The organism is Nocardia sp. NPDC006982 (assembly GCF_042869435.1).
GTDB lineage: Bacteria > Actinomycetota > Actinomycetes > Mycobacteriales > Mycobacteriaceae > Nocardia.
In genome coordinates this window covers 115343-201773 of sequence record NZ_JBIAFV010000015.1, presented here as the reverse complement: position 1 = coordinate 201773, position 86431 = coordinate 115343, and the positions used below count along the sequence as shown (strand labels likewise).

The following is an 86431-nucleotide window of genomic DNA, read 5'->3' as shown; positions in this document are numbered from 1 at the left end:
ACGGCCCAAGCTCAGAACACCGGGCACATGATCAATCATCATGCCCCAGAACGCAATTCGCATGGGTCAATCACGGAAAGCGTGCCAGATCCAGTTCTAGTTCGGCCTTGTCGACGTGGTCACGATGGACGATCAGGCGGCGGGAGCGCGAATCCTGGATGCCCAGTACATGGGTGGGTTGGCTGTGCGGTGTTGGGAAGCCGTGCAGTTCGGCGGCCGTGTGATACGCGGCGGTCAGGGTTGGCACTCCCATGGATAGTCGGGCCGCTTCGACACGGAGTTGGGCGGAGGGCGAAGTGGTCGCTTCGCGGAAGACGCCGCGGAAGACTCGGACCCATTCGCCTCGGTCGAGTAAATTTCGCATCTCCGCGCGGGTGTACTCGCATAGCACCTGCCATGAGGTGAACACCCCGAATTGCTTGTCCCGTACTTCTTCCAGGCCTGGTCGCATACGCCAACTATCGGCGAAACCGAACCTCGCCCTCGGTGCCCGACCAGCGCAGACAGAAAGTCTGTGGATAACCGATTCCCTGTGGACAACTCGCCGTTGCCGCAGCGAACCTTCGAGACTCGCGCGGGCCCCGCCACCCAAAGCAGCCGGCTCGCAGGCGGCCATCGAGGCCGATCGAAGGAGCGCTCGAGATGGGGCGCAGAACCATCATTCGACTCGACTCGTCGACCGCATGGCTCCATGCGGCTTACCTTCCGCATGGAGCAGACGTGCGGCCGATCGTGCCGCTGCTCCAACTACACCGCGGCTACGCGCTTGGCCAGATCGTCGGCCAGTTGCTGGGCTTGAACCGGGTCGGTCGCCTCGACCATCACCCGAACCAGTTGCTCGGTTCCACTGGGGCGCAACAGGATTCGCCCGGAGTCCCCGAGGGCTCGTTCGGCTTCCGCTACCGCCTCGCGGATTTCGGGGGCGGCGGCGACCGTGGCCTTGTCGGTAACCGGGACGTTCACCAGCACCTGTGGCACGGTCTGCAGCACCGCAGCCAAATCGGCCAGCGTGCGGCCGGTCTGCGCCATACGAGCCATCAGTTTCAATCCGGTGAGGATGCCGTCGCCGGTGGTGCCGTAGTCGGAGAAAACCACATGGCCGGACTGTTCACCGCCGAGGTTGTAGCCGCCGCGACGCAACTCCTCGAGGACGTACCGGTCGCCGACGGCGGTGGTGCGCAAGGTGATTCCCGCTTCGCGCATCGCGATGTGCAGACCCAGATTGCTCATGACCGTGGCGACCAGCGTGTTCTGGACGAGCGAACCGGTCTCGTGCATGGCAAGCGCGAGGATGGCCAGGATCGCGTCACCGTCGACGACGGCGCCCTCGGCATCGACGGCCAACGTGCGGTCGGCGTCACCGTCGTGTGCGATGCCGAGGTCGGCGCCGTGCTCGCGTACCGCGTGCTGAATTTGTTCGAGATGCGTTGAGCCGCAACCATCATTGATGTTGAGGCCGTCCGGTTCGGCATTGATCGCGATGACCGTCGCACCGGCCGCACGGTAGGCCGCGGGTCCGACCTCGGAGGCCGCGCCGTGCGCACAGTCGACGACGACGGTCAGCCCTGACAGGTCCTGTCCGGTCGCCTCGACCAGATGCTCGACGTACCGCTCGTGCGTGCCCGCCTCGCTGTATTGATTCGGGATCACCAGCCCGTGATCGCGGGCGCCGGAAGCGTTCAGCACGCGACCGACCCCCGCACCGATCGGCCGCAGCGTCGCATCTTCGGCGATCAACGCCTCGATCCGGTCCTCGATCGCATCGTCGAGCTTGTGCCCGCCGGCCGCGAAGATCTTGATTCCGTTGTCCGGCATGGGGTTGTGCGAAGCCGAGATCATTACGCCGAGGCAAGCGTCGTACAGACCGGTCAGATACGCCACGGCCGGAGTCGGAAGTACGCCTACCGAAAGCACATTCACGCCCGCGGCGGTCAGACCCGCGGTGACCGCGGCCTCGAGCATCTCACCGCTGGCGCGTGGATCGCGACCGACCACGGCGAGCGCACGCTCCTTGCCGCGACTCAGGATCTGCGCGGCCGCACCGGAAACCCGCAGCGCCAGTTCCGGACTCAGCGATTCATTGGCAAGCCCACGGACTCCGTCGGTGCCGAACAAACGTCCCACTACCCTCGCCCCTCATCGTAGATCCGCGGCGTGCGCGACGGGCACGGAGGCGGCAGCCCGCGTAACCACGCAGGGCCCCGCAAACGCCGCAAATAGATACAGCACGAGAGCAGGCGCCCAGCCGTACTGGGAGCCTGCTCTCGCACAGGTGCCCCGCCGACCGTACCGCCTCCGACACCTCCAGGGTGGCGGATGACGGTGGCCGACGTAGCCAAAATCAGCGCTTCGAGTACTGCGGCGCCTTACGGGCCTTCTTGAGGCCGTACTTCTTACGCTCGGTAGCACGCGGGTCACGCGTCAGGAAGCCGGCCCGCTTGAGGGCGGGACGGTCGTCCGGAGTGACCTCGATGAGCGCACGGGCGATGGCCAGACGCAGCGCACCGGCCTGGCCCGAGGGGCCACCGCCGACGAGACGCGCGTGGATGTCGAAGGACTCGGTCCGCTCGACGGTCACCAGCGGCGACTTGACCAGCTGCTGGTGCACCTTGTTCGGGAAGTAGTCCTCGATGGTGCGGCCGTTGAGCACGAAGTTGCCGGTACCGGGCAGCAGGCGCACACGAACGACGGCCTCCTTGCGACGACCGACGGTCTGCACCGGGCGGTCGATCACGACCGGGGCGTAGGCGGCGGGCTCGGCCTCGTAGCCGTAGTCCTCGTCGACGACCTCGACGTTGGCGTCCTCGGCGTAGTCCTCGTTGAATTCCTCAGGAGCGGTCACTGGGCCACCTGCTTGATCTCGAACGGAATGGGCTGCTGAGCGGCGTGCGGATGCGTCGGGCCCGCGTAGACCTTCAGCTTGCCCGCGATGGCGTTGCCGAGCTTGTTCTTCGGGATCATGCCCTTGACGGCCTTCTCCACGAGACGATCGGGCCGCGACTCCAACACCTGACCGACAGTGCGCGACTTGAGGCCGCCCGGGTGTCCGCTGTGGTGGTGGATCAGCTTGTCCGCCTTCTTGTTGCCGGAGATGGCAACCTTGTCGGCGTTGATGATGATGACGAAGTCGCCACCATCGAAGTTCGGCGCGTAGGTCGGCTTGGTCTTGCCGCGCAGCAGATTCGCTGCCTGGACGGCGAGACGGCCGAGCACTACGTCAGTGGCGTCGATGACGTACCACTTGCGGGTCACGTCACCCGCCTTGGGGCTGTACGTAGGCACAGTGGTTCCCTGTCTGTAGTCGGTGTTGCCAGCCACGGCGTGCAGTCGAGCGGTTCCCGGCGGCCGGTTGAGACCCAGGGCTCGACGTACTTCCACACGCCAACGGGCAACGATACCAGCCATGCCCCAGCGGTATGAAACCGGTCAGATCTCGATCGGTGGGCCGTGGTCGATGGCGCCGGGCGGGCCCGGGACCACGTAGCGGGGGACGTCGATGCTCGGCTGCGCGCACTCCGCACCCGCGGCGTCGAATCCGGAATCGCCCGGTTCCGATACCAGGCCAGGGTCGTATCCGCGAGCCGCGGCAATGCCTTCACGCTGCTCATTGGTGACATACGGGGTCAATGGGCAGGAGACCGGCGTGCCGGCGACCGAAGCAGCCGGTTCGACTCGGTCACCACCGGAGGGCATGGCCATCGCGGCCAGCACGGCGGCACCGGCCACCGCCGGCGCGCCGAACAACTTGCCCCAGCGCTTGCCCTTGCCCCTGCGCGGCTTGTCCGCGTCATCGTCGGATTCGTGCGGATGCCACTCCGACTGCGGCGGTTGATCCTGCGGCGGCTGGTAGGGACCGCGCGGACCCGACGGCGGCACCGGTCCCTGGGCTGCGGGAGGCCGACCGATAACGCTGGGCCGCTGCTCGTCCGGATACTGCCCGGGCGGGCGGGTGAATCGGCTACCCAACTCGGCGAGGTTCGGCGGCAAGGACTCCCGGCTGACCCGGGTGGTCGGCTCCTCCCCCGTCGGCTCGGTCGAGGGTTGAACGGTCGGATATCCGGGCCCGTACTGAACCACCGGCGGATGCGACTGCCCGGCCTCGCGCTGGCCCTGCCCCTGCTCCGGTCGGACCGGCCCCTGCTCAGGCCGAACCGGCCCTTGCTCCGAACGAGACGGCTGCAACGCCTCGGCCTGGCGCTGCGCCGACAACGCCTGCGCCTGCGCGGCCTCGGCCTGCCGCTGCACCGAAAGCGCCTGCTGCTGTGCCGATTCGGCCTGATACTGGGGCGACTCCGCCTGCCGCACCCGCGGCGGCGCGGGCTCGGCATGCCGTCCCGCCGACTCCGGCTCACCGTTCTCGTTATCGGTCACCAGCAGATGCGAGGCACCGAGCACCAGCGCGTGCATCGGATGATCGGCCACATGCAACCGGTGCCCGAGATGATTCTGGAACGCCAAGCGCAGCGCGTCGTTGAAGCAGACATTGCCGGACAACAGCACCGTCGAGGTGTCCGCGCCGATCGAGCGGGCCGCGGCCATCACCTCGATCACCACATTGTCGGCCGAACGCGCATCGCGCATGGCCTCCGCGGTGACCGGCACGTCGACCGATTCGGTCGGCTGCTCATCGTCCCCGTGCACCGCGACGACCAGCATGGTCCGCCCGTCGGAGTACACCCCGGTCGCGCCGATGCCGTGTGGATTGCGATCGTCCGGGGACCGCACCAGACCGAGCGCACGCACATATCCGGACAGCGCAACGCTTTCCGGCAGCGGTTCGACCGTGACGTCCAGCCGTTCGACCAGGTCGACGTACACATCGACCTTCGCGTCGGGCCAGCCGTCCGGGAACGGCAAGGCGACCAGATCCGGTTTGCCGCGCAGATATTTGCCGATGGCCGCGAGCGGGTTGTACATGCGGGCACGGAAGACCAGCTCGGCAGGCCAGGTCGCACCGGCCACCACGATCTGCGGATGGCCGAGGATGTCGCGCACGTCGGCGATCGCCATCCCCAGATCCGGCCGCTGCCGCTCCACTCCGGCGGTGTGCAGCCGACCCGACGAATCCGCCAGCAGATATGCCGGCGGCGTGTATGTACCTTCTACCTGCACGGGCCGGATCGGTGTCCCACCGCCGCCCGCGGCAACGGACACCACATCCCATCCGAGATGTACTGCCCCAACTCGCACCGTCACAGGCATAAGTGTGCCTGCTGCGCGAGCGACATGCTCACCGCATCTGGTGAGAGCCCGCCTGAGCGGCCCCTCACGCGTTCGACTTCCGCAACCGCAGCCGACGCCAGGTGATGATCGCCAATACCGCGGTTATCGCGACGAGCAGGCCGATATCGAGATACCAGATATTCGGCTCGTGCTTCCACAGCGCGTCGGGTTGCGCATTGGCGAACAGTGTCCGAATATCCACCGTCGACGCCCCGGCCGCATAACCCCATCGTGACGGGAACAGCCACGAGACCTGTTCGAGCACCACCCGGTCGGTCACCGGAATCAGGCCGCCCGCCATGACCAGCTGGACCATGATCATCACCACGAGCATCGGCATGACCTGCTCGTTGGACTTGGCCAGACTGGACAGCAGCAGGCCGAAGACCACACAGCACACCGCGGTCAACGCGATATCGAGATAGAGCTCGGTGGGCCCGTTCGGGATCACCGCACCCTCCAGCGGCGGCTTCTTACCGACCAGCGTGATGCCGACCAGCACCGCCGCCTGCAGGAACGCGGTAATGCTGAACACCGCGATCTTGGCGAGCAAATACGCGGAGGGCAGCAGCCCGACCGCGCGCTCGCGATAAAAGATGGTGCGCTCGCCGACCAGATCACGCACGGTCAGCGTGGATCCCATGAAGCAGGCGCCCAAAATCAATACGACAAGCAGTTGCTGGGTCTCGCTGCCTCCGGACGGGACGAACAGCACCTCGTTGCCGCTCTGCACCTGCTCCAGCGGACCGCTCTGGAAACCGTTGCTGCCCGGCACCACCAGCGACAGCGCACCGAGGATAAAGGGCAGGATCACCAGGAACGCCAGGTAACCGCGGTCGGCGAAGATCAATCGGACCTGCCGTCGCGCCAAGGTGGAGAACTGCTTGGCGCGCCCGGATTGCGGCGGGCTGCCCGCCGAGCCCTGACGCGGTGGCGCGGGCGGTGGCGGCGGTGGCGCGAAGGCCAGCCTGGACCGGTACGCGGCGAATGCCTGATCCGGATTCGCGGCGACCCGCCCGAAAATCTCCGCCCAGTCGCTGGTGCCCATGGCCGCGCCGACGCTGGCCGGGTGACCGCAGAAGGCCGTCTTGCCACCGGGTGCGAGCAACAGCACCTGATCACACATGTCCAGGCAGGCCACCGAGTGGGTGACCACGATGACGGTGCGACCGGCATCGGCCAGCTCGCGCAGCATCGTCATCACCTGACGGTCCAGCGCCGGATCCAGGCCCGAGGTCGGTTCGTCCAGGATCAGCAGCGACGGACCGGTGAGCAGTTCCAGCGCCACCGACGCGCGCTTGCGCTGACCACCGGAGAGCCGGTCCACCCTGGTCTCGGCGTGTTCGGTGAGCGAAAGTTCTTTCAGCACACCGTCGATCACCTGCTGGCGGTCAGCCTTCGAATTGTCCGGCGGCAGTCGAAGTTCGGCGGCGTAGCCGAGGGCTTGGCGCACGGTCAGCTGACGGTGCAGCACATCGTCCTGCGGCACCATGCCGATGCGGGAACGCAGCGCCTCGTATTCGGCGTGCAGATTGCGACCTTCGAAGGTGACCACACCGCCGGAGGGCTGCGTGCTGCCCGCGATCAATTTCGACAGCGTCGATTTGCCCGCACCGGAAGGTCCGATGAGTGCGGTGAGCGTGCCCCGTCCCGCCTGCATATTCACATCGACGAGCAGCTGCTTATTGCCCTCGACAGTGAATCCGACACCGTGCACGTGCAGGCCCTGTTCGGCGACCGGCTTCTGCCGATGCACCAATGTGCCCTGCTGGACGACGAAGTCGATATTTCCGATGGTGATGATGTCGCGCTCGCGCAGCACCGTGCGTTGTTCGCGACGGCCGTTGACGAAGGTGCCGTTGGCCGAGCCGAGGTCCTCGATGGTCAGGCCCTCGGAGTCCGCGACCAGCCGGGCGTGCTTGCGCGAGGCCAGCGGATCGTTGACGACGATCTGATTGTCGGAGGTACGACCTATATTCAGCCCGCCGGGCGGCAGGCGATCGGCCCTCGCGATCGGCGCCGTGGACGGGCGGGTGCGAACCGGCGGCAGCATCGAGGTGTCGGCCTTGAAGGTCATATTGACGTTCGGCTGCTGCGGTTGGGAGGGCGGTGGCTGCTGGGGTTGCGGCTGCGAAGGCGGTTGCGGGGGGTGCTCTGGACGTTGCTGTTGCGGACGCTGCTGGGACGGGGGCGGTGCCTGCGGTGTCCGTCGCGGATGTTGATAACCCGGCGGCACCGACGACTGTGGTTGCGACGGTGGCGGTTGCGCTGCCTGCGGTCGCTGCGGCTGGGCCGGCGTCGCGGGCAGCAGATGCAATAGCGGACCACTGATCGCATCACCGAGGCGGACTTGCGTCGGCCGATTGATCGGCACCGGCTGACTCAACCGCCGCGCATCCACGAAAACGCCGTTGGTGCTGCCATTGTCGGTGAGTACCCAGCTGTTCCCCTGCCAGGCGAGCGTCGCATGCACCCGCGAGACCAGTGGGCTGTCCACGAACAACGTCACTTCCGGTGCGCGGCCCATCGTGACCTGTTGATTCGAATCGAAGACCCGTTCGGTTCCATCATGGCGCACGGTGATGGTCTGCGCCCCCGGTAAAGACATGCAGCGGATACTATTCCATCACCCGGACTTCGGCGGTGCCCCCGATGCGCCTTTATGCCCCGATCCGGAGACCGTTATGAACGTGCGACCGGCCGACTAGGGGGAGCCTTGCCGAAACTCCGAGCGACCGCAGTCATTGCCGCAGCACTGTGCGTAATCGCAATGTTGGCGGGCTGCACTCGCGCGGTCCACGGTCGAGCGGTTTCGGTCTACGACGATCCGTTCAAGGTCGCCGGACTGCCCACCACGAACGGTCCGAGCGGACCGCGCGACGGCGTCCCCGACAGCTCGCTCACCGCGGTGAACGGCGACAGCGGCGAGGTGGATGCCCTGGCGCTCAACGCGATCGATGATATCCAGACATACTGGCGCGCCGAATACAGCAAGGACTTCGACGGCGAATTCAAGCCGGTCGACAAGCTGATCTCCTGGAGCGCGAAGGCGCCGCGCACCCAGGCACTCGAATTCTGCAGGGAATCCACCTATCACCTGGTGAACGCGGCCTACTGCCGACTGGACAACTCGATCGGCTGGGACCGCTCGGTGCTGTTGCCGACGATCGAGGACACCTTCGGCAAGATGGCCGTGATCATGGTGCTCGCCCATGAATACGGACACGCCATCCAGACCCTGGCGAAAATCGTGCAGGCGAAGGATCCGGTGATCGTCAAGGAGCAGCAGGCGGACTGCTTCTCGGGTGCGTTCATTCGCCATGTGGCAGAAGGCAAATCCAAGCACTTCACCATCAATACCTCCGACGGCCTGAACTCGGTGCTGGCCGCGACCGTCGCCATTCGGGACTCCAATCCGGATGATCCCGAGAGCGTGCACGGTTCGGCATTCGAGCGGGTCACGGCCGTGCAGATCGGCTTCACCGATGGTCCGAAGGCGTGCAAGGCCATCGATATGCACGAAATCGAGCGCCGCCGTGGCAATTTGCCGCAGAGTTTCAAGGACGATCCCGGCCACGGCGAGAATCCGATCGACAAGGACAGTCTGATCGAGCTCAGCAAGGCACTCGCCGCGATCCTGCCGCTGAAGTCGGCGCCGACCTACGACTACTCCGGCGCGAAAATCGACTGCAAGAACGGCGTTGCCACACCGCCGGTTTCGTATTGCCCGGCCAAGAACACCATCGCGACCGATGTGCCGGCGCTCGCGCAGCGCGGCACCTCCGATGCCGATGACAATGATCCGTTGCCGCTCAAGGTGACCGGCGATTACAACGGCTACATCGTCTTCATCTCGCGCTACACCCTCGCCGTGCAGCAGAGCAACGGCCAGCAGCTCGTCGGTGCCAAGACCGGATTACGCGCGGCCTGCCTGTCGGGTGTGGTCACCGGCAAGCTCGCGCAGCCGGGACGAACCCAGGCCCAGGGCGATATCGTCTTGGCCGCAGGCGATCTCGACGAGGCGGTCTCCGGACTACTGGCCGACGGGCTGGCGGCCAGCGATATCGAGGGCAAGACCGTACCGAGTGGGTTCTCCCGGGTCGACGCGTTCCGCGCCGGAGTGCTCAACGGCGAGCACACCTGCACGTCGCGGTATTCCTGAGCTCCCGATCGTGAAATGTGTCAAAACGCGCAACACCTGCACGACCTGATGAATTGCTCCACCAGGGTTGGCCTGCAACCAAAGTCACAGGTCTGCTCGTGGCAGTACCACCGCCCGGCGACACCGGGTCTTATAGATGCCGCGGGTCGGCTGGTCGATCACCCGAAAGGTGGCGGGGCGGCTGGTTCGAATCGCAGCACCCGGTTGCCGATCATGATTTCGGTGCCGGGTATCAGGCCCATCGGCTGGTGGGGTGGGAGGCGGATCCAGTCGCGGTAACCGGGCAGGCGGGTGCGGGTGCCATTGGTGGAACCCCGATCCACCAGGGACACATCCCAATTCACCAGCAGCACCTCGGCGTGCGCGCGGGACATGCCGCCCGAGGAATCCTCGACCTTCAACGGCACCATGCCGCGGCGGGCCTGTTCGGAATGTTCTGGATCGCGGCCGAGGACCGCATCCGCGGCCAGCATGTAGGTCATGCCGTCGTCGAGGACCAGCATGCCCAGCGGCGGGCGGACCACCTCGATCAGCTGCTGCGTCTGATCCACCGGCATCCCGCAGACCGTGCAGAACGCCGAGCGCGGATCGCTGGGATGCGCACGCGCGCACTTGAATCCCAGCACCTTGACGGTGAGCGCGGTGGCCTTCGCGGTGGCCTCCAGCCTGCGCTGCAGATCCGGATCCGGGCGCGGGGCCGGATTGGTGCCGCCCATTTGGGTCGGCGCGTGATGCGGGTCGACCGGTTCCTGCTCCTGAACCGAATCGAGCATCGCGGTAGAGGCGCGGGTCTCGGTCAGATGTTCGGCCTCGAGCTGCGGTTCGGGCTCGGGACGCTGGGTCGGTCCCGAGTCGATGCGCGCGGTCGGCGGTGGATGCGCGTGCTCGGATCGCGCCGGTTCGGACCGGCCGCGCACCGCGTCGGACCAGACGATCGCGCCGCCCGCCTGTGCGATTCCCTCGACCAACCAGCCGATCCCCCGCTCGGCGGGCATATCCGGAATGCGGCCCTTGGGGTCATCGACGAAGAGCGCGACCGCACGCGCGGGCACCGATGCGACCCGGTCCACCGTGAAGGCAGCATCGCTGCCCCGATAGCGCTCGAGCGTTCCGTCACCGGCGAGCACCGCGGTGACGGCACCGTGCAGGAAGATTGCCACCCCGCCGGTCTCGGCCGCGGACAGGATGCCGAAATCGATTGGCGCACCGGGACTGATCCGCTCGGCATGCGTCATCAGCCAGCGGGTTGCCGCCCGCGCGACCAGCGCGCCCTGCCCCTCCGGATGTTGTTCGGCGGCGTCGCGCACGAGTTCGGCCAGCGACTCCAGCGCGATGACGGCGGGTGCGTCCGGAGTCGGGCGCGCATGCCCACGATGTGCGACGACCACCACCGCACCCGCGACCCGGGCGACGGCGTGACCTCCGACAACGACCTCAACCTGCCGATCCTTCAACGGTATCGGCCTTTCGGAGGTGCGCATCGCGCGGTCGTCGCCACATCGACAAGGGTATTGCAATCCAAGCCCTGAGGGGTCCCCCTCCCCGGCGTCCGTCCGGTAACTTCAGATGGACATCGGGAGGAACGAGGGGCCTGTCATGGTTAGGACTTCGCGCATCGCGCTCGCCGTGGCTTGTATCGCGGTGACCGGCGTGCTGGCCGGCTGCAGCGGCGTGCAGGGTACGCCGCTGGCGGCCGAGCAAGACGTGCGCAAACTGGAGGTCGGCACCTATCCGGTCGATCGACACAAATACGACCAGGACGCGGGCTCGAATGGGGCGCTGGTCGAGGGCATGCGAATGTCGGAGGCCGTGGTCGCCAGTTCGAAGATCGACCCGTCGCTCACCTACGGGCGCGAAGGCAAGGTGCTCAGCAGCATCGACGATGCCGTCGAACACGTCGCGTCCGCGTCCAAGCCGGTGCTGGTGAACCGTAAGTACCTCACCGGATACGCCACCAGCGGTTCGGACAAGCCCGATCCACCGGGTCAGACCCGGCCGTCGGCCGACACCACCGCGATCACCAACGTGGTATTCCGGTTCCCGGACGAGGCCACCGCGAAGATCGCCGCCCGGGAACTCGAAGACGCCGATATCAACATCTCACCCGACAACCGCAAACTGACGTCGAGCAAATATCCGGATGCCTATATCCACTGGCGCCCGGGCATTGCCAATATCGGAACCTTCATGGCGCACAAGGAGTTCGTCATCTCGCTGTTCGTCGGACGGCCCCGCGCGGACAGTTCGGACCTGCAGAGTTGGGTCGAGAAGACACTCGACGCCCAGGTCCCCGCGTTGGACAAATTCCAAGCCACGCCACAGGACAAATTCAGCAGCCTGAAGGTCGACCCGGAGGGCATGCTCGGGCGGGTAGTGGTCGCGGATCGTCGTGGGCACACCCCGAATGCCGATAACTTCGCGATCTACGGTCCGAGTTATTTCGTGCACTCGGCCGAGGACGAGGCCAAGACCCAGAAGCTGGTGGACGAGGTCGGGGTCGAGCGGTTCGCCATCGTCGACAACGGCTCGGTCACCCGCGTGCGCGACTATCCGGCCGGCCAGAAGTTCATCGACGGGCTGATCGACGAGGTGCGCAACACCTTCGACCCGATCGACGCACCCAAGGATGTGCCAGGCGCGAAGTGCTTGCAGCTCAACAGCAAAGGCGATCCCGAGCGGCAGTACAAGTACCGCTGCTACGTCCCGTACAAGCGGTATGTCGGTGTGGTCACCAGCGATAAAGAGCCGGATGTGCGGCAGAAGGTGACCGCGCAGTACGCGCTTTTGGCCAATAGCCTCTGACACGGCATGCGCAGAACGCGGTTCCGGTGCTCAAAACCCACGTGACGTAGGGGCCGGCCGAGTCGCTGCCCTTCCCAAAACGGTTCCGGCGCTGACGAGAGGTGTGAAGTAGGATCCCGCGGGGAGTAAGCGAACGGGGAGAACAGCTCCGGAACGGGGGAAGCATGAGGTACCGAGGCGGGTTCGTCGCACTGCTCGCCGCAGCAACCGCAGCGAGCGTGAGTTGTTCGACGACCGTGACAGGGCAACCGGGGCCGGGGCTTTCGCCGGTCGATGTCGTGACATTGAAGACCGGGGCGTACACCGCCGAGCCGACTGCCTACGCTCCCGACATCACCAGCATTCCCGACTTGCGGCTGATCGAAGCGCGCCGAATGCTCAACTACCTGGTTCATCCGTTCGAGATCGACAGCGAAATCAGCGTGACCGCGAATCAGACGTTAATGGCGAATGCCGATTCGATGATCAGCGAGAAATCCTTTCCCGAACTGTATCGTCCGGTCGCGACGGACAACAATCTCCTTGCGGGAGTTTATGTCTCCGGCACCAACGGTAATCTCCGCAGTCGTAAGAAGCTGATCATCTCGATATTGCGCTTCCCGACCGACGCGGCCGGGCGAGCCGCCGCCGACCAGTTCGATCAGCTCACCAACAGCAATCCGGGCCGTCATCCGGTGGCCATCCCGGGTCATTCGGATGCTCGGGCCTCCTCGGCCGACGACAAGACGGTGACCTCGTTCGTCGCGCACGGCCCGTACGTGATCGTGGCGAATGCCGCTCTCCCCCAACCAGATCAGACCATGGTCGCGAACAATATCGGTAAAGCGATCGACCTGCAGATCACCCGATTGGACCAGCAGAAGCCGGTACCACTGGACGACTTGCTCGACCTGCCGACGGATCCGGACAACATCATGCGCCGCGCACTGCCCGAGGCCCCGGACTTCAGCGACCCGTTCATCGGCAAGAGTGATTTCGGCTATTTCGAACCGTCCGGCGAACTGCACTTCGAACGCAATCCGATCGAGCTGCAGAAGGCATTCGATGAGAGCGGGGTCGATCTTGTCGGACGCCGTGGCGCGATCCTCTATCGTGCGCGGGACCTGTCCGGCGCCTTCCACCTCCAATCCGTCCTGGCCAAGGCCGGTAAGAACGACGAGATCATCCCATCGCCACCGGGCCTGCCCGATGCCACCTGTATCAAGCTCGATACCAGAGACGACACAAGGAATTTCGATCAATATTGCGTCGTGGTCTATGGGAGGTACGCGGCCGTTGTCGTAGGGCGCACGTTCACCGGAAACCTGGACCCGGTGCTGTACCAGCGCGCCGCCGCTCAATACGCAATCCTGGCCAAGAGCGAGTGAGTCCGAACATGCGATTCCGACACAGCCTGTACGCCATGATCGCCGTGGCCCTCGCCGCTACCGCAGCCTGCGGTGACAGCAAGGACGCGACCACCCCCGCCATCGACGTAACCAAACTGGACTCCGGGAACTATCCGACAACGCCACGCGATATGGAATCCACGCGCACGGCGGACTCGGGAGCCAACCTGGAGTCGGTGCGGATCGGAAACTCGATACCGTTGCCTTTCGAAATAGACGGGAAGTTCGCTTACCAGCGCCTGGCATCGGTGGATGGGCGGACCACCCTGAAATCACCGGCAACCATGACCTCTATCCCGAGCATGGAGTTCCCCGACCTCGCGCAAGGACTCGTCGCCGGGTGGGAATCATCCGGCGAACGCCGCAAAAACCCGTGGGTCGGCAGCTCGGTAATCATTGATACGCTTCGATTCTCCGACGCGGCCAAGGCCGAGACCGCGGCCCGTCGCCTGGCCGACCGCCAGGCGGAGCTGGACCCCGGCGAGACCGTGACGATCCCGGAACACCCGAGCGCCCGGGCGAAATGGTCGCCCGGTAAACGGACGCTGGATTCATTTCTCGCACACGACACCATGCTGCTGTACGTGTACATCACCGATCCGGTCAGCGAACCTGTCGACACCGCGCCGCTGATCGCTTTCACCCAGGCGACGTTTACCAAGAGTATCGAGGCACTGAAGAACTATTCGCCGACGCCGATCGATCAGCTCGGGTCCCTTCCGCTGGATGTGGACGGCCTGCTCGGCCGGACCCTGCCGCTCGAAGACCGGCAGATGAGCATTTCCGGGATCGATCGGACGAGGCTCATGACCGCACGCAGCGCGCTGCCCTCCGAGAGGTTCCCGGCACTATCCAAAGCCGCCTTCGATGATGCCGGCGTCGATCTGGTCGCATACTCCGGCGAAAAGGTTTTTCGCACTCGCGATGTCAGCAGCACCGTCCGCCTGATCGCCGCCCTTATCGATCAGCGATCCGATGGATACCGCCCGATCGACGCGCCACCGAACATGCCGGACGCGAAGTGTTTCGACACCAAGGACAAAAAGACCTCTTCACTCAGTTATCCGCCGGTGTGCTATCTCGCGTACGACCGATATGTCGCGAAGGTCGAGGGAACCAATGTGCAAGAGGCGTACCAAAAAGCGGCTGCGCAATACAAGTTACTGGCTTACGGGCGTTAGGGGGAGGGCATGAAGCTCACTACCAGGCCGACGGCCGTTCGAATAGTGGTGGCGTTGTGCACGGTCGCGGCGTTGGCTACCGCATCGGCGGGCTGTGGCTCGCAGGTGACCGGACAGCCGGTCCGCGCAGAGCCGGACGCGTCGAAGCTCGATTTCGGCAACTATCAGACCAAGCCGCGCCAAGTGGGTAATGCCAAGAGCAGCAAACAAGCTCGGGCGCGCGAAGCACAACGACTGGCCGACTATGTGGCGCTGCCGTATGAAGCCGATCCCGCCTACGTCGAGGATGCCTGGGGCATCGCGACGCATATTGTCCTCAACCGCAAGACCCTCGGCAGCCTGGTCATCAACGACACCTTCGATGATGTCGCGAAGGAGTTGGTCGCGGGCTGGGTCAACGCGTGGCGAACCGGGGGCGCGCAGGAGGACAAGCGACGAACGCTGAATGTCGCGGTGCTGATGTTCCCGGATGCGCAAACCGCGTCGGCCGTCGGACCGACCCTCGAACACGACGACTTCACCTACAACGCCGACAATCAGCCCGTTTCGATTTCGAAGCCGAATACGTACGCACATTGGCGGCCCGACATCTCCTCCGTCGGCTCATGGACGGTGCACGACCGGTACATCGTCTACATCAAAGTGGTGGACGATACCTCGGCACCCGATCTGCCCGCGTTGACATCGCAGGTCGAGAAGATGCTCGCAGTGCAACTCCCGCTGCTCGACAAGTTCCAGCCGACTCCGGCCGGCGAACTCTCACGTATCCCGCTCGACCCACAGGGTTTACTCGGCCGAACCATACCCAGCAATCCGGAAAGTCCCATTCGCGCGGAGCCCGATGGTGTTTTCAGCGGCCGCGGGACGGTGTCGTTGATGAATGCCGGCCAAGCAACACTGCCGGAACTGGAGAAGTACAACGTCGATCTGGTGTCCTTCGGCGATGCCGTCGTCTTCCGAACCAAATCTCTGAAGGACGCCGACGGCCTCTGGACGACGTGGCAGCCACTGAAGCCCGATCAGAAGATGGTCGCTGCACCGGCCGGACTCGGCGAACATGTCCAATGTTTCGCGGATGGAGTAACCGAGAAGAATCCGACCGGCTCGACAAATCTCTGTATGTTCCAGGTCGATCGGTACGTCGTGCAGGCATTCGGGAAGCAGCTGCAGGATCTGCACCAGAAGGTCTCCGCGCAGTATGTCCTGCTGCAGAGCCGTTGAGGACGGTTCGGATGCGACTCGAATACCCACCGACGACTTGCTAGATTTCTGACGGAGGCTCGCGTGTCCGGGCGTTCGACATCATCGAGGAGGACCGAATGGCGTTGCGGCCCGGCGCAATCGTAGGCGGCTACCGGGTACTTCAAGTTCTCGGCAGCGGCGGTATGGGCACGGTTTACCTGGCCCAGAACCCGATCCTCCCGCGTCGCGACGCATTGAAGGTGCTGAGCGCCGATCTGTCCACCGACGACGAATTCCGCGCACGCTTCGAGCGCGAAGCGAATCTGGCTGCCGGACTCGATCATCCGAATATCGTCGCGGTGTACAACCGCGGCGAGGAGAGCGGGCAGCTGTGGATCGCCATGCAGTACGTCGACGGTGTCGATGCCGCGGACGAGGCCAAGAAGGGCCCCTCCGTGATGACCCCGCAGCGCGCCCTGCGGATCGTGTCCGAGGTGGGCAAAGGGCTCGACTACGCGCATCGGCGCGGGCTGCTGCACCGAGATGTGAAACCGGCGAACTTCCTGCTCTCCGCCGCCGAAGCAGGCGATGAGGAGCGGGTACTGCTCACCGACTTCGGTGTCGCAAAATCGTCCGAGGACGGCCAAGACCTCACCGCGACAGGCAATTTCATGGCTACCGTTGCCTATGCCTCGCCTGAGCAGTTGGTCGGAACCAGCCTGGACAATCGCGCCGATATCTACAGCCTCGGCTGCTCGTTCTTCAAGCTGCTGACCGGGCAGAACCCGTATCCGTCGACCATGCCGGCCGTGGTCATGATGGGCCACATGCACGAGCCGCCACCGAAACTGAGCGCGGTTCGACCGGGACTGCCGCCCGCGTTGGACGCGGTGATCGAGAAGGTGATGGCCAAGGACCCGACACAGCGCTACGCAACATGTCGCGAGTTCACCCAGGCCGCCGAGGCCGCCCTATACGGTGCTCGATTCCGTGCCCCGGAGGCCGGGTACTCGACCGAGAACCGCATGCCTGTCGCGGGATATTCGACCAACCCGACCATGCCGGTTACCGGAGATCCGTACGCTTCCGGCACCGGCTACCACACCCAAACCCGGACTTCCACAACAGGATTCGCGCCCCAGGAAAACGCCGACCAGAGCCTGATCGCGACCCAGCGAAACCACTCGCGCCGGTCACCCATCCGCCGATTCCTGATACCGGCGGCTCTCGCCGTGGTCGTCGTTGCCGCTGTCGCAGCTGGAACGTTTTTCTTGTCCAGCGGCGGATCCGATTCCGGTGGTGGCGACAAGGTGACCGAAGCACGAAACGCCAATCCGCAATTCTCCGGAAAGACGGTCACCGCATTCAATTTCGGCAACTCGACGCTCTCTGTGGTGCTCAATCCCAGCGAGCAATCCAAGTTCCTGCAGAACCTCGGCTTTGTCTACAGCACCAAATACAAGGCCGTCGGCGATGAGAAGTCGCCCCGCGCACTGTCGGCCGCAAGTTATTCGGCGGAGGTCGATTCCGAGGTCGTGATCGTGCTGCGGACCGACAGCCAAGCCGGGAACGGTGGCCTGCGTGGGTTGCCCGGCAGCATCCTGTCCAGCAACGCGAAAATCGTTGTGATCGACGACCCCTCGACCGTACAGGCTTTCCAGGTATGGACCGGGCAGTCCCAGGACGCACTGGTCGACAAGATGGTTCCGTCGATCGCCAAGGTCGTCAAATAACACAGCGGACGTGGTCGACAGTCTTATCGAAGCGGGATCGGTCTTGTAGACGCGACACTGCGCTGTTCGGTAGGGTATTCGCAGCCAGCCCACTCGCCAGTTCAGTGGCCGCGAGCAGGGGGAAGGAGGGGATCGGTGTGCTGGTCGTGACCGAGACGATGACATTGCGGTCCAAGGCATCCGGGGGATCTGTGTGGCCCTCCGACCGTGATGATGCCCGGTCGACAAAGCTACAGCGCCCGTGTGACGCGATGGAACTGCCAGATTCTTCAGAACTGGATGGAACCGAACGGGCCGAGGACGCGTCCAACCATATGAACGAGGTCAACTCGCAGTCGGGATGTTGACCAGAACCAGAACCAGGAGCAGAAGCGATGACTTCACCAGGGAATTTCGTTGCGGATACCGAGGGTATCAATGCGAAGGCGAAGGAGTTCATGGAGCAGCACAACAGCCTGAACGCCGCGATCAGTCAGCTGAAGACCGACGAGGACAACGTCACGAACGGCGCCAACTGGCAGGGCGCGGCCCGCGACGCCTTCAATGCCTTCATGGAGCGGTACTACTTCCAGGCCTCCAAGATGAACGACCAGCTGATGCAGACCGCCGACAACCTCCTCAAGATGAGCAACCAGTTCTCGGATCAGACGCACGATTTCGCCTCGCAGATCCAGACACAGGTTTCCAGCCTCGACCTGCCCGCGGTCTAATTTCCAGAATCACGCCACAAAGGAGTCTGAATAATGAGCATGGACAAGCCGATCTCCGCTAATTTCGACGGCGTTGCGGACGGTGCCCGCCAGATCCTCAACCGCGCCGAGAACATTCGGAACGAGCTCGAGGCGTTCGAGAAGAAGGTCAAGGCATTCTTCGACACGCAGGGCGGTCAGGCCAAGGAGGCCTTCGAGCAGTACCAGACGACTTGGAACCAGCACGTCGTCCAGCTGAACACGACGCTGAGCGGTGCCGCGACGCTGATCGACAAGGGAAACTCCGAATTGCAGGGCACGGACACCGCCCTCGCCGGCCTCTTCTGAGTTCCCGATACGAACTATTCGTGGCCCCCGGCGGTTTGCCGGGGGCTCGAATTGTTTATGCGCCGAACGCGGTGCAATCGCACTGGGACAACACCGTTCAGGGATTGACCTGTAGCGAGGCTGCGAACTGCGCGCAGGGTTGTTTGATCGAGTCGGTGCCACCGAGGTACTGGCATCCGGTGCTGACCTGAAGTCCGTACTCGACCAGGACGTGCCAGCTCACCGTCGAGCCGTCGCCTGGCTGCTCGGTGTAGGCGAGCCCGGACTTACCGCCGAAGACCACGTCGCGCTTCAGATCGCTCAGCTTGCCGTTGGGCTGCTGCTTCATCTGAGTTTCGAGATTGGCGGCCACCTGCTCGTATCCGGTGCCAGGAGCGACCGGGGTCTGGATCAGTGTGATGCGGGCACGGGTGCCGTCCGACGGGACGAGGTCGACCCGCGATTTGGTGGGGTCGATGGCCTGCGTCAGGCGCCACCCGGACGGGATCTGAAAGCGTACGCGCCCAACGGTTTCCGATGCTGACTTCGAGGTCGTCGATGGTTGGGTGACCGGCGACTGCGCGGTCGTGGCTGGGGCCGCTGAGGTGCTCGCCGCCGAGACCGCAGGGGTATCGTCCGAGCCGCCGAATGCGAATACGGCACCGGCAGCCACGGCGGCGACCACCAGCACTCCGGCAATACCAGCGATCGCATAGGCCTTGGTATTTCGACCGGGCGGCTGCATGGCCGCGGCCCGCTGACGCAGCGGCTGCATCCACTCGGTGGTCGGCAATGGCGCGACTTCGGGCTGATATTCCGGTTCCTGCTGTGGTCCACGCACCAGATCCGCGCCCGCGATCGGGCGCACTTCGATCGCCTGCGTACAGACCTGTTGCACCGCCGAACGAATCAGGTCCAGCTTCGCCGGATCGGAAACTCCAACGGCCTGAACAAAATCGGCGGGCTGACCCGCGAGCACGCGATCGATGAGCTCGCACAGATCGTAGAAGCCACTCGACTCCGGCTCGATATCGGCGACCGCGAGATTCGGTTCGTGCTCACACGATTCGATTCGGATGCCCTGATGGCTGCGCACCACGGCGGTCACGGTGGTCGAGAGCGGGCCGCATTCCAAGACGACCGTGCGGCGGCTGCGGGCGGTACCGACATCGGCTATCACCGCGCGAATCGCCATGTCCTCGAACAGCACATCAGCGGCGAAGCGGCGGGCGGCCTCGGCGAATACCGCTCGCCGACGACCACCCCATTCGGTCGGACAGACGACGGTGAGCTGCGCACACGGAACCGGGACGCCGAGGTTGCGCATTACGGTGCCGACTACCGAGCCCATCGCCTCGGCGAGGCTCGGCACGCGCGGCAGCAAAGCGATCCGATCCGCCGCGACGTACTGGACGGCTGAGCTGACCTGTGTCGGCGGCGTAAGTGGCTCGCCGACAACGAGATCGCCGTTGCTGCCGAGCACCACCGAGGGCGGCACGTCCCAATGTGTGGCCGGACCGCGCGCCCATATTCGGGTGTCGGTCACCACCAGATCTACGTTCGACATCACTCGGCCGGCGGCATCCAGGCCAGTTGAATCAGGCCCTCACTGTTGCGCGTGACGTAGGTGCCACGCCCCGGCGGTTTGATACCGGGCCGGGTGGTGCCGAAGAGCACGCCCTCGTCCTTATTGCAGCTCATGACCAAAGCGGCCGAACCGAGATCCTTCATGCGCGCTACCGTCGCCTCGTACATGGCCCTGCTGGCACCACCGGAGCGCCGCGCGATGATCACGTGGAAACCGAGGTCACGCGCATGCGGCAGATGATCGACCAGTGCCGACACCGGATTGCCGCTGGAGGAGGCGACCAGGTCGTAATCATCGACGATGACGTAGAGCTCCGGGCCACGCCACCACGAGCGGTCGCGCAACTGCTGTGGCGTGACGTCGGGTCCCGGCGTCCGCTGCGCGACATAGGCGGCAAGATCGGTCATGTTCTGGGTGAACTGCGGTGCGGTGGAACCGTATCCGGCGAGGTATCCGTCGGGCACGAGTCCCAGCATTGTCCGTCGGTAGTCGCCGAGGATGAAACGCGCCTGATCCGGGGTATTCGACGCCGCAATGCTCTCGATGATCGTCCGGAGCAATGTCGTCTTACCGCTCTCGGTGTCACCGAGGACGATGAAGTGCGGGCTCTCGTTGAAGTCGAGATAGACCGGGGCCAGCTCGGATTCGTTGATACCGAGCGGAATTCGCATGCACTTGACTTCCGGATCGACCTGCGACGGCCAGTTGCCCGCGAGTTGCAGCAGCTGCTCGCGCGGCAGCATTTCCGGCAGCATCCTGGCCGCGGGCGCGGGGCGGCCCGGGGTCAGTCGGGCGATGGTCGCCACCGCATCGGCGACGGCCTGGCCGAGGTTGTCCTGATCCGCGCTTCCATCGATGCGCGGCAGACCGGTCAGCATGTGCAGGCACTCGGGCGTCATACCGCGTCCCGGACGGCCCTGCGGCACAAGCGAAGCGAACTTGCGGCCGAGGTCGGAGTCCATGGGGTCACCGAGGCGGAGCTCGATGCGGGTGCCGATCTGGTCTTTCAGAGCGGGACGGGCCTCGGCCCAGCGGGCGAGGGCGATGATCACGTGGACGCCGTAGGACAGGCCCTGCACCGCGAGGTTCATGATGGGCTGTTCGAGGGGGTCGAAATCCTGGCGGATGGAGCCGAAGCCGTCGATGACCAGGAAGACGTCGCCGAAGGGGTCCTCGTGCGCACCGGCTGCGCCCGGGCTGCTCGCCGGGTCCATGGCGCGGAGGCGGCGGAATTCGGTCATCGACTCGATGCCGAGTTGACGGAACCTCGCCTCGCGCTGGCGGACGATGGTGGTCATCTCGGCGATCGTGCGGCGGACCTTGTCCTCGTCGAGACGGCTGGCCACCGAACCCACGTGCGGCAGGCCTTCGAGGCTGGCCAGGGTGCCGCCACCGAAGTCGAGGCAGTAGAACTGCACCTGTTCGGCCGTATGGGTGAGCGACAGGGCCATGATCATGGTGCGCAGAGCAGTCGACTTACCCGACTGCGGTCCACCGACGACCGCGACATTGCCTCGCGAACCCGACAGGTCCACGACGAAGGGGTCGCGGCGCTGATCGTAGGGGCGGTCGACGATGCCCATGGGCGCGCGCAGGGTGGCGACGGCGGAGTACTCGCCGGTGAGCACACTGCGTGGGATGAGTTGGTCGAGGGTGGGGGCCTCTTCCAAGGGCGGGAGCCAGATCTCGTGGGCCGCGCGGCCGTGGCCGCGAATGCGGGAGGCCAGCATATTGAGGTTGGAGATCTGTTCGCCGTCCTCGGACTGCGGTTCGGGATCGTGCGTCGGCTCGGACGGCAGCGGGACCCGGTCGATGGTGCGGAAGTCGACGTGGGTGGCGGTGAAAGGGCGTGCCTTGATGTCGATTTCGCCGCCCGCGACACCGGCCTGGGTGACCTCGCGCTGGGAGCCGCCGCCGACGTAGGGGCCGGAGACGTAGGAGGCCTGGAAGCGCTGGATCTCACCGGAGTCGGACTTGAGGTAACCACCGCCGGGGACGCCGGGCAGGTTGTAGGCGTCGGGGACACCGAGGACCTGGCGGGATTCGTTGGCGGAGAAGGTCTTCAAACCGATGCGATAGGAGAGGTGGCTCTCCAGGCCCTTCAGCTTGCCTTCTTCGAGGCGCTGCGAGGCCAGCAGCAGGTGCACGTGCAGCGAGCGGCCGAGGCGGCCGATCATGACGAACAGTTCGGCGAAATCCGGGTGCTGGGTGAGCAATTCGGAGAACTCGTCGAGCACCACGAACAGTGCGGGCAGCGGGTCCAGATCGGCACCGGCGGCGCGCGCCTTCTCGTATTCGGAGACGTTGGCGAAGTTGCCCGCCTGGCGCAGCACTTCCTGGCGGCGGTTCATCTCACCGGCCAGGGCGTCGCGCATACGGTCGACGAGGTCGGCTTCCTCTTCGAGATTGGTGATGACGGCGGCAACGTGCGGTACGCCGTCCAAGCCCAGGAAGGTCGCACCACCCTTGAAGTCGACGAGCACCAGGTTCAGCTGGTCCGGCGAATGCGTGGCCAGCAAGCTGAGCACCAGGGTGCGCAGGAACTCCGATTTACCGGAACCCGTTGCGCCGATGCACAATCCGTGCGGGCCCATACCGCTTTCGGCGGCTTCCTTGATATCGAGTTCGATGGGCGCGCCGTCCGCGCCGACACCGAAGGGCACGCGCAGCCGCTCGCGGCCGTAGCGGGGACGCCAGGCGTGCTCGGGATTGAATGTGCCGATATCGCCGAGCTTCATCAGCTGGGTCCAGGTCGAGATCACTTCGGCGTCATCGTTTTCGACATCGCTGCTGCGCTGGGTCGCGGCGCGGTACGGCGCGAGTCGGCGCGCGACCTGCTGAGCCTGCTGCGGGCTGATCCGGTCGATGAGCGCGAAACGCTCCTGGTTGCCGGTGGCGCCGCGACCGACGCATTCACCGTTCTCGACAACCATCTTGATGCCGCGCGAAACCGCCAAACGTGGTGCGTAGCCACACAAGTCGATGATGGTCACGCCCTCGTAACCGGATTCGCGAAGTTGGTCTTCCTCGGCTTCGAGCAGACCGCCGTCGACGACGATGACGATGTGCACCAGGTTGGCGTTGGCGGGCTGGTTACGGGAGTAGCGAACGCGGTTGGCCAGCAACGGATGCAGGCCCGCGGTGGCCTCCCGGATCGAACCGTAGAACATGCGCTGGGTGCCGATGCCGTCCTGCGCGTCCGGATGCTGGGTGTGCGGCAGCCACTTGGTCCACTCCCATTCGCGGGCGGTGTCCGGGCCGCAGACGACGGCGATGAGCACCTGGTCCGGCGCCTGGAACATGCACAGCTGCAACAGCATTGCGCGGGTCATATCGCGGGCCTCGGCGCGGTCGCCGTCGAGTGCGATGGTCGCGAAACCCTTGACCGCGATCGCGGTCGGCAGATCCGGAACCGTGGAGTGCGCGCGCACGAAGCGACGCAGCGAAACCGCCGCGATCGGCTCCAATTCCTCGACCGGACCGGTCTCCGGCGCGACCAGGCGGGTGGCCAGGCGCTGCCCACCGGTGCCGATGCGGGCGTGGCAGAAGTCCTTGTCCCCGGCGCGGCGTTCCCACATGCGGGAAGTTCCGGCCAGCATCCAGATCAGGGCCGGTTCCGGATGGCTCCATTCGACGGAAGCGCGCTGCTGCGTGGCGGTCTGGTCGACGTCCTTGCGGACCTGATCGAGGTAGCGCAGGTAGTCCTTGCGGTCCTCGTTCGCCTCGGCCGCCTTCTGCCCCTTGCCGCCGCCCTGACCGGCGAACATGCCGACCATGGAGACGACCATCATCATCGGGAACATCATGCTCATAGGGTTCGACGTGATGCTGCCGCCCTGGGTGAACATCAGCGCCATCATGCCGACCATGCCGACGACCATCACGACCGGCATCAGCTTCGATACCAGGCTGCCCGGTGTCACCCTTGGGATTTCGGGCGGCGGCTGCAGCGTTACCTCGCCACCTGGTGAGCGCGGCATCTCGCGACGCGCGCGCCGCTGGAACCGGACGGTACTCATCGGACGAGCTCCCCCTCTTCGCAAGCTGCGCTTTTTCGGCCTCAGTGTAGAGGCCACAGCTGACATGTCGTACAGTTCGACCAGCATTCTGCTGCCCGAACGGTGGGTTCGCAAGCTTGGCCCCCTCGCGCACGGGACGCGGAAATACGAGGTAGAGACCGAGTTGGGGGAAGCTTGACGCACGCGCGACTTGACCACATCGACGAAGAATCCTCGCGCGGTATCGTCCGTGCGCCCGACCTTGCCCGGGTCACGATTCTCGCGAAGCACACCCAGGTGGATATGGCGATTCCGGTCGATGTGCCGGTCGCGCTGGTGATCCCGAGTGTCGTCGATATGGTCGCTCAACACAGCCGCACCAACGATTTCGACAATGAGGGCGAGCGCTTCGAGCCCGCCGAATGGGTGCTGGCCAGAATCGGCCATCCGCCCTTCTCCAATTCGCTGAGCCTCGGTGAGCACGGTGTGCGCGACGGCGAACTGCTGATGTTGGAGAGCGCCTCGCATACCGCGCCGACGCCGCTGTTCGACGACATCATGTACAACGTCGCGATCGCCGACGCCGATCACTACCGCAGTTGGACCCCGAAGGTCGCGCGGATCACCGGTTCGGTGCTCGCCGAGCTCACCATGATCGTCGGCTGCCTCGGTCTGCTGCTGTCCAAAGACGCACTGCCGGGCTGGGTCAGCGGTTCGCTCGCGTTGAGCGTGGCAATTCTGCTGGTGATCGCGGGCATGGTGCTCAGCAGGATGTACGGCGACTCCTCGACCGCGCTGGTGCTCGGCGGCTGCGCGCTGCCCGCCGCGTTCACCGCCGGAATGCTTTACGTGCCGGATGATTACGGCTGGGCGCATCTGCTGCTCGGTTCGGTTTTGGTCGGCGCGACGGCGATACTCGCGTGGCGCGTCACCGGCGTCGGACTCGCGCTGTTCATCGGCGCGGCCACGCTCGCGGTATACGCGGTACCTGCCGCGCTGGTCGGCGTGCTCACCGACCAGCCGCAGAAGGCCATCGGCGCCGTCGTCGCCGCGCTCGCACTCGCGGGTCTTTCACTCGCGCCGCGGGTTTCGATGCTGCTGGCCAAGCTGCCGCTGCCGCCGGTGCCATCCCCCGGCACCCCGATCGACCCGACCGAGGACGATCCGGACGATCACCGCGCGCTGCCGACCATGGATGCCCTGCGGGTGAAGTCGGAACGGGCCCGGATGTACCTGGCCGGACTCGTCTCGGCGACCACACTGCTCTCGGTGGCGGGTGCGTTGGCAGGCGCCGAGCCGGGTGCGGAGGATCCGTACTGGCCGGGTATCGCGCTGGCGCTGGTGACCGCGGTGGTGCTGATGTTCCGCAGCCGGACCTACGCGGGTGCCGAACAGGCCGTGGTGCTGATCGCGGGCGGCGCAGCGATCGTGCTGATCATGATGGTCGGCGTCGCCGTCGGCATGGAGCAGCCACTGGCCGTCTTCGGTGCGGCAATGGTGGTGCTGGTCGCCGCGCTGATTCTCGGCATCATCATTCCGAACCAGTCCGCGACACCGCCGATGCGCCGTGGCGTCGAATTGCTCGAGTACGCGTTCGTGGCCGCCGTGCTGCCGCTGGTCTTCTGGGTGGCCTCGCTCTACTCGCTCGTTCGCGGACTGTGAACAGGCAGATGCGCGTCGCGGCGGCAGCCGTGGCGTTGGGTCTGAGCGCGTCGCTGGGGCTGGGGGCCGGTGCTGCTTCCGCGGACCACCCGCCCGCAGTGAATCCGGGACTGCTGCCCGCGGGCGATCCGGCCGCACCACCCGAAAAGACCGAGCGCCCAGCGAATTCCGATTGCTCGAATACGGTGTCCGGCGGGGAGGGCGCGACTATTCCCACCGCGCAGCGCTCCCTCGATCTGGAAAAAGCGTGGCAGTTCTCCAAAGGTGAGGGCCAGACCGTCGCAGTCATCGATACCGGTGTCGCGCGGCATCCCCGGTTGCCGGGACTGATCGCCGGTGGCGACTTCGTGGCGAACTCGGGCGACGGCACCGAGGACTGCGACGGGCACGGCACCTTTGTCGCGGGCCTGATCGCCGCGTCGAAGATCGACGGTCAGGGATTCTCCGGTGTCGCGCCGGAAGCACGCATCATGACCATCCGGCAGACCAGCAAGATGTATCAGAAGGAAGGCCGGTCCAGGGAGCGCAATCCCGACGACCTGCCCGAGGGCTACGGCAATCTGGCCACCATGGCCTCGGCGATCCGGCGCGCGGCCGATGCGAACGTGAGCGTCATCAATATCTCCGAGGTGTGGTGCGGCTCGTCCAATGACGTCGACGGATCCATCGGCGCGGCAGTGCGATACGCGACACTGGAGAAAAACGTGGTCGTGGTCGTGGCGGCCGGAAACCAGGACGGCTCCTGCAAGACCGAACAGCAGATCATCGATCCGCTGAAACCGTCCGCCGATCCGTGGAGCAATGTCAGGGTCAATGTGAGCCCGGCACGCTGGGACGACTATGTGATCTCGGTGGGCTCGATCGATTCGAACGGCGCACCGTCGAAGTTCACGGTGCCCGGGCCATGGGTGAGTGTGGCCGCGCCGGGCGAGAATATGGTTTCGCTCGACCCGCGCGGTGCCGGAACCGCGACCGGGACCGTGAATCAACAAGGGCAGCAACAGGCGATGAGCGGTACGAGCTTCGCGACGCCGCTGGTCTCCGGCGTGGTCGCGCTGGTACGGGCCCGCTTCCCAGACATGAGTGCATTGGATGTGGTCAAGCGGATGCAGGCCACCGCGCACGCGCCCGCCGAGGGGTGGAGTCCGTATATCGGCTACGGCGCGGTCGATCCGGTCGCGGCGCTGACCGATGAGGTGAGCAGCACGCCGCTGCCGCCCAAGCGGCCGAGCCCGGCCAAGAGCGCCCAGCTCGCGGTGCCGAAACCGGCACCGCCGCCGGATAACCGGGCCCGCAATGTCGCGCTGATCGGCACCGGGATCATCGGTGCCGCTTTGGTGCTCGGCTACCTCGCCTCGTTCCCCATCCGCCGCCGGTTCGGCGTCAAGTCGGACGATATGTAGCGTCTTCGTGGCAAACGGCGGTACATAGGGTGTCGCACACGATCGATACAGGTAGTTCCCATGCACGTAGCACAACACGACGGCGGGCAACCGAGCCGTAGACAAGCTTGGGAACGCACGACCGGCATCCCGATGCTGGTGCTCGCCGTGCTCTTCATCGGTGTCTATGCCTGGCATGTGCTCGATACCGGAGCGTCACCGCGACTCGATGCCTGGCTCGAACGGGTCGACATCATGATCTGGGCGGCCTTCGTCGCGGACTTCGGCATCCGGACCTGGCTGTCCACCAATCGCTGGCGATTCGTGCGGACGCATCCGCTGGAGCTGTTGATCGTGCTGCTGCCGCCGTTTCGTCCGGTGCGGTTGTTACGCGCGGCGCTGTTGGTGCTCGACCAACTCAACCGCAATCGGGTGACCCGGGCCCGGCTCGCGGTATTCGTCGGCACCAGTTCGGCACTCACGCTGGTCCTGTGCAGTCTGGCGTTCTTCGATGCCGAATACGGCGCACCCGACAGCAAGATCCACAACTTCGGCGACGCCCTGTGGTGGTCCATGGTGTCGGTGACCACGGTCGGCTACGGCGATGTGTATCCGGTGACCGTGCAGGGTCGCATGATCGCGCTGATCCTGATGACGCTCGGCATCGGCCTGATCAGCTTCGCCATCGGCACCACCACCAGCTGGGTGATGGACCAGCTGAAGTCCGTCGAGGTAACCGCCGACCGCACCGAAGTGGAGATCGCGATGCTGGCCGACGAAATCCGCGCGCTACGAAGCGAAGTCGCCGAGCTGCGCGCGGCCTCGAAATCCGATGACTGACTCAATTCGCCGAGGCGACAGGTGATTTCGACGGTGACGGGTCTGCGGCGACGCCGTCGTGGGCGACCATCGCATCCGCGCGGGACAGGCTCGGACCGGCTGCGAGCAGGCCGACGATGGGCCACGGCGCCGGTTCGGCCTTGGTGCCCGAATCCGTGTCCATGCCGAGTGCCTTTTCGGCGTCGGAATCCTTGATGCCGTAGCGGACACCGGTGTCGGCGATGTAGAACTTGCTGTCCTTGCGGCGGCTGTCGGGTTCGATGCCGGTGGTCTGGACGAAGGCGCCGGTGCCCGGCGGGATGTATACCGAGTCTGCGTTGGGGCCGGTACCGTCCGCTTGAGCCAACGGTACGAGTTTGGCTTTATCCGGAATCGGCAGGGCCACACCGGTGAGCACCGTCAGTTCGGCGCGATTGCCGCCGTCCTTGTTGTCCGCGGCGGCGGCCAGCGGCTTCCAGGACAGGCAGCTGACCGGCTGGTCCTTGTAGTCGACGATTGACGGCACGACCTGCGGATACATGCCGACCGGCAGTGCGTTCGACACCGGCGCGTAGGTCTTGTCGATCTGATCGACTACGTCGTTGCCGGACGTCGAGCGGTTCCGGTTGCGGATGATCTCGGCGGTCACCGGGGAGATCGGCTGCAGACCGTCTTGCAGCACAACGTATTCCGTATTGGGCTGCGCGGGCACGTGCACCACGTCGCCGATCCGGTGGTTGCCGATCGAGTAGCTCACCGAGCCGCCCGGATTATCGATCTTGGGCGGAATGATCGGCAGCACTTCGGGAATCGTATTGAGCAGGCCCTCACCGATCGGCCGGGCGGTAGCGCCGGTGATCTTCAATGCGTCGGTGACCGCGCGCTCCTTGAGGTCGACGCGGGCACGCTTGCCGTCGTAGACCAGATACGCCGACTCCTTGCCCTGCACCAGCAGCGCCCGGTCCTTACCCATGACCGAGGCCTTCTCGCCGAGCGAGAGACTCCCGGCGAGCACCGAGGTGGTGAGGTCCTTGCTGCCGTCCACCTTCATCTGGTCGCAGACGGTCCAGATCCGGCCCTTGCCGTCCTTGTCGAAATGCAGTGAGGACGGTGCGCCCGGAATGCCGATCAGCTGGCCCCGCGTTTTCTTGCCGATCTCGGATTCCTTGACGATGACGGCCTTTTCCGGCGATCCCGCGGCCAACCTGGCCGAGGCGAGGTTCAGCGTCGGATGCGCCACGTCGTTGATCATCACGTAGACGGCGCCGGATTCCTTGCCGATCAGGATCTTGTTACTGCCAACTTTGTCCTGCGGACGCAGCAGTGCGAGCACGCCGCAACCGGCCAGCACCACGATCGCCATGATCAATCCGGCCGCGTAGGCGCGGGACTGGGAGCGCATCGGGTCGTGCAGCATGCGCACGTCCCGGCGCACCAGCGCGTGTTCCATCCGGCGGACCAGGAAGCGGTAACCGCTCACCTGCCACCGTGTAGTGGGTTTTGAAGGCATGTTTCCCTCCCCGAACAATGCTCGCGTTCGCCGAACACAGTACAGTTCCCGAGGACTATTGTTCAGCTCGGCCGCTGCGATACGGCCGATACCGGGTACTTGGGGGACGACGATGGCCGAACAAGCCGGCGCGGGACCACGCCCGCTGCTCGGGCGCATCTCACTGCGGAATCTGTTGATCGCACAGGTGATCGGGCTCGTTGCCGGACTGCTCGCCCTGTTGGTCGGGCTCGGTGCCTGGCCCGCGCTGGGCGTCGCGGTGGCCGCCGGACTGCTGCCGCTGATCCCGATCGCCAAGCGCACCATCCTGGATTGGATCGCCACCTGGTGGCGCTACCTCACCCATGGCGATTACGAGCTCGGCGATACCGTCGACTTCCGCGGCCCGGACGGTCGCTCGCTCGGGCTGTACTGGGACGGCAGCCGGGTTGTCACCGTCGTCGAGGTACTGGCCCCCAAGGGCGGGCTGACCCGGATCGCTCGCACGACAGTGCACGCCTCGCATCTGCTGCCGCTGCCGGAATTGGCGAAATGCCTGAACCAGCACGACATTCTGCTCAGCGGTATCGACATCATCAGCCACGGTCACCGCAGCCGCTCCGGTACGCCCGCGGGCAAGATCTATGAATCGCTGCTGGGTCCGCTGCCCGCGACCGCACACCGGAATGTGTGGCTCGCCATCAGCTTCGACGCGATCGCGTGCCCGGAGGCCGCGGCCCGGCGCGGTGGCGGCAGTGAGGGTGCCTCACGCGCGGTAACCATTGCGACGCAACGCATTATGCGCACCCTGGAGGACGCCGACTGCAGCGCCCGCATCCTTACCGCACCCGAGATCCGCAAGGCGGTTCTGCAGGTCACGCAGGGCTTCGATCCGCGCACGCTGACTCATCGCTGGCGGTATGCCGAGGTCGGCAACAGCGTGAATATCGGTAGCGCGGTCGACCCGAAGCGGCTCGGCTCGGATCTGCTCTCGCAGCTGTGGGTCGCGCCGTCGCGCGGTACGACGGTCGCGGTGCGGCTGCGTCCCGGTAGTTCGGCCGAGTCGGTGAGCATCGGTGCGGCTTGGCGGCTGACCACGCGGGAGCTGCCGGAGCGCACGAAGCTCAAGGGTCTGATCTCGATGAACGGGCGGCAGCGCGATGGTCTGCTCGCGCATCTGCCGCTGGGCGTTCCGGATCTCGACGACGCGGTTCCGGTGACCGAGTATCCGATCGATGTGATCGATGCACTGCATCTGCCGTCGTCGGGTTGCGGTCAGCTGATCGGCTCCGATGACGAGGGGCAGGGTGTCGCGGTCCGTATTGTCGGTACCGGTATTTCGACGGTGTATGTGGCCGGTGAGTTGTATCTGGCTCAGCAGTTGGTGTTCCGCGCGTTGGCCGTCGGTGAACGCATCCTGATCCGAACCGACCGGACGCATGCCTGGGAGAACCTGGTGACGACCATCGGGAATCCGGAGCGGCTGCAGATCGCGGTGGAGACGCATCAATCCGATGCCGGGTTCACCGCGACGGTGGTCGACGGTGTGCTGGCACCCGCGCCGCACGCCGGTGTCACGACGATCTATGTGACCGGAGATCCGATGGGGTGGCCCGCGACTCGGCCGGACCTGTCGATCCACCAGCCGGGAGCCATCGGGAACCATGTGGTGCTGCGCACCGGGACTGCTCAGGTCGATCTGACGTTGGTGTCGATTCCGCGCGAGGCGACGTATATCGGGCATCCGCGCGGGCGGCGAGCCATGGCGGGAAGTCCGCAGTAGCCGCTTGTTTCGGTGCGCGGCATTGGAGCTGCGGTAGGTCCTGTGGGCGGGACCCACAGCCCAGCGTTCCAGGCTTTTTGGCGGGGCAGTGAAATGGTGGTAGTCAGCGGCGCGTCGAATTACCATTCGACTACGCTCGATGGGTTCCGCTCATGGATGGTCAGCCTGGGTAGGGGTCTGTGGTGCGGGCGGTGCGGAGAGTTCTCGCCCACCAAGCCAATTGGCGGATCAGGCGGTCGGCGGCGTCTATGGCGGCGCCGTCTTGGGTGTTGCCTGATTCGTCGAATCGCCTTTTGGCCTGGTGGAAGCTGACGGTTTCGCGGATGGAGACCATGTGGATTTCCGCGACTACCTGGCGGAGTTGTTCGACCGCGCGCAGGCCGCCGGAGAGACCGCCGTAGGAGACGAAGCCGATGGGTTTGGCGCGCCATTCGTGTTTCGCGTTGTCGAAGGCGGTTTTCAGGGACGCCGGGTAGCCGTGGTTGTACTCGGAGGTGACGGCGACGAAGGCGTCGGCGGCGGCCAAGCGCCGGCGATAGGCCTCGACCTCGGCCGTGAAGGTCAGGTCGGTCGGCAGTGGGGTGGTTAGGAGATCGATGACACCGGTGTCGAATTCGGGGGTCGCCCGGACCGTGCGCAGGAACCAGTCGGCGACCACCGGAGCGAATCGCTCCGGGCGCGTGCTGGCCACGATGACCTCTAGCCGTAGCGGAGTATCCACTGCGCGAGCCTAACTCGGTGTGCCGACGGTACGGTCGAGGCGGGTGCGGCGATCTCGATTCATTCGCGGGATCGGTCCGGGCGCGCGGCTCGGTGATTCCGCATGATCGACGGGGCAACCCGCTGCGACTCTGGAGGAAACGACATGATCCTGGTGACCGGCGCGACCGGCAATATCGGCACAGAACTGGTTGCGGCACTGAGCAATTCCGGCGCTGCCGTGCGCGCACTGGTCCGCGACCCAGCGCGGGCGCAGCTGCCCGCCGGTGTCGAGGCGGTGACAGGCGATCTGAACCAGCCGGAAAGCCTGACCGAAGCCCTGGACGGGGCCACAGGAATGTTTCTGCTGCCGGGCTACGCCGACACCCCCGACCTGCTCGCCCGCGCGAAGAAGGCGGGCGTCCAGCACATCGTGCTGCTTTCGGGTGGTTCGGCGGCGCTCGAGGATATGAACAATGCGGTCTCCGCGTATATGACGCAGGCCGAGCGGGACGTGCGCGAATCCGGCCTGGCATGGACCTTTCTGCGCCCGCGCTCCTTCATGTCGAATGCGCTGCGCTGGTTGCCGCAACTCGAACAGGGTGATGTGATCCGCGCCCAGTTCCCCGACGTGCCTGTCGCCGCAATCGATCCCGCCGATATCGCGGCGGTCGCGGCGGTCGCCCTGACCGGCGGCGGACTGGCCGGGCACGTCCTCGAGCTGACCGGCCCGCAGGCGCTCGTGCCCGCCGATCAGGTCGCGGTGCTCGCCGAAGCGCTCAACCGGCCACTTGTCTGCCAGGGCTTGACGAATGCGGAAACGCGGGCCGAACTCGAGGCCTCCATGCCGCAGCACTATGTCGACGCATTCTGGAGCTTCTTCGTCGACGGCACCCTCGACGAATCCCAGGTCTACCCCACCGTCGAGGAAGTGACCGGCCGAGAACCGCACACCTTTGTCCAGTGGGCCCACGCACACGCCGACGCCTTCGCTCCCCCGAAAGCGTGACCGATCGGCTCCGAGTCGGCCCCGGGGATCCCTCCCGGGGTTGCGCCGTTTCTGGTCGATGCGCGCACACGCCGCGTGGATGCGCTGATGCAGGGCCTCGGACCGGATTTCGTCGCGAACCTGACGCACAGAGCAGCCGGCTCAGGAGTCACATCGACGAACCGGGTCCGGCCTCCGGTTTCGCCAACTCGGAGTGGGTGGCAGGCGGGTTCATGTTCGGGCCGGCACGCTCGATTACTGGTTCCGGCCGGGGCGCGGACACCTTTGCGTTCGGCGCCGGAGCGTCGATGCGGGGTTCGGGACGCACGATCGGCGCAACGGGCCGCGGCTCCGGGTGCACCTGATGCTGGGGCGCGGACGGCGGCGGCGCGGCTCGCACGTGTAGTGGAGCGGGTTCCCGTTGAGGTGTGGTGGTCTCGACTGCGGGGGCGGCGAGTTCGGCGAGACCGTGGGCGGGTGCGATTCGGGCGGTGAAACCCAGTGTGCGCCTAGCTCGTTCGGGGTCGGCGGCGAGGTGGCGAGCATCGGCGAGGTGGTAGCGGCCGGTTACCACGGGGGCCGGGCCGCCGCGGGCTTTGGCCATGATCGACGCGACTTCCCACATGGTGATGGGGTGACCGGAGGCGATGTTGAGGGGGACGAAGCCGGGTGGGCGGCGGTCGACGGCGGCCACGGTGGCGGCCACGATGTCGTCGACGTGCACCACATCCCTGACCTGTCCGCCGTCCTCGTCGACCAACGGCGGGCGGCCCTGATCGAGTGCGGCGAGGAAGTTTCCGATGAATCCGGAGCGCGTCCCTTCGCCGTAGCCGTTGTGGTAGCGCAATGCCGTGACAGCCGCACCGGTGGCCAAACCCCAAGCGAGCGCGTAGTTTTCCTGCGCCAGCTTGCTGGCACCGTAGAAGCCGCGCGGACGCAGCGGTGCATCCTCGGTGACCGGCTCCCAGGTGAGCAACTCTCCGGTACGCGGCGCCAGGTGGTCGAACATGCCGCGATCCAGGTCGGCCCGCCGCCGCAATCCGGGATAGAACGGCCCGCTGTTCATCCCGCGATAGCGCCCCTCGCCGTACACCACGATGGATGACGCGAGCACCAGATGACGCACCTTCGCCCGACCCGCCACATCGAGCAGGACCGCCGTCCCGAGATCATTGTGCGCGGCGAACACCGCCGATTCCGGCCCGGAGGTAACGGCGGCGAGATGACAAACCGTATCGATACCGCGCAGCATCGGCTCGAGCGCGTCGGCATCGCGCACGTCTACTCGCGAAATACCATCCGGCACTTCCACATCCGGCCCGAGTAGATCGACCCCGACCACCTCGTGCCCGGCTGCGGCCAATGCCCGCCGCAACCGCGCCCCGACGAACCCGGCTGCCCCGGTGACCAGCACTCTCATCACATTCGCACCCCGCGTTCGGTTCCGGACCCAACCTGACTAGCTGCCCGAACTCACGGTAGTTCGAATGGCAGCGACACTCCTGCATGGACACGGCAACGTTCGCAGGTATCGGTTCCGGTGACCGCCGAAACCGAGCGCCGGATCAACTCCTTGAACGGCCCGAGGTTCTTCTTGAATTCGGCGAAGACGTCGACCGCGTGCACACCGTCACCCTCCTCCAGCCCCGCATCCAGGTCGGTCACCAAAGCGACTGCGGCATAGCACATTTCGAGTTCTCGGGCGAGCACGGCCTCAGGATGTCCGGTCATATTCACCAGTTCCCAACCCTGCGCGGCGAACCAGCGGCTCTCGGCACGGGTGGAGAAGCGCGGCCCCTGTACCACGACCATGGTGCCCGAGGATTTCATCGGTAGCGCATCCGTCGCGGATTTCGTTGCCGCGGAGCGCAGTTCGTCACAGTACGGGTCGGCGAAGGAGACGTGCACGCCGCCGCCGTCGAAGTAGGTCTGCGGACGGCCGGAGGTCCGGTCGACCAGCTGATCCGGCACCGCGACGGTCCCCGGCCCCCAGTCCGCGCGCAGGCTGCCGACCGCGCACGGCGCGAAGATCCGCCGCACCCCGATCGAGCGCAACGCCCACATATTGGCCTGGTACGGCAGCGTATGCGGCGCGAATTCGTGCTGTTTGCCGTGCCGGGGCAGGAAGGCCACCGGGCGACCCTCCACCTCGCCGACCGCGATCGGCGCGCTCGGCTTGCCGTAGGGCGTATCGACCTCGACGGTGGTCGCCTCGTTATCGAAGAAATCGTAGAAGCCACTACCGCCGATCACGGCGAGCGCGGGCCGAACATCCAAACTCATGCACCGATTCTCTCGCTCGCCCCCGATTCCCGACCAGACGGGTCCACATCCGGCCAACGCTCGGCAGCCTGCGCCACCTGCGCACCTCGACGGGTTCGGCGTGATCGCGGTCGCCGGGGTGCGGGCCAGCTTCTTTCTTTCCCCTGCCCTACCTGCAGGTCGGCGTGACGCTGATGATCCAATTCCTGGCCCCGATAGCGGTGATCGCCTGGAACTGGGCGGTGCGCGGGATCAGTCTGATCGGGCTCGGCTGGGCCGCGGTCTCGATCCGCACACCGGTGGCCGACGCGGCGCATAGCGGGGTAACCTGACAACACCCTCGCAGCACTGTACCCTAGGGGGGTATTAATTAGGCCGGTCAAGCCGGTGAGCAGCGAGGAGACAGTCGGTGACACCCACCCCGTCGCACAATGACACCGCGCCAGGCAGTGACTCGGCGGGTACCGCGCACGACCATTCCGGCCACGGCTACATCACCGCGAAGGACGACTACCTCAAGCGCCTGCGCCGGATCGAGGGCCAGGCCCGCGGCCTGCAGCGCATGGTCGAGGAAGAAAAGTACTGCATCGATATCCTCACCCAGGTCTCCGCGATGACGAAGGCACTGCAGGCCGTCGCGATGGGCCTGCTGGAGGACCACATCAGCCACTGCGTGGTGGACGCTGCGGTCGCGGGTGGTCCCGAGGCCGACGCCAAGATCAAAGAAGCCACCGACGCCATCGCTCGCCTGGTGCGTTCCTGACGCTCAACCGTGTCGCCGTCGGTACACCGCGGCCGCACCCGGATGCAGCGGGACGGCATCGGTTCCGATGAGCGAGCGGGTATCCAGGAACTGGGTGCCCGCTGCCTCGGCAGGCACCAACCGGTCCGCGCGGGAAACCAGCAGATCGACAATCGCCCCCGCCGCGGCATCGGACATGGTCGGGGCGGCGAGCAGTAGATTCGCGACGCCGACCGTGCGGACCGAACGACCACTGTCGTAGGCGTCGGCGGGAATTTCGACCAAATCGTAGAGGTGTCCGAAGCGCTCCCGCATCGGCGCGGCCAAATCACCGAGTTCCACCAGCCGCAACCGCTGCGGCACATCGAGCGCGTCGGTCGGCACGCCGCCCGCCCATAGCAGCGCGTCCAGCTCACCGGATTCCACACCCGCAACCGCATCTCGCAGCGGTCGATGCGAAATATCCACATCCGAAACGGGATTCACGCCCGCGGCCCACAGCAGCCGCTCCCCGGTCACCGCCGCACCGGATCCGGCGGCCCCTAGGTTGACCCGGGTCCCGCGCAGATCGGTGACCTGCTGAATCGGCCCTTCCGACCGCACGGCCAACTGCAGATAGTTTTCGTACACCCGACCGAGCGCCACCAAGGGAGCCCGCTCACTCTGCACCGAATCCGCAAGCGCCAGTGCGGCATCCACCTGCCCGTTCGCCAACATCCCCAGATTTTCCTGCGAACCGGTTGTCGTCACCGGTTCGATCCGAACCGTGCCTTCCTCCCGGGCCACCGCCGCGAGCAGTTCCGCGAATGCGTGATAGAAGCCACCGACCTCGCCCGAGGCCAGCCGCACCAGCTCCGGATCCGAACCACACCCGACCGCACCTGCTGCGACACCGAAGGCGGTGAGCGCCAGGAACTTCCGCCGCCGCATCATGACCGCACCGCCTGCGGCAGCCGAATCTGGATCGCGAGACCGTGCGGCTGCACGGGGAGCACGGACAAGGTGCCGCCGCGCGCTTGGGCTAGTGCCGTCGCAATCGGAAGCCCGAGGCCCGAGCCGCCGGACGACGCACCGGAGCCGCGGAAGAACCGGGTGGTCAGCTTGTCGATCTCGGCCGGTTCGACGCCGGTCCCATTGTCACGGACGGTCACCGTCACCCATCCGGGCTCGGCGTCGACCACGATGACGGTCTGCGTGCCCGGCCCGGCATAGCTGCGCGAATTGCTCAGCGGCACATCGAGAATCTGGGCGAGTACATCGGCGGAAACTGCGGCTTCGGCCTCGGCGACCTGCGGTTCCGCCCGCAATTCCTGCCCGGTGCTCTCGTAGGCGGAGTACCAGGCGTCGATCCGATCGGCAGCCACTTGCACTGCATCGCAATGGATTTCAGTATCGGATGGAGTGCGTGCGGCCTCGAAAGCAGCTGGGGTCTCGGCGACCGCCAAGCTGAGCAGGCCATCGAGCAGCGCGGTCAACCGTTCGACCTCGGCTCCCGCGCTACGGAAGGTCGCCACCGCACTTTCCGGAATCGCGGCTTCCAAAGAGTCGAGACGAATCGTCAAGGCGGCGAGCGGGTTTCGCATGGCATGCGCGGTATCCGCAACGAGCTGACGTTGCGCATCCGCCGAATCGGCGACCGCCAATGCCATGGCATCGAAGGATTCCGCCACCGCCCGCATTTCCGGCGGCCCGCCGTGGTGGCGGGCGATCGAGACGTGCGCGGCGGCCTCGGCACGCGGCTTCGGCAGGGTTGCGGTCAACTCGGCGACCGCCTGCGACAGCGCCGCCAGCGGGCGCAGCACCCAGCGCGCCAGGCTCAGCGCCAGCATGGTGAACACCACCATTGCCAGCACCGCGCCGACCGCGATCACCGCCCACGCGCGGGCGATATCGCGCCGGGCGCGGGCAGTGGATGCCTCGATCACCACCGCGCCGTTGACCTGCACTCCGGTGCCGACCGGACGGGCGATCAGCACCGTCGACGCACTCCACGGCGTCAGTCGATACACCGGCTGCGGCCGCTGGTTGCGGCGGGCGGCGGCAACAGCGTCCTCGACGGGATCGGCGGCCGCATCGACGCCCGCATTCACCGTCCGCGCACCACGCGCATCTACCACGAGCACGTTTTCCCCATAGAGATCGTGGTAGCGCCCGGCCTCGTCGGCCAGCGCCCGGCTGTCACCCTCGGCCACCGCCGCATCGGCGAGGCTGGCGAACCGGTCGGCATCGCCGGACCGATCGGCCACGAACTCCTGGGTGCGGCTGGTCGCGAAGGTCAGCGAGAGCGGTACCGCGAAGGCGAAGACGGCGATCGCCGCGAATACCGTCAGCGCGACGAGTAGTCGTCTGCGCATGCCGGGCTCCGCTCCTGCTAGGTCATTCGGGCCGGCACGATCACTGGCCCCAGCGGTAACCGTAGCCGCGAATCGTCGTTATCAGCCCAGGTCGGTCCAATTTCGCGCGTAGTCCGGTCATGTGCACATCCAGTGAGCGCGATACCGCGACGAACGCGTCACCCCAGATCCGATCCATCAACTGCTGGCGGCTGACCGCGGCACCGGGCCGCTCCACCAACGCCTCCACCAATTCGAATTCCTTCTGGGTCAATGCGATCGGCCGCCCGGCCACCTCGACCACCCGGGCCGCCAGATCGACCCGCACATCGCCGGTGACCACATCGGCACGCTCCGGCTGCGATCCGGCGGCAGCGCGCCGGACCACATTCTCCAGCCGGGCCATCAATTCCGCGATCCGCGGCGGTTTCACCAGATAGTCGTCGGCACCGCCGCGCAGTCCGCGCACGATCGAGCGTTCGTCGCTGCGCGCGGTCAGGATCAGCACCGGCACGGAACTCACCTCGCGCAGCTGGCGCAGCACCTGCAGACCGTCACCGTCGGGTAGTCCGAGATCCAGGATGACCGCGTCGTAGCCGCGGTGCGCGGTGAGCAGATCGGCGCCGCGGCGCTTGCGCTCGGCCTGATACCCGCGGGCGTTGAGCGCCTCTACCAGCGCGTCGCCTACGCCGTCATCGTCCTCGACCACCGCCAGCCGCACACGCCGATCCTCCCACAGCAATGGAGCGGCGTGTGCGGTCGGGCCGTCAGGGTCGAGCCGCCGCGAGGTCACGGTCCGGCCCGGTGGCCGAGGTATTCGCCTTGGTGAGCGAAACATCGTCCGTGGCAGCGGCATCGGCGTCGATGGCGGATCCGCTCGAGGTCTCCCGCATGAACCAGTAGGTCAGCAGCGAGATTCCGATGCATCCGGCGACGTACCAGAAGTACAGCGATTCATGGTTCGCCTGCTTCAGCGTCAGCGCGATGGTTTCGGCCGTACCGCCGAAGATCGCGACGGTCAGCGCGTACGGGAGGCCGACGCCGAGCGCGCGGATCTTGGTCGGGAACAGCTCGGCCTTCACGATGGCGTTGATCGAGGTGTAACCGGTGATGATGACCAGCGCGCCCATCATCAGCGCCCAGGCGGCGATCGGATTCTTGGTGTGCGCGATCACGGTCATGATCGGCACCGTCAGCAGAGTGCCCGCGACGCCGAAGAAAATCAGCAGCTTACGTCGTCCGACCCGGTCGGACAGTGCCCCGGCCAGCGGCTGCAGCACCACGAAGACCAGCAGTGCGATGAAGTTGATCCACGAGACCGTCGGCTTGGCGATGCCGGAGGTATTGATCATGAACTTCTGCATGTACGTGGTGTAGGTGTAGAACGCGACGGTCCCGCCGAGCGTCAGCCCGATCACCAGCAGGCATTCCCGCGGGTACTGCAGCAGCATCCGCAGCGAACCGCGCGCGGGCTGGTTTGCACCGGCGCTGCTTGCCGCCGGGTCGCGTTCGGCCTCGACCTCGGCCTCGAAGTGCTCGGATTCGTCCATGCTGCGTCGCAGCCACATCACGATCAGCGCGCCCGCCGCACCGATCACGAACGGAATGCGCCAGCCCCAGTTGTTCATCTGGGCGTTGTTCAGGAACTGCTGCAGGATGATCTGCACACCGAGCGCCACCAACTGTCCGGCGACCAGCGTGACGTACTGGAAGCTCGAATAGAACCCGCGCTTACCCGTCGAGGCCACCTCGGACAAATACGTTGCGCTGGTTGCGTATTCGCCACCCACCGAAAGACCCTGCAACAGCCGGGCCAGCAAAAGCAGTGCCGGCGCGGCGATTCCGATCGTCTGGTATCCAGGCGTCAGCGCGATCAGCAGCGAGCCCGCCGCCATCACCGTCACCGAGAGCGTGAGCGCCGAGCGGCGTCCGAACTTGTCGGCGTAGCGGCCGAGCAGCCAGCCACCGAGCGGCCGCATGAGGAAGCCGACCGCGAAAATCGCTGCGGTGGAAAGCAATTGCGCGGTCGAGTCACCCTTCGGGAAGAATGACTTCGCGAAATACACGCTGAATGCCGTGTAGACATACCAGTCGTACCACTCGACGAGATTGCCGATGGAACCACGCAATACATTCGCGACCACCCGGCGCTCGCCGACAGGCTGTGTCGTAGTCACAAGATCTCCTTCTTCGACGCGGCCTTGCGTCGGTCGGAGACCAGTGTGTGCGCAGTCACAGCGCCGATGGAAGCGGACGGCGCCCTTTCTAACGCTGTCTTAGGACGAATGCTGTCTTTCGCGGCGGAAATCGCGATCGGCCGGAACTCAGCCGATCGCCACCGCGGGGCTATTTCGCGAGCAGCGGTGCGAGGGTGCGCAGAGTGGCGGCTTCGTCGGCGAGGACTTGGATGACGACGTGGTCGGCGCCTGCGTTCAGGTGGGTGGAGAGGCGATCGACGATCGAGTTCGCGTCGCCGTGAGCTACCAGGGCGTCGATGAGGCGATCGCTGCCGGGTTTGGTCACATCGTCGTCGGTGAAGCCGAGGCGGCGCAGGTTGCTGACGTAGTTCTGGAGGTCGAGATAGAACTCGACGCGCGGACGGGCGGTGATGCGGGAGCGGACCGGATCTTCGTCGAGGACGACCTTGTGTTCGGTGGCCAGCAGCACGCCCTCACCGAGTTCGGCGCGGGCGCGGGCGGTGTGTTCCGGGGTGACGAGGTAGGGCAGCGCACCCGCGGACCGTTGCGCCGCGAGCCGCAGCACGCGCGGGCCGAGGGCGGCGAGGGCACGGCGCTCCTTCGGTACGCCCGCGGCATCCAGTTCGTCGAAGTATTCGCTCAGCGCGTCGTAGGGCTTGCGGTATTCGCCCTGGTGTTCGGGGTGGCCCGCACCGAGGCCGAGCAGGAACCGACCGGGGAAGCGCGCTTCGATCCGGTGGAACGACTCCGCGACCTGCTTCGCGGGCGCCGTCCAGATGTTCACGATGCTGGTGGCGATGGTGATCGACTCGGTCGCCTCGAGCAGCGACTCGATCACCGGTAGTTCGGCGGGCGGGGACCCGCCGAGCCATAGCGTGCCGTAGCCGAGTCCTTCCAAGTCCTGTGCGTCCTGCGGGGTGAACGCCCCGTAGTAGCGCCATACACCGAACCGTCCGAGATCTGCGATCGCCATGTTCCGAGCCAACCGCGCTGTCACGGTTCCTATTCCGACCTCGAAATCGGGTTAGCACTCTCTATCGCAGAGTGCTAACTTGGATGGTGCACAGCTTTCGGCGCTTGCCGCCGTGGCAGGCGTCGCCGCTAGTGAAATGGAGGTGATTGCTGTGCTCCGGTTCGATCCATTCCATGACATCGACACCGTTGCCCGCCAGCTGCTCGGTGAATCCATGGGGACATCACGCGCGCCACGATTCATGCCGATGGATCTGTTCAAGGCAGGCGATCATTACGTACTCAACGCCGACCTGCCCGGTGTGGACCCCGGCTCGGTGGATGTGAGCGTCGACAACGGCACACTCACCCTGCGCGCGCAGCGCAGCCTGCCGAGTGACGAAGGCGTCCAATGGATCGCGTCCGAGCGCTTCGCCGGCACCTATATGCGCCAGCTCAGCCTCGGCGACAATGTCGATGCCGACAAGATCAGCGCGACCTATAACAACGGCGTCCTCTCGGTGACGATTCCGATCGCCGAAAAGGCCAAGCCGCGCCGTATCGAAATCTCCGGCTCCAGCCAGCCACGGACGATCGAGGCAAGTTCGTCCAGCTGATCGGGTGGGTCATGCTCCCGCACCGCCGCGCCCGCAGATTCGCGGTGCGGGAGCGCGCCAGCTCAGTCGCCGCAGCAGCCTTCGGTTGGGACAGTACGCATTTCACGGGTTTCGGCATTGCGCGCGGCGAGGTCGGCATCGTCCGGATAGTCGACGGCAATGAGACTCAGACCGTGCGCGGGCGCCACGGTGACCGAGCTGGAGCGCTCGGTTTCGTTGAGTAGCGCGGCGACCCAGCCGGGCGTGCGACGCCCCTCCCCCACCGCGAGCACCGCGCCCACGAGGCTGCGCACCATGGACCAGCAGAACGCATCCGCGCTGACATAGGCGGTGAGCAGGTCACCCTCTCGCTCCCAGTCGAAGCGCTGGAGTTCACGGACGGTGGTCGCACCATCGCGTCGGCGGCAGAATGCGGCAAAGTTGTGCAGGCCCAACAACTTTCGCGACGCCTCGCGCATGGCTTCGAGATCGACGTCGTGGCGACAGGCGACAACGCTGCGCGCCTGCAGCGGCTCGGCACCATATGGCGCGGTAGACAGCCGATACGCATAGTGGCGGCGGATCGCCGAGAAACGCGCGTCGAATTCGGGCGGGACGACGCGAATATCCTTGATCCGCACATCTTTCGGCAGGAACCGCGCCATGCGATGGATCAGCTTGGCCGCATCCGGTTCGGTGCCGATATCGAAATGCGCGACCTGCCCCTCGGCGTGTACACCGGCATCGGTGCGGCCCGCGACGGTCAATTGGATCGGCTCGCGGAACACTTTGCTCAGCGATTCCTCGAGTACACCCTGCACGGTGCGCAGACCCGGTTGCCGTGCCCAGCCGATGAAATCCGTACCGTCGTAAGAGATGTCGAGCCGGACGCGCAACACCTTCGTCCCGCCATCCAGCCCGAATCCGCTATCGGGGCGCACCTCGTCACCTCGACGAAGGACGGGTTCCGCCGCTGGCGCCCCGCCCGCACCGGGGCGATGGGGCGCGGCGCTACGGGTCGCGAACGAACCGGTCGAATCCTGCACGGTCACGGTCATCTCCTGCGATCCCCTTCGGACACGAATGAGCCCGCCGACCCACGGAGGGTGCGGCGGGCTCCTTCGAAGACTTCCAACGCGAGCGTCAGGCGTCCTTCTTGTCCTCAGCGGCCTCGTCGGCAGCGGGAGCCTCGGCCTCAGCGGTCTCGGCGACGGCCTCTTCGGCCTTCTCCTCGACCACGGTCTCGGCGACGGGCGCCTCGGCCTTCTTGGACGCGGCAACGCGACGGGCGCGGTCGGCCTCGTTGGTCACGGTCTTCTCCCGGACCAGCTCGATGACCGCCATCGGCGCATTGTCACCCTTGCGGGGCAGCGTCTTGGTGATGCGGGTGTAGCCACCCTCGCGGCCCTCGAACGACGGGCCGATCGAGGCGAAGAGCTCGTGGACGACATCCTTGTTGCGGATGACCTTGAGCACCTCGCGACGGTCGGCCAGGGTGCCGGCCTTCGCCTTGGTGACCAGCTTCTCGGCGTAGGGGCGCAGCGCCTTGGCCTTGGCCTCGGTGGTCGTGATACGACCGTGCTCGAACAGCGCCGTGGCCAGATTGGCGAAGATCGCCTTCTGGTGCGACGCCGACCCGCCGAAGCGGGCACCCTTCTTGGGCTTGGGCATTGTTTGTTCTCCTGTGTCTTATTGCGGCGCTCCCGGCGCCCTGCGTGGTTACGCTCCGCTACCGCCTCCGGGCGCGTCGCTCACGCCGCGGGTGCGAGGCCGGCTCCGGGGTGCCTACCCCAGCGGCCTAGAGCTGTTCGGTCTCGGCGTAGTCCTGCTCGCCGCCATCGGTGTCACTGAACGTGCCGCTGTCGCTCCACGTTCCGGTGCTCGCGTCGTAACCCACCACGGACGAAGGATCGAACGAGGCCGGGCTGTCCTTCAGCGAGAGGCCGAGCGCATGCAGCTTGACCTTGACCTCGTCGATGGACTTCTGGCCGAAGTTGCGGATGTCCAGCAGATCCGATTCGGTGCGGGCGACGAGCTCGCCGACCGTGTGCACGCCCTCGCGCTTGAGGCAGTTGTAGGACCGGACGGTGAGGTCCAGATCCTCGATCGGCAGACCGAACGAGGCGATGTGATCCGCCTCGGCCGGCGAAGGGCCGATCTCGATGCCTTCGGCTTCGACATTGAGCTCACGGGCCAGGCCGAACAGCTCGACCAGGGTCTTGCCCGCCGAAGCGAGCGCGTCCCGGGCGGTGATGGAGTTCTTGGTCTCCACGTCCAGGATCAGACGGTCGAAGTCGGTGCGCTGCTCGACACGGGTGGCCTCCACCTTGTAGGTCACCTTGAGCACCGGCGAGTAGATCGAATCCACCGGGATCCGGCCGATTTCCGCGCCGGACGCCTTGTTCTGCACCGCCGGGACGTAACCGCGACCGCGCTCGACAACGAGCTCGATCTCCAGCTTGCCCTTGTCGTTCAGGGTGGCGATGTGCATATCCGGGTTGTGCACGACGACACCAGCAGGCGGCACGATGTCACCGGCGGTGACGGTGCCCGGGCCCTGCTTGCGCACGTACATCGTGACCGGCTCGTCCTCCTCCGAGGACACGACCAGACCCTTGAGGTTCAGGATGATGTCGGTGACATCCTCCTTCACACCGGGAACGGTGGTGAACTCGTGCAGGACGCCGTCGATGCGGATGCTGGTAACCGCGGCCCCCGGAATCGAGGACAGCAGGGTACGCCGCAGCGAGTTGCCGAGGGTGTAACCGAAGCCCGGCTCGAGCGGTTCGATGGTGAACTTCGAGCGGTTTTCGGCGACGACCTCTTCGGTCAGCGTCGGACGCTGTGAAATCAGCATTAGGATCATCCTCCTGTACGGGCGCCCACTATTTGACGCCCACGTCTTGGGGGTTGTGCGCGATCGCCTCGGTGAAGACGATCGCGCACCAGCAGCGAAAGCTGTTTACTTCGAGTAGTACTCGACGATCAGCTGTTCCTGCAGCGGCACATCGATCTGGGCGCGCTCGGGGAGCTGGTGCACCAGGATCCGCAGCCGGCCCGGGAGCACCTGCAGCCAGCCCGGAACCGGGCGGTCGCCGACGGTCTCGCGCGCGACCTGGAACGGCAGCGTGCCGAGCGACTTCTCCTTGACATCGATGATGTCGTACTGGGTCACCTGGAAGCTGGGGACGTTCACGGCCCGGTTGTTCACCAGGAAGTGACCGTGGCTGACCAGCTGGCGAGCCTGCCGACGGGTGCGCGCCAGACCGGCGCGGTACACGACGTTGTCGAGCCGGGTCTCGAGCAGACGGAGCAGGTTGTCACCGGTCTTGCCCTTGAGGCGGTTGGCCTCTTCGTAGTACCGGCGGAACTGCTTCTCCATGACGCCGTAGGAGAAGCGCGCCTTCTGCTTCTCCTGCAGCTGGAGCAGGTACTCGCTCTCCTTGATCCGCGCGCGGCCGTGCTGGCCCGGCGGGTAGGGACGACGCTCGAACGCCTGGTCGCCTCCGACGAGGTCGACCCGCAGACGACGCGACTTGCGGGTGATAGGGCCTGTGTAACGAGCCATTTTTCGTTATTCCTTTCCCGCTAGACGCGACGCCGCTTGGGCGGACGGCAGCCGTTGTGCGGCTGCGGGGTGACATCGGAGATCGTGCCGACTTCCAGGCCTGCGGCCTGCAGCGAACGGATCGCGGTCTCGCGACCCGAACCCGGGCCCTTGACGAACACATCGACCTTCTTGACGCCGTTCTCCTGCGCCTTGCGGGCAGCGTTCTCGGCGGCGAGCTGCGCGGCGAACGGGGTCGACTTGCGCGAACCCTTGAAGCCGACGTGGCCCGAGGACGCCCACGAGATGACGTTGCCGGACGGGTCGGTGATCGACACGATCGTGTTGTTGAACGTGCTCTTGATGTGCGCGTGGCCGTGCGGGACGTTCTTCTTTTCCCGGCGACGCGACTTCTGGGTCTTCTTGGGGCCGGAGGCCCGACTCTTCGGAGGCATCCTTTATCCCCTACTTCTTCTTGCCTGCGACGGTGCGCTTCGGGCCCTTGCGGGTGCGCGCGTTGGTCTTGGTGCGCTGGCCACGCACGGGCAGGCCACGACGGTGGCGCAGACCCTGGTAGCAGCCGATCTCGATCTTGCGTCGAATGTCGGCCTGCACCTCGCGGCGCAGGTCACCCTCGACCTTGAGGGCCGAACCCTCGATGTAGTCACGCAGCTGCGTGACCTGCTCGTCGCTGAGATCCTTCGAGCGCAGGTCCGGGCTGACGCCCGTCGCCTCGAGGATCTCCTTGGCGCGAGTACGGCCGATGCCGAAAATATAGGTCAGCGCGATCTCCATGCGCTTTTCGCGCGGAAGATCAACGCCCATGAGACGTGCCATGTGGCAGGTTCCTTAATCGTTGCGGAGGTCTGCTCCCTGTCCGTCCCCTCGTCTTGGTGGGGCCCCGGCCTCCGGTCCGGGGGTAGGCGGGCACTGTGTGTGCCCGCTGGCGCTGGGAGGTCTTCTTTTAGTTGGCCAAGCCGATCAGTGATCGGTGCCCGGCTGGTGCTGCGAACTCAGCCCTGACGCTGCTTGTGGCGCAGGTTCTCGCAGATCACCATGACCCGACCGTGACGGCGGATCACCTTGCACTTCTCGCAGATCTTCTTGACGCTCGGCTGAACCTTCACGTCCGTCCAATCTTGTTCGGTTCACACGGGTGTGAACACAGTTTTTCCCCAGCCGACGACTGGGGAAGTCTCTGTGGTGAGCCTTGCGGCTCGATGGTCACGCCTTCCGGCGCGATCACTTGTAGCGGTAAACGATGCGTCCGCGCGACAGGTCGTAGGGCGAGAGCTCGACGACCACACGGTCCTCGGGAAGGATGCGAATGTAGTGCTGCCGCATCTTTCCGCTGATGTGCGCGAGAACCTTGTGTCCGTTCTCGAGCTCGATCCGGAACATCGCATTGGGCAGCGGCTCGACAACTCGACCCTCGACCTCGATGGCCCCGTCTTTCTTCGCCATGTCCTCCGCGATCCCGGTTTACACTCAAACCTGGTTTGTTTGCCTTGTATCTGCTTCCATGTACCCATCGGTGGTCCGATCAGCGGCATGCAAACAGTCGGCGCGTAGGTGCACCGCCGACCAAGCTTACCGGTTTAATTGCGGGCAGGCCAATTCGCCCTGGTCACAGCGAGCGGGACCGGCTATTGTTCCGCTTTTGGCGCGCGCGAGGCGTGCGCAGACCCGCAGTTGCCAGCGTAGTCGTGCGGCCGGAGCAGCGTTGGAGTCGTGGTCGTCACGCAGCGGCCACCGTCGATGGCGAGACCGGAAGTCGGTGCTGCTCTGCTTGTTGTCGAATGCCCACCGGCTTTCCAGCAGGACCGTCTTATCCGGCACGGTGCCCCTCTTCTTTATCTGGCACAGTCCCCCGTTCGGCATCGGCATCGCGGTTCGTCGCCATCCACCGCCGAGCGAGGGCAGGGCACTGCGTCGTGACGCCGAGCCGGAGCATGGCGATGCTTCGTGAATTGGTCGCACCGGATGCGGTCGCGAACGCGTTCGCGACTCTGTGGGGAGCGTTGGCGAAGACGTTTGCTCGGCTGGATATAGAGGCCGCCCTCGCCGGAAAGTAGAGACCCGCCGGAGATCAGGATCGAGGCCGGATGCTGGTGACGAAGCAGACGCGCGGCAATCTGCCATGCGGAGTGCGCCGGTCATACGACACAGCACATCTCGGCCTACCTATCGAGAGGCGCATGGGGTCCAACAGATCCCGCGATAGGGCGTTCGAAAACCGGTCATCCGGCCCACTCCCCACCCGTGATGAGACAGAGTCGTCGCGTAAACTGACCACAGCCCAGGAATAAAGGTCGAGCAGATCAAGGGGGACGTGTGAGCCGTAATAACGACGGCCTCCCCATGCTGCCCCCGTGGCTTTCCGAGAGCGATGTCACCGGCGGCTACGAAGCACCCGTACAGAACCTGCCACACGACGACCTCATCGATGAAGCGCCTTCGCGGCGTGGACGTTCCAAGCGCGCGCCGGAGACCGAGCGTCCCGAAGCCGCGCGCCGGGACAAGCGCCGATTCGGCCGTCGCAAGGGTAAGGACGAGCAGCCCGAGGAACAGGGCCAGCGCCCGGGTTCGGCGGGGCGCGAATTGTCCGGTCCCGGTTTCGAACTACACAGCGGACCGGGTGGTTTCCAGGGCCCGAACGCCTTTCGTGGACCCGAACCTCAGCGCGGCCCTGAGGTGGGGGACCCGCACCGCCAGGGTCCACCGCAGCACGATTCCGGTCCACTTGCGCGCCCGGATGGGCCGGGCCAGAGCGCGCCGCGCTCGGAAAACGGTTGGCAGGGCAGCAATCAGCTGCCGACCCGCCACCCCGGCCAGCCCTCCGCCGGTTTCGACCCGCTCGGCAGCAGGCCGCCGACGCCACCGCCGCAACCGCTGGTGCACCCTTCCGGTCCGCAGCAGCCCGCTGCCGATTACCAGCAGGCGGGCAGTACTCGAACGCCTCCGGCCCAGCGGCCGGGTGCGGACCAACCGGTTGCCGCAGAGCCGTCCGCGTCCGTCGAGGAAACGGTGCGCTACCAGTCGTCGCGCCCCGACCTGCCGCCCCCGCCGAACCAGGCCGCCGCACAACCGTATTCGCCTGCCGCACCGCCGCAGCCGCCGACGAGCGAGCGGCCGGGGACCGGCGACTTCGACGCCCCACCCGCATGGCTCGATACGCCCCGCACCGAGCAGGGCCAACCGGCGGTTGGCACGGGCCCGCATACCCCCGCAGCCTCGGCACCCGTTCATCCCGGGCCGACTTCCGTGCCCGAAAACCGCTCGGAAAACGGCCAACTCACGCCGCCCACACAGGTCGGCGCACCGCCCGCATCGACCTCGGGCGGCACCGACGCACCGTCCGCACGGATCGACGAACCGCACGCGCGTGGAATCGACGGCCCGTCCTCGCAGCACTCACACGAGTTCGACGGCCCGCCTTCGCGACTCGAAGAACCGAACCCACATGGCTCTCATGGCGTCGACGGACCGCCCACCCGACACGATGAACCGCGGCCGCACGACCCGCGCGGAGTCGACAGTCCGCCTTCGCGACTCGACGAGTCACGGCCGGGCTCTCGAACGGACAGCTCGGGCCCGGAACTCGATGAATCGCGCCGGGCCGGCTCGCACGGGGACAATGGCTCGGCGCAGCAGTTGGACGAGGCGCGTCCGGCGGATTCGCAAGGTGACGATGGTCCGCCGCCTTGGCTTGCGCCACAGCGGCTGTCGGAGGATCAGACCGCTGACGAGCAAAGTGCGCGGAGCGGGCAGCGGCCTGAGTTGCCGCCGCCACCAGGGGAATTCGAGGTACAGCCGACGGCCGCCTCCGGTAGACCCGCGGACGCTGGTATGGCACGTGGTTCCGGCTCGGCAGCCGGGGCGGCGACGGATGAACGGGGTGCGCTAAGCCGTACGGATCAGGATGATTCGGCGCGAGCGCTCGCTGCAGAGCAGACCGCGCAAGACGCAGCGGGTTCCGCCGAGGGCGATCGCGCCGAATCCTCTGGTGCGACACCGATATTCGATTCCGCGACGGTCGATCCGACCAGGCGGTCGGGTGGCTCCCCGCGGGTGCCAAGCACCGCATCCTCGGAGTACGGCCCCGCACCGCGCGGCGCCCAGGATTCGGCCGCGGGCACCGGCCACCCCGCAGGCGGATCGCCCTCGGGCACAACATCGTCCGCGAGCGGCGGTGCACCGCACGACTACAGCCAGTACGGCCAGGCGACGCAAACCGCCAACGACGATCCGGTCTCCGCGCCGGCAGCCGGCTCGGGAGCAGCACCTCAGACTCCGGGCCAGTTCCTTCGCCCGGCATCCGCACCACAGGCACCCGGTGGCGGGTTCCACCAGCCGCCCTTCGCGCCGCAGGGAGCTGATTCCCAAGGGCCTACCGGTACCGGAGATTCGGAATCCGGTCGGCCGCAACGTGATAGCGGGTCGGCGCCCGAATGGTCCACTGGCCCCGATCCGGCGGGTTCGGAGTTCGTGGGACCGGGGGCGGCACCGCAGGCACCGAGCGAGGAGCTCGGACGCCCGGGCTCGACACCGCAGGGAACCGCGGCCGAATCCCGGCGGCCGACCGGGACGGCAGAACAGTCTGGATCCGGTGCGGCGCAACGAGGACGCGAGTTGGCCGCGCCTGGTTGGGCTGCGCACCCCGTCCCCGACACGACGGGCACACCGACGTCCGTCGTTGGACGGCACCGGTTGCCATCGGAAATCGACGCAGCTGCCGACGCGGACGATGAGGCCGCGGGGGCGACCGACACCGCTGGCGATCAGCAGGTTCCGACGAGCGAGCAGTCGACACCGGATGGGTCGGGCGACCGAGGAAGTCTTGCCGGAGCGGAGCAATCCGCAGTAGCCGAAGGGCAGAGCGGCGACCGCAGTTCCCCCGGGGACGCACAGCCCGCGTCAGGACAAGCACCGGGCACCGGGCAGCCGAATAGTCAGTGGCACAACGGAACTGGATACGCCCAGCCGCCCGCCGGGCAGTCATCTGTCGGCGATCAGGCCAGCCCACCATGGCAGAACGGACCTGGGCCCACCGGACAAGCATCCATCGGCGACCCGGCCGCCCCATGGCAGAACGGACCCGGGTACGCGAACCCATCCACCGGCCGAGCACCCGGCGGCGACCAAGCACCGTGGCAGAGCGGCCCCATGGGGCAAGTACCCGGCGGTGATCGCGCACCGTGGCAAGGCGGCCCGACGCCCACAGGGCAAGCACCCGATAGCGACCATGCGCCATGGCAAGGCGGACACGGACCAGCGGGTCAAGGGTCTGGCGATCAGTGGCAGGGCGGCCCGGTACCCCCGGGGCAGGTGCCCGGCAGCGACCAGGCACAGTCGCAGAGCGGACCCATCGGGCGCACACCCAGCAGCGCTCAAATGCCATGGCAGAGTGGACCCACGCCGACGGGCCAAGCACCCGGCAGCGATCAGGTCGCACCGTGGCAGGGCGGACCCGGGTACGCGCAACCGCACATCGGACAGGCGCCGGTCGGCGATCAAGTCGGCCCACCCTGGCAGAGCGGACCCACGTGGCAAGGCCCCGGAGGCGAACACGCACCGTGGCAAGGCGGACTCACACCAACCGACCAAGCATCTGGCAGCGACCAAGCACCACGGCCGAGCGGACCCGGGTACGCGCAACCGTCCACCGGACAGGCACCGGTCAGCGGTCAGGTCGGACCACCTTGGCAGAACGGACCTGGGTCTACGGGGCAGCCCCCCGACGGCGACCGGGCACCGTGGCAGAGCGAGCCCACCGGGCAGGCGCCAGGCGGCGATCACTCGATGTGGCAAGGCGGACTCACACCCACCGGCCAAGCATCTGGCGACCATGCGCCATGGCAAGGCGGACCCGCACCCACGGGGCAGGCACCGGGCAGCAACCAAACACAGCAAAGCGAACTCGGACCGACAGGCGGCCAGGCCCCTGGCGGCGACCAGGCACCGTGGCAAGGCGCGTCCGGCCCCATGGGCCAAGCGCACGGCGGCGATCACGCACCACGGCAAGGCGGCCCCGCGTATGGGCAGCCGCCGATCGGGCGGGCGCCTGAGGGTGAGCAGTGGCAGAATCCGGCGGCGCGGGGCTTCGGGCAGCAGTCGCCGGGTGAGCAGCCTGCTGACCAATGGCAGCACGGGCATGGGCCGATGGGACAGCAAGCGCCCGTTGGGGATCCGCAGGCCGGGTACGGCCGACCACCGGCCGGACCGCAGGGGATGCCGCCCGGGTACCAGCAGGGTGGTCAGTATCAGCCGCAGCATCCGCATGGGCCGCAGCCTTCGCTCGATGACGTGCCGTTGCGGCGTGCGAAGAAGTCGCCGAGTGGTGGGTGGCGCAAGGCCGTGCACCATGTTTCCGGTGGCGCGATCAATCCCGGTTTGTCCGCGGAGGAGTTGCGGCTGCAGGAGTTGGTGGCGCGGATCCGGCAGCCGGTGCGCGGTGACTATCGGATCGCGGTGCTCTCGCTCAAGGGTGGTGTCGGAAAGACCACCACGACAATGGGTCTCGGGTCGATCTTCGCCTCCATCCGTGGTGACCGGGTGATCGCGGTCGATGCCAATCCTGACTTCGGCACGCTGTCGCAGCGGGTGCCGCTGCAGACCCGTTCGACCGTGCGCGATCTCTTGCTGGATCCCGCGATCCAGCGCTATTCGGATGTGCGCAGGCATACCTCGCAGGGCACCAGCCGACTGGAAGTGCTTGCCAGCGAACGGGATCCGGCGGCGTCGGAGGCGTTCAACGACGAGGAGTACCGCGCGGTCGCGCGCATCCTGCAGCGGTTCTACAACATCATCCTGACCGACTGCGGTACCGGACTGATGCATTCGGCGATGGGCGGCGTGCTCGACCTCGCGCATTCGCTCGTGCTGATCTCCTCGGCCGCGATCGATGGCGCGCGCAGTGCGGCGGCGACGCTCGACTGGTTGTCCCTGCACGGCCACGATCATCTGGTCCGCAATGCGGTCGTGGTGATCAACCTGCCGCGTGAGGGTTCCCCCAATGTCGGCATCCAGCAGCTGCGCGAATACTTCCTGTCGCGCTGCCGCGCGGTGCACATCATCCCGTACGACTCGCACCTGTCCGAAGGCGCCGAGATCGATCTGCACCGCCTGCACAAGACCACCAAACGCGCCTACGTCGAACTCGCCGCTACGGTCGCAGACGAATTCGGCATTGATCACCGCCGCTACAGTGTTTGATTTGCCGCGCCTGCGGCGCGGCGTGTTCGCGGCCCCTGGTGTGCGGTGGCCTCGCATTCGCTCGTCCAAGCGCAAGAGACTGATGACGGACTGCGTCCGGCAGCGTTCGATGGGCGCAGCTGACCCTTTCGAGCGACCTGCAAGCAGTCGCTAGCGGCGCCGTCGAGACTCGCGACTTCGTGGCATGCGCTTAGACGACTCGGCTGTGTTCGATAGCCGCGCCTGCGGCGCGGACGCGAGACGGGCCGCGAACTCCTCGCTCGTAAGACTCGCTCCGTCGTGGTCATCGATGCCGTAATCATGCGCGTCTCACCAAGACAACCGGGACGCGCGTACCTCCGCGATCGAGCGCCCGCGACGTCGGCGGAACAGTCCGCGAAGTGTGCCCGCGTTCAGGTAGCCGACCTTGACGGCTATCGCGTCGATGGTCAGGGTCGTGGTGCGCAGCAGTTGGGTGGCGCGTTCCAACCGGACCTCGTGCACGAAATCCCGTGGCGACATTCCGATTTCGGCTTGGGTGGCGCGCTGTAGCGTGCGTTCGGTGACGCCGAGTAGATGCGCCGCGTCGGCGATGCGGAACTGGTCGGCGACGTGGTCGCGCACCCAGCGCTCGAATGCGGCGACCAGGGAGTCGTTGCGGGCGATCACCTCGGGAATCGCGGAGTCGCTCTGCATGCGGCGATCGCCGACCACCAGATATCGGGCGGTCAGCTCGGCCAGGGTCGGACTCTGCGCGGCGATCAGCGCCAGCGCGAGGTCGATATGCGATAGCGAGGCCGCCGCGGTGGTGAGCCGATCGGCCCGGCACAGGATTCGACTCTCGTCCAGGTCGATGCGCGGATATCGGCGCCGAAAGGCCGGGCCGAGCCACCAACTCGTCGTCGCCACCACACCGTCCAGCACACCTGCCTCGGCCAAGTAGAAGGTGCCGGTACAGGCCGCGGCGAGGTGCGCGCCGGATTCGTAGGCCCGCGTCATCAGTTGCAGCACCGGCCGATTCGCGGGTGCGGAGACCACGCCGATCAGCCCATCCGCATCCAGGACGCGCGTTGCGGGGACGACGATCAGACCGACATCGTCGGGCAGTTCGGTTATCGGCGTCGTCTGCGCGCGGAACCCGTGCGCCGTAAGCACTTGTTCGCCATCGGCGACGATGTGCACCCGCCATGGATCGGGAGCCGTATCCAGTTCCTCGCGTAGTCCGTTTGCGGTCGCGAAGGTCTCCAGTACGGCGGTGAGTCCGAGGTCGGCGACGCCGTCCTGCACGAAGACCGCAACATCCATGTCGCAAACAGTACTGAATATGTCGTTTCCGACACTCGGAACTGGGGAATAAGCGGCTTACTGTTCCTACTACTTACCCGGCCTGCCCTGCGGAGTTCATATGACGATCGTCGAAACCACCGGTATCCACCACATCCGCCTGACCGTGACCGATATCGACCGCTCCAAGGCGTTCTATCGCGACGTGCTCGGTTTCGAGATCGCGTTGGAGTCGCCGGGTCGTCCCGAGGATCCGCAGGTCCGCACCGATCCGGCCCAGTTCTACGGCGGCGTCGTATTCCAAACGAACGGAATGCTGTTCGGACTACGCCCGGTGGCCGAACCGACCGACAAATTCGATTCCGAACGAGTCGGATTGGACCATCTCAGCTTCACTGTGCCCTCGGTCGACGATCTGACCCGTACCGCCGCCCGTTTGGCCGAGGCCGGAATCGAACACGGCGAGGTCACGCCGCTGGACGGGCTCGGCATCGCGATCCTGTCCTTCAGCGATCCCGACGGCATCCACCTCGAGCTCACCGCACCGCTGTGAACGCGCCGGCGCACTGTAGTAATCCGACATTCCGTCGGCCTCCGACGCTGGTGCGCACGAATGTCGGCTCCGCATTGCCGAGCACCAGCGAACTACTGTGCGCACTGAGCGGAAAACAGGTCCGCGGACATGTCTGCCGATGGTCGCGGGATCTGGTCCGGTTGCATCGCATAAGACGCGAGCATCCCCGGTGCGCTGCCGTAATCGACTGTCTCCGATTGGAATTGGTAGCCAACATCAATACCTGGGCAACCGAGCACCTGACGCTACGCACCGCCGACCGGCACGACGCTGAACTCGGCGACATCATCGATCGCATCGCGGCCACGGCCGACCGCGCCTTCCACCTGCTGATGACCGACGATCTGACCGGCGAACATATGCACGTGGCATGGACGCGACTGGCCGAATTGTCGATCGCCTACGGCGATTTGGTTCGGGAGGCCGAGGACGGGCGCTGGTGCCTGTCACCCAACACCAGACACCGGTGAGCCGACCACCACGAATCGGCAAGGGGCCGTGGCTACCCGGCGGGAATCCACGGCCCCTCGTCAACCCGGGTCGTCACCACTCCGGGAGTCGCCGCCGTCCCGCGAGTACATCGCGCACCAAATCGTCGTAGGCGTCGGCCAATTCGGCCAGATGATGCCACGCGACGTGTAGCTGTTCGTCGTGGGCGTCAAGGGTCATCAACGCGTGGTGGGCACGCACCGAGGACTCCGCGATCCGGTCGATGACCGAGCCGACGGTTTCGGTGTGTAGCGTCGCGCCGAGCCGGTGCTGCGGCACGCTGCGCGCCACCCAATCATCGATAGCCATGACCAATTCGATTCTGCGACGCTCGATTTCGAGGATCGTCGCCGGATCGGTCGATACCGATCCGCCACGACCGACGAGTCGCTTCTCATGCAGAATCGCCAGATCACGGGCGAACCAGAGCAGCGGACCACCGACAACTCGGTGACCGCGACACGCCCGAACAAGTAGATCCGACGTGGGAAGTAGTCCGGGAGTCAAGGACTGCACCGTCGAATCGACACACCTCGGTGTGCCGGGAAGAGCCATCACAACCGTTGATGAATCCGAACCTGCCACGTTGCCTCGCCGTCATCGCCGCACAACACCTGGATCAGGACGTTCATTACAATAAACCTCTGAAGGCACCTGTCAAGCGTTACCCGGCCGTAGGGTGTGACGAAGAGTACACTTCGTTACCTGCACGACTGACCGAGGAGCAAGATGGCGGACGGTCCGACGTATCTCCGGATCGCAGACCTCCTCCGTGAGGAGATCCGCGCAGGCAAGTGGAATCCGGGAGATCGGTTGCCCAGCCATACCGAGCTGGCCGATCATATGCAGGTTTCGATCACTACCGCGCGCAACGCTATTCAGGTGTTGGTCACCGAGAATTTGGTCTACACCGCTACTTCCCGTGGAACCATCGTCCGAAACCAAGAAGTCCTGGAATCGGTTGTCACCGACCATATTCGTCCGGATCGTCCGCAATCGGCCCACGATATCTTCGAGGAGATCGCGCGCGCCGCACATCGCGAACCGACCAAGGAGTTCAGCGCGAAGATGGAACCCGCGAGTCCGGAGGTGGCGCACTGGCTGGGCGTGCCGGAGGATTCCTGGGTGCTGGCCAGGACAGTCGTCCAGTTCTTGGACAACGAGCCGTGGTCGTGGGAGGTCAGCTTCTATCCACGGGACTTGGCGGAGGCGACCGGTATCGACTCGCCGCACGATATTCCGGAGGGCACGACACGCCGACTGGCCGACCGCGGCCACGGCGAGACCGCGCACCGCGACACGCTCGTCGCCCGTCCGGCCAGTGCGGAAGAGGCGATCGTGCTCGGCGTCGCGACCGGCACCATTCTGCTGGACCATCTACGCATCGGCGCCAACCACGAGCGCGTCACCAGGGCCACCCGGCATCGGTCGATCGCCACCCGCAACCGGCTGGCCTATGAACTCGGCGACGACCAGGGCAGCAACGTCATCCGACACACGCTCGGCATCTCCTACCGGCCGGGGATCGCGTTGCCATGAAAAACGTTCCGCCATGAATACGGTGCAGTCATGAAAATCATCCGCCGGGCGACTCTGAGTGATCTCGGCACCATCTGTCGACTCCGGATCCAGCGCACCGCGTGGCTCACCGCCCGCGGCTCCGATCAGTGGACCGTCGCGGGCCGCGGCCTGCCCATCGAGATCTTCGCGCAGGCGGTCGGCGAAGCGCTGGACGCGGGCGAAACCTGGATTGCCGAGGTGACAGGGGAACCGGCCGGAACGATCACCGTCAACGACCGCTCGGATCCGGGACTGTGGTCGCCATGGGAGCTGGCCGACGCGGTGATCGTCCATTACATGATCGTCGACGTCCGCTTCGCCGGCCACCGCGTCGGCCACCGGCTATTGGCCCACGCCGCATCACTTGCGCGCCAACGACAACGCCATTGGGTCCGACTGGACGCCTGGACCACCAATACCGATCTGCACGACTACTACCGCAGGGAAGGCTTCCACCTGGCCAGGATCGCGGGCCCGGCCGCCTCGGGACCGTCCCGTGCACTGTTCCAACGCCGCTCCGACAGCTGGGCCTTCGAGCCGATCACGCCGGTACTGACCCATGTGCCGCTGCCTGCGGCGGCGCAGCCGGCGCCGGAGGCTCACAGCGGCGGCAGATAGGCGATCTGCACCATCTCCTGACCGCGGTTGCGCGACACCAGGATGCCGCGCCCGGGCGGCAGCTTCATCGGACGGACATCACCGATCAGCTTGCCCTCGTCCTTGGGGCCGCTCATGATCAGCGCGTCGACGGAGAGGTTCTTCATACCGCCGAGCACGTTGTCGTAGAGCGCGCGCGAAACGCCGCCGGTGCGTCGGGTGACGACCACGTGCAGACCGATATCGCGGGCCTGCGGCAGGTACTCCAGCAGTGGCAGCAGTGGATTGATGCCCGCGGTGATCATGTCGTAATCGTCGATCAGCAGATAGATTTCAGGTCCGGTCCACCAGCTGCGCTCGCGCAGCTGCTGCGGGGTGATGTCGGAGCCCGGTATGCGCTTGGACATGTAGCGGGCGAGTTCGTTGACCATTGGTCCGCAGGTCTGCGATGAGGTGGAGTAGCCGCCGAGATGGGCCTCGTCGACGACGCCGAGCAGGCTGCGGCGGTAGTCGATCAGGATGATCTTGGCCTGCTCCGGTGTCGCGTTCTCGGTAATGCCCATGGCGATATTGCGCAGCAGTGTCGTCTTGCCGCATTCGACATCGGCGAAGGCCATGAAGTGCGGCTCCTGGCCGAAATCCAGGACGAACGGGTCCAATTCGTTCTCACCGAGCCCGACCAGCACCTTGGTCGGGCCGAGTTCGACCTCGTGTTTGCGCGCGATCGCGAGGACCTCGTCGCGACCGATCTGCAATGGCAGCATGCGCACCTCGGGGGCGCGTCGGCCCGGATAGAGCTGCTGCATCTGGTCTCTGGCTTGGGCGGCGCCTTCGGCCAGGGTCTGCGGATCGGAATCGGAATCGAGCCGGGGCAACGCGATCAGCATATGCAGTTCATCGGGCGTGAGGCCGCGACCGGGACGACCGACCGGCACCAGAGCGGCGGTACGCCTACCCATTTCGGAGTCCGTCGGGTCGCCGAGCCGCAGTTCGATGCGGGTGCCGATCTGATCCTTCACATTGGGCCGGATCTCGCCCCAGCGCGCGGCGCCGATGATCAGGTGGATGCCGTACGAAAGACCCTGTGCCGCAATCGCAGTGATCTGCGGCTCGACGGCGTCGAACTCCTCGCGCATGGCCGCCCAGCCGTCGACGACCAGGAAGACATCGCCGAATTGATCCGCGGCCAGCGGATCGTTGGGATCGGCCGCGGTCCCGTTGATGAGCCGGGCCTCCATCTGGGAGTACTTGCGGCGCCGGAACTCCACCATGGATTCGATGCCGAGTTCGGCGAAGCGCTCCTCGCGCTGGCGCATCAGCGTGGTCAATTCGGCAACGGTGCGGCGCACCCGATCGCCGTCCAGCCGGCCCGCGACCGAACCGACATGCGGCAGACCGGACAGACCGGCGAGGCTGCCGCCACCGAAATCGAGGCAGTAGAACTGGACCTGCTCGGGGCTGTGCGTCGCCGCGGCGGCCATCACGATCGTGCGGATGGTGGTCGACTTACCCGACTGCGGACCGCCGACGACCGCGACATTGCCTTGGGCGCCGGCCAATTGGATGGTCAGCACATCACGGCGCTGTTCGTAGGGTTTGTCGATGATGCCGATCGGCATCCACAGCTGGCCGTGCCGGTTGACCGGGGAGCGCCAATCCGGATCGGGCAGCAGCATATCCACCGTCGGCGATTCGTCCAGCGGCGGCAACCACACCTCGTGCGCCGGACGGCCGTGTCCGGTAAGGCGTTTCACGACGACCTCGAGCAGCGTCTCCGGAACGCCGCCACCCAGCGGTTCCTGTTCCGGCTCGGCACCCGGAGGCGGCGGCAGATCGGGCAGTTCCATCCGCACCGGTTCGGGCCGCTCCTTGGCCTCGACCGGTCCGGCGGTGAACACCGTCGGCGACTGACCGCCGACCACCCGGCCGTCCACCTGTCGGCTGCCGCTCGGTGACACATACGGCCCGGACACATAGGTCGCGTTGAACCGCAACGGATCGTCGGCATCGCTCTTGAGATAGCCGGAGCCGGGAATACCGGGCAGGTGGTAGGCGTCGGTGATGCCGAGTACGGCGCGGGATTCGTTGGCGGAGAATGTGCGCAGACCGATTCGGTAGGACAGGTGCGAGTCCAGTCCGCGCAGCTTGTTCTCCTCGAGTCGCTGCGAGGCCAGCAGCAGATGGACGTGCAGCGAGCGCCCGAGGCGGCCGATCATCACGAACAGATCCGCGAAATCCGGCTTCTGCGAGAGCAATTCGGAGAACTCGTCGACGATGACGAACAGCGCGGGCAGTGGGTCGAGTGCGACGCCCGCCGCGCGCGCCTTCTCGTAGTCGGTGACATTGGCGAAATTGCCTGCGGCGCGCAGCAATTCCTGGCGGCGGTTCATCTCACCGGCCAGTGCGTCCTTCATGCGGTCCACCATCGAGAGTTCTTCCTCGAGGTTGGTGATGACCGCGGCGACGTGTGGCAGCGAGTCGAGGCCGAGGAAGGTCGCGCCGCCCTTGAAGTCGACGAGCACCAGGTTCAGCGCGTCCGGCGAGTGTGTGGTCACCATGGAAAGCACCAGCGTGCGCAGGAATTCGGATTTACCCGAACCCGTTGCGCCGATGCACAATCCGTGCGGACCCATTCCGCTCTCGGCGGATTCCTTGATATCGATTTCGACCGGGGTGCCGTCCGGGGTGACGCCGATCGGCACCCGCAGCCGCTCACGCGCGGTGCGCGGACGCCAAACCCGCGACGGTTCGATCTGCGCCGCGTCCGGAATCTTCAGCAGCGCCATCAGTCCCGGGTCGGTCCTGGTGTCGTCGCCGAGGCTGACGATCTGTGCGGCCGTCGCGATACGGAACCGGGCCAGGCTACGGGCGAAGGATGCGGATTCGGCCGCGCTCACCTCGTCGGCGGTGGCGAATTTCTCTGTTCCCGCAGCACTTTTCGCACTCACCGCACCGTCCCCGACGACCAATTGCAGACCGCGTCGCGCGGCCAAGCCGTTTTCGGGAGCGGTCAGATCGAGCACAGTGACCGAATCCAGACCGGATTCGCTGATCAGGCGCTCGGTGCCGTTGACGTAGCCGTCATCGATGATGACCACCAGATGCAAACGGCCCTGTGTCGGTTGCGGATTGCGCATGAAGCGACCGCGTTCGAGCAGTTCGGAGGCGAGTGCGGTTTCGAGTTCGGCCAGCGAGCCGTACATCATTCTGGCCGAGCCCATGCCGTCGCGGACGGTCGGATGTTGCAGGTGCGGCAGCCATTTCGCCCATTCCCAGGCCGGACCGTCCGGATCGGCGCAGACGACGGCGACCGCGACGTGGTCGGGTCCGTGAAATGCGGTGAGCTCCATCAGCATCGCGCGCGCCAGCATCCTGGCTTCCTCGGCATTGCCACCGATATTGATGGCCGGGAAAGCGCGCAGCGACACGGCGGTCGGCAGCTGGTGCACCACCGAATGCGTTCGTACGAAACGGCGCAACGCCACGGTGGAGACCGGCTCCAGATCCTCCAGCGGTCCGGTTTCCGGACGCGCCAACTTGGTCGCCAGCCGGTGGCTGCCCACCCCGACCCGCACATGTCCGAAGTCCGGATCGTTCGGCCTGCGCTCCCACATCCGGCGGGTGCCGACCACCGACGGCAGATCGATCGGTTCCGGATGACTCCAGATCAGCGATTCCAGCTGCTTATTGCCGGTGCGGCGGACGTCCTTGCGCATCTGGTCCAGGTAGCGGAAGTAGTCCTTGCGCTCCTCGTTGAGTTCGCCCGCCCCCTTGGGGCCGTTGCCCCGCAAGCCGAGCATCATGCCTCCCATCGACATGAGCATCATCATCGGGAACATCATCATGAACGGGTTGGCGAGCAGGTTGCGACCCATCATCACCATCATCGCGATCATGCCGACGACGGCGACCACCATGATCACCGGCATCAACTTCATGATCAGTGGTCCAGGCAGGGCCCGCTCGATCTCCGGCGGTGAATTCAACGCCACCTCACCGCCCGGTGCGCGTGGCGGGGCGATGCGGGGGCGGCGCACGAAACCTTCGGTAGCCATGGGTCCCTCTACTGCTCTGTTACTTCGGACTCGAGATCGACGGAACCACGAGCGCGCCGGAACGGAATCGACAGTGCCGCACCGAGTCCCAGCACGATAAGACAGGCAATCGAGCCGATGATCGCGATACGGCGCGGCAGCGGATCGGGTCCCGCGGGATGTACCGGCGCCGCCATCACACGTGGGATATCGGCGCCGACGCTCACCGGCTTATCTGGTAGTTGCGCGGTCAGCGCGGCCAGCGGATCGATCAGGCCGTGGCCGACCCGATCGTCGCGGCCCGGGCCGGGCGCCTGTGCGGTGCGGGTAATTCGATCGATCACCTGTCCGGCAGTGAGTTCCGGGAATCGGGACCGGACCAGTGCGGCCAGTCCGGCGACATAGGGCGCGGCGAAACTGGTGCCCTGGATGGTTCCGGTGCCCTCCTGGGTGACCGCGCCGTTGACCAGTCCGGTGCCGCCCGGCTTATTGTCGAGCGAGACGATATTGCGCCCGATGGCGGCGGCGCCGACCCACGGCCCGTGTAACGACAGCGCCGAAGGCGAGCCGTTCGGATCGATGGAAGCCACGGTCAGGACGTAGGGCTGGAACCACGCGGGACTCGCGACGGTCTGCACGCTGTCCCAGCCGTCACCGTCGTTCTGCTTCTCGCAGGCACCGCCGTTCTCCACATTGCCCGCTGCGGCGACTACCACCACGTTGTGGTCGTAGGCGTACTTCACCGCGGCACCGAGCGGAACGTCAGCGGTGTCGGTTCCGGCTGCGCTGCACGAGACTTCGGAAATATTGATAACGGTGGCACCCATATCGACGGCGCGCACCACCGAGGCGGCCAAGGCGAGCACACTGCCGTAACCGGAGCGCACCATGGCATCCGGCGGCTGGTCGCCGCCCGCGCGATCCTTGCGCTCGTAGTGCGTGCTCAACTGGCGGATGGTGAGGATCTCGGCATCGGGCGCGACACCGACGAAGGCATCGTCCGGGCTTGGGCGCGCGGCGATGATGCCCGCGACGAGGGTGCCGTGGCCGTCACAGTCGACAGTGCCGTCGGAGTCCGAGACATAGTCGCCGCCGGCTTGCAGTGCGGGCAGTCGCGGATGCCGATTCACGCCGGTGTCGATGACCGCAACCTTTTGTCCCGCACCGCGACTGAATTGCCAAGCGGCCGGCAGGCCGAGTACACGCTGCGGCAGTGGCGGCTCCGCGGGCGAACCACCGATGAGCGACAGTTCGGCGCAGACGACCTTCTGCTCCGTCGGCTCCAACGGCGCGGGCCGACCGCTGAGCGCCTGCGCGGGTCCCAGCGCACCCGGGTCGATCCTCGGTGGTGGGACGGCACCGGCCGGAACGGACCAACCGAGCACGGATGCACCGAGAACCGCTGCGGCGCAGACGATTCCGGTACCGCGCCGCCAGCCGGGCTTACTCGCCCGAGCAGTCATATGTTCCTGGCCATCGAATACACTCCCATGATCCACAGCACCAGCGGGATCACCGCGACGATCAGCAGATATTCGACGATCTCCATGGCTCGGCGGGTCACCGGCGTCACCTCGAGGTGCGGACCGATCACACCGAACACCAGCACCCCCGCCGCGACGGCCAGCAGCAGCACACCCGCGAGCAGCAGCAGATCCGAATCGCCGAGGGCCAGTCCGGTGATCAGGCCGATGACGATGACGCAGCCACCCGCGATCAGCGCACCGGCCTGCACCAGATCGGCGAAGGAACGGCCGCGCAGACTGATGATCACCGCGGCGATGATGGCGAGCGTAATCCCTTGCCAGCGTGCGGATCCCAGCGGATCGGCGGCGCCGAGCGCACCGACGACCGCGGCAATGGCGCAGGCGATGAGCATGCCGGTCTGGTACTGGTTGGCAGCCCTGGCCCGCTCACCGAGTCCGGCGGCCGAGGGCAATGCGGTCGCGCCGATCGCGCCGATGCCCTCGATGGTCGGGCGCGGTTCATGATCGGCCGGATCGATCGCGCCGCCCGCGGTCGGCACCGGTGGGATCGGCAGCCGGGCCAGCACCGCGGCCAGCCGCGGCACCGCGGAGATCAGTGTGATGGCCACCACCAGGATGGCGGCGGAGATCTTGGGCAGGTCGGAATCCCAGATCATCCGCACCAGTGCGGCGATTCCGCCGAACAGCGCGACGGTCACCGCGGACGCGGCGAGCGCGGCACCGGTCGCCGTGGCGCGATAGATCACAGCCGCGGCCACCAGCGTGACAGAACAGCCGAGCAGCAGATGCGGACTGCCGAGATCGCCTGGCACGAATAGTGCTGCGCCGCCGAAGAACAACAGCAGCGCACACAGTGACAACCAGGTGGCCGTCAATTGGTCCGCGTACTTACGCGCCGCGATGCCCGCGGCAACGGCAGCGATGATGGCGACACCGGTCGCGAGGAAGGGCGCGGCCAGACCATCTCCGTGCGCACGCCCAGCGGCGAGCAGCAGCAGCGCGAGCAGCACCGCCGACACCGCGGCGACCAGACCGGTCCAGCGGGCCGCGGTGGGCGACCAGCCGCGGAAATCGACACTGGTGAGCCGGGATACGGCATCGATGACATCGTCGAAGAGCGCGGGCGATTCCTTCGCGGTGACCGAGCGCAGCACCAGCAGTTCGCCGTCGAACACCTCGGCCTCGGTGAGGCTGCGGCTCGGTGCGATGGCGTCTCGGCCCAGCCGGGCCAGCGTCCAGTGTTCGGTGTGCAGTGGGGTGCCGCCGTCGTCGCTCTCCACCACATCGGGATTGCGCGATTCGATCAGGGCGACGAGATCACCGATAAATGTGGCGATCGGCACGGTCGCCGGAAGCCCGACATCGAGCTGGGTATTTCCCCCGATGACGGAGACTCGGCACAGTTCGGGTTCGGCGGCGCGGGTGCCACTGCTCAACGGTTCGGTCAATTGCGCACCGATCCCAGCTCTTTACGGAACGATCCAAACACTTGCGCCCGGTTTCCTACCTGTCGAACCAACTCTACGACTCGGATCCACTCTCGCACGAACGTTCCCCCGTCGCATGTGGTCGTCGCACACTTTGCAACCTATCGGTAGCAAAACATAATGTATCGGACGAGCCGATCCGACGCGATCGCTAAGCTGGTCGGAAGATGTACGCGGACAATCACGCAACAAAATAGATAGCTCCAACCAACACTTCGGGGTTTGACAGCAATGACCGGCAACCGCCAAGCACAACGGGCCTTCGACGCCGGAATCCTGTCGCTGGGCCTGACCATCGATGGACAGGAATCGGCTCGCGATCTCGAGTACGCGAAACTCGCGTTTCAGCGTGCCACCGAGTGGGATCCGACGATGTGCGACGCCTGGCTGGGCCGGGCCGCGGCGGGTGAGGTCACCACCGAGGTGCTCTACAACCTGTACAAGAACAGTGGGACAACACTTTTCCGCGAGCAACGCCGGTTGGGGCTGGCGCCGCGGGCATTGGCCGGACGCTTCCTGGCCGGGCTGTACATCGACTACCCGCTGGCCGGCTACACCGAAATCTGGCTGGCCCAAGCGGCGCAGTTGATTTCCGAGAAGGAGTACGACGAGGCCGAACGGGTGCTCGACGAACTCGCCACCCATCGCGCCTCGATGCTCTCGGATACCGATCGGGAGATCGACGACCGGATCTGCGCGTATATCCGTGGCGTACTGCACTTCAACACCCAGCGCTGGCCCGATGTGATGGCCGTGCTCGCCGGATCCGCCGAATGGGACGACCCGTATCTGGCTGCGGGCGCACACGTGATGGTCGGCTCGGCATGCGCCCAGCTCGGTCTGTTCGGCGAGGCAATCCGGCGCATGGAACAGGCCGAGGCGGGCCCGATCCCGGCGGCCAGGACCACCGCCATGTTCTGCCGCGGACTGTGCCTGCGCGAGACCGGTAAAGAGACCGAGGCGCAGGCCCTTTTCGAGAAGGTGTATTCGCAGGCACCGGATTTCGCCGCCAATACCGCAGCCATGCGCGATCGCACCTACCGGCTCACGGTGACCACCAAGGAGTCGATCGACGCGCGCACCGACCGCTGGGATCCGGCCTCGGCACCGTCGGTGGAGGCGATGCAGACCGCCGACGCCGAGGACCGCGCCAAGAAGATCCTGGCCGACGCGCGCGCCGAACTGGATTCCCAGATCGGCCTCGAATCGGTGAAAACGCAGGTCGCGAAGTTGCAGGCGACCGCGCAGCTGGCCAAGATCCGGGCCGAGAAGGGTATGGCCAGCATGGCCCGCGGCAACCACTTGGCCTTCACCGGTCCGCCCGGCACCGGTAAGACCACCATCGCCCGTGTAGTGGCCAAAATCTATTGCGGCGTCGGTCTTCTCAAGACCGATAAGGTCGTCGAGGCCAAGCGTGTGGACTTCGTCAGCCAGAATCTCGGCGGCACCGCGATCAAGACCGACAAGCTGATCGATACCGCGATGGACGGTGTGCTGTTCATCGACGAGGCATACACGCTGATCCAGACCGGTTTGCAGGGCGGTGACGCGTTCGGCCGCGAGGCGGTGGATACATTGCTGGCCAGGATGGAAAACGACCGCGACCGGCTGGTGGTGATCATCGCGGGCTACGACGGCGAGATCGACCGGCTGCTCGCCGCGAACGACGGTCTGGCTTCACGTTTCGCCAAACGCTTGCAGTTCCCGTCTTACACTCCGACCGAACTCGGGCAGATCGGCAGCCTGATCGCTCGCTCGCGCGATTCCGAGTTGTCCGAGGGGGCAATGGAACTGCTGATCGAGGCCTGTGGGCGGCTGTACGAGACCGAGCGCGTCGACCAGAGCGGGCAGCCGCGTCGGGGCATCGATCTCGCGGGCAACGGTCGATTCGTGCGCAATATCATCGAATCCGCCGAGGAGGAACGCGAATTCCGCCTGGCCAATGACGAATCGCTGGATCTGAGCGCGGTGGACGAGACGGTGCTCATGCGCATCGAAGCGCCGGACATGCAGGCCGCGCTCACCGGTGTGCTGGCTTCGCTCGGCGTCTGAAGATTCAGTTTCCGACGGGCAAGATATCGTGCTTGACCAGCGCATCGTTCTTCGACAGCGTCGGTCCCGGCACCAGCTGACCGATGATCGACCAGGGGGCCAGGCGCGGTTCGCTGCCGAGTCCGAGTACCTGGGCGGTGGCGATATCCGGGATGCCGTAGCGGATTCCGTTGTCCGCCACATAGAACAGGCCACCGCGCCGCAAACTGCCCGGCTCCGTTCCGGTTACCTGCACGAACTCCCCCGAAGCCGGTGGGATGTAGGCGGAATCGACCCGATCGCCGGTGCCGTCGGAGGTGGCCAAACTCACCGGTTCAGCCGAGGCCGGCAGCGGCAGACGGTTGCCCGCGAGCAGGGTGATAGTGGCTCGGTCGGTGGGGCTTTCGGTCGCGTCGTTGGCGGGTTCGGGGCCCTTTGCCCAGCTCAGGCAGGTGACCGGAGCGTCCTCGGCGGAGACGATCTTCGGGGTGGTCGCCGGGAAGTGGTCGAGGGAAAGCTGGTGTAGCACCGGCATATTGGTCAGCACGTCCGGTGGTTCGGCCTTGATCTCGCGCATGCCCTGGGAATTCGCCGTGCGGATGACCTGCGCGGCGAAATCGGTGACCGGCTGCACACCGTCGGCGAGCACCACATACAGCTGGGACTGATCGGTGCGGCCGGTGCCGCCGACCGCGATGACCCCGCCGATCGGCACATCGGAAAGCTTTGCCGGACCGGGCTGTCCGGCCTTCGGAATATCCGGTACGGCCAGGGGCGGAACTGCGATGGCGGCATCCAGCAGGCCGGTGCCGACCGGCCGCGGCTTGTGCCCGGCCAGGTTCAGCGCCCGTGCCAGCACCGAGTTGCCGGGATCGACTTCCGCCCGCTTGCCGTCGTAGATCAGATACGACTTATCGGCCCGCCGCACCAGCAATGCATCCGATGGGCCGAGAGCCCGAACGCGTTCGTCCAGTTGGGGTTTGCCCGCGAAGACCGCGGTTTCCACGCCGGTCGCCGCGGCCGCGCTACCGGTGATCGAGAGTTGCACCGTTTCGCACAGCGACCAGTCCGAGCGGCCGCCCTGCGTCGAACCGGGCAGTGCCGCGGGTGCACCGGGGATACCGAGCATCGGACCGCGTGGCATCGACGAAAGCTTCGAATCCTTCACCGATTTCGGCGATTCGCTGCTACCGCTGATCAGCCGGGCCGAGGCCAGGTTGAGCACCGGGTGCAGGCGTTTGTCGTCCTTCTTGTCCTCGGATTCGGCCACCACCACATACAGCGCGCCGCTGTCCTTGCCGATCACGATGTTCGCGTCGCCGATCGCGCCCTGCGGCCGCAGGAAGGCCAGGATGGCCGCGCCTGCCACCACGAGCAGGCCGAGGGTGGCGCCGACGAGCATCGAACGCAGCTGAGATCGCATGGGGTCGTGCAGCATCCGCACATCGCGTCGGACCAGTGCGTGATCGAGCCGGCGCAGCAGAAAACGGTAGCCGTTGACCTGGGCCTTGGTGGTCAGCTGAGCCGGCACATGGTCTCCATCGAACTACGGGAAGGACAGGATAATTACAGTATCGTTCGGTGCCGCGGTGTCAATCCAGCAACAATTGGGCAAACTATTTCCCATCCGCGCGCACTGGTGTGGCGCGGTACTGTTATCGCAATACTGGTCTGATTATCGGGGACGGGGCTGTGAACAAACGCGATACCGACTCCGGAGCGAACGCGCGTGAATTAACCGGAAACGAAAACTCCGTGAACGCGACGCACACAACGTTACGCGATCCGGAATTCTGGCTGCTGCGTCAAATGCCTTTGCGACACATGATTCCGCTCGCGCTGATTGCCGCGATCGCGGCCTGGATCGCAACGGCGCTACATGCGCCGACGGTCGCCGTCATCGCGGTCGCCGCGATCGTTCTCATTGCCGGCGCGGTACCGGTGCGTCGGCGCGAGCCACGCAATATCGTCGGCATGCTGGCGCGCACGATCGCTTTTCGCTGGCGGCGGACCCGGCCCGGCCCCGCCGATGCCGGCCAGGCCGCCTTCGATGTGCCGCTGCCCGAGGGCGGCAGTTACGGCGTCCGCTGGGACGGCAATCTGCTGCTCACCATGCTGCGCATCGATCCGCCGCCGGATGCGCTGACGCTGCTGCGGCGGGGTTCGCTGTCCACCGACCAGGTGCTTCCGCTCACCGAAATCGGCCGCTGCCTCAGTCAATTCGATATCAACCTGGCCTCGATCGATGTGATCAGCACCGGTGCGCGGACCGCGGGCGGCGGCCCGGTGGCCCAGCTCTACGACCGCATCCTCGGCCCACTGCCCGCCATCGCGCATCGCACGGTCTGGCTGGTGCTGCGGCTGGATCCGCTCGCCAATGCCGAGGCCGTGGACAACCGCGGCGGCGGCGGCGCGGGTGCGCTGCGAACCGCGATCATCGCGACCCGCCGGGTGGCCAATCGACTCGCAGGCCGTGACATCTCGGTATCGGTGCTCACCGCGGGCGAGATGAACAGTGCGGTGCGCCAACTCACCCGTGGTATCGCACTGGACGGATTCGTCGAAACCCCGAAATCGCTGGTGCACCAGGGCCTGTACCTCACCAGCTATGAGATCGGCCCGGAGTTGATCGGGTCGCGCGGCTTCGCCGATATCTGGGCCACCCCGAGCCTGACCACCACGGTCACCGTGCGACTGCGCCCCGGTGCACAGCGGCCCGGCGAAGGTCGCGAAACCGGTTCCCCGCCGATCAGGCTCGGCGCGCTGGTCCGCTTCGACACCGCGGCCGAACCGGTCGAGCCGCCCGTGCCCGGCCTGCGCAACCTGCCGGGTGAGCAATTCCGCGCGCTGCTGGATTGCCTGCCCGCCCGCACTGCTCGACGCGACGGTGACAGCGCGGGTGACTACCGCGGACCGCTCGCCGCGCTCGACGGCATCGTCGTGCCGACCGCCGGTTGCGGTCAGCTGATCGGCGCCGATAATGCGGGGCAGGGCATCGCGGTACCGCTGATCGGTGACGGCACCAGACATCTCGAGGTGATCGGCCGATTGGATCTGGCCCAGCAGGTAATCCTGCGGGCCATCGCCCTCGGCGCGCACACCGTCGTGCACACGGACCGGCCCGAGGCCTGGCAGTCCATGGTCGCCAATGTCGCTGCGCCGCATTCGCTCTCGCTGGCACCGCGGTTCGCCGGTGCCGGGCATCACGTCGTCCCGCCGCAGCCCGGCGGGCCCATACCCGCCGCGACGGTCGTGGTCTTCGACGGCATCGCCCCCACCGCGCTGACCGGTGGCGCGACCATCGTGCACGTTCGCGCGCCCGAGCAGCCCGACGGGCAGTTCGATGCCGATATCGTTCTGGTGCAGGATATTTCGGCTCCCAACCTGATCACGGTGCGGACCTCGACGGCCAGCGCGACGGTCAATATGGTCACCACTCCGGACGAGATGTGGTACATCGGCGAATCCCTCGCCGCGGCACGGTAATCGAACGAGTACGGCCGGTCCGGAAGCGTGACGCTCCGGACCGGCCGTGTAGTGCTGGTGTTTCAGGCCCCGAAGCCGTCACCGATCTTGCTGTCGGTGCCGAGCGCGCGGTGCAGCGAGTTCTCCACCGCGGCGGCCACATTGTTGAGCGAGGTGAGCGTGTCACCGTACTGGGAGTGCCAGGCGTCGTAGACCCGCTTGAAGTCGGCGTGGGCCACGTTGCCCTCCCACGCCACCTTGAGCACGCCGCCCGCGTCCTCCATATCGCTGCCGTACTTGACCAGGTCGCCGTGCAGGGTGACCAGATCGTTGAACAGAGCCGTCATCGGACCCTTGGCATATGTCATAGTCATGGTGATTACCTCCGAATCGAAGACTGAATAGTGTGTCGGCCCAAGCGATTACAGGCTGATGTGCTCGAAACCTTCGCGGTTCTCCTGCTCCATCTGGATGTACTGCTGGGTACCGTGACCGACCTGCTCGGTAATGGCGTTGAGCTTCTTGTGCAGCTCCTGGGAGGCCTGAGCCCAGTTGGTCGAGGCCGCGACGAACGCCGCCTTCGCATCGCCTTCCCAGTGCGTCGCCGCGGCGACCTCGTCATCGATCTTCTTCAGCGTGCGCTGCATGTTGTCGACCGCGGCGGCCATGAACTCCTCGGCCTTCTTCGCGGTCGCCTCGTCTACGTGTACACCTTCACCACTCATCGTGGACACCCTCTCGTGTAGTGATTCCAATGCCCGGAAACGATGTCGGGTGACATCGCCGGAAGGTCGGCGGCTGACTTACTGCGCGCCCCCAGGGTCTACTGCGGAAGCCACCTTCCCCCGGGCAGTGATTCGATCAAGGCCGAAACCGCTTGCGCGATACGGTGATCGGTGCCCGGTGTCACCGTGGACCAGACCTGCTGATCCGCAGCAATCCCGGGCGCGGCCACAATGCGACCGCGTCCGGTGTCATAGACCGCGACCGCACCGGGCGGCCGGGTGGTCCTACCGTCGAGATGGGCGTAGGCCACGATCTCGGCGAAGGCATGGCAAGAGGCGAAGGCCAGCCCATAGGCGGTGGCGTCACGATCAGCGACGCCTAGTGCGTAGACAGCGTCCGCATAGTCTTCGGAGCTCTGTGCCGCGGCGAGTCGCTCGCTCAATTCACTGGACAGCGCGCTGAAGTTGGTCACCTCCGCCGGAGTTCCGGCTCCGAGCGCCTCGAGCAGCGGGCGCACCAGCGCCGCACCCGACCCGTCCGCCCAGACGGTCCGCACGTCGAAGGTGTCGCCGGTGCGCACCGCGATGGCATGCTGTTCGCCGCGGCGGGCCAGGCAGATCCGGGTCACGGCCGGCGTTGCGTCAGGCCCGGTCGCATAGATGCGGGCGACCAGCTCGCGATCGGGCTGGGCCAGCGTGAACATGGCATCGGCCAGTTCGGAGTCGACATCGCCCTCGGCGTCGAGCACGCCCGCGCCGACCAGTTCGGTTACCGCGCGCCGCTGCGCCTCGGCCCATGCATCGAACAAATCCTGTTGTGGCCCAACGGAAAGCACCAGCGGCAAGGTCTGGACACCGAGTCGCTCGGCGACCGCGAGCAGGCCGTCATTGGTCATGGTCGTCATTCGGCACCTCGCGATGCCGTCTGGCCGGTGACCGCAGGTGCTTCCGGAGCGCCGAGTACCGCCGGGGCTGCGGCGATACCGAGATCGGCACCGATGGCGTCGCCGGTTACTGCGGCTGCGCGGGGTGCGTATTCCTCTTCCTCGGCTCCGCCGCCCGCCGCCGTCGCGCCGGGAACCATCGGCAGCGCACTGGAACTCGCCGTGGAGGTCGGAACCGGTTGCGGTGTGGTCACTTCCACCGGCGCAGGCGCTTCGGTGAAGACCGGTGCCCGATACGGCTGCGACTTCGTGAGCGTCGGGACCGCACCGATTCCGCCCGGCATGAACATCCCGGGCGTGATCGCGGGCATTGCCGAAGTCGCGGCCGCCGTCGGCGCGCTCGTTTCCTCGGCCGCCAGTGCGGCGGGCGAGGCGATTACCGGTGGATCCTGCTGAATCCACGGTGTCGCAAGCGGTTCGGTCACCGCCTCATAGGTCTGCATCACCCGCGCGGCCGCCGCCTTCGCCATATCGGCGTCGGTGTCGGCCTGGGCGGCCACCGCCTTGATCGGTGCGCCGAGCGCGCCGCCGATCGATTCGAGCATCCGCTGCACCGCCTGGATGGCCTCGATCTCGGCGGTATGCGGCATGGTCAGCCGGGCCAGTTCATAAGCGGCGGCTTGGGTTTCGGCGCGCACCGCATTATTGCCTGCGGCCGTCGCGGCGTCTGCGAGCCAATCGCGCAACCGCGAAATCCGGTCCAGCACCGGGCCACTCGTCGTGGATTGCCACGCACCGCGCATCGACGCGACGATCAGTTCGTATTCGGCCACCGCGGTACCGAATCCGGCGGCCAGCCGGGTCCACGCGGCACCGGCCTCGGCCATCGGTGCCGCGCCGGGACCGGTGGACAGTTCACGCGCCAGCCGGTCCGGCTCGCGCGCGCCCCAGACCACACCGGTGAAACCAGGCTGCGGTGGTTCGATCATGGTGGCTCCGTGTCGTATTCGCTGTGGTGTCAGGCCGCGCCGGGGACGCCGAAGTCGGCGACACTGTCGTTCTCGGCGCGACCGAACTGTGCGGCCTGCGCGCGCAGCGTCGCCGCCAGCTTGCGCAATTCCACGATTCCGGCGGTCGCGCTCTGGCCGTAGGAGGCCGCGACATCGTTCATCGTCTGCGCCGCGCGCCCCGAAACCTCGTCGACGCCGGCCGGGGGCACCGTCAATGCGGGCGAGCCCTCGCGCAGTTCCGCTTCCAGTCGGGCCGCGAGCCCGTCGAGCCGGGTGGCCGCGTCCCGGGCCGCTGCCGGATCGAACATCACTCCATCGAAATCCGTACCGCCGCTTGCCATCGCAACCTCCTGAATCAACGAACGCTTAGAGGGTGAGTTCCTTATCGGGTGGTGGCTCCGAGATCTGTTCGGTCGCGCCGACCACCGGCAGCGAGACCCCCTCGATCGGTCCGACGACCTCTTCGCCGTGTTCGGCATTGACCAGGAAACCGGGCATATCGCCGCCCGCATCCCCCGCCCCGCGCGCACCTGCCGCGCCCGCCGCGCCGTAGGGCATCATGCCCGGGCTGCCCGGCGCACCGCTGACGCCACGTACCGCGGCAGCGGGTTCCACTGCCGCGGACCCGGTTCCGGTGGCATTGAAGCCGGGCATACCGCTGAGTCCGGCGGTGCGGGGTCCGCTCCACGGGCTCAGTGGTGTCGATATCGGGGCCGCGCCGATACCGCCCACACCGCCGCCACCACCGCCTGCGCCACCGCCCGACGCGCCGTGCTCGGCCTTCTCCGTAGCTTCGCGCTGCTCCTTCGCGATGGCGTCGGCCTGCATTTTCTGAGCCTGCGTCGCGTTCTGCGTCGTCACCTGGGTGAGCGTCTGCGCGCCGGTCTGCGCCATGGTCATCAGCGGGGTGAGCAGCTGCATCACCTGCTGCATCGAGTCGACGCCCTTGGGGGCGTGGGTGACCTCGACCTTCTTGCCCACGGCGGTCATATTCGCCGAATGCGCGGTCATTTCGACCCGGGTTTTGGTCACCACCGCGATGCCCTCGGTGATCGCCTCCACGGTGGCCGCCGCGATAAACGCTTGTCCGCCACCGGTTGCCAGCCACGGCGTCGCCGCGGCGACGGTGGCCATGTACTTGGCGATGACCGACGCCATCAGCGCGCCGCCGGTCGCCACCGAGGTCGCGCCACCGGCGAGCGACGCCTTCTCCTGCGCGCTCTGCGTGGCGAGTTCCGCGCCGTTCGCCGCGGCCTGTCCGGACTTGTTCGCGGCCTGCATCGCGGCCAGGCCCTGCCACAGCGACATGACGGTCTGCAATGCCTGGGTGCCGAGCTGGATCGCGGTCTGCGCGGCCTGCGCGGTGTCGGAGAGCACCTTGGTCGGGTCGGGTCCGCCGCCCGCGGGCGCGCCGAGATTTCCGGTGCCGAACCCGCTCGCCATATCGGTGAGCGGCCTGGCCAGTGCGGCCAGATCGATGACCGGCAGCGGCGGCAATTCGGGCAGTGGTGGCAGCCCGGAGATTTCCGGAAGTGGGCCGAGGCCCATATCCTTCAGGATGTCGTTGACCGGTCGATCGATCAGCGGCGCAAGGGCACTGCCGCGCAGTAGATCTACGATCGACGGGTCGAGCGGCGCAGTCATTGCTAGACGCCGGCAGCGCCGAATTCGGTGCCGGATGCCGCCTCGGCCGCCTCATAGGCAGCAGCGCCCTGATGCGCGGTCAGCGCGGTACCCGCGTGCACACCGGCCAGTTCGAACATCGAACTCACGTGATTGGACTGCGCGTAGGCGAACGCCATCAGAAAGTCCTGGCCGATCAAGCCGAATACCGGCGCGGCCGCCGCCACGGTTGCCACCTGGTCGAACGCACCGGCAGTCGCGACACCGGTGGCCATGGCCACTGCCGAGTCCCCGTACGCGCGAATCGCATCAGGCGTTGCCACGAGTTCGCTCATCGTGATCCCCCATCCCGTAATGGAATTGACCGACTCTTCATCGAACCTATCAATCGAACTGCAATGCCCGAAAGCAAATTTGCACAAACTCAAGGTTCTTGACAAAAGTTCTACGGGGACAGCGTGAACGTCGGGTGTCTACTCGGCAACTTCCTCGTTGAAGGCAGTGACCAATTCGCTACGTCGCTCGAATGCCTGCCGCACTGCGGCGGCCGCTGTCGCTACCAGCGTCAACTCGAATTCCGCCGGTGTCATCCGCGAAACAGCCTGGGAGAACTGCAGATCCAGCAATGCTCCGTTACCGTCGACCTCGACGGTGATCGAACCGTCCTGCGCGGTCTCCCGCCCGCGCACCCCGGCCATATCGTCGGTCAGATCCCGGATCCGATACAACCGCCGCTGCACCCCGGCCATCAGTTCGTCCATGGTCTCGTACACGATGAAAACTCCTCTCGGACAACGGGGAACTACACCTGACGCAACCAACTGTCCGGCTCGGTCTCGTACTCCTGCTCTTCAGCTAATTCCTGGCGCGCAACATCTTCGGCGGTCGGCAACCCGCTCAGCGCCAACATCTGCGCGGGCACTCCCGCCGCTGCCAACTCCGCCCTACGCGCCATCCCGGCCCGATTGGCCGCTTGCCTGCACAGCCGCAACACCTCGGCCGCCAATGCCTGCGGATCGCGCTTCAACTCGGTCGCTTCGACCGAAATACCAAGTGGCAGACCCTGTTCCGTTGTCCGCACCGAGATCGCGCCGCTGCGCGAGGTCGCGGTCCATTCGGGAATACCCGGTTGTGTTTCGGCCATAACGGCCACCTTTCAGACTCGCTCGTCCTTGATCGCACGGACCACCTCGGCAACTCGCGTATTGATCATCGCGGTGAGGTTTTTCGCATCGATGGCACGCGCCACCGGCGGATTCTGGTCGTCGATCGCATAGCGGCCGTCGTCGCGAATGTCGCGCCACTGCAGCCGATGTCGAGTGATGCCGCGCGGGCCGAAACGCGACCACCCCTGGATCACATCGATCGTCCCGGAACAGGAGGTCGGTAGTGCCAAGAATTCCGCGGAGCGATCGGCGATCGTATCCTCGAAGGAATCGTGCACCACCGATCGGCCGAGCGAGTAATCCAGGCCGTCGCCCTCGTCCTGGGTGGACAGCACCACGGTGGCCCGGCGTCCCGGCTCGACCTCCGGCAGCGCTCGCACGATGGCACCGGCGAGATCGACCGCATCGCATTCGGTGATCGTGAAACCACCGGAATGCCAGTATGTTTCGCCGGACAGCTCGGAGAAGACATAGCCGCGGTCGCCCCGGCGGACACCGTGCAGCCGAACCGGCACGTCCGGCTGCCACGGTTCGGCCGGGTCGTAGCCTTCGGCGACGATGCGCAGATCCGGGAAGGCCAGCACGTCCAGCACTTCGTCGAACGACCGGTCTCCGGAGTGCCGCAGCCGCGCCAGCGCATCCTGTTGTTCCCGGACATAATCCTCGTTCACCCAGGTGCGACAGGTGTAGACGAATGGTTCCGGCAGGTAGTCCTGCTTCAACGCCTCCCACTGGACGATGAATTCCAGGTCGGTGAACTTCCAGGTGCGATTCATTGCTCGACAACGGGTTTGACGACGACCGGCGCGTCGCCGAGCGCCTCTTCGATGTGCTCGACCGAATCCAGATACGCGGCCCGCTTGTGTTCCTTGTTCTGCCCACCGGCACCGTGGCCCGCGGGTCCCATGCCACCGGGTGAACCCGGCTGGCCGGTGCTCGCGATGCCCGCGCGGCTCGCCGTCGCGGCCGCGGCCATCTCGGCAGCCGCCGCCCGCGGGAACAGCTTCGAATTCTGCAGGCTATTGGGTGAAAGATTGGCTCCGGCACCGCTACCCGCACCGCCGCCTGCGCCACCGCCCTTGCCCGCGCCACTACCGCCGCCCGCTTTGAGCGCGTCCTTGCCCAGCCCGGACAGGGCGGACGGCAGACCGGCGAGACCTGCTGATTGCATATCCTTGGCCGCCGCGGCCTGCGCCTGCTGGGCCGCCGCCTGTGCGGCCTGGTCCATTGCCTGCTTCACACCATCCAGGCCCTGCTGCGCGGACTGACTGGCTTGCTGGGCCGCTTGCTGCGCGGCCTGCTGGGCTGCCTGCTGCTGCGCGGCCTGCTGCTGCGCGGCATCGCGCTGTGCGGCTTCTCGCTCGGCCTGCTGACGCTGCTGTTCGGCCTGCTGGCGTTGCTCGGCCGCGGTCTTCTCGGCCTGCTGGGTTGCCCTGCGCTGTTCGGCGAGCGCCTGCTGAGCTGCCTGCGATTGGGCGGCCGAGGTCCCACCCTTCCCGGTGCCGCTCCCGCCGGTGCCGCCACCGGGTCCGGTCTGCTGGGTCTGCTGGGTCTGATTGGGCGACGGCGACGGCGCGGTCGGCTGCACCACCGGACTCACCGGCTGAACCATGAGTGGAATCGCATTGCTGGATGCCGCGAGTCCGGGTACATACCAGTCGTTGAAGATCCGCCTGGCCTTGTCGACTTCCTCACGCGCGTACTGGGTCCCGACCGTTTCCGGCGTGATATTGGGAGTATTCGCCTGCACCGCCCATAGCCAGCCCGAGGTGTTGAGCAGATTGCTGGCGACCAAACGCATGCCGTCGACCATGTTCTGCACACCGGACACATAGGCCTGAACCGCGCCGCCTGCTTTCACGGCGGCGTCACTGTTCCAGTCATCCGAGGTCTGCATCGCGGTCATCTGGTTGCCCAGGTTCGCGGCAGGCCCGGTCACGTGCTCGGCCATATCGCTCCAGATGCCGGAGGCGTCGGAGGTGTGCCCCATCCCGTTGATCAACGATTGGTGCCAGGAGTAGGCGGTCGGGTAATCCAGGACACTGGCCGGCTCCGGACGAACCGGTTCGGTATCGCGTCCGTCCTTCTCGTTGGCATATTGCTTCAGGTCGGCCGGTGGTCCGCCGTATTTATCGGTTCGGCCGGTCTTCCCGCCCCAATCCGGAATCTTGGTGGTGCCTTCGGCGGGCAGACTCCAACTGCCGTGGCGTTCGGCGGAGCGGGTATTCCTGAGCCGATCGAATCCGGAGGTATTGGCCTCCTCGGCGGCGGTGTACAACTTGCCCGCGGTAATGAACTGCTGTGCCAGGTCCTGGAGAATGGTCTTGTGGCTCTTGGCCCGGTCGTTCAGATCGCGGCCCGTGCGCTGGAACTTTCCCTGCAGCGCGATGCCGGAGGGGAGATTCCCGAACCCATCGACCTTCTCGACGAAGTGTGTCCAACCCTCGATGGTGTCGAAGACGTCGTACAGGTCGATGGCGTACTTGGCCAGGGTTTGCAGACTCTTCTGCTTGACCGTCAGATGCTGTGAGTCCTTGCCGATATCGTCCCCGGAGAGTTGCCACGGATTGGGCTTGTCATCTGTCGGCGCCATTGGTCAACTCCTGTCCCGCTCGGTGCTGCCTCGACGCGCGGTGTGCGCCCCCTCGCGTCGCCCCTAATCCGCGCACATATGACACCGATCATCCCATGAGCTGCGTGAACGGTCGGTGACCTCATCGTGAATCATGCTGGCGCTCATGGGCCCTCCGGCTTTTCGTTCGGTGCGGCAGCGTCAGATTCACAATCGGATCGGGCCGCGGCCGCGCCACATCGCTCGGCAGATCCGATTCGAAGAGTTCGAACCACCGTGTTCGCGTGCCATCGCTGTGCAGCTGGAAACCCCAGATCTCGGACTTTTCGCCGAGCAGCTCGATGAGCCGCCCCGATTCGGTCGGTGCAATCGGCTGGTCTCGCACGGGCAGGTCACGGCTCTGCTGGGACACCTCGACCAGCTCGCGGCGCTCGCCCGGCGCACCGACCATCCGGCGCTGCACCGTCGGGTCGCCCGTTGCGGTCCGTGTCATCGCCTCGACCAGCGGATCGGCTCGCGTCTCGAACTAATTCCATGCCGTTCACGCAGGTCAGTGGCGATGAGGTCGGCCAACGCATCGATCGGGACGGTCCGGCCCCGCTGCCCGATCCGTTCCAGTTCGCGCAATCCGGTCCGGAAATCCTGATCCACATCGGGTAGACGGTGAGTTCGACTGTCGTCCGCCATCGAATCCCTCCTAGCTCACCCCGGCACCCCTACACCCAGCTCGGACTTCGACGTCAGTGGCCTCACCTCGGGCTATAGCACAATTCGATCATCGCATGTACGTCTGCCGTCCAAAAGGTGAATTCCCACCGCATGAACTCGATTCGGCCGCGGCGCAAGCAACTCGGCCGCCGACAGCTGACGCGTCGCGGCTTCGATGTCGCCGTCGCGACCGAAGATGTCCACCAACAGCTCTCGGCTGACCTCCCCGCGCTCTGCGGCAGTCAGCAAGCGCGCCACCGCGGTTCGTGTTCGGGTGCCCGGATCTCCCGACAGTAACCGGGCCACCGTCTCGATCACGGTGTGCGACTGCCAGATTTCCGGCATCGCCACACCGCACTGCTGCACCGAAGGCGATTCCCCGCAGTACCACCGCTGACCGTCCCACCAGAAGCAGAACGAGAGCAAGCCGACGGCCGCGCGCGGGCTCAGCACCGCATTGGTCACCCAATCCGGTGCTCCCGCATAGAGATTCGGCAGGTCGATGCCGCCGTTATAGGCCGCGTTCAATGCCGGTGCGTCCCACACTCCGCCCGATAGCACGGCGCGGCCGCCCGGCACGGCGTACAGCGTGGAGCCGCTGCTGCCGGTCCCGCCGCTTTCGAACCAGCCGTTCGACGGCACGACCCGCGGTCCGCGATCGGACGAAACGGCAACGTGCGCGGCCGAAATCATCGCCCAGCGGGCCCACAACTGCGGAAACGACGGAAGTTCCGAATCCACCGGCCGCGCGGTCACCCCGTGCGCCCGGTCGACGAGCGCGGCGGCCACGGCGCGGCGCGGGCGGCGACACTGCCGGTCACGGTGACTCATGTAGGCCGCCAACCACACCGGCAGTCGCGGCCGCGGATACGCCGCCACATCGGCGCGATACGCCTCCGGGCGGAAGAGCTGGTCGGCCGGGAACGGCTCGTCGCCGTAGTCGTAATCGACCTCGACATAACCATATGCGTTGGCCCGCAACAACAGTCGCCACCACGGCTCGGTGCCGGACGCGGCGATCTCGGCACGGTACTGGCGGACCAGCGCGACTACCGACTCCGGCACTTCCAGGCGTACCGGCCGATGCTCGCCGGTGAACTCGACGCGCGCCGACTCGACGGTCACGGTCAATGCGAATACCGCGTTCAGACGCTGCCAACCGCGTGGGCCGAGTTCCCCCAACTCGCTCGCGATGCGCGAAACCAACGTGTCGGTGTATCGGCCGTGGTCGGCGACGACGGTATCCGTCGCCCGATCACCACCCGTCACGGAATCGCTACGCGATGCTCGAGTCATTGTTCTCGTTCCTGTTCCAACACAATCGATTCACCGATCGCGCGCTGTTGTTTCGATTGCTGGGCAAGTAGTCGCCATCGATGTCTTTTCGATAGTGGCACGCGGATCGGCGCCCGCATCGCGTTACCGATGGTGACTAACTAAAGAGACTGTTAAGAATTCGTTCCGGCCTCCAACCAGGGCATCTGCGACTTCGACGGCCGAATTATCAAAAGCTGAATTAGTTTCGGACTTTTTCCTGAGAGCGATTCCACCGCACAGCTACTAAATTCGGCTGCCGTGTTCGCGGTCGGCTTGCTGATGCGCCCGATCGGCGACCGGATGCTCGGCCGCTACGCCGACCGCTTCGGCCGCCGCGCCGCACTGAACCTCTCGGTGACCGTGATGGCCGCGGTTTCGCTGCTGATCGCGGCCACGCCCGGATGTCAGACGATCGGCATCGCCGCACCGGTGCTGCCGGTGCTGGAACGGCTGCTGCGTGGACTCTCACTCGGCGGCGAATACGCAACCAGCGCAACGTATTTGTCCGAGGTGGCTTCGCCGGGTAAGCGCGGATTCTGCTGGCGCATTCCGTTCCTGATCGGCGCGGGCGGTGCGCTGCTGATCATGTGGTTGCGGCGCAGCATGGATGAATCCGAGCAATTTCAGGCCGAATCCGATCATCAGGCGCGCGGATTGCTTCGGGTACTGCTGCGATACCCGCGCGAGTGTCTGATTGTTTGCGGACTCGACCCGGATTCGGGCGCTCGGTGTCGGCCTGCGTACGCGCTGACCGTCGCGATCTTCGGCGGCACCGCGGAGACCATCGTGCTGGCGCTGAAGAAAGCGAACCACGAATCGCTGTACTTCAGGTACGTCGCGATCTGTATCGCGATCTCGTTGACGATCTACTCCTTCATGCGGGAGACCTCGAAGGACTCCGCGATCGAGGCGCAAGCCGATGCCAATGCCGAGGTCGCCGTGCGTTGAGCATGGCTATCCGCAAAACGGCTGCGCGTCGAACCTTCGTTTTGCAAGGATCGGCGCGTGCGGCTTGTACTGGTGGAAGACGATGACGGAGTCGGGGAAGCGCTGCAGGCCGCGCTCACCGCTCGGGGCTACCTCGTCGACCGCAAGCGGCGCGGCGCGGACCTACTACGCACCCACCGCGACTACGACGCAGTGATCCTCGATCTCGGACTACCGGATATGGACGGGTTGGAGGTATTGCGACGGCTGCGTGAAGTCAGCACGGTCCCCGTCCTGATTCTCACCGCCCGGGCCAGTGAGCGCACCGTGGTGCTCGCGCTGCGCTCCGGCGCGGATGACTACCTGGTGAAACCGCCGCGCATCGCGGAGCTGGTCGCGCGGCTGGAGACGGTCACCCGTCGCGTCGTTGTCAACTCCTCACCGGTGGAAGCGGTTGTCTCCCAAGATGTTCGGGTGGATCTGATAGCTCGGCAGGTCGAGGTGGCCGGGGTGCCGATTATGCTGACTCACAAGGAGTTCCAGCTGGTTCGGATCCTGGCGGAACGACCCGACACCGCAGTCAGCAGGCAAGAGCTGATGGACCGCATCTGGGGCGACTCGTCGGCCTCGGTATCGCGGGCACTGGATGTGCATATGGCGGGATTGCGCGCGAAGCTCGACCGGCCCGGTTTGATCACCACCATCCGCGGCTTCGGCTATAGCTGGCGCACCGACCGATCCTAGGCCTGCACCGAACCGTGCCGCTGCTGGAAGCGCTGCTCGAACTCCGCGGCATAGACCGAAGGCGCCACCGATGACGAAGATTGTTCCAGCACACCGTCATCGGCGACATAGAAGATCGCGCGCCCGATCGAGATCTCACCGCGTTCGGTCGGCACGTACACCATCCAGCCGACGCTGATCCGGTCTGCACGCAGATTTTTCAGCGGATAGCCGGTGGTGTCCATATTCTGATCCAGAATGAACTGGCGGACCTGGGCCATCGCGGCGTCCCGCGAGATCGGCTCCGGCAAGGTGATCGTCACACCGGCCAGCGTGAGCTGATAGAGGGCGCTGTCGATATCGAAGGTGCCGTCGTCACCGAAGACCTCGACGAGCGTATCCCGGGTCACCACACCGATTTCCGCCGCCGACACCAGATTCGCCACCGCCGCGCGCTGCCCATCGCTCGGCTGCTCCGCGAGCAACCCCGCGACCACGCCTGCCACCGTATCGGAGGTCCAGATGCCGGGCACCGCTTCGCTGAGCCGGTCCGCGGTCGGCGACTCGCCGCGATACCACCGACCGCCGTCCCACCAATAGCAGAACGACAACAGCCCGCTGGCCGCGCGCGGATTCAACACCGGATTGGCGACCCACTCCGGGGCGCCCGCATACAGTGCGGGCATCGGCGTCGCGCCGTTGTAGACGGCATCGAGTTCGGGCGCATTCCATACGCCACCGGACAGCACCGCGCGACCACCCGGCAGGGCATACAGGGTCGACCCGCTGCGTTTCGAACCTTCGAACCAGCCGAGAGCAGGCAAAACCCTTGGTCCCCACTGAGATCCGGCGGCCACGAAAGCAGCCGCGATAATCGCCCAGCGGGCCGACAGCACCGGGAAGGCCGGGAAGTCCCGCTCGGACAGCACCGGGCGCACGCCGGTCTCCCGGTCCGCCCTGGCCTGCGCGGCCGCGGCGGCCGCCGGGCGCGATTGCCGGTCACCGTGGCCGATATAGGCCGCGAGCCAAACCGGCAGCCGGTCGCGCGGATACGCCTGCAAATCCGCGAGATAGACCTCGGGAAGGAATAGGTGATCGTCCGGGAAGGGCTCGTCACCGTAGTCGTAATCGACCTCGATCTCGCCGGTGCTCGCCAACTCGATCAACAGCCGCCACCAGGGGCCATCGCTCAATTGAGCGGAAAGATGCCGCTGTTCGCGGACCAGTTCGACCACCTCATCGGCAGGCTGGACCCGCGCCTCGCGCTGCTCGTCATCGGCGAAGGTCACCAACCCGATTTCGGTACTCGTGGTGATCGCGAAGACGGCCTCCAGGCGCCGCCAGCCCGGTGGGCCACCGGCGGCGAGCGCGCGGGCGATCCGGCGCATGAGCTGTTTGGCTTGCTCGGCGACGTCTACCGGTTCGTCGAGGGTGAAGCCGATATCGGGGGCGTCCTCGTCTTCTTCCTCGGTTGGGTTGGCGTCGGCCGCGTCGAAGGCCTTCATGAACTCGGCCATGAACTCCGCGTCGCCATCCGGTACCGCCGCGCGCTGCTCGTGATTCGGGGTCGGCTCTTCATTCGACTTGTCGCCGCGTGCTTCGCCATCAGGTGTGGTCACGTCGCCGCAATCTCCCTCATCTGCGCACCGCGCATAGGAACGCACGCACAATGCCCGAGCTTATTACCGTTCCCATCCTGGCACAGCGCCGAGATACGCGATTCACGAAAGCTCGGGGCTTAACCCTCCCTGAAGGAAGAGCGCCCGACCCGACTCACTGCGTCAGGCCGCCTCGTTAGTCGATGGGGTAGTTGTTACGCGGTGGGCTGGGTGAATTCGCCGTCTTGCATACCTGCGGTGAAGACATCCAGTTCGCGGACCGCACGGGTGTCGTTCCAGGGCTCTAACAGGCGCCGCGTTTCGGCGTACTTCTCGCGCACTCTCGGCGAGGTGTTCGTGCGTGAAAGTGCTACCGCTTGTTTCGCGGCGGCCACAGATCGGTCGAGATCGAGGGGCGCGGCGATTCGGGAGAGGCGTAGCAGCGTCAAAGCTCGGTGGCGTGTCGCGTTTTCGGGGATGAACTGCAGCGATTCGTCAACCGACTCTGCAGCGCTGCGGCGATCACCCGTCGCTTCCAGAACGGAGCCTGTGACATCGCTGGTCACCCAGCCCGCCATCCAATACGCGTACGAATCTTCAGGCGTTGTCTCCGTAATGTGTTCTCCAGAAACGGCTTCCAACTGTCGGCGGGCTTCTTGTCGCCGATTGGCATGCGCGAACGCCTGTGCAGATCGCAGCGCACGGTAGTTACGAGCCGGTTGGACCCGCCGAAATACCGGCCATTACTTTCCGTCGGGATGGCCGACGGTGGCGAGGGCGGTGGTCCAGTCGGCGACGATGGCGTCCTGGGCGTCGGTCAGGGCCACCTTGCCCGAGCAGATCAGCGAATGCAGTTGGTTCTCGACGGTATCCTTCGGGTTGTTGGGTCCGGCGCCGGGCTTGTGGTCGGGGGAAGGCGGCTCCACCCACAGGTTGCGCGGGTCGTTGGGGTCGCCGCCGAGTTCCAGCGAGACCAGGTGGTCGTATTCGGCGTCGTGCAGCGAACCGGTGTACCCGTAGGACTTGGCGTTGGCGTCCTTTTCCCGGTTGGTGATGTTGGCCGGCGGGCGGATCGAGGATGTGTAGCCGCTGGCGCAAATGGTGCTGCCCAAGGTGTCGGCGGTGACCTTGGGGTTGGTCGCGCCCGGGGTGCACGCCGGATCCGGTAACGGCTGACCGCTGGCGGACTTACCGAAATGGCAACTGCCCTCGGCCGGTTGCGGCTGCACCGTATAGGTTCCCGACGGGCCCGGACCGACCGGCACCCGTGCGGCCTCGTGTGCGGCGGGCGGATGCGGCACGGCCTGGGATATCGGTTTCGAATTCTGGTGTGAGCAACCGGCTGTCAACAGCGGCACGGACATCAATGACACCAGCAGGAGCTTGCGCGTATTCATGACTTCCTTCGGCAGACCTTCATCTGTACCCAATTGTGCGGTACTGCAGCCGAATTAGCTGGCCGACCTGCACGGATACCTGCTCGAGCAGCTGGGACACTCACCAGCGGCGATTGCGCCGGACCTGGTACGGATGCGCAAGCAGTTCCCGAAACTTTCGCGGTTGCAGGATGCGGTGCGCCATGGATCAGCGGGTGAAGATTTGGGTGCGGCGGGTGGGGGTGGCACAGACGTCGTGGATCAGGCGGCCCAGGTCGAGTTCGGGTGGGAGCGAGCGGTACAGGAGTTGGCAGACCACGGTGCCGGAGGCGGTCACGGCGAAGCGGGTTCGGCGGTTCTCTACGGGTTCCCATTCGATCGCGACAAGGGGGGTGTCGAGGTTGATGGTGTTGTCGCCGATGCGTAGGGCGAGGCCGGAGGGGTCGCGGTAGAAAACGACCGGTGTGTCGCCAAGATCGCCGTATACGCCGAGTTGCGGGCCGATTCCGCCGCCGACGGCTTGGAGTGCGCCGGTTTCCGGGTCGAAGTGTGCGGGCACGCCGAAACCGGAGAAGGGTTGAACGAAAAGGGTTGTGCTGTTGCCGTTCTGGGATGGGCGGTTGCGATGGCCGTTGGAACCTTGACGGTTTCGGGTGGGCGGTGGTGCGCCGATGGGCGGCGGTGTGATCGGTGGAGTTGATTGAGTTGTCGGGTCTTGTTGCGGTGCAATGGGATTGATCGGCTCGCGGAATGCGTCGAGCCAGCCGGGAGATTGTGGGGCAACGGAGTGGTGCTGGCCGGGTGGCTCCGAAGGCACGGGTGCACCCGGGCCGTACGGGGGTTCCGACGGGCGGCCTGATGACGGTGGGTGTACCCGGTCGTGCGGGGGCGTTGTCGGGTCATGGGGTGGGAACGTCAGGGGTTGCGGGGGTTCGGGCGTCGTCGGTGGCACCGGAGGCTCCGGCGTGGTCGGCGGCACCGGCGTGGTCGGCGGCACCGGCGGTTCCAGCATCGTCGGTGGGCAAGGCGGAACCGGAGGCACTGGAGGGGTAGGTGGAACCGGTGGTGTAGGTGGAAGCGGTGGCTCCGGGGGGACCGGGGGTTTGGGCGGCTTCGGCTCATGCGGTGGCACAGGCGGTTTCGGCGGCACCGGAGGCTTCGGCTCATACGGCGACACAGGCGGTTTCGGCGGCACCGGAGGCTTCGGCGGGTGCGGCGACACAGGCGGCTGCGGCGACACCGGAGGCTTCGGCGGGTGCGGCGACACAGGCGGCTGCGGCGACACCGGAGGCTTCGGCTCATACGGCGACACAGGCGGTTTCGGCGGCACCGGAGGCTTCGGCGGGTGCGGCGGCGTTGGTGGGTGTGGTGCCTTCGGGGGTTCCGGCGGGTACTTCGGCAGCGGCCACGTCGGATCGAACGGTGCCCGGCTCGGCGGATCGGGCATCTCGTACTCGTGGTTCAGCCTCGGCGGATGCGGGATATGGGAGCGCAGCACCGAGCCGGGCAGCGGCGACGGCTCCGAATCACCCGAATCCGACCGCCCCTCCGGCGGCTCCTGCCCGCCACCCCGATTCGACCGAGCCCCACCATCACCCGAACCCCCGTCACGTCCACGACTCCCGCCCTCCCCGGCCGACTCCCCATCGCCCGCGCGACCACGCGAGGCACCGCCGGACGACGCCCCCTCACCCGCACGCCCGTGCCGCGCCTGCCCCGCAGACAACTCCCCGTCACCTGCCTGCTCGGGACGCGTTGCCCCTTCAGACGACTCATCATCCGCACGGCCACGACCCGCCGCACCGTCGGACGACTCTTCCACGCCGGCACGATCACCAAGCGTCACCTCCTCGTCCGATCCACCGTCACCGCCACG

At 66.2% G+C, this 86431-nt stretch carries 74 protein-coding genes and 1 pseudogene (1 of these 75 only partly in view); 26 read left to right on the top strand and 49 right to left on the bottom strand.

Going from position 1 to position 86431, the window contains the following annotated elements; translation table 11 throughout:
* Positions 1-70: 70 nt before the first annotated feature.
* The 6 genes from ACFYOW_RS39065 to ACFYOW_RS39040 all read right to left on the bottom strand — a co-directional run bounded on the left by ACFYOW_RS39065 (position 71) and on the right by ACFYOW_RS39040 (position 7831).
* Positions 71-451 (bottom strand): hypothetical protein, encoded by a 381-nt coding sequence (locus ACFYOW_RS39065; protein ID WP_387295306.1) that lies wholly within the window; start codon positions 449-451, stop codon positions 71-73.
* 296 nt (positions 452-747) lie between these two features.
* Positions 748-2124 (bottom strand): phosphoglucosamine mutase, encoded by a 1377-nt coding sequence (glmM, locus tag ACFYOW_RS39060; protein ID WP_387295304.1) that lies wholly within the window; start codon positions 2122-2124, stop codon positions 748-750.
* Positions 2125-2341: 217 nt separating this feature from the next.
* Entirely contained in the window at positions 2342-2842 is a 501-nt protein-coding gene (rpsI, locus tag ACFYOW_RS39055) for a 30S ribosomal protein S9 (RefSeq protein ID WP_063039085.1), read from the bottom strand.
* Positions 2839-3282, bottom strand: a complete 444-nt coding sequence (gene rplM / locus ACFYOW_RS39050) for a 50S ribosomal protein L13 (protein ID WP_040686710.1) — start codon at positions 3280-3282, stop codon at positions 2839-2841. The genes rpsI and rplM overlap by 4 nt, the downstream gene beginning before the upstream one ends.
* A 144-nt stretch (positions 3283-3426) precedes the next feature.
* Positions 3427-5202 (bottom strand): hypothetical protein, encoded by a 1776-nt coding sequence (locus ACFYOW_RS39045; protein WP_387295302.1) that lies wholly within the window; start codon positions 5200-5202, stop codon positions 3427-3429.
* Positions 5203-5266: 64 nt separating this feature from the next.
* A complete protein-coding gene (locus tag ACFYOW_RS39040; RefSeq protein ID WP_387295300.1) occupies positions 5267-7831 on the bottom strand; it encodes an FHA domain-containing protein in 2565 nt (854 codons plus the stop codon).
* A gap of 108 nt (positions 7832-7939) precedes the next feature.
* Between ACFYOW_RS39040 and ACFYOW_RS39035 the strand changes: the two genes are divergently transcribed.
* Positions 7940-9385 (top strand): metallopeptidase, encoded by a 1446-nt coding sequence (locus tag ACFYOW_RS39035; protein WP_387295298.1) that lies wholly within the window; start codon positions 7940-7942, stop codon positions 9383-9385.
* Positions 9386-9543: 158 nt separating this feature from the next.
* On the opposite strand, the gene ACFYOW_RS39030 is transcribed toward ACFYOW_RS39035, so the two are convergent.
* Entirely contained in the window at positions 9544-10866 is a 1323-nt protein-coding gene (locus ACFYOW_RS39030; protein WP_387295296.1) for an FHA domain-containing protein, read from the bottom strand.
* A 115-nt stretch (positions 10867-10981) separates the two neighbouring features.
* On the opposite strand from ACFYOW_RS39030, the gene ACFYOW_RS39025 reads away from it, so the two are divergent.
* The 7 genes from ACFYOW_RS39025 to ACFYOW_RS38995 all read left to right on the top strand — a co-directional run bounded on the left by ACFYOW_RS39025 (position 10982) and on the right by ACFYOW_RS38995 (position 18708).
* Positions 10982-12187, top strand: coding sequence for a hypothetical protein (locus ACFYOW_RS39025; RefSeq protein WP_387295295.1), 1206 nt, complete (start codon positions 10982-10984; stop codon positions 12185-12187).
* Positions 12188-12465: 278 nt separating this feature from the next.
* On the top strand, positions 12466-13554 hold the full coding sequence (locus ACFYOW_RS39020) for a hypothetical protein (RefSeq protein ID WP_387295293.1): 1089 nt from the start codon (positions 12466-12468) through the stop codon (positions 13552-13554).
* Between the two features lie 35 nt (positions 13555-13589).
* Positions 13590-14756 carry a hypothetical protein gene (locus tag ACFYOW_RS39015; RefSeq protein WP_387295291.1) on the top strand — a complete coding sequence of 389 codons (1167 nt, stop codon included), beginning with the start codon at positions 13590-13592 and terminating at the stop codon, positions 14754-14756.
* Positions 14757-14765: 9 nt separating this feature from the next.
* Entirely contained in the window at positions 14766-15977 is a 1212-nt protein-coding gene (locus ACFYOW_RS39010; RefSeq protein ID WP_387295289.1) for a hypothetical protein, read from the top strand.
* 98 nt (positions 15978-16075) lie between these two features.
* Complete coding sequence (locus ACFYOW_RS39005; RefSeq protein ID WP_387295287.1) at positions 16076-17671, top strand: serine/threonine-protein kinase; 1596 nt, start codon at positions 16076-16078, stop codon at positions 17669-17671.
* A gap of 374 nt (positions 17672-18045) precedes the next feature.
* Positions 18046-18381 (top strand): WXG100 family type VII secretion target, encoded by a 336-nt coding sequence (locus tag ACFYOW_RS39000; RefSeq protein ID WP_387295284.1) that lies wholly within the window; start codon positions 18046-18048, stop codon positions 18379-18381.
* Positions 18382-18420: 39 nt separating this feature from the next.
* A complete protein-coding gene (locus ACFYOW_RS38995) occupies positions 18421-18708 on the top strand; it encodes a WXG100 family type VII secretion target (protein WP_040686706.1) in 288 nt (95 codons plus the stop codon).
* A 97-nt stretch (positions 18709-18805) separates the two neighbouring features.
* Here ACFYOW_RS38995 and ACFYOW_RS38990 read toward each other — a convergent pair whose 3' ends face one another.
* Together ACFYOW_RS38990 and eccCa (ACFYOW_RS38985) are read right to left on the bottom strand one after the other, a co-directional pair.
* Positions 18806-20254, bottom strand: a complete 1449-nt coding sequence (locus ACFYOW_RS38990) for a type VII secretion-associated protein (RefSeq protein WP_387295320.1) — start codon at positions 20252-20254, stop codon at positions 18806-18808.
* A complete protein-coding gene (eccCa, locus tag ACFYOW_RS38985) occupies positions 20254-24294 on the bottom strand; it encodes a type VII secretion protein EccCa (RefSeq protein ID WP_387295282.1) in 4041 nt (1346 codons plus the stop codon). Before eccCa (ACFYOW_RS38985) ends, ACFYOW_RS38990 begins: the two co-directional genes overlap by 1 nt.
* Before the next feature lie 174 nt (positions 24295-24468).
* Here eccCa (ACFYOW_RS38985) and eccD (ACFYOW_RS38980) point away from each other — a divergent pair, with 174 nt between their 5' ends.
* Genes eccD (ACFYOW_RS38980) through ACFYOW_RS38970 form a run of 3 tightly spaced genes read left to right on the top strand, consistent with a single transcriptional unit; the run spans position 24469 to position 28157 of the window.
* Positions 24469-25935: a type VII secretion integral membrane protein EccD gene (gene eccD, locus ACFYOW_RS38980; protein WP_387295280.1), complete on the top strand. Its 1467-nt coding sequence runs from the start codon at positions 24469-24471 to the stop codon at positions 25933-25935.
* Positions 25932-27338: a type VII secretion-associated serine protease mycosin gene (gene mycP / locus ACFYOW_RS38975; RefSeq protein ID WP_387295278.1), complete on the top strand. Its 1407-nt coding sequence runs from the start codon at positions 25932-25934 to the stop codon at positions 27336-27338. Before eccD (ACFYOW_RS38980) ends, mycP (ACFYOW_RS38975) begins: the two co-directional genes overlap by 4 nt.
* A 60-nt stretch (positions 27339-27398) precedes the next feature.
* Positions 27399-28157 (top strand): potassium channel family protein, encoded by a 759-nt coding sequence (locus tag ACFYOW_RS38970; protein ID WP_387295276.1) that lies wholly within the window; start codon positions 27399-27401, stop codon positions 28155-28157.
* A 1-nt stretch (position 28158) separates the two neighbouring features.
* Here the strand turns inward: ACFYOW_RS38970 and eccB (ACFYOW_RS38965) are convergent, their stop codons facing one another.
* Positions 28159-29646, bottom strand: a complete 1488-nt coding sequence (gene eccB, locus ACFYOW_RS38965) for a type VII secretion protein EccB (RefSeq protein WP_387295274.1) — start codon at positions 29644-29646, stop codon at positions 28159-28161.
* A 112-nt stretch (positions 29647-29758) separates the two neighbouring features.
* Here eccB (ACFYOW_RS38965) and eccE (ACFYOW_RS38960) point away from each other — a divergent pair, with 112 nt between their 5' ends.
* Positions 29759-31408: a type VII secretion protein EccE gene (gene eccE, locus ACFYOW_RS38960; protein WP_387295272.1), complete on the top strand. Its 1650-nt coding sequence runs from the start codon at positions 29759-29761 to the stop codon at positions 31406-31408.
* A 160-nt stretch (positions 31409-31568) separates the two neighbouring features.
* Here eccE (ACFYOW_RS38960) and ACFYOW_RS38955 read toward each other — a convergent pair whose 3' ends face one another.
* Positions 31569-32129, bottom strand: a complete 561-nt coding sequence (locus ACFYOW_RS38955) for an NADPH-dependent FMN reductase (RefSeq protein ID WP_387295270.1) — start codon at positions 32127-32129, stop codon at positions 31569-31571.
* 144 nt (positions 32130-32273) lie between these two features.
* Between ACFYOW_RS38955 and ACFYOW_RS38950 the strand changes: the two genes are divergently transcribed.
* Complete coding sequence (locus ACFYOW_RS38950) at positions 32274-33116, top strand: NAD(P)H-binding protein (protein ID WP_387295268.1); 843 nt, start codon at positions 32274-32276, stop codon at positions 33114-33116.
* Positions 33117-33546: 430 nt separating this feature from the next.
* On the opposite strand, the pseudogene ACFYOW_RS38945 reads toward ACFYOW_RS38950, so the two are convergent.
* Both ACFYOW_RS38945 and ACFYOW_RS38940 read right to left on the bottom strand, forming a co-directional pair.
* Positions 33547-34515 (bottom strand): annotated as a pseudogene (locus tag ACFYOW_RS38945) (NAD-dependent epimerase/dehydratase family protein); the annotation flags it as partial.
* Between the two features lie 53 nt (positions 34516-34568).
* Positions 34569-35378 (bottom strand): S-methyl-5'-thioadenosine phosphorylase, encoded by an 810-nt coding sequence (locus tag ACFYOW_RS38940; RefSeq protein ID WP_387295266.1) that lies wholly within the window; start codon positions 35376-35378, stop codon positions 34569-34571.
* Between the two features lie 164 nt (positions 35379-35542).
* On the opposite strand from ACFYOW_RS38940, the gene ACFYOW_RS38935 reads away from it, so the two are divergent.
* Both ACFYOW_RS38935 and ACFYOW_RS38930 read left to right on the top strand, forming a co-directional pair.
* Positions 35543-35689: a hypothetical protein gene (locus tag ACFYOW_RS38935; protein WP_387295264.1), complete on the top strand. Its 147-nt coding sequence runs from the start codon at positions 35543-35545 to the stop codon at positions 35687-35689.
* Between the two features lie 77 nt (positions 35690-35766).
* Positions 35767-36120: a metal-sensitive transcriptional regulator gene (locus ACFYOW_RS38930; protein WP_387295262.1), complete on the top strand. Its 354-nt coding sequence runs from the start codon at positions 35767-35769 to the stop codon at positions 36118-36120.
* A 3-nt stretch (positions 36121-36123) separates the two neighbouring features.
* Here the strand turns inward: ACFYOW_RS38930 and ACFYOW_RS38925 are convergent, their stop codons facing one another.
* The 5 genes from ACFYOW_RS38925 to ACFYOW_RS38905 form a co-directional block, all read right to left on the bottom strand.
* Positions 36124-37032 carry a TAXI family TRAP transporter solute-binding subunit gene (locus ACFYOW_RS38925; RefSeq protein WP_387295260.1) on the bottom strand — a complete coding sequence of 303 codons (909 nt, stop codon included), beginning with the start codon at positions 37030-37032 and terminating at the stop codon, positions 36124-36126.
* Positions 37029-38453, bottom strand: a complete 1425-nt coding sequence (locus tag ACFYOW_RS38920; protein ID WP_387295258.1) for a sensor histidine kinase — start codon at positions 38451-38453, stop codon at positions 37029-37031. Before ACFYOW_RS38920 ends, ACFYOW_RS38925 begins: the two co-directional genes overlap by 4 nt.
* A gap of 40 nt (positions 38454-38493) precedes the next feature.
* Entirely contained in the window at positions 38494-39153 is a 660-nt protein-coding gene (locus tag ACFYOW_RS38915; protein WP_387295256.1) for a response regulator transcription factor, read from the bottom strand.
* Positions 39154-39199: 46 nt separating this feature from the next.
* A complete protein-coding gene (locus ACFYOW_RS38910) occupies positions 39200-40609 on the bottom strand; it encodes an MFS transporter (protein WP_387295254.1) in 1410 nt (469 codons plus the stop codon).
* Positions 40610-40778: 169 nt separating this feature from the next.
* The gene (locus ACFYOW_RS38905; RefSeq protein WP_387295252.1) at positions 40779-41603 is read right to left on the bottom strand and encodes an LLM class F420-dependent oxidoreductase; all 825 of its coding nucleotides are present in this window, start codon (positions 41601-41603) and stop codon (positions 40779-40781) included.
* Between the two features lie 151 nt (positions 41604-41754).
* Here ACFYOW_RS38905 and ACFYOW_RS38900 point away from each other — a divergent pair, with 151 nt between their 5' ends.
* Positions 41755-42198, top strand: coding sequence for an Hsp20/alpha crystallin family protein (locus ACFYOW_RS38900; RefSeq protein WP_387295318.1), 444 nt, complete (start codon positions 41755-41757; stop codon positions 42196-42198).
* A 62-nt stretch (positions 42199-42260) separates the two neighbouring features.
* On the opposite strand, the gene truA is transcribed toward ACFYOW_RS38900, so the two are convergent.
* The 8 genes from truA to infA all read right to left on the bottom strand — a co-directional run bounded on the left by truA (position 42261) and on the right by infA (position 47188).
* On the bottom strand, positions 42261-43118 hold the full coding sequence (gene truA / locus ACFYOW_RS38895; protein ID WP_387295316.1) for a tRNA pseudouridine(38-40) synthase TruA: 858 nt from the start codon (positions 43116-43118) through the stop codon (positions 42261-42263).
* Between the two features lie 202 nt (positions 43119-43320).
* Complete coding sequence (gene rplQ, locus ACFYOW_RS38890) at positions 43321-43848, bottom strand: 50S ribosomal protein L17 (protein ID WP_387295250.1); 528 nt, start codon at positions 43846-43848, stop codon at positions 43321-43323.
* 127 nt (positions 43849-43975) lie between these two features.
* Positions 43976-45034 (bottom strand): DNA-directed RNA polymerase subunit alpha, encoded by a 1059-nt coding sequence (locus tag ACFYOW_RS38885; protein WP_040686662.1) that lies wholly within the window; start codon positions 45032-45034, stop codon positions 43976-43978.
* Between the two features lie 105 nt (positions 45035-45139).
* Complete coding sequence (gene rpsD, locus ACFYOW_RS38880; protein WP_063039138.1) at positions 45140-45745, bottom strand: 30S ribosomal protein S4; 606 nt, start codon at positions 45743-45745, stop codon at positions 45140-45142.
* 20 nt (positions 45746-45765) lie between these two features.
* Entirely contained in the window at positions 45766-46179 is a 414-nt protein-coding gene (gene rpsK / locus ACFYOW_RS38875) for a 30S ribosomal protein S11 (protein WP_014349147.1), read from the bottom strand.
* A gap of 10 nt (positions 46180-46189) precedes the next feature.
* Complete coding sequence (gene rpsM, locus ACFYOW_RS38870) at positions 46190-46561, bottom strand: 30S ribosomal protein S13 (protein ID WP_062983099.1); 372 nt, start codon at positions 46559-46561, stop codon at positions 46190-46192.
* A 176-nt stretch (positions 46562-46737) separates the two neighbouring features.
* The gene (gene rpmJ, locus ACFYOW_RS38865; RefSeq protein ID WP_040686659.1) at positions 46738-46851 is read right to left on the bottom strand and encodes a 50S ribosomal protein L36; all 114 of its coding nucleotides are present in this window, start codon (positions 46849-46851) and stop codon (positions 46738-46740) included.
* Positions 46852-46966: 115 nt separating this feature from the next.
* Positions 46967-47188, bottom strand: coding sequence for a translation initiation factor IF-1 (gene infA / locus ACFYOW_RS38860; protein ID WP_003418601.1), 222 nt, complete (start codon positions 47186-47188; stop codon positions 46967-46969).
* An 870-nt stretch (positions 47189-48058) separates the two neighbouring features.
* Here infA and ACFYOW_RS38855 point away from each other — a divergent pair.
* On the top strand, positions 48059-52939 hold the full coding sequence (locus ACFYOW_RS38855; RefSeq protein WP_387295246.1) for an AAA family ATPase: 4881 nt from the start codon (positions 48059-48061) through the stop codon (positions 52937-52939).
* A 309-nt stretch (positions 52940-53248) separates the two neighbouring features.
* Here ACFYOW_RS38855 and ACFYOW_RS38850 read toward each other — a convergent pair whose 3' ends face one another.
* A complete protein-coding gene (locus tag ACFYOW_RS38850) occupies positions 53249-54223 on the bottom strand; it encodes a GlxA family transcriptional regulator (protein ID WP_387295244.1) in 975 nt (324 codons plus the stop codon).
* A gap of 100 nt (positions 54224-54323) precedes the next feature.
* On the opposite strand from ACFYOW_RS38850, the gene ACFYOW_RS38845 reads away from it, so the two are divergent.
* Complete coding sequence (locus tag ACFYOW_RS38845; RefSeq protein WP_387295242.1) at positions 54324-54755, top strand: VOC family protein; 432 nt, start codon at positions 54324-54326, stop codon at positions 54753-54755.
* Positions 54756-54973: 218 nt separating this feature from the next.
* On the top strand, positions 54974-55246 hold the full coding sequence (locus tag ACFYOW_RS38840) for a hypothetical protein (protein WP_387295240.1): 273 nt from the start codon (positions 54974-54976) through the stop codon (positions 55244-55246).
* A gap of 73 nt (positions 55247-55319) precedes the next feature.
* On the opposite strand, the gene ACFYOW_RS38835 is transcribed toward ACFYOW_RS38840, so the two are convergent.
* Complete coding sequence (locus ACFYOW_RS38835; RefSeq protein ID WP_245721274.1) at positions 55320-55781, bottom strand: DUF4254 domain-containing protein; 462 nt, start codon at positions 55779-55781, stop codon at positions 55320-55322.
* Positions 55782-55994: 213 nt separating this feature from the next.
* Here ACFYOW_RS38835 and ACFYOW_RS38830 point away from each other — a divergent pair, with 213 nt between their 5' ends.
* Positions 55995-56804 (top strand): GntR family transcriptional regulator, encoded by an 810-nt coding sequence (locus ACFYOW_RS38830; RefSeq protein WP_387295238.1) that lies wholly within the window; start codon positions 55995-55997, stop codon positions 56802-56804.
* Positions 56805-56834: 30 nt separating this feature from the next.
* Entirely contained in the window at positions 56835-57443 is a 609-nt protein-coding gene (locus tag ACFYOW_RS38825) for a GNAT family N-acetyltransferase (protein WP_387295236.1), read from the top strand.
* Here the strand turns inward: ACFYOW_RS38825 and eccCa (ACFYOW_RS38820) are convergent.
* From eccCa (ACFYOW_RS38820) to eccD (ACFYOW_RS38810), 3 genes are read right to left on the bottom strand one after another with little or no spacing between them, the layout of a single operon-like run.
* Complete coding sequence (gene eccCa / locus ACFYOW_RS38820; RefSeq protein WP_387295234.1) at positions 57425-61477, bottom strand: type VII secretion protein EccCa; 4053 nt, start codon at positions 61475-61477, stop codon at positions 57425-57427. The two genes, ACFYOW_RS38825 and eccCa (ACFYOW_RS38820), sit on opposite strands and share 19 nt — an antisense overlap.
* An 8-nt stretch (positions 61478-61485) precedes the next feature.
* Positions 61486-62919, bottom strand: coding sequence for a type VII secretion-associated serine protease mycosin (mycP, locus tag ACFYOW_RS38815; protein ID WP_387295232.1), 1434 nt, complete (start codon positions 62917-62919; stop codon positions 61486-61488).
* The gene (gene eccD / locus ACFYOW_RS38810) at positions 62916-64391 is read right to left on the bottom strand and encodes a type VII secretion integral membrane protein EccD (protein ID WP_387295229.1); all 1476 of its coding nucleotides are present in this window, start codon (positions 64389-64391) and stop codon (positions 62916-62918) included. Before eccD (ACFYOW_RS38810) ends, mycP (ACFYOW_RS38815) begins: the two co-directional genes overlap by 4 nt.
* Positions 64392-64661: 270 nt before the next feature.
* Between eccD (ACFYOW_RS38810) and eccA the strand changes: the two genes are divergently transcribed.
* Positions 64662-66482 (top strand): type VII secretion AAA-ATPase EccA, encoded by a 1821-nt coding sequence (gene eccA / locus ACFYOW_RS38805; protein ID WP_387295314.1) that lies wholly within the window; start codon positions 64662-64664, stop codon positions 66480-66482.
* 4 nt (positions 66483-66486) lie between these two features.
* On the opposite strand, the gene eccB (ACFYOW_RS38800) is transcribed toward eccA, so the two are convergent.
* Positions 66487-67992, bottom strand: a complete 1506-nt coding sequence (gene eccB, locus ACFYOW_RS38800; RefSeq protein WP_387295227.1) for a type VII secretion protein EccB — start codon at positions 67990-67992, stop codon at positions 66487-66489.
* Between the two features lie 224 nt (positions 67993-68216).
* On the opposite strand from eccB (ACFYOW_RS38800), the gene eccE (ACFYOW_RS38795) reads away from it, so the two are divergent.
* Positions 68217-69947 (top strand): type VII secretion protein EccE, encoded by a 1731-nt coding sequence (gene eccE / locus ACFYOW_RS38795; protein ID WP_387295225.1) that lies wholly within the window; start codon positions 68217-68219, stop codon positions 69945-69947.
* Positions 69948-70009: 62 nt separating this feature from the next.
* On the opposite strand, the gene ACFYOW_RS38790 is transcribed toward eccE (ACFYOW_RS38795), so the two are convergent.
* From ACFYOW_RS38790 to ACFYOW_RS38735, 12 genes are all read right to left on the bottom strand, one after another.
* Complete coding sequence (locus ACFYOW_RS38790) at positions 70010-70300, bottom strand: hypothetical protein (protein WP_387295223.1); 291 nt, start codon at positions 70298-70300, stop codon at positions 70010-70012.
* Between the two features lie 48 nt (positions 70301-70348).
* Positions 70349-70651: a WXG100 family type VII secretion target gene (locus tag ACFYOW_RS38785; protein ID WP_387295221.1), complete on the bottom strand. Its 303-nt coding sequence runs from the start codon at positions 70649-70651 to the stop codon at positions 70349-70351.
* A gap of 98 nt (positions 70652-70749) precedes the next feature.
* Entirely contained in the window at positions 70750-71556 is an 807-nt protein-coding gene (locus ACFYOW_RS38780; protein WP_387295219.1) for an ESX secretion-associated protein EspG, read from the bottom strand.
* A complete protein-coding gene (locus ACFYOW_RS38775; protein ID WP_387295217.1) occupies positions 71553-72524 on the bottom strand; it encodes a PPE domain-containing protein in 972 nt (323 codons plus the stop codon). The genes ACFYOW_RS38780 and ACFYOW_RS38775 overlap by 4 nt, the downstream gene beginning before the upstream one ends.
* A gap of 29 nt (positions 72525-72553) precedes the next feature.
* Entirely contained in the window at positions 72554-72886 is a 333-nt protein-coding gene (locus ACFYOW_RS38770) for a PE family protein (RefSeq protein WP_387295215.1), read from the bottom strand.
* A 25-nt stretch (positions 72887-72911) separates the two neighbouring features.
* Positions 72912-74189 (bottom strand): hypothetical protein, encoded by a 1278-nt coding sequence (locus ACFYOW_RS38765; RefSeq protein ID WP_387295213.1) that lies wholly within the window; start codon positions 74187-74189, stop codon positions 72912-72914.
* A gap of 2 nt (positions 74190-74191) precedes the next feature.
* A complete protein-coding gene (locus ACFYOW_RS38760; protein WP_387295211.1) occupies positions 74192-74503 on the bottom strand; it encodes a type VII secretion target in 312 nt (103 codons plus the stop codon).
* A 138-nt stretch (positions 74504-74641) separates the two neighbouring features.
* Positions 74642-74941: a YbaB/EbfC family nucleoid-associated protein gene (locus ACFYOW_RS38755; RefSeq protein ID WP_387295209.1), complete on the bottom strand. Its 300-nt coding sequence runs from the start codon at positions 74939-74941 to the stop codon at positions 74642-74644.
* A 29-nt stretch (positions 74942-74970) separates the two neighbouring features.
* Positions 74971-75312 (bottom strand): hypothetical protein, encoded by a 342-nt coding sequence (locus ACFYOW_RS38750; protein ID WP_387295207.1) that lies wholly within the window; start codon positions 75310-75312, stop codon positions 74971-74973.
* Positions 75313-75324: 12 nt separating this feature from the next.
* Entirely contained in the window at positions 75325-76110 is a 786-nt protein-coding gene (locus ACFYOW_RS38745; protein ID WP_387295205.1) for an ESX secretion-associated protein EspG, read from the bottom strand.
* Complete coding sequence (locus ACFYOW_RS38740; protein ID WP_387295203.1) at positions 76107-77927, bottom strand: hypothetical protein; 1821 nt, start codon at positions 77925-77927, stop codon at positions 76107-76109. Before ACFYOW_RS38740 ends, ACFYOW_RS38745 begins: the two co-directional genes overlap by 4 nt.
* A gap of 121 nt (positions 77928-78048) precedes the next feature.
* Complete coding sequence (locus ACFYOW_RS38735) at positions 78049-78399, bottom strand: hypothetical protein (protein ID WP_387295201.1); 351 nt, start codon at positions 78397-78399, stop codon at positions 78049-78051.
* 41 nt (positions 78400-78440) lie between these two features.
* On the opposite strand from ACFYOW_RS38735, the gene ACFYOW_RS38730 reads away from it, so the two are divergent.
* Positions 78441-78566: a hypothetical protein gene (locus tag ACFYOW_RS38730; protein ID WP_387295199.1), complete on the top strand. Its 126-nt coding sequence runs from the start codon at positions 78441-78443 to the stop codon at positions 78564-78566.
* Positions 78567-78665: 99 nt separating this feature from the next.
* Here ACFYOW_RS38730 and ACFYOW_RS38725 read toward each other — a convergent pair whose 3' ends face one another.
* Positions 78666-79910 (bottom strand): hypothetical protein, encoded by a 1245-nt coding sequence (locus tag ACFYOW_RS38725; RefSeq protein ID WP_387295197.1) that lies wholly within the window; start codon positions 79908-79910, stop codon positions 78666-78668.
* Between the two features lie 219 nt (positions 79911-80129).
* On the opposite strand from ACFYOW_RS38725, the gene ACFYOW_RS38720 reads away from it, so the two are divergent.
* On the top strand, positions 80130-80879 hold the full coding sequence (locus ACFYOW_RS38720) for an MFS transporter (RefSeq protein WP_387295312.1): 750 nt from the start codon (positions 80130-80132) through the stop codon (positions 80877-80879).
* 57 nt (positions 80880-80936) lie between these two features.
* The gene (locus ACFYOW_RS38715) at positions 80937-81602 is read left to right on the top strand and encodes a response regulator transcription factor (protein WP_387295195.1); all 666 of its coding nucleotides are present in this window, start codon (positions 80937-80939) and stop codon (positions 81600-81602) included.
* Here ACFYOW_RS38715 and ACFYOW_RS38710 read toward each other — a convergent pair.
* From ACFYOW_RS38710 to ACFYOW_RS38695, 4 genes are all read right to left on the bottom strand, one after another.
* The gene (locus ACFYOW_RS38710; RefSeq protein ID WP_387295193.1) at positions 81599-83200 is read right to left on the bottom strand and encodes a hypothetical protein; all 1602 of its coding nucleotides are present in this window, start codon (positions 83198-83200) and stop codon (positions 81599-81601) included. The genes ACFYOW_RS38715 and ACFYOW_RS38710 overlap by 4 nt on opposite strands.
* Positions 83201-83394: 194 nt before the next feature.
* Positions 83395-83820: a hypothetical protein gene (locus ACFYOW_RS38705; protein ID WP_387295191.1), complete on the bottom strand. Its 426-nt coding sequence runs from the start codon at positions 83818-83820 to the stop codon at positions 83395-83397.
* Positions 83821-83922: 102 nt separating this feature from the next.
* On the bottom strand, positions 83923-84576 hold the full coding sequence (locus ACFYOW_RS38700; RefSeq protein WP_387295189.1) for a hypothetical protein: 654 nt from the start codon (positions 84574-84576) through the stop codon (positions 83923-83925).
* A 187-nt stretch (positions 84577-84763) separates the two neighbouring features.
* Positions 84764-86431: the final stretch of a hypothetical protein gene (locus tag ACFYOW_RS38695; RefSeq protein ID WP_387295187.1), read on the bottom strand. It continues 24891 nt past the right edge of the window; only the last 1668 of its 26559 coding nucleotides appear in the window; the start codon falls outside the window, past its right edge — the gene reads right to left on this strand; the stop codon is at positions 84764-84766.

What these genes read in the sequence shown, in the direction of transcription:
- ACFYOW_RS39040 (WP_387295300.1), bottom strand. Translation starts at nt 7,831, where the DNA reads ATGTCTTTACCGGGGGCGCAGACCATCACCGTGCGCCATGATGGAACC.
- ACFYOW_RS38970 (WP_387295276.1), top strand. Translation starts at nt 27,399, where the DNA reads ATGCACGTAGCACAACACGACGGCGGGCAACCGAGCCGTAGACAAGCT.
- ACFYOW_RS38730 (WP_387295199.1), top strand. Translation starts at nt 78,441, where the DNA reads ATGCCGTTCACGCAGGTCAGTGGCGATGAGGTCGGCCAACGCATCGAT.
- ACFYOW_RS38765 (WP_387295213.1), bottom strand. Translation starts at nt 74,189, where the DNA reads ATGACTGCGCCGCTCGACCCGTCGATCGTAGATCTACTGCGCGGCAGT.
- eccCa (WP_387295282.1), bottom strand. Translation starts at nt 24,294, where the DNA reads ATGAGTACCGTCCGGTTCCAGCGGCGCGCGCGTCGCGAGATGCCGCGC.
- ACFYOW_RS38990 (WP_387295320.1), bottom strand. Translation starts at nt 20,254, where the DNA reads ATGTCGAACGTAGATCTGGTGGTGACCGACACCCGAATATGGGCGCGC.
- ACFYOW_RS39025 (WP_387295295.1), top strand. Translation starts at nt 10,982, where the DNA reads ATGGTTAGGACTTCGCGCATCGCGCTCGCCGTGGCTTGTATCGCGGTG.
- ACFYOW_RS39065 (WP_387295306.1), bottom strand. Translation starts at nt 451, where the DNA reads ATGCGACCAGGCCTGGAAGAAGTACGGGACAAGCAATTCGGGGTGTTC.
- ACFYOW_RS38950 (WP_387295268.1), top strand. Translation starts at nt 32,274, where the DNA reads ATGATCCTGGTGACCGGCGCGACCGGCAATATCGGCACAGAACTGGTT.
- ACFYOW_RS38885 (WP_040686662.1), bottom strand. Translation starts at nt 45,034, where the DNA reads ATGCTGATTTCACAGCGTCCGACGCTGACCGAAGAGGTCGTCGCCGAA.
- ACFYOW_RS38745 (WP_387295205.1), bottom strand. Translation starts at nt 76,110, where the DNA reads ATGAATCGCACCTGGAAGTTCACCGACCTGGAATTCATCGTCCAGTGG.
- rpsM (WP_062983099.1), bottom strand. Translation starts at nt 46,561, where the DNA reads ATGGCACGTCTCATGGGCGTTGATCTTCCGCGCGAAAAGCGCATGGAG.
- eccA (WP_387295314.1), top strand. Translation starts at nt 64,662, where the DNA reads ATGACCGGCAACCGCCAAGCACAACGGGCCTTCGACGCCGGAATCCTG.
- ACFYOW_RS38830 (WP_387295238.1), top strand. Translation starts at nt 55,995, where the DNA reads ATGGCGGACGGTCCGACGTATCTCCGGATCGCAGACCTCCTCCGTGAG.
- ACFYOW_RS38750 (WP_387295207.1), bottom strand. Translation starts at nt 75,312, where the DNA reads ATGGCCGAAACACAACCGGGTATTCCCGAATGGACCGCGACCTCGCGC.
- ACFYOW_RS38920 (WP_387295258.1), bottom strand. Translation starts at nt 38,453, where the DNA reads ATGCGCAGACGACTACTCGTCGCGCTGACGGTATTCGCGGCGATCGCC.
- ACFYOW_RS38775 (WP_387295217.1), bottom strand. Translation starts at nt 72,524, where the DNA reads ATGATCGAACCACCGCAGCCTGGTTTCACCGGTGTGGTCTGGGGCGCG.
- ACFYOW_RS38780 (WP_387295219.1), bottom strand. Translation starts at nt 71,556, where the DNA reads ATGACGACCATGACCAATGACGGCCTGCTCGCGGTCGCCGAGCGACTC.
- ACFYOW_RS38925 (WP_387295260.1), bottom strand. Translation starts at nt 37,032, where the DNA reads ATGATGCGGCGGCGGAAGTTCCTGGCGCTCACCGCCTTCGGTGTCGCA.
- ACFYOW_RS38785 (WP_387295221.1), bottom strand. Translation starts at nt 70,651, where the DNA reads ATGAGTGGTGAAGGTGTACACGTAGACGAGGCGACCGCGAAGAAGGCC.
- ACFYOW_RS38940 (WP_387295266.1), bottom strand. Translation starts at nt 35,378, where the DNA reads ATGAGTTTGGATGTTCGGCCCGCGCTCGCCGTGATCGGCGGTAGTGGC.
- ACFYOW_RS38905 (WP_387295252.1), bottom strand. Translation starts at nt 41,603, where the DNA reads ATGGCGATCGCAGATCTCGGACGGTTCGGTGTATGGCGCTACTACGGG.
- ACFYOW_RS38995 (WP_040686706.1), top strand. Translation starts at nt 18,421, where the DNA reads ATGGACAAGCCGATCTCCGCTAATTTCGACGGCGTTGCGGACGGTGCC.
- ACFYOW_RS39010 (WP_387295289.1), top strand. Translation starts at nt 14,766, where the DNA reads ATGAAGCTCACTACCAGGCCGACGGCCGTTCGAATAGTGGTGGCGTTG.
- ACFYOW_RS38850 (WP_387295244.1), bottom strand. Translation starts at nt 54,223, where the DNA reads ATGGATGTTGCGGTCTTCGTGCAGGACGGCGTCGCCGACCTCGGACTC.
- mycP (WP_387295232.1), bottom strand. Translation starts at nt 62,919, where the DNA reads ATGACTGCTCGGGCGAGTAAGCCCGGCTGGCGGCGCGGTACCGGAATC.
- eccE (WP_387295272.1), top strand. Translation starts at nt 29,759, where the DNA reads ATGGCCGAACAAGCCGGCGCGGGACCACGCCCGCTGCTCGGGCGCATC.
- ACFYOW_RS39015 (WP_387295291.1), top strand. Translation starts at nt 13,590, where the DNA reads ATGATCGCCGTGGCCCTCGCCGCTACCGCAGCCTGCGGTGACAGCAAG.
- ACFYOW_RS39000 (WP_387295284.1), top strand. Translation starts at nt 18,046, where the DNA reads ATGACTTCACCAGGGAATTTCGTTGCGGATACCGAGGGTATCAATGCG.
- rpsK (WP_014349147.1), bottom strand. Translation starts at nt 46,179, where the DNA reads ATGCCTCCGAAGAGTCGGGCCTCCGGCCCCAAGAAGACCCAGAAGTCG.
- infA (WP_003418601.1), bottom strand. Translation starts at nt 47,188, where the DNA reads ATGGCGAAGAAAGACGGGGCCATCGAGGTCGAGGGTCGAGTTGTCGAG.
- ACFYOW_RS38735 (WP_387295201.1), bottom strand. Translation starts at nt 78,399, where the DNA reads ATGACACGGACCGCAACGGGCGACCCGACGGTGCAGCGCCGGATGGTC.
- ACFYOW_RS38740 (WP_387295203.1), bottom strand. Translation starts at nt 77,927, where the DNA reads ATGGCGCCGACAGATGACAAGCCCAATCCGTGGCAACTCTCCGGGGAC.
- ACFYOW_RS38760 (WP_387295211.1), bottom strand. Translation starts at nt 74,503, where the DNA reads ATGAGCGAACTCGTGGCAACGCCTGATGCGATTCGCGCGTACGGGGAC.
- ACFYOW_RS39045 (WP_387295302.1), bottom strand. Translation starts at nt 5,202, where the DNA reads ATGCCTGTGACGGTGCGAGTTGGGGCAGTACATCTCGGATGGGATGTG.
- ACFYOW_RS38770 (WP_387295215.1), bottom strand. Translation starts at nt 72,886, where the DNA reads ATGGCAAGCGGCGGTACGGATTTCGATGGAGTGATGTTCGATCCGGCA.
- eccB (WP_387295274.1), bottom strand. Translation starts at nt 29,646, where the DNA reads ATGCCTTCAAAACCCACTACACGGTGGCAGGTGAGCGGTTACCGCTTC.
- eccCa (WP_387295234.1), bottom strand. Translation starts at nt 61,477, where the DNA reads ATGGCTACCGAAGGTTTCGTGCGCCGCCCCCGCATCGCCCCGCCACGC.
- ACFYOW_RS38700 (WP_387295189.1), bottom strand. Translation starts at nt 84,576, where the DNA reads ATGAATACGCGCAAGCTCCTGCTGGTGTCATTGATGTCCGTGCCGCTG.
- ACFYOW_RS39005 (WP_387295287.1), top strand. Translation starts at nt 16,076, where the DNA reads ATGGCGTTGCGGCCCGGCGCAATCGTAGGCGGCTACCGGGTACTTCAA.
- ACFYOW_RS38845 (WP_387295242.1), top strand. Translation starts at nt 54,324, where the DNA reads ATGACGATCGTCGAAACCACCGGTATCCACCACATCCGCCTGACCGTG.
- rpsD (WP_063039138.1), bottom strand. Translation starts at nt 45,745, where the DNA reads ATGGCTCGTTACACAGGCCCTATCACCCGCAAGTCGCGTCGTCTGCGG.
- ACFYOW_RS38790 (WP_387295223.1), bottom strand. Translation starts at nt 70,300, where the DNA reads ATGACTATGACATATGCCAAGGGTCCGATGACGGCTCTGTTCAACGAT.
- ACFYOW_RS38725 (WP_387295197.1), bottom strand. Translation starts at nt 79,910, where the DNA reads ATGACTCGAGCATCGCGTAGCGATTCCGTGACGGGTGGTGATCGGGCG.
- ACFYOW_RS39030 (WP_387295296.1), bottom strand. Translation starts at nt 10,866, where the DNA reads ATGCGCACCTCCGAAAGGCCGATACCGTTGAAGGATCGGCAGGTTGAG.
- ACFYOW_RS38825 (WP_387295236.1), top strand. Translation starts at nt 56,835, where the DNA reads ATGAAAATCATCCGCCGGGCGACTCTGAGTGATCTCGGCACCATCTGT.
- rplQ (WP_387295250.1), bottom strand. Translation starts at nt 43,848, where the DNA reads ATGCCCAAGCCCAAGAAGGGTGCCCGCTTCGGCGGGTCGGCGTCGCAC.